General features: G+C 37.0%; 103 protein-coding genes, 8 tRNA genes, 6 rRNA genes, 2 pseudogenes and 2 riboswitches (2 of these 121 running past the window's edge). Of the genes and pseudogenes, 18 read left to right on the top strand and 101 right to left on the bottom strand.

Annotated elements, in window-relative coordinates:
- From leuB to MUA40_RS03875, 5 genes are all read left to right on the top strand, one after another.
- Positions 1-251, top strand: the 3' portion of a protein-coding gene (leuB, locus tag MUA40_RS03895; RefSeq protein WP_016425591.1) for a 3-isopropylmalate dehydrogenase. 799 nt of this gene lie to the left of the window's left edge; 251 of the gene's 1,050 nt are visible here — the last part of the coding sequence; its start codon lies beyond the left edge, outside the window; it ends in the stop codon at positions 249-251.
- 3 nt (positions 252-254) lie between these two features.
- Entirely contained in the window at positions 255-1,628 is a 1,374-nt protein-coding gene (gene leuC, locus MUA40_RS03890) for a 3-isopropylmalate dehydratase large subunit (protein ID WP_262569919.1), read from the top strand.
- On the top strand, positions 1,628-2,200 hold the full coding sequence (gene leuD, locus MUA40_RS03885) for a 3-isopropylmalate dehydratase small subunit (protein ID WP_016425593.1): 573 nt from the start codon (positions 1,628-1,630) through the stop codon (positions 2,198-2,200). Before leuC ends, leuD begins: the two co-directional genes overlap by 1 nt.
- A 12-nt stretch (positions 2,201-2,212) precedes the next feature.
- A complete protein-coding gene (gene ilvA, locus MUA40_RS03880) occupies positions 2,213-3,481 on the top strand; it encodes a threonine ammonia-lyase IlvA (protein ID WP_262569918.1) in 1,269 nt (422 codons plus the stop codon).
- A 476-nt stretch (positions 3,482-3,957) separates the two neighbouring features.
- Positions 3,958-4,419, top strand: coding sequence for a transposase family protein (locus tag MUA40_RS03875; RefSeq protein WP_155976487.1), 462 nt, complete (start codon positions 3,958-3,960; stop codon positions 4,417-4,419).
- Positions 4,420-4,809: 390 nt separating this feature from the next.
- On the opposite strand, the gene rrf (MUA40_RS03870) is transcribed toward MUA40_RS03875, so the two are convergent.
- The 7 genes and pseudogenes from rrf (MUA40_RS03870) to MUA40_RS03840 all read right to left on the bottom strand — a co-directional run bounded on the left by rrf (MUA40_RS03870) (position 4,810) and on the right by MUA40_RS03840 (position 13,080).
- Positions 4,810-4,924: ribosomal RNA gene (gene rrf, locus MUA40_RS03870) — 5S ribosomal RNA — on the bottom strand.
- Positions 4,925-4,995: 71 nt separating this feature from the next.
- Positions 4,996-7,919, bottom strand: a 23S ribosomal RNA gene (locus MUA40_RS03865).
- Between the two features lie 251 nt (positions 7,920-8,170).
- Positions 8,171-9,722 (bottom strand): 16S ribosomal RNA (locus MUA40_RS03860).
- The 16S, 23S and 5S rRNA genes sit together here with 2 tRNA genes alongside, the layout of an rRNA operon.
- A 135-nt stretch (positions 9,723-9,857) precedes the next feature.
- A tRNA-Gly gene (locus MUA40_RS03855) sits at positions 9,858-9,931 on the bottom strand.
- Positions 9,932-9,952: 21 nt separating this feature from the next.
- Positions 9,953-10,035: transfer RNA gene (locus MUA40_RS03850), tRNA-Leu, on the bottom strand.
- 446 nt (positions 10,036-10,481) lie between these two features.
- Positions 10,482-10,937, bottom strand: a pseudogene (locus MUA40_RS03845) (SprT family protein).
- The gene (locus tag MUA40_RS03840) at positions 10,930-13,080 is read right to left on the bottom strand and encodes a Tex family protein (protein WP_262569917.1); all 2,151 of its coding nucleotides are present in this window, start codon (positions 13,078-13,080) and stop codon (positions 10,930-10,932) included. The pseudogene MUA40_RS03845 and the gene MUA40_RS03840 overlap by 8 nt, the downstream one beginning before the upstream one ends.
- 419 nt (positions 13,081-13,499) lie before the next feature.
- Between MUA40_RS03840 and MUA40_RS03835 the strand changes: the two genes are divergently transcribed.
- Positions 13,500-14,699: an IS110 family RNA-guided transposase gene (locus tag MUA40_RS03835; RefSeq protein WP_281182775.1), complete on the top strand. Its 1,200-nt coding sequence runs from the start codon at positions 13,500-13,502 to the stop codon at positions 14,697-14,699.
- 586 nt (positions 14,700-15,285) lie between these two features.
- Here MUA40_RS03835 and sigB read toward each other — a convergent pair.
- From sigB to MUA40_RS03765, 14 genes are all read right to left on the bottom strand, one after another.
- The gene (sigB, locus tag MUA40_RS03830) at positions 15,286-16,056 is read right to left on the bottom strand and encodes an RNA polymerase sigma factor SigB (RefSeq protein WP_016426492.1); all 771 of its coding nucleotides are present in this window, start codon (positions 16,054-16,056) and stop codon (positions 15,286-15,288) included.
- Positions 16,031-16,510, bottom strand: a complete 480-nt coding sequence (gene rsbW, locus MUA40_RS03825; protein WP_167732819.1) for an anti-sigma B factor RsbW — start codon at positions 16,508-16,510, stop codon at positions 16,031-16,033. Before rsbW ends, sigB begins: the two co-directional genes overlap by 26 nt.
- A gap of 1 nt (position 16,511) precedes the next feature.
- Entirely contained in the window at positions 16,512-16,838 is a 327-nt protein-coding gene (locus MUA40_RS03820) for an anti-sigma factor antagonist (protein ID WP_016426490.1), read from the bottom strand.
- A gap of 78 nt (positions 16,839-16,916) precedes the next feature.
- Positions 16,917-17,921, bottom strand: a complete 1,005-nt coding sequence (locus MUA40_RS03815; protein WP_262569916.1) for a SpoIIE family protein phosphatase — start codon at positions 17,919-17,921, stop codon at positions 16,917-16,919.
- A 58-nt stretch (positions 17,922-17,979) separates the two neighbouring features.
- Complete coding sequence (locus tag MUA40_RS03810) at positions 17,980-18,333, bottom strand: type II toxin-antitoxin system PemK/MazF family toxin (RefSeq protein WP_016426488.1); 354 nt, start codon at positions 18,331-18,333, stop codon at positions 17,980-17,982.
- Complete coding sequence (gene mazE / locus MUA40_RS03805; RefSeq protein ID WP_016426487.1) at positions 18,334-18,504, bottom strand: type II toxin-antitoxin system antitoxin MazE; 171 nt, start codon at positions 18,502-18,504, stop codon at positions 18,334-18,336.
- Positions 18,505-18,589: 85 nt separating this feature from the next.
- Positions 18,590-19,738, bottom strand: a complete 1,149-nt coding sequence (alr, locus tag MUA40_RS03800; RefSeq protein WP_262569915.1) for an alanine racemase — start codon at positions 19,736-19,738, stop codon at positions 18,590-18,592.
- Positions 19,739-19,782: 44 nt separating this feature from the next.
- Positions 19,783-20,139: a holo-ACP synthase gene (acpS, locus tag MUA40_RS03795; protein WP_016426485.1), complete on the bottom strand. Its 357-nt coding sequence runs from the start codon at positions 20,137-20,139 to the stop codon at positions 19,783-19,785.
- The gene (locus tag MUA40_RS03790) at positions 20,136-20,657 is read right to left on the bottom strand and encodes a PH domain-containing protein (RefSeq protein WP_126496614.1); all 522 of its coding nucleotides are present in this window, start codon (positions 20,655-20,657) and stop codon (positions 20,136-20,138) included. The genes acpS and MUA40_RS03790 overlap by 4 nt, the downstream gene beginning before the upstream one ends.
- Entirely contained in the window at positions 20,641-22,155 is a 1,515-nt protein-coding gene (locus MUA40_RS03785; protein WP_155976489.1) for a PH domain-containing protein, read from the bottom strand. Before MUA40_RS03785 ends, MUA40_RS03790 begins: the two co-directional genes overlap by 17 nt.
- Complete coding sequence (locus tag MUA40_RS03780) at positions 22,148-22,576, bottom strand: PH domain-containing protein (protein WP_167512901.1); 429 nt, start codon at positions 22,574-22,576, stop codon at positions 22,148-22,150. Before MUA40_RS03780 ends, MUA40_RS03785 begins: the two co-directional genes overlap by 8 nt.
- A 331-nt stretch (positions 22,577-22,907) precedes the next feature.
- Entirely contained in the window at positions 22,908-24,395 is a 1,488-nt protein-coding gene (cshA, locus tag MUA40_RS03775) for a degradosome RNA helicase CshA (RefSeq protein WP_016426481.1), read from the bottom strand.
- Positions 24,396-24,591: 196 nt separating this feature from the next.
- The gene (locus MUA40_RS03770; RefSeq protein ID WP_126496612.1) at positions 24,592-25,953 is read right to left on the bottom strand and encodes a UDP-N-acetylmuramoyl-tripeptide--D-alanyl-D-alanine ligase; all 1,362 of its coding nucleotides are present in this window, start codon (positions 25,951-25,953) and stop codon (positions 24,592-24,594) included.
- A 12-nt stretch (positions 25,954-25,965) separates the two neighbouring features.
- The gene (locus MUA40_RS03765; RefSeq protein WP_016426479.1) at positions 25,966-27,036 is read right to left on the bottom strand and encodes a D-alanine--D-alanine ligase; all 1,071 of its coding nucleotides are present in this window, start codon (positions 27,034-27,036) and stop codon (positions 25,966-25,968) included.
- 154 nt (positions 27,037-27,190) lie between these two features.
- Here MUA40_RS03765 and MUA40_RS03760 point away from each other — a divergent pair, with 154 nt between their 5' ends.
- The gene (locus MUA40_RS03760; RefSeq protein ID WP_016426478.1) at positions 27,191-28,408 is read left to right on the top strand and encodes an FtsW/RodA/SpoVE family cell cycle protein; all 1,218 of its coding nucleotides are present in this window, start codon (positions 27,191-27,193) and stop codon (positions 28,406-28,408) included.
- 69 nt (positions 28,409-28,477) lie between these two features.
- Here MUA40_RS03760 and MUA40_RS03755 read toward each other — a convergent pair whose 3' ends face one another.
- The 5 genes from MUA40_RS03755 to csoR form a co-directional block, all read right to left on the bottom strand.
- Positions 28,478-28,627: an Lmo0850 family protein gene (locus MUA40_RS03755; RefSeq protein ID WP_164905407.1), complete on the bottom strand. Its 150-nt coding sequence runs from the start codon at positions 28,625-28,627 to the stop codon at positions 28,478-28,480.
- Positions 28,628-28,715: 88 nt separating this feature from the next.
- Positions 28,716-30,902, bottom strand: coding sequence for a heavy metal translocating P-type ATPase (locus MUA40_RS03750; protein WP_167733225.1), 2,187 nt, complete (start codon positions 30,900-30,902; stop codon positions 28,716-28,718).
- A 105-nt stretch (positions 30,903-31,007) separates the two neighbouring features.
- Positions 31,008-31,214, bottom strand: coding sequence for a cation transporter (locus MUA40_RS03745; RefSeq protein WP_016426476.1), 207 nt, complete (start codon positions 31,212-31,214; stop codon positions 31,008-31,010).
- Entirely contained in the window at positions 31,207-31,440 is a 234-nt protein-coding gene (gene csoZ, locus MUA40_RS03740) for a putative copper chaperone CsoZ (protein ID WP_016426475.1), read from the bottom strand. Before csoZ ends, MUA40_RS03745 begins: the two co-directional genes overlap by 8 nt.
- Positions 31,441-31,461: 21 nt before the next feature.
- Positions 31,462-31,749 (bottom strand): copper-sensing transcriptional repressor CsoR, encoded by a 288-nt coding sequence (gene csoR, locus MUA40_RS03735; protein WP_016426474.1) that lies wholly within the window; start codon positions 31,747-31,749, stop codon positions 31,462-31,464.
- Between the two features lie 139 nt (positions 31,750-31,888).
- Here csoR and cls point away from each other — a divergent pair, with 139 nt between their 5' ends.
- The 3 genes from cls (at position 31,889) to MUA40_RS03720 (ending at position 35,551) form a co-directional block, all read left to right on the top strand.
- Entirely contained in the window at positions 31,889-33,379 is a 1,491-nt protein-coding gene (gene cls / locus MUA40_RS03730; protein ID WP_016426473.1) for a cardiolipin synthase, read from the top strand.
- A 20-nt stretch (positions 33,380-33,399) separates the two neighbouring features.
- A complete protein-coding gene (locus MUA40_RS03725; protein ID WP_016426472.1) occupies positions 33,400-34,047 on the top strand; it encodes an HD domain-containing protein in 648 nt (215 codons plus the stop codon).
- Between the two features lie 184 nt (positions 34,048-34,231).
- A complete protein-coding gene (locus tag MUA40_RS03720; RefSeq protein ID WP_016425360.1) occupies positions 34,232-35,551 on the top strand; it encodes an ISL3 family transposase in 1,320 nt (439 codons plus the stop codon).
- A 231-nt stretch (positions 35,552-35,782) separates the two neighbouring features.
- On the opposite strand, the gene MUA40_RS03715 is transcribed toward MUA40_RS03720, so the two are convergent.
- The 9 genes from MUA40_RS03715 to MUA40_RS03675 form a co-directional block, all read right to left on the bottom strand.
- Entirely contained in the window at positions 35,783-36,430 is a 648-nt protein-coding gene (locus MUA40_RS03715; protein ID WP_262569911.1) for a CPBP family intramembrane glutamic endopeptidase, read from the bottom strand.
- Between the two features lie 143 nt (positions 36,431-36,573).
- On the bottom strand, positions 36,574-36,768 hold the full coding sequence (locus MUA40_RS03710) for an LPXTG cell wall anchor domain-containing protein (protein ID WP_081635206.1): 195 nt from the start codon (positions 36,766-36,768) through the stop codon (positions 36,574-36,576).
- Between the two features lie 15 nt (positions 36,769-36,783).
- Entirely contained in the window at positions 36,784-38,943 is a 2,160-nt protein-coding gene (locus MUA40_RS03705) for a hypothetical protein (RefSeq protein ID WP_262569909.1), read from the bottom strand.
- 239 nt (positions 38,944-39,182) lie between these two features.
- Positions 39,183-40,040 carry a membrane protein insertase YidC gene (gene yidC / locus MUA40_RS03700; protein ID WP_262569908.1) on the bottom strand — a complete coding sequence of 286 codons (858 nt, stop codon included), beginning with the start codon at positions 40,038-40,040 and terminating at the stop codon, positions 39,183-39,185.
- A gap of 88 nt (positions 40,041-40,128) precedes the next feature.
- The gene (gene thiE / locus MUA40_RS03695; protein ID WP_016426467.1) at positions 40,129-40,767 is read right to left on the bottom strand and encodes a thiamine phosphate synthase; all 639 of its coding nucleotides are present in this window, start codon (positions 40,765-40,767) and stop codon (positions 40,129-40,131) included.
- Between the two features lies 1 nt (position 40,768).
- Positions 40,769-41,560, bottom strand: coding sequence for a hydroxyethylthiazole kinase (gene thiM / locus MUA40_RS03690; protein WP_016426466.1), 792 nt, complete (start codon positions 41,558-41,560; stop codon positions 40,769-40,771).
- 1 nt (position 41,561) lies between these two features.
- The gene (gene thiD, locus MUA40_RS03685; RefSeq protein ID WP_016426465.1) at positions 41,562-42,368 is read right to left on the bottom strand and encodes a bifunctional hydroxymethylpyrimidine kinase/phosphomethylpyrimidine kinase; all 807 of its coding nucleotides are present in this window, start codon (positions 42,366-42,368) and stop codon (positions 41,562-41,564) included.
- A gap of 3 nt (positions 42,369-42,371) precedes the next feature.
- Positions 42,372-43,049, bottom strand: coding sequence for a thiaminase II (tenA, locus tag MUA40_RS03680; protein ID WP_016426464.1), 678 nt, complete (start codon positions 43,047-43,049; stop codon positions 42,372-42,374).
- A 69-nt stretch (positions 43,050-43,118) separates the two neighbouring features.
- Positions 43,119-43,219, bottom strand: a riboswitch (TPP riboswitch).
- A gap of 418 nt (positions 43,220-43,637) precedes the next feature.
- Positions 43,638-44,003, bottom strand: a complete 366-nt coding sequence (locus MUA40_RS03675) for a single-stranded DNA-binding protein (RefSeq protein WP_167732813.1) — start codon at positions 44,001-44,003, stop codon at positions 43,638-43,640.
- Positions 44,004-44,183: 180 nt separating this feature from the next.
- Between MUA40_RS03675 and MUA40_RS03670 the strand changes: the two genes are divergently transcribed.
- On the top strand, positions 44,184-44,618 hold the full coding sequence (locus tag MUA40_RS03670; RefSeq protein WP_016426462.1) for a YwpF-like family protein: 435 nt from the start codon (positions 44,184-44,186) through the stop codon (positions 44,616-44,618).
- A 221-nt stretch (positions 44,619-44,839) separates the two neighbouring features.
- Here the strand turns inward: MUA40_RS03670 and fabZ are convergent, their stop codons facing one another.
- The 28 genes from fabZ to fdaB form a co-directional block, all read right to left on the bottom strand.
- A complete protein-coding gene (fabZ, locus tag MUA40_RS03665) occupies positions 44,840-45,283 on the bottom strand; it encodes a 3-hydroxyacyl-ACP dehydratase FabZ (RefSeq protein ID WP_016426460.1) in 444 nt (147 codons plus the stop codon).
- Positions 45,283-45,501: a hypothetical protein gene (locus MUA40_RS03660; protein ID WP_394372129.1), complete on the bottom strand. Its 219-nt coding sequence runs from the start codon at positions 45,499-45,501 to the stop codon at positions 45,283-45,285. The genes fabZ and MUA40_RS03660 overlap by 1 nt, the downstream gene beginning before the upstream one ends.
- Positions 45,473-46,738 carry a UDP-N-acetylglucosamine 1-carboxyvinyltransferase gene (murA, locus tag MUA40_RS03655; protein WP_194513615.1) on the bottom strand — a complete coding sequence of 422 codons (1,266 nt, stop codon included), beginning with the start codon at positions 46,736-46,738 and terminating at the stop codon, positions 45,473-45,475. The genes MUA40_RS03660 and murA overlap by 29 nt, the downstream gene beginning before the upstream one ends.
- Positions 46,739-46,864: 126 nt before the next feature.
- Entirely contained in the window at positions 46,865-47,095 is a 231-nt protein-coding gene (locus MUA40_RS03650) for a DUF1146 family protein (RefSeq protein ID WP_016426457.1), read from the bottom strand.
- Between the two features lie 246 nt (positions 47,096-47,341).
- A complete protein-coding gene (locus MUA40_RS03645; RefSeq protein WP_016426456.1) occupies positions 47,342-47,746 on the bottom strand; it encodes a F0F1 ATP synthase subunit epsilon in 405 nt (134 codons plus the stop codon).
- 22 nt (positions 47,747-47,768) lie between these two features.
- Positions 47,769-49,181, bottom strand: coding sequence for a F0F1 ATP synthase subunit beta (atpD, locus tag MUA40_RS03640; protein ID WP_016426455.1), 1,413 nt, complete (start codon positions 49,179-49,181; stop codon positions 47,769-47,771).
- A 23-nt stretch (positions 49,182-49,204) separates the two neighbouring features.
- Entirely contained in the window at positions 49,205-50,071 is an 867-nt protein-coding gene (atpG, locus tag MUA40_RS03635) for an ATP synthase F1 subunit gamma (protein ID WP_126496016.1), read from the bottom strand.
- Positions 50,072-50,103: 32 nt separating this feature from the next.
- Positions 50,104-51,615 carry a F0F1 ATP synthase subunit alpha gene (gene atpA, locus MUA40_RS03630; RefSeq protein WP_016426453.1) on the bottom strand — a complete coding sequence of 504 codons (1,512 nt, stop codon included), beginning with the start codon at positions 51,613-51,615 and terminating at the stop codon, positions 50,104-50,106.
- Positions 51,616-51,641: 26 nt separating this feature from the next.
- On the bottom strand, positions 51,642-52,181 hold the full coding sequence (locus MUA40_RS03625; RefSeq protein WP_167732810.1) for a F0F1 ATP synthase subunit delta: 540 nt from the start codon (positions 52,179-52,181) through the stop codon (positions 51,642-51,644).
- A complete protein-coding gene (locus MUA40_RS03620; RefSeq protein WP_126496025.1) occupies positions 52,181-52,702 on the bottom strand; it encodes a F0F1 ATP synthase subunit B in 522 nt (173 codons plus the stop codon). Before MUA40_RS03620 ends, MUA40_RS03625 begins: the two co-directional genes overlap by 1 nt.
- Positions 52,703-52,855: 153 nt before the next feature.
- The gene (atpE, locus tag MUA40_RS03615; RefSeq protein ID WP_014613343.1) at positions 52,856-53,068 is read right to left on the bottom strand and encodes a F0F1 ATP synthase subunit C; all 213 of its coding nucleotides are present in this window, start codon (positions 53,066-53,068) and stop codon (positions 52,856-52,858) included.
- A 47-nt stretch (positions 53,069-53,115) separates the two neighbouring features.
- Positions 53,116-53,838, bottom strand: coding sequence for a F0F1 ATP synthase subunit A (gene atpB, locus MUA40_RS03610; protein ID WP_016426450.1), 723 nt, complete (start codon positions 53,836-53,838; stop codon positions 53,116-53,118).
- Between the two features lie 23 nt (positions 53,839-53,861).
- Positions 53,862-54,227: an ATP synthase subunit I gene (locus tag MUA40_RS03605; protein ID WP_016426449.1), complete on the bottom strand. Its 366-nt coding sequence runs from the start codon at positions 54,225-54,227 to the stop codon at positions 53,862-53,864.
- Positions 54,228-54,390: 163 nt separating this feature from the next.
- A complete protein-coding gene (gene wecB, locus MUA40_RS03600) occupies positions 54,391-55,527 on the bottom strand; it encodes a non-hydrolyzing UDP-N-acetylglucosamine 2-epimerase (protein WP_016426448.1) in 1,137 nt (378 codons plus the stop codon).
- 22 nt (positions 55,528-55,549) lie between these two features.
- Complete coding sequence (upp, locus tag MUA40_RS03595; RefSeq protein WP_016426447.1) at positions 55,550-56,179, bottom strand: uracil phosphoribosyltransferase; 630 nt, start codon at positions 56,177-56,179, stop codon at positions 55,550-55,552.
- Positions 56,180-56,212: 33 nt separating this feature from the next.
- On the bottom strand, positions 56,213-57,451 hold the full coding sequence (locus MUA40_RS03590; RefSeq protein ID WP_126496018.1) for a serine hydroxymethyltransferase: 1,239 nt from the start codon (positions 57,449-57,451) through the stop codon (positions 56,213-56,215).
- 20 nt (positions 57,452-57,471) lie between these two features.
- The gene (locus MUA40_RS03585; RefSeq protein ID WP_016426445.1) at positions 57,472-57,999 is read right to left on the bottom strand and encodes a TIGR01440 family protein; all 528 of its coding nucleotides are present in this window, start codon (positions 57,997-57,999) and stop codon (positions 57,472-57,474) included.
- 119 nt (positions 58,000-58,118) lie between these two features.
- The gene (locus MUA40_RS03580; RefSeq protein ID WP_126496019.1) at positions 58,119-58,544 is read right to left on the bottom strand and encodes a low molecular weight protein arginine phosphatase; all 426 of its coding nucleotides are present in this window, start codon (positions 58,542-58,544) and stop codon (positions 58,119-58,121) included.
- The gene (locus tag MUA40_RS03575) at positions 58,541-59,593 is read right to left on the bottom strand and encodes an L-threonylcarbamoyladenylate synthase (RefSeq protein WP_016426443.1); all 1,053 of its coding nucleotides are present in this window, start codon (positions 59,591-59,593) and stop codon (positions 58,541-58,543) included. Before MUA40_RS03575 ends, MUA40_RS03580 begins: the two co-directional genes overlap by 4 nt.
- A 122-nt stretch (positions 59,594-59,715) precedes the next feature.
- On the bottom strand, positions 59,716-60,558 hold the full coding sequence (gene prmC / locus MUA40_RS03570; protein WP_016426442.1) for a peptide chain release factor N(5)-glutamine methyltransferase: 843 nt from the start codon (positions 60,556-60,558) through the stop codon (positions 59,716-59,718).
- Positions 60,548-61,624, bottom strand: a complete 1,077-nt coding sequence (prfA, locus tag MUA40_RS03565) for a peptide chain release factor 1 (RefSeq protein WP_016426441.1) — start codon at positions 61,622-61,624, stop codon at positions 60,548-60,550. The genes prmC and prfA overlap by 11 nt, the downstream gene beginning before the upstream one ends.
- Entirely contained in the window at positions 61,624-62,226 is a 603-nt protein-coding gene (locus MUA40_RS03560) for a thymidine kinase (RefSeq protein ID WP_016426440.1), read from the bottom strand. Before MUA40_RS03560 ends, prfA begins: the two co-directional genes overlap by 1 nt.
- A 326-nt stretch (positions 62,227-62,552) precedes the next feature.
- Positions 62,553-62,807, bottom strand: a complete 255-nt coding sequence (locus tag MUA40_RS03555) for a type B 50S ribosomal protein L31 (protein ID WP_016426439.1) — start codon at positions 62,805-62,807, stop codon at positions 62,553-62,555.
- A gap of 121 nt (positions 62,808-62,928) precedes the next feature.
- Entirely contained in the window at positions 62,929-64,242 is a 1,314-nt protein-coding gene (gene rho, locus MUA40_RS03550) for a transcription termination factor Rho (protein WP_262569897.1), read from the bottom strand.
- Between the two features lie 223 nt (positions 64,243-64,465).
- Positions 64,466-65,899, bottom strand: coding sequence for an aldehyde dehydrogenase family protein (locus MUA40_RS03545; RefSeq protein ID WP_016426437.1), 1,434 nt, complete (start codon positions 65,897-65,899; stop codon positions 64,466-64,468).
- A 142-nt stretch (positions 65,900-66,041) separates the two neighbouring features.
- A complete protein-coding gene (locus MUA40_RS03540; RefSeq protein WP_016426436.1) occupies positions 66,042-66,371 on the bottom strand; it encodes a winged helix-turn-helix transcriptional regulator in 330 nt (109 codons plus the stop codon).
- A 47-nt stretch (positions 66,372-66,418) separates the two neighbouring features.
- Positions 66,419-67,684 carry a UDP-N-acetylglucosamine 1-carboxyvinyltransferase gene (locus MUA40_RS03535; RefSeq protein WP_126496022.1) on the bottom strand — a complete coding sequence of 422 codons (1,266 nt, stop codon included), beginning with the start codon at positions 67,682-67,684 and terminating at the stop codon, positions 66,419-66,421.
- 334 nt (positions 67,685-68,018) lie between these two features.
- On the bottom strand, positions 68,019-68,891 hold the full coding sequence (fdaB, locus tag MUA40_RS03530; RefSeq protein ID WP_016426434.1) for a class IIb fructose-bisphosphate aldolase FdaB: 873 nt from the start codon (positions 68,889-68,891) through the stop codon (positions 68,019-68,021).
- A gap of 333 nt (positions 68,892-69,224) precedes the next feature.
- On the opposite strand from fdaB, the gene MUA40_RS03525 reads away from it, so the two are divergent.
- Complete coding sequence (locus MUA40_RS03525; RefSeq protein ID WP_016426433.1) at positions 69,225-69,749, top strand: DUF2529 family protein; 525 nt, start codon at positions 69,225-69,227, stop codon at positions 69,747-69,749.
- 87 nt (positions 69,750-69,836) lie between these two features.
- On the opposite strand, the gene glpT is transcribed toward MUA40_RS03525, so the two are convergent.
- From glpT to MUA40_RS03505, 4 genes are all read right to left on the bottom strand, one after another.
- A complete protein-coding gene (gene glpT / locus MUA40_RS03520) occupies positions 69,837-71,195 on the bottom strand; it encodes a glycerol-3-phosphate transporter (RefSeq protein ID WP_016426432.1) in 1,359 nt (452 codons plus the stop codon).
- Positions 71,196-71,462: 267 nt separating this feature from the next.
- Positions 71,463-73,076 carry a CTP synthase gene (locus MUA40_RS03515; protein WP_167732809.1) on the bottom strand — a complete coding sequence of 538 codons (1,614 nt, stop codon included), beginning with the start codon at positions 73,074-73,076 and terminating at the stop codon, positions 71,463-71,465.
- A 314-nt stretch (positions 73,077-73,390) separates the two neighbouring features.
- Positions 73,391-73,927, bottom strand: a complete 537-nt coding sequence (gene rpoE, locus MUA40_RS03510) for a DNA-directed RNA polymerase subunit delta (protein ID WP_016426430.1) — start codon at positions 73,925-73,927, stop codon at positions 73,391-73,393.
- Between the two features lie 367 nt (positions 73,928-74,294).
- Positions 74,295-75,158, bottom strand: coding sequence for a GNAT family N-acetyltransferase (locus MUA40_RS03505; protein WP_194368950.1), 864 nt, complete (start codon positions 75,156-75,158; stop codon positions 74,295-74,297).
- A gap of 304 nt (positions 75,159-75,462) precedes the next feature.
- On the opposite strand from MUA40_RS03505, the gene MUA40_RS03500 reads away from it, so the two are divergent.
- The gene (locus MUA40_RS03500) at positions 75,463-77,055 is read left to right on the top strand and encodes a BCCT family transporter (RefSeq protein WP_167732807.1); all 1,593 of its coding nucleotides are present in this window, start codon (positions 75,463-75,465) and stop codon (positions 77,053-77,055) included.
- 199 nt (positions 77,056-77,254) lie between these two features.
- Entirely contained in the window at positions 77,255-78,058 is an 804-nt protein-coding gene (coaW, locus tag MUA40_RS03495; RefSeq protein ID WP_016426427.1) for a type II pantothenate kinase, read from the top strand.
- 86 nt (positions 78,059-78,144) lie between these two features.
- Here the strand turns inward: coaW and MUA40_RS03490 are convergent, their stop codons facing one another.
- The 3 genes from MUA40_RS03490 to MUA40_RS03480 all read right to left on the bottom strand — a co-directional run bounded on the left by MUA40_RS03490 (position 78,145) and on the right by MUA40_RS03480 (position 81,349).
- Positions 78,145-78,816 (bottom strand): DUF2750 domain-containing protein, encoded by a 672-nt coding sequence (locus tag MUA40_RS03490; RefSeq protein ID WP_016426426.1) that lies wholly within the window; start codon positions 78,814-78,816, stop codon positions 78,145-78,147.
- A gap of 124 nt (positions 78,817-78,940) precedes the next feature.
- Positions 78,941-80,131: an L-aspartate--L-methionine ligase LdmS gene (gene ldmS / locus MUA40_RS03485; RefSeq protein WP_016426425.1), complete on the bottom strand. Its 1,191-nt coding sequence runs from the start codon at positions 80,129-80,131 to the stop codon at positions 78,941-78,943.
- Positions 80,132-81,349, bottom strand: a complete 1,218-nt coding sequence (locus MUA40_RS03480; protein WP_051116774.1) for a M20 family metallopeptidase — start codon at positions 81,347-81,349, stop codon at positions 80,132-80,134.
- 65 nt (positions 81,350-81,414) lie between these two features.
- Positions 81,415-81,523: riboswitch (SAM riboswitch) on the bottom strand.
- Positions 81,524-81,701: 178 nt separating this feature from the next.
- On the opposite strand from MUA40_RS03480, the gene MUA40_RS03475 reads away from it, so the two are divergent.
- Entirely contained in the window at positions 81,702-82,178 is a 477-nt protein-coding gene (locus MUA40_RS03475) for an S-ribosylhomocysteine lyase (RefSeq protein WP_016426423.1), read from the top strand.
- A gap of 124 nt (positions 82,179-82,302) precedes the next feature.
- Here the strand turns inward: MUA40_RS03475 and MUA40_RS03470 are convergent, their stop codons facing one another.
- Both MUA40_RS03470 and MUA40_RS03465 read right to left on the bottom strand, forming a co-directional pair.
- A complete protein-coding gene (locus tag MUA40_RS03470) occupies positions 82,303-82,656 on the bottom strand; it encodes a DoxX family protein (RefSeq protein ID WP_016426422.1) in 354 nt (117 codons plus the stop codon).
- An 11-nt stretch (positions 82,657-82,667) separates the two neighbouring features.
- Entirely contained in the window at positions 82,668-83,969 is a 1,302-nt protein-coding gene (locus tag MUA40_RS03465) for a pyrimidine-nucleoside phosphorylase (RefSeq protein ID WP_016426421.1), read from the bottom strand.
- Between the two features lie 261 nt (positions 83,970-84,230).
- On the opposite strand from MUA40_RS03465, the gene deoD reads away from it, so the two are divergent.
- Complete coding sequence (gene deoD / locus MUA40_RS03460) at positions 84,231-84,944, top strand: purine-nucleoside phosphorylase (protein WP_016426420.1); 714 nt, start codon at positions 84,231-84,233, stop codon at positions 84,942-84,944.
- Between the two features lie 450 nt (positions 84,945-85,394).
- Here deoD and MUA40_RS03455 read toward each other — a convergent pair whose 3' ends face one another.
- The 5 genes from MUA40_RS03455 to MUA40_RS03435 form a co-directional block, all read right to left on the bottom strand.
- Positions 85,395-85,793 (bottom strand): thiol-disulfide oxidoreductase DCC family protein, encoded by a 399-nt coding sequence (locus tag MUA40_RS03455; RefSeq protein ID WP_016426419.1) that lies wholly within the window; start codon positions 85,791-85,793, stop codon positions 85,395-85,397.
- Between the two features lie 203 nt (positions 85,794-85,996).
- Entirely contained in the window at positions 85,997-87,358 is a 1,362-nt protein-coding gene (locus MUA40_RS03450; RefSeq protein WP_126496476.1) for an EVE domain-containing protein, read from the bottom strand.
- A gap of 80 nt (positions 87,359-87,438) precedes the next feature.
- On the bottom strand, positions 87,439-87,678 hold the full coding sequence (locus MUA40_RS03445) for a hypothetical protein (protein WP_016426417.1): 240 nt from the start codon (positions 87,676-87,678) through the stop codon (positions 87,439-87,441).
- Between the two features lie 15 nt (positions 87,679-87,693).
- Positions 87,694-88,632 carry a mannose-6-phosphate isomerase, class I gene (gene manA, locus MUA40_RS03440; protein ID WP_016426416.1) on the bottom strand — a complete coding sequence of 313 codons (939 nt, stop codon included), beginning with the start codon at positions 88,630-88,632 and terminating at the stop codon, positions 87,694-87,696.
- 208 nt (positions 88,633-88,840) lie between these two features.
- A complete protein-coding gene (locus tag MUA40_RS03435; RefSeq protein ID WP_016426415.1) occupies positions 88,841-89,545 on the bottom strand; it encodes a FadR/GntR family transcriptional regulator in 705 nt (234 codons plus the stop codon).
- A 183-nt stretch (positions 89,546-89,728) separates the two neighbouring features.
- Here MUA40_RS03435 and MUA40_RS03430 point away from each other — a divergent pair, with 183 nt between their 5' ends.
- Positions 89,729-90,631 carry a lytic transglycosylase gene (locus MUA40_RS03430; RefSeq protein ID WP_262569892.1) on the top strand — a complete coding sequence of 301 codons (903 nt, stop codon included), beginning with the start codon at positions 89,729-89,731 and terminating at the stop codon, positions 90,629-90,631.
- A 50-nt stretch (positions 90,632-90,681) separates the two neighbouring features.
- Here MUA40_RS03430 and MUA40_RS03425 read toward each other — a convergent pair whose 3' ends face one another.
- Positions 90,682-91,536 (bottom strand): Cof-type HAD-IIB family hydrolase, encoded by an 855-nt coding sequence (locus MUA40_RS03425; RefSeq protein ID WP_037559598.1) that lies wholly within the window; start codon positions 91,534-91,536, stop codon positions 90,682-90,684.
- Between the two features lie 190 nt (positions 91,537-91,726).
- On the bottom strand, positions 91,727-93,529 hold the full coding sequence (gene glmS / locus MUA40_RS03420; RefSeq protein ID WP_126496475.1) for a glutamine--fructose-6-phosphate transaminase (isomerizing): 1,803 nt from the start codon (positions 93,527-93,529) through the stop codon (positions 91,727-91,729).
- Between the two features lie 914 nt (positions 93,530-94,443).
- On the opposite strand from glmS, the pseudogene MUA40_RS03415 reads away from it, so the two are divergent.
- Positions 94,444-95,639: pseudogene (locus MUA40_RS03415) on the top strand (IS110 family RNA-guided transposase).
- Between the two features lie 595 nt (positions 95,640-96,234).
- Here MUA40_RS03415 and glmM read toward each other — a convergent pair.
- From glmM to MUA40_RS03305, 22 genes are all read right to left on the bottom strand, one after another.
- Entirely contained in the window at positions 96,235-97,587 is a 1,353-nt protein-coding gene (glmM, locus tag MUA40_RS03410; protein ID WP_050330329.1) for a phosphoglucosamine mutase, read from the bottom strand.
- Positions 97,588-97,615: 28 nt separating this feature from the next.
- The gene (locus MUA40_RS03405; protein ID WP_016426410.1) at positions 97,616-98,548 is read right to left on the bottom strand and encodes a CdaR family protein; all 933 of its coding nucleotides are present in this window, start codon (positions 98,546-98,548) and stop codon (positions 97,616-97,618) included.
- The gene (gene cdaA, locus MUA40_RS03400; protein ID WP_016426409.1) at positions 98,549-99,355 is read right to left on the bottom strand and encodes a diadenylate cyclase CdaA; all 807 of its coding nucleotides are present in this window, start codon (positions 99,353-99,355) and stop codon (positions 98,549-98,551) included.
- Between the two features lie 232 nt (positions 99,356-99,587).
- Entirely contained in the window at positions 99,588-100,493 is a 906-nt protein-coding gene (gene rocF / locus MUA40_RS03395; RefSeq protein WP_167733077.1) for an arginase, read from the bottom strand.
- Between the two features lie 506 nt (positions 100,494-100,999).
- Entirely contained in the window at positions 101,000-101,461 is a 462-nt protein-coding gene (locus MUA40_RS03390; protein ID WP_016426333.1) for an ISL3 family transposase, read from the bottom strand.
- A 263-nt stretch (positions 101,462-101,724) separates the two neighbouring features.
- Positions 101,725-101,797: transfer RNA gene (locus MUA40_RS03385), tRNA-Lys, on the bottom strand.
- A gap of 3 nt (positions 101,798-101,800) precedes the next feature.
- Positions 101,801-101,875: transfer RNA gene (locus MUA40_RS03380), tRNA-Gln, on the bottom strand.
- A gap of 4 nt (positions 101,876-101,879) precedes the next feature.
- Positions 101,880-101,963 (bottom strand) — tRNA-Tyr (locus MUA40_RS03375).
- A gap of 19 nt (positions 101,964-101,982) precedes the next feature.
- A tRNA-Val gene (locus MUA40_RS03370) sits at positions 101,983-102,058 on the bottom strand.
- A gap of 10 nt (positions 102,059-102,068) precedes the next feature.
- A tRNA-Glu gene (locus MUA40_RS03365) sits at positions 102,069-102,140 on the bottom strand.
- A gap of 1 nt (position 102,141) precedes the next feature.
- Positions 102,142-102,216 (bottom strand) — tRNA-Asn (locus MUA40_RS03360).
- An 11-nt stretch (positions 102,217-102,227) separates the two neighbouring features.
- Positions 102,228-102,342, bottom strand: a 5S ribosomal RNA gene (rrf, locus tag MUA40_RS03355).
- 71 nt (positions 102,343-102,413) lie between these two features.
- Positions 102,414-105,337: ribosomal RNA gene (locus MUA40_RS03350) — 23S ribosomal RNA — on the bottom strand.
- A gap of 251 nt (positions 105,338-105,588) precedes the next feature.
- Positions 105,589-107,140, bottom strand: a 16S ribosomal RNA gene (locus MUA40_RS03345).
- A gap of 674 nt (positions 107,141-107,814) precedes the next feature.
- A complete protein-coding gene (locus MUA40_RS03340; protein ID WP_207554727.1) occupies positions 107,815-108,885 on the bottom strand; it encodes an Mrp/NBP35 family ATP-binding protein in 1,071 nt (356 codons plus the stop codon).
- Positions 108,886-109,051: 166 nt separating this feature from the next.
- Positions 109,052-110,512: an MDR family MFS transporter gene (locus tag MUA40_RS03335; RefSeq protein ID WP_016426406.1), complete on the bottom strand. Its 1,461-nt coding sequence runs from the start codon at positions 110,510-110,512 to the stop codon at positions 109,052-109,054.
- A gap of 97 nt (positions 110,513-110,609) precedes the next feature.
- Positions 110,610-111,080 carry a SepA family multidrug efflux transporter gene (locus tag MUA40_RS03330; protein WP_016426405.1) on the bottom strand — a complete coding sequence of 157 codons (471 nt, stop codon included), beginning with the start codon at positions 111,078-111,080 and terminating at the stop codon, positions 110,610-110,612.
- Between the two features lie 28 nt (positions 111,081-111,108).
- A complete protein-coding gene (gene sdrM / locus MUA40_RS03325) occupies positions 111,109-112,452 on the bottom strand; it encodes a multidrug efflux MFS transporter SdrM (protein ID WP_126496520.1) in 1,344 nt (447 codons plus the stop codon).
- A gap of 534 nt (positions 112,453-112,986) precedes the next feature.
- Entirely contained in the window at positions 112,987-113,184 is a 198-nt protein-coding gene (locus MUA40_RS03320; RefSeq protein WP_016426403.1) for a hypothetical protein, read from the bottom strand.
- 12 nt (positions 113,185-113,196) lie between these two features.
- Positions 113,197-113,880, bottom strand: a complete 684-nt coding sequence (trhA, locus tag MUA40_RS03315) for a PAQR family membrane homeostasis protein TrhA (protein ID WP_037559596.1) — start codon at positions 113,878-113,880, stop codon at positions 113,197-113,199.
- 19 nt (positions 113,881-113,899) lie between these two features.
- Entirely contained in the window at positions 113,900-115,093 is a 1,194-nt protein-coding gene (locus MUA40_RS03310; protein WP_016426401.1) for a UTP--glucose-1-phosphate uridylyltransferase, read from the bottom strand.
- An 83-nt stretch (positions 115,094-115,176) separates the two neighbouring features.
- A protein-coding gene (locus MUA40_RS03305; protein ID WP_016426400.1) for a metal-dependent hydrolase crosses the window boundary here: on the bottom strand, positions 115,177-115,343 show its final stretch. Its footprint extends 337 nt past the window's final position; 167 of the gene's 504 nt are visible here — the last part of the coding sequence; its start codon lies beyond the right edge, outside the window; it ends in the stop codon at positions 115,177-115,179.

Genomic DNA, 115,343 nt, shown 5'->3' with positions numbered 1-115,343 from the left:
CTTCACTCTATGAACCGATACATGGCTCTGCCCCTGATATCGCTGGACAAAATAAAGCCAATCCTTTCGGCATGATTTTGTCACTCGCCATGTGTTTACGCCAATCCGCACAACAAGAAAAAATGGCACAACTTTTAGAACAAACCGTTGACCATTTACTTAAAAATGGCATTACAACGTCTGACTTAGGAGGTCATTATGGGACTAATGCAGTGTTCCATCACTTTATACAGGAATTAAAGGAGGCTTAACAAATGAGTAAGACACTTTTTGATAAAATTTGGGATCAGCATATCATTACGGGACAAGATGGTGAGCCACAACTCTTATACATCGATTTACATCTTATTCATGAGGTGACGTCTCCACAAGCATTTGAAGGGTTAAGATTACAAAATCGTCAATTACGACGACCTGATTTAACTTTTGGAACATTAGATCATAACGTCCCGACTGTCGACATTTTTAATATCCAAGATGAAATTGCAAATAAGCAAATACAAGCTTTACAACAAAACTGTAAAGATTTTGGCGTTCAACTTTTTGATATGGAGGCTGACGAACAAGGTATCGTACATATGGTAGGACCAGAAACAGGACTCACTCAGCCCGGTAAAACAGTTGTATGTGGAGATTCACATACAGCGACACATGGTGCTTTTGGTGCGATTGCCTTTGGTATTGGAACGAGCGAAGTTGAACATGTTTTTGCAACACAAACGCTTTGGCAAACAAAGCCTAAAAACTTAAAAATTGAAGTCACTGGTGTACTTCCAAAAGGCGTTTATGCTAAGGATATTATCTTATATTTAATTAATCAGTATGGTGTTGATTTTGGAACAGGTTATGCACTTGAATTTACTGGTAAAACCATTCAATCACTTTCAATGGAAGGTCGTATGACAATATGTAATATGGCGATCGAAGCAGGTGCAAAATATGGCTTAATCCAACCAGACCAAATAACGTATGACTATCTTAAAGGTCGTCGTTATGCTCAAGATATTGATTTAAAAATGCCACAATGGCAACAGTTGTATAGTGATGAAGACGCACATTTTGATAAAGTGATTCAATTAGACGTTTCAGATTTAGAGCCTCAAGTAACTTGGGGAACAAGTCCAGAAATGGGTGTTTCGTTTAGTACACCTTTCCCAGAGTCTAAAGATAGTAATGACGAACGAGCTTACCGTTACATGGATTTAAAACCTGGCCAGTTCGCTAAAGACATTCCTTTAGCCTACGTCTTTTTAGGTTCTTGTACGAATGCAAGGCTCTCTGATTTAATTGAAGCGAGTCATTTTGTAAAAGGCAAGAAAATTCATCCTAATATTACAGCGATTGTCGTTCCAGGTTCTCGTCAAGTAAAAAAAGAGGCAGAAGCACTAGGGCTTGACGTTATCTTTAAAGACGCAGGGTTTGAGTGGCGTGATCCTGGATGTAGTATGTGCTTAGGAATGAACCCAGATCAAGTCCCTGCTGGTGTCCATTGTGCTTCAACAAGTAATCGTAATTTTGAAGGTCGACAAGGAAAAGGTGCGAGAACACATCTTGTGTCCCCTGCTATGGCAGCAGCTGCAGCCATCCAAGGTCACTTTGTAGATGTAAGAAAGGAGATTGAAGCATAATGGAAATCAAACCTATCACTCAATATACAGGTAAAGTTGTTCCTTTATTTTATGACAATATTGATACAGACCAAATTATTCCGAAAGCCCATTTAAAACGTATTTCCAAAACGGGTTATGGCCCCTTTTTATTTGATGAATGGCGTTACCTCTCTGATGGTTCAGACAATCCAGACTTTATATTAAATGATGAAAACTATAAAGATGCAACCATTTTAATAACGGGTGATAACTTTGGGTGTGGTTCGAGTCGAGAACATGCCGCATGGGCGCTAAAAGATTTTGGTTTTCAAGTGATAATTGCTGAAAGTTTTAGTGATATTTTTTATATGAACTGTACAAAAAATGCACTTTTACCCATCAAATTAGACCAGAATGCACGAAAACATTTAGCTCAATTTAAAACCATTACTGTCGATCTCCCTCAACAAACTGTACAATCACCAGAACAAACTTTTCATTTTGAAATTGATTCAACATGGAAAGAAAAACTAGTGAACGGTCTTGATGACATCGCAATCACATTAAAATATGAAAAAGAAATAAAAGATTATGAACTTAAATATACTTAAGGAGTGAAAGAGATGTCTAATCTTCGAACAACTGTACATGCACAAGATGTGGATGATGCACACTTACGTCTTAAAAACATCGTAAAAGAAACACCTTTAGAAAAAGATCATTATTTATCGCTCAAATATCAATGTAATGTCTATTTAAAGCGTGAAGATTTGCAGTGGGTCCGTTCATTTAAGTTGCGAGGTGCCTATAATGCCATTGCAGTATTACCCAATGAACAAAGGATTCGTGGTATCACTTGTGCAAGCGCAGGAAATCATGCACAAGGTGTCGCATATACTGCGAAAAAACTGAATCTTCATGCCGTTATTTTTATGCCAGTGACAACGCCAAAACAAAAAGTTAATCAAGTTCAATTTTTTGGTGATGCCAATGTCGAAATTAAGCTCATTGGTGATACATTTGACGATTGCTTAAAGGCTGCGCTGGCATACACCACATCACATGGTATGACTTTTATCGATCCATTTAATAATGTACACACGATTGCTGGACAAGGCACTTTAGCTAAAGAAATGATTGAACAATCAGAAAAAGAGAATCTTAAAATCGACTATGTTTTCGGGGCCATCGGGGGTGGCGGACTCATGTCGGGTGTGTCTACTTATTTTAAATCCTATTCACCACAGACACAGATGATTGGCGTAGAACCTTTAGGCGCAAGTAGTATGTATCAGTCGATTAAACAAGGTCATGTTGTAACACTTGAAAACATTGATAAATTTGTAGATGGCGCCTCTGTAGCCCGTGTGGGAGACATTACATTTGATATTTGCCGTGAGACTTTAGATGATTACATCCAAGTAGATGAGGGTGCAGTGTGTTCTACGATATTAGACATGTATTCTAAGCAAGCAATCGTAGCTGAACCTTCTGGTGCGCTAAGTGTAAGCGCATTGGAACAATACAAAGATAAAATAAAAGGTAAAAATGTCGTATGTATCGTTTCTGGAGGAAATAATGATATCAATCGAATGAAAGAAATTGAAGAGCGCTCTCTTCTTTATGAAGAGATGAAACATTACTTTATCCTCAATTTTCCTCAACGTCCTGGTGCATTAAGAGAATTTGTTAATGATGTATTAGGACCCAATGATGATATTACAAAATTTGAGTATTTAAAAAAATCTTCCCAAAATACGGGAACTGTGATTATAGGTATTCAACTACAGAGACATACCGATTTAGAACAGCTCAAGCAGCACGTGAATCAGTTCGATCCGAAGAATATTTATATTAATGAAAATAAAATGCTCTACTCATTATTAATTTAGCGTTAATTCGCGATTAATAAACGTTCAGATGAAACTGTTACCTTATAAAAACTTGGTGAATGTTAAAGAGATATGACTGAAGTGTATTTTAAATATACATCAACCAATGTGTGAAACTATGATTAATCGGAAATGTGGAATAAATGATTCAATTTCACATTTCCGATTTTTGTTTGATGTATGCGAAATGTACTTTCCTCCTATTAATGACGAGACGTCTGAGAGAACAAGACGAGCCAAAGACGATAGGCTGAGGCTGCCTCTCGCAAAACGAAGTCATCTCATACGAAGTTTTATCATAGAAAGAAAGCGCTAAGACGATTTTCTAGTAAAAATCACCTTAGCGCTATTTATTTGGTTCTTCATTTTTTATGGTGGGATGACATAAGTCATCCTGCTTTTTTGTACAAAAATAGCGCAAATGCCTCTATAATTTTAAGTGACTAAACCAAAAATAAAGGAGACATATTGCGCCTATGTGTAATGATATATTAAAGTTACTAAAAATTAAAGATAATAATATTAAAATCACTAAAGTTGAAGAAGATGTAGTTATTAGAGGTAAGAAATCTAACGTCATCTTTGGTACCCTTTCATACAAGCCTATGACTTGTCCTCACTGTTATCATACGAATCCAAACCGAATACACAAACACGGAAAACGTTTATCGCGAATTACTTTTTTAAGATTCCAAGAGATAGCAGTGTATTTAAATCTGTTAAAACAACGTTTTAAATGTATGGTTTGTGGTCGGACTTTTACTTCTAAAACAAATGTTGTTGAGGATAACTGTTTTATCTCAAACCATGTTCAGAAAGCCATTATAGATAAAGCAACACAAGTTCGCTCAGAAACTGATATCGCAAGTGATTGTAACGTTTCTGCATCTTCTGTAAAACGTGTGATTCATAAAGTAAGCAATACCACTTTTCAATAGTGAAATTGCTTAAATAGATTGCGTACCGAGTCGAGACTCCCGAGGCATAGAGCCGAAACCGAAAATCCATTTTGGCTTCTTATGAGCTACAATAAAAGCCAAAATTAGTTGAGGTAAGGCGCCTGGGAAAGCGAGACTCGAAGAAGCAATCGGAAGTTTGCGACTTAATTATTATAGACACATAACCACCATATAAAGTGTACAGCCGTTTTATCATGCAAAGGAAGCGCTAAGACGATTTTCTAGTAAAAATCACCTTAGCGCTATTTATTTTGAGATTAACGTTTTAACTTTTCTTCATATCCGTATGACTGGCTGCGTGGAATAGCATATCCATTGATGGTATTTAAATATAAAAAAAGAGACATACACAATGTCTCTTAGAAAATAACCTGGCACCGTCCTACTCTCGCGGAACGTCAGTCCGACTACCATCGGCGCTAAAGAGCTTAACTTCTGTGTTCGGCATGGGAACAGGTGTGACCTCTTTGCCATTGGCACCAGATTAAATTGAATGTTATACATTCAAAACTAGATCGTAAGTATACATTCACAAGTAAAACCTTATGAACAAATTTGATTAAGTCTTCGATCGATTAGTATTCGTCAGCTCCACGTATCACTACGCTTCCACCTCGAACCTATTTACCTCGTCATCTTCGAGGGATCTTATAACCGAAGTTGGGAAATCTCATCTCGAGGGGGGCTTCATGCTTAGATGCTTTCAGCACTTATCCCGTCCATACATAGCTACCCAGCTATGCCGTTGGCACGACAACTGGTACACCAGAGGTATGTCCATCCCGGTCCTCTCGTACTAAGGACAGCTCCTCTCAAATTTCCTACGCCCACGACGGATAGGGACCGAACTGTCTCACGACGTTCTGAACCCAGCTCGCGTACCGCTTTAATGGGCGAACAGCCCAACCCTTGGGACCGACTACAGCCCCAGGATGCGATGAGCCGACATCGAGGTGCCAAACCTCCCCGTCGATGTGAACTCTTGGGGGAGATAAGCCTGTTATCCCCGGGGTAGCTTTTATCCGTTGAGCGATGGCCCTTCCATGCGGAACCACCGGATCACTAAGTCCGTCTTTCGACCCTGCTCGACTTGTAGGTCTCGCAGTCAAGCTCCCTTATGCCTTTACACTCTATGAATGATTTCCAACCATTCTGAGGGAACCTTTGAGCGCCTCCGTTACACTTTAGGAGGCGACCGCCCCAGTCAAACTGCCCGCCTGACACTGTCTCCCAGCACGATAAGTGCTGCGGGTTAGAAATCCAATACAATTAGGGTAGTATCCCACCAGTGCCTCCACGTAAGCTAGCGCTCACGCTTCTAAGGCTCCTACCTATCCTGTACAAACTGTACCGAATTTCAATATCAGGCTACAGTAAAGCTCCACGGGGTCTTTCCGTCCTGTCGCGGGTAACCGGCATCTTCACCGGTACTATGATTTCACCGAGTCTCTCGTTGAGACAGTGCCCAAATCGTTACGCCTTTCGTGCGGGTCGGAACTTACCCGACAAGGAATTTCGCTACCTTAGGACCGTTATAGTTACGGCCGCCGTTTACTGGGGCTTCGATTCGTAGCTTCGCTTGCGCTAACCACTCCTCTTAACCTTCCAGCACCGGGCAGGCGTCAGCCCCTATACGTCACCTTACGGTTTAGCAGAGACCTGTGTTTTTGATAAACAGTCGCTTGGGCCTATTCACTGCGGCTCTTCAGAGCGTGAACCCCAAAGAGCACCCCTTCTCCCGAAGTTACGGGGTCATTTTGCCGAGTTCCTTAACGAGAGTTCGCTCGCTCACCTTAGAATTCTCATCTTGACTACCTGTGTCGGTTTGCGGTACGGGCACCGATATTCTAGCTAGAGGCTTTTCTCGGCAGTGTGAAATCAACGACTCGAGGAAACAATTTCCTCTCCCCATCACAGCTCAATCTTAATGAGTGCCGGATTTGCCTAACACTCAATCTTACTGCTTGGACGTGCACTCCAACAGCACGCTTCGCCTATCCTACTGCGTCCCCCCATCGCTTAAAACGAATATTGGTGGTACAGGAATATCAACCTGTTATCCATCGCCTACGCCTGTCGGCCTCAGCTTAGGACCCGACTAACCCAGAGCGGACGAGCCTTCCTCTGGAAACCTTAGTCAATCGGTGGACGGGATTCTCACCCGTCTTTCGCTACTCACACCGGCATTCTCACTTCTAAGCGCTCCACATGTCCTTGCGATCATGCTTCAACGCCCTTAGAACGCTCTCCTACCATTGTCCTACGGACAATCCACAGCTTCGGTAATATGTTTAGCCCCGGTACATTTTCGGCGCAGTGTCACTCGACTAGTGAGCTATTACGCACTCTTTAAATGATGGCTGCTTCTAAGCCAACATCCTAGTTGTCTGGGCAACGCCACATCCTTTTCCACTTAACATATATTTTGGGACCTTAGCTGGTGGTCTGGGCTGTTTCCCTTTCGAACATGGACCTTATCACCCACGTTCTGACTCCCAAGTTAAATTATTTGGCATTCGGAGTTTGTCTGAATTCGGTAACCCGAGAGGGGCCCCTCGTCCAAACAGTGCTCTACCTCCAATAATCATCACTTGAGGCTAGCCCTAAAGCTATTTCGGAGAGAACCAGCTATCTCCAAGTTCGATTGGAATTTCTCCGCTACCCTCAGTTCATCCGCTCACTTTTCAACGTAAGTCGGTTCGGTCCTCCATTCAGTGTTACCTGAACTTCAACCTGACCAAGGGTAGATCACCTGGTTTCGGGTCTACGACCAAATACTCATTCGCCCTATTCAGACTCGCTTTCGCTACGGCTCCACATTTTCTGCTTAACCTTGCATCAGATCGTAACTCGCCGGTTCATTCTACAAAAGGCACGCCATCACCCATTAACGGGCTCTGACTACTTGTAAGCACACGGTTTCAAGTTCTCTTTCACTCCCCTTCCGGGGTACTTTTCACCTTTCCCTCACGGTACTGGTTCACTATCGGTCACTAGAGAGTATTTAGCCTTAGGAGATGGTCCTCCTAGATTCCGACGGAATTTCACGTGCTCCGTCGTACTCAGGATCCACTCAAGAGGGTATTCGTTTTCGACTACAGGATTATTACCTTCTCTGATTAACCTTTCCAGGTTATTCGTCTAACAAATACTTTTGTAACTCCGTATAGAGTGTCCTACAACCCCAACAAGCAAGCTTGTTGGTTTGGGCTCTTCCCGTTTCGCTCGCCGCTACTCAGGGAATCGATTTTTCTTTCTCTTCCTCCGGGTACTAAGATGTTTCAGTTCTCCGGGTCTACCTTCTCACATACTATGAATTCATATGCGGATAACACGACATAACTCGTGCTGGGTTCCCCCATTCGGAAATCTCTGGATCAAAGCTTACTTACAGCTCCCCAAAGCATATCGTCGTTAGTAACGTCCTTCATCGGCTTCTAGTGCCAAGGCATCCACCGTGCGCCCTTAATAACTTAATCTTTTATGATTGAGCTTTTACTCAATTCACCAGTTATTAATTATGTGAGTCGTCTGTCGACGACTAGCGATAATTTTGTTTCAAGCTTTCGCTTGTCACTCGGTTTTGCTTGGTAAAATCTATACTTACTTATCTAGTTTTCAATGTACAATCGTTGAATCCTCAAATGAATGAGCATTCAAAACTGAATACAATATGTCATGTTAATTCCGTCTATCACCTGTTGGTGATATTTCCGTATATTATCCTTAGAAAGGAGGTGATCCAGCCGCACCTTCCGATACGGCTACCTTGTTACGACTTCACCCCAATCATTTGTCCCACCTTCGACGGCTAGCTCCAAAATGGTTACTCCACCGGCTTCGGGTGTTACAAACTCTCGTGGTGTGACGGGCGGTGTGTACAAGACCCGGGAACGTATTCACCGTAGCATGCTGATCTACGATTACTAGCGATTCCAGCTTCATGTAGTCGAGTTGCAGACTACAATCCGAACTGAGAACAACTTTATGGGATTTGCTTGACCTCGCGGTTTCGCTGCCCTTTGTATTGTCCATTGTAGCACGTGTGTAGCCCAAATCATAAGGGGCATGATGATTTGACGTCATCCCCACCTTCCTCCGGTTTGTCACCGGCAGTCAACTTAGAGTGCCCAACTTAATGATGGCAACTAAGCTCAAGGGTTGCGCTCGTTGCGGGACTTAACCCAACATCTCACGACACGAGCTGACGACAACCATGCACCACCTGTCACTTTGTCCTCCGAAGAGGAAAACTCTATCTCTAGAGCGGTCAAAGGATGTCAAGATTTGGTAAGGTTCTTCGCGTTGCTTCGAATTAAACCACATGCTCCACCGCTTGTGCGGGTCCCCGTCAATTCCTTTGAGTTTCAGTCTTGCGACCGTACTCCCCAGGCGGAGTGCTTAATGCGTTAGCTGCAGCACTAAGGGGCGGAAACCCCCTAACACTTAGCACTCATCGTTTACGGCGTGGACTACCAGGGTATCTAATCCTGTTTGATCCCCACGCTTTCGCACATCAGCGTCAGTTGCAGACCAGAAAGCCGCCTTCGCCACTGGTGTTCCTCCATATCTCTGCGCATTTCACCGCTACACATGGAATTCCACTTTCCTCTTCTGCACTCAAGTTTTCCAGTTTCCAATGACCCTCCACGGTTGAGCCGTGGGCTTTCACATCAGACTTAAAAAACCGCCTACGCGCGCTTTACGCCCAATAATTCCGGATAACGCTTGCCACCTACGTATTACCGCGGCTGCTGGCACGTAGTTAGCCGTGGCTTTCTGGTTAGGTACCGTCAAGACGTGCACAGTTACTTACACATTTGTTCTTCCCTAACAACAGAGCTTTACGATCCGAAGACCTTCATCACTCACGCGGCGTTGCTCCGTCAGGCTTTCGCCCATTGCGGAAGATTCCCTACTGCTGCCTCCCGTAGGAGTCTGGACCGTGTCTCAGTTCCAGTGTGGCCGATCACCCTCTCAGGTCGGCTACGTATCGTCGCCTTGGTAGGCCGTTACCCCACCAACTAGCTAATACGGCGCGGGTCCATCTATAAGTGACAGCAAGACCGTCTTTCACTGTTGAACCATGCGGTTCAACATGTTATCCGGCATTAGCCCCGGTTTCCCGGAGTTATTCCAGTCTTATAGGTAGGTTACCCACGTGTTACTCACCCGTCCGCCGCTAACTTCAAAGGAGCAAGCTCCTCGTCCGTTCGCTCGACTTGCATGTATTAGGCACGCCGCCAGCGTTCATCCTGAGCCAGGATCAAACTCTCCATAAAAGAAGTAAGCTTGATATAGCTCGTTTGATTGATTAAGTCAATCACTCTTTAAAGTACGTTGAAGTACTCAAATTATCGGAATTAACGTTGACATATTGTCATTCAGTTTTCAATGTTCATTTCATTTTGATTAAATGGAGCGGGTGATGGGAATCGAACCCACAACATCAGCTTGGAAGGCTGAGGTTTTGCCATTAAACTACACCCGCTTATTAAATTAAATTGGTTGATGCGGCCGAGAGGACTTGAACCTCCACGGGATTTCTCCCACTAGGCCCTCAACCTAGCGCGTCTGCCATTCCGCCACGACCGCTTGGAATCAAACGATAGGTTTTTTCAGAACGTTATTCATTATATAATACGCTTTTATAAGTGTCAACACTTTTTTAACATTAATTTAATGTTTGTCATCTTACTTTAACACATTAAATTAGCGACGTATTTTAGAATACTACACAACTCGTTCCATGTCAAACAATTTTTTTCTCTTAAAACATTTAAAGAACTTCTTGTTTTGACGACTTTTTCATTATAATAAGGTGGTCCATTTTTGTCAACAAAATTTTTATAAAAAACAAAAATAGCATTCAATCATTGTGATGATTAACATAAGTACTGTTAATCAATGGTTTGAAATGATTGAATGCCTGTGTAATTTAAATCTCAAACTGCATAAATCTTTATCCTATGACAATACAGGACTCTGAAATTTTTAGTCTACAGATTACATGAATTGCCTTTAGTCTCTCTGTTCATACGTTATCTGCGTTGACGTAATAATTTTAAACGACCTCCACATTTTCCACATCGCATTTTTTCGATATTTACACTTCTTATCCGTTGAAATTTGGTCTGGCATGAAAGACATTGATATTCATACTTAACTCTAGATTGATAGCTTTCTATTGGTTGACAAAAACGAGGTGCCTTGACCTTTTCAGCTAATAATTTAAAATCTCAATCTTTATGTTGATAGCCTTTTCCTTCAATGTGCAAAAAATAATGGCATAATTCATGTTTAATAATATCTATTAAGGCTTGCTTGCCATATGTTTCATATTGCTTCGGATTAATTTCAATATGATGCGACTCTAACATATATCTGCCACCCGTTGTTCTGAGTCGTTTATTAAAGAACACTCGATGTTGAAATGGCTGATTAAAATCATTCATTGCAATACTTTCTGTTAATTTTTGTAGCTCTTGATTATTCATTAGGATTAATCATAGTCAATGCAACTTTTCCTTTTTGTTGATCAATTTGTTCTATCCAAACTTCAACAATATCTCCTACACTAACGATGTCCATTGGGTGTTTTACAAACTTTTTGGCTAATTTTGAAATATGAACTAACCCATCTTGTTTCACACCAATATCTACAAAAGCGCCAAAGTCGACAACATTTCGAACTGTCCCATTCAGTTTCATCCCTTTTGATAAGTCTTCAATAGATAAAACGTCCGATTTGAGTTCTGGTGTCTCAAAATCATCCCTTGGATCACGATGTGGCGCAATTAATGACTTAATAATATCTTCTAAAGTTGGAACACCAATATTTAAAGCATTGGCTTGCGTTGCAATACCAACTTGCTTTAATTTTTCTATTGCTTTGGCACTGCCAATTTCTGATATTTCTAAACCGACTAATTCTAACAACTGGTAGGTCGCAGGATAACTTTCAGGATGTATTGCTGTATTATCAAGTGGTTCTTTGCCTTCGACGATTCGTAAAAAGCCGATACTTTGTTCAAATGTTTTGGCACCTAAACGTTTGACTTTATTCAATTGTTTATGATGTGTTATTGCACCGTTTTCTTCTCTATATGCAACAATATTCTCAGCAATTTGTCGAGATAAACCTGACACGTGCTGTAACAACGTACTTGACGCTGTATTAACATCAACACCGACTTGGTTTACGGCCGTTTCAACCACAAAATCTAAAGCGCCACCTAACGCTTTTTGATTTACATCATGCTGATATTGTCCAACGCCAATAGATTTTGGATCAATTTTTACAAGCTCACTTAAAGGATCTTGAACACGTCTCGCAATGGACACAGCACTTCTTTCTTCTACTTGAAAGTCCGGAAATTCCGCTTTTGCAATGTCTGATGCAGAGTAAACAGAAGCCCCCGCTTCATTGACGATAATATATTTCAAGTCAAGTTGATTTTCTTGAATCATATTCGCAACAAATTGTTCTGTTTCTCTACTTGCTGTACCATTACCTATTGCTACCAAGTCAATATGGAATGCTTTCACTATTTCTAAAAATGTGCGCTCAGCTTCTTTGATTTTCGAAACTGGAGGGTGTGGATATATCACCGATTTTTCTATGAAAGTGCCATAAGGATTTACCACTGCTAATTTACAACCCGTTCTAAAAGCTGGGTCTACCCCTAAAATTTGTTTATTCTTTAATGGCGGTTGTAGTAACAGACTTTTTAGATTTTCACTAAATAAGTGAATCGCTTGGGTTTCGGCACGCTCAGTTAAATCGCCTCGAATTTCTCTTTCAATTGAAGGAAATATTAAACGTTTCATTGCGTCATCAATTGCGTTTTCAACGTAAGCTGTTAAATCATTTTGCGCTTTAAGTTCTAACTTTTTAATATTTTGCGTAAGCTCTAAAAGGTTGGCTTCAATTTTAATTTGTAAAACTTTTTCTGATTCACCACGATTCATCGCTAATATACGATGATTTGCGACTTTGCGTAGTGGCTCTTGATAATCGTAATACATTTCAAATGTCGCTTTTTCATCTTCCGCATTTTTCTTTTTCTGCGAAGTAATATTCGCTGTTTTTAGCGTTTGACTTAAAATTTGTTTTCGATATTGCGGATGATCTGCTATTTTCTCAGCGATAATGTCTTGTGCACCTTGCAATGCATCTTCAACTGAAGATACTTCATCATTGATAAATTCAGATGCTTTTTCCTCAATATTCGCATTTTGTTGTTGTAGATATAGCCACTCTGCTAAAGGTTCTAACCCTTTTCTTTTAGCTTCTGTAGCACGTGTCTTTTTCTTTTGTTTGAAGGGTCGATATAAATCTTCGACACGCTGCAATTTTGTTTGCTTTTGGATTTCATTTTTTAGCTCAGCTGTTAATAAGCCCTGTTGCTCTATATTATGGATGACTTCATCTTTTCTTTTTTGAAGATTTTCCATATATTGATATTCATCGGCTATTTGTTTAATTTCAACTTCATCTAGGCCACCGGTTACTTCCTTTCGGTAACGCGCGATAAAAGGTACTGTGTTTTTCTCCTCTAACAACTGCAATACAGCGTTAATATGTTTGATTGGAAATTGATATTTATTATGTATGTCTTGAACAAAATGATTGGTCAAGTTAAATCCCCACTTTCTCGTTTCTCATTCTTCATTATTGTAACATTCACATTTAAAAGTTGATAGTTTAATCCAAAGCACTCAAAATAGATGCTTCTTGTAAAAAATAATCGCTATTTTTAATTTTTAAAAAAAGTAAAAAAGGCTAGGATATCAATCCCAAAATAAACATACTAAGATTAGCTGTGAAGAAATTTATGACGATAGATTTCTTCACAGCTATTTTTTATAGTTGTAGAGAGAAGTAGATCGAGTAGACTCTTGGATCTTTGAATCCGCAATTTAAACTGATCAGCTTTACTCTCCTTTTGAAATTCGTTTGAAGTATGTTGGGTTCTTGAAACCGTGTATAGGAAAATGAGATGAAAAAGGCTAAGTAAAGTTCAAAGCTTCTCAATTCTTTAAAGGAGGCTATATTTATCAATTACTTAGGTGTTGATATTAGTAAAAGAAGTAGTGTCGTAGCTCATTATCATAACGATCAATTTCAAAGAGAATTTACCATTCAAAATAATAAAAATGGTTATAATTATTTATTAAAGTATTTGAATGATTTAGACCACCTACAAATCATTTTTGAATCTACTGGTATTTATTCAAGAGGTATGACTCGATTTTGTCGCGTAAATCAAATTAATTATATTGAGATGAACCCGTTAGAAGCTAAATTCAGAACAAGTTCTTTAAGATCATGGAAAACCGATCAAGCTGATGCACATAAACTTGCGCTTTTGGCATTCAATATGAAGGACGCTAAAATTCAACGTCATACTGAAGAAATATATTTTGAGCTTAGAGAACGTGCAAGATTTCATTTAGAAATGGAAAATGATCAAAATAAACTAAAGGTAGAATTAGTTGAAGTGCTTCATCAAACATTTCCAGGCTTAGAAAAGTTATTTAAAAATAGGTACTCTAAGATTGCTTTAAATATAGCTAAAGTATTTCCTCATCCCAATTGTGTTTTCGCATTAACACATGACGAATTAACTCATACCATACTTAATTCAACAGCTAAAGGCATGTCCATTAAAAAAGCTCAAAAGTATACGAATGATTTGATTTCAATAGCACAAAATAGCTTCCCTACAGTTAAACAATCTTCATTTCTCGTAGAGAAATTAAGACATCTATGTGATAAATTACTTAAATCTATGCATGAAAAAGATTTGTTTGATAAAGAGATGATTAAATTAGCTAAGACAACTGATGCGTTTGAAAATATAGTTTCTATTCCTGGGTTAGGAGAATTAACCACTGCTTTACTGATTGGAGAGCTTGGAGATATAACACATTTTGAAACAAACAAACAACTCAATGCGTATGTCGGAATTGATATAAAACGTTATCAATCAGGTAATTCTATGAGCAGAGATACAATTAATAAAAGAGGTAATAAGAAAGCTAGACGTTTATTGTTTCTAATCATCATGAATATCATTAGAGGACGAAATCGTTATAAAAATCATGTTGCAGACTATTACTACAAATTAAGAAAGCAGCCAAATGAGAAACCTCATAAGACTGCAGTCATAGCTAGTGTGAATCGTTTGTTAAAAACCATTCATTATCTTATTACTAACAATCAATTATATGATTATCAAAAAGCACCACACTAATGTAACCATATAATCATATACATCATAACACCTTATTCAAAAAAATTAAATTGAACGGGCTAATTTAGTAATGCTTATTTTAAACATAAAGACTTGACTAATCGTAGGAAATAGAGCCTGGGACATAAATACCAAAATAAATAGCTCGAAGATGATTTTGATAAAAATCGTCTTCGAGCTTCCTTTTTATTGTCATGCTTCGTATTATATAGGCTCGCTTTCCGAGGGGACAGCCTCAGCCTGTAGTCTTCGGCTCGTCCTGTTCCCTCAGGAGTCTCGCTATAAATACTTCGCTTATATATGTAATCATTCACCATTATACTTAAAAAAATAAGGCACTTTCGTATAATTTAATTCATCACAACAAAAACTAAATTAACGAGGTGCCTAAGGAAATTAGTCGCATCTAGTGCGGCTAAACTGATGATAAAAGGAAAAAATCCGAGATTTTTCGTTTTTTACGAAAACCTCGGATTTCATCGATTATTGAGACAATTTTGTCTCAGGCTCTTCCTTTTTACGATATGACTTCGTTTTTACACGTCATCATTTACTTTTATAGTTAAAAAATGTTAATCTATCAGATTTATTTTTTTGCTGCTTCTTGCAATTTTTTTATAGCGGTTCTTTGTAAACGTGATACATGCATTTGGCTTAAACCGATACGCTCTCCAGTTTCTTTTTGACTCAATCCATCTATAAAAGTACACTGGATAATTTCTCGCTCACGATCAGATAAAATAGGTAAAATCCGTTCAAGTATCATACGTTTTTCAGTTAAGTCGAAATTTTCATCTTGTTGTCCCATAATATCTAATAATGTAACCGTTGAACCGTCTTTATCCGCTTCGATGGAATGATCCACACTCAGTGCATTATAACTCTGACCCATTTCCATCGCTTCAAGAACGTCCTCTTCTGAAACTTCAAGTCTATCAGCGATTTCACTGATTGAAGGTGATCGTTCTAATTCGTTCGTTAATTCATCGCTGACCTTTTTAATCCTCGGTCCTATTTCTTTTATTCTACGTGGGACATGGACACTCCATGTTTTATCACGTAAATATCGCTTAATTTCACCTATAACAGTCGGAACCAAGAAAGCTTCGAATTTTCTATCAAAAGATAAATCAAATCGATTAATCGCGCCTATAAGTCCAACCATACCCACTTGCACTAAATCTTCATGATGCGATTGGCCTTTTGAGTATTTATAGGCTAAGGATTCAATTAACTTTTCGTAGTGTTTAACGAGCTTTTCTTGCGCCTCTTCGTCATGATGCTCTTGATGTGCTTGAATCCATTGGTTGATTTGTTCAGGTGAAACAGCGTTAGCTGATTTCGACTCTTTCGCCATTATTTCGCACCTGCTCTTTTCTAATATACTTAATCATACTAATCGTAACACCAGTTTCTTTATCAACTGTCACTTCATCCATCAACGATTCGATTAAGAATAAACCTAAGCCACCTTCTCTTAAAAAGTCAATATTTTCATTTTCTTGGTAAGGGCCTAGATTTTGTTTAGTCTCTTGGTAGTTAAAGCTATCACCTTGATCAGAAACAATGATTTTAATACGATCTGATTCAAGTTCAAAACCAACATTGATGTAGCCTTTTTCTTCTTTGCCTTTGTATGCATGTTTCACTGCATTCGTCACAGCTTCACTTACAGCAATCTTTGCGTCTTCAATATCATCATAAGTCGCACCTGCACGTGTAAAAACTCCAGAAAGTGTTAAACGAATTAAACTCACATATTCAGCTGAAGCAGGAAGTCTCATTTCAATGAAATCATTTGCATGTGTCATTTTATTCGACCTCCGTTCCTTCGTTGACATGCATTAAATCATCAAGACCTGTAATTTCAAATAATCGTTTAATCCTATCATTCACACCTAAAATATATAATTCTTTTTCATGTTGATTTAAAGCTTTTAAAGTCCCGACAAATAAACCTAGTCCAGTTGAATCCATGTAGGTCAAATTTTCTAAGTTTACATAAATATCGTGTGTCCCTGCTTGTCGAATGGGCACCAACACTTTTTCTAACTCTGACACAGTTGCAACGTCAAGTTCACCAGCTACTGAAATATCATAATGCGTCTTGTGTTCTTGCGTTTCTATATTAAGGTTCATTATTGATTACACTCCTACGTTTATTCTCTACTTAACTTTCTTACCCATTTCTAATCAATTGTAATCTTACTATCTTATTTAATGTACGCGCTTAATAATAAGTATTGTAAGATCATCACGTTTACCAGACTTTTGTACTCTTAAAAGCTCTTCGTATAAAAGTTGCACAATATCTTGTGGATGCAATGATTTATATTCAAGGATAAAATCAAGGATATTTTGTGTATTGATGAAATGTCCATCCTCTTTGCGTATTTCAGTCACACCGTCTGTGAAAATAATAATCATATCATCAATTTCAATCACTATCTCTTGCTGTTGATAACGAACGTGAGGGCTTACACCTAAAACGCGGCCCCGTACTGTAATTTCTTCAAATTCATTGGTTTTTGCTCTAAAAATATACCCCGGCTCATGTCCAGCAGAGCTACAGTAAAGCACATGGTTTAAATCTTCGTATAAACCATAAAACATTGTGACAAACATGTTCTGATTAATATTTTTTTCAACTACACGATTTAAGCGCTTCAAACCATCATTAGGCAATTGAGAGTGGCCATAAGAATCCATACCAAATTTAATCATACTCATTGCCAATGCTGCCGGGATGCCTTTACCTATGACATCAGCAACAGCAAAACTCATCGTACCATCTTTATGATCAATCAAGTTAAAATAGTCGCCGCTCACATGTTGTGCTGCAACTGAAATGACACCAATTTGAATGCTATCAAATTGAGGGATGTTTGTTTTTAACATCGTTTGTTGTAATCTTGAAGCTACATCTAACTCTTTGTCATGAACTTCAACTTTGTTAACTAAATTTTTATAATCTTGATAATTATAGCCGAAGCTTTCAACGACTGTCTTTAAAACGTCTAAGCTCTCAATCATCTCTGATTGACTTAATGAATTGTTTTTAAAAAACTGTTTATGTATACACACAAAATCTTCAGGTACTAATGCATCGTCTCGTAAATCCTTCGAAAATGATTGCGCTTGTTTCAATACTTTTTCTCTATTTTCGTGCTTTAAAAATTGACGCACGAGTTCGAAATAGCGCAATTTGCTTTCTTCCGACATTAGACGTCCCCCTTCACTTTATAAAAGCTAAAAGGCTTTAGGAGAGTTGTCCTAAAGCCTATTTATGATGATTCATGTTCAGTCCTAAACTAATACCAAGTGCGTAATTAACTTCTTTCATCTTTTCTTCAGATAAAAATGTTAATTTCTCTTTAAGTCTCTTCTTATCGACCGTTCGAATTTGTTCTAATAAGATGACAGAATCTTTGTCGAGCTTATATTTATTTTTTTCTATTTCTACATGCGTTGGTATTTTAGCTTTATTAATCCGACCAGTAATTGCTGCGACAATAACAGTTGGACTGTATTTATTTCCAGTGTCATTCTGAATAATAACTACGGGCCTTACTCCCCCCTGTTCAGAGCCCTGTACTGGTGATAAATCTGCTAAGTAAACGTCCCCGCGCTTCATTTAGTCATCCTTATAATCTGATAACAAGTGTGATTCATTACAATCACAGGCTTCACATTCAACTGAATATGCTTCAGTTGCTAGGGAGAGATTCAAATCTGCCATTTGAACATAGCCTTCTTTTAAAGATTGTTCTAAATTTTTAAATCTTGTTTGATTGAATGCTGACATAAATAGGACCTCCATATCAATACAACACATTAAAAAATTCTCTGATTACTGATTATAATATCAAAAATCAGTCGGAAGTACCATACTATTTTAATAATTCGTTCGAGATTTCGGTCATTTCTTTTGTCACATATTGACGCGCGATACGTCTGCCTAAATTACAAAGGACTTCATAATTAATTGTTTGCTGTTGTGCTGCTAAAGCTTCAACAGATTGTGATATGTGTGCCTGGTTATCAATTAAAATCACTTCATCACCGAGCTGTGTATGTCCGGGCACACGAATTGCTGTCTGATCCATGCTTACACGTCCAACCACTTCACATTGGAAAGCACCTAAACGCACATTTGCATGTTGCATTGAACGTAAATAACCATCTGCATACCCAATAGGAAGTAAAGCAACATGCATATCTTCTGGGGCCTTAAATGTATGACCATAGCCGATACCTTCACCTTTACGGACATGTTTAACTTGCATCACTTGTGACACTAACTTTGCTGAAGGCTTCAGCTTAGCTGTTGCCTTTTCTTCTATGAAAGTTGAAGGATAATAACCGTACAAAGCGATACCAGCTCTAAAGGCATTACATAATGCAGGATCAAAACGTAATGCACCAGCAGAGTTTTGTATATGAATATACGGTGGATGGTCAGTGCTTTCAATCATTTCTTCAAAACGTGTATATTGTTGTTGCGCGGAATCATCATCCTCATCTGCCGAATGAAAATGCGAAAAAGCTCCTTCAAACACCAATAAATCATGTGCTTCTATCATTGCTTTCACTTCATGATACGTTTCTATATCTTTAATCCCTAATCGATTCATTCCAGTATCCAATTTAATGTGCATCCATAAAGATTTATCTGTATCACTATCGATATATGAAATTGCCGCTTCTAACCATGATTTTGAAGGAACGGCTACCGCAACACGATGTTGAATCGCTTTGTTAATTGCATCAGGTGGTATGCTTGATAAAATTAAAATCTTCTCTTTAATACCATGCATTCGTAGCTCTATCGCCTCATCTAACGTTGCTACACAAAAGAACTCTGCCCCTAATTGACTAAGATGCTGAGCAATTTGTATACTGCCTAAACCATAAGCATTTGCTTTAACAACAGGCATCAATGTTTTATTCGGTTGCAGTTTTGTTAATGCATAATAATTTTCTGTAATTGCATCTAAATCTATTTTCAATGTGGTGGTACGATAATACTTTTCTGACATTCAAGTCACCTTCCTCAATTATTAAAGCGCATTCCGCTATGTTCCTATTCATCTTTTTCTAAAATCACTTGACTCACGGCATACTGTTCTGTGTGCGTAATGGATACATGGACTTTAAACCCTTCATATTGTATCGTAGGTTTCCCCATTTCATCATTTTCACAATGAACATCCTGAAATGACACGCTTTCCCCTATACCTGTGCCTAATGCTTTGCTAAAAGCTTCTTTTACAGCAAAACGTCCAGCTAAAAACTCAAGCCGCCTTCTTTCTGATTGGATATTGTTGAAAGTTTCTCGCTCCCCAGAGGTTAAAACTCTATCTGGAAAACGGCTTTGGCGACTTAGTATTTTACGCATCCGTGACATTTCAACTAAATCTATTCCTATTCCAAATATCATGAAATCTCTTCATCTCCATCATTCATCTGATTCGACGTCGCATTCTGAGGAAGATCAAGGTCATTTTGACTTTCCTGTTTTATAAATTTCATTATTTTTAATGCGACTTGCTTATCAATATAAGATACTTGGTGATTTCCGCCTGCAGTAGAAAGCGTTAATGTTGCGAGATGGAATTTCCTCATAATCCATCCTTCATTTAAATCCACATTTTGAATTCTAAAGAGAGGAATCGTATCTTGCCTGATAAATATAAACCCTTCTCTCACTGTAATTAGATCTTTTGTATAGTGATATCCAAATATTCGATATTGATAAATAGGATTTAACCATACATATATAATAAGGTACAACAGCCATATTACAGCAATCAAACCACTTAAAACAAGCATCCATTTATTCCACTCTAAATAAAAAGCTGCCACAAGACTCGCAATGAGTACCATCAAGATGATTGTAGCAACTATCACTGCTACAACTCGCATTGCTTTAGGACCCTGCTTACTCATTTTTTCCATGATACGCTGTTGCACCTCCTAAATACCATTGATTATAAGCCTTCGCTTTATCTTTATCTTCAAAATTTAATCCAACTTTTTTATTGATTGAGCCACTTGCTAAAATAAATCGAAAATGTGTCAGGCTTGCTCGTCGCATAAAAGGATGTGCACTTTCTTGATAACCTAAAACTTTGTCTTTTTTAAAGTAAGTCGTTTTAAATCCAAATCCTGTTACTTTACATACCGACGCCTCATCTTTACTGAAGTATGCGCCAGAATAAAGTGTCGCAATCCAACTGTGTAATACGAAATAAGCAATGATAATGACAGTCGGTATCCAAATCCATGTCCATAAATAATCATTAAGCGCCCATACGATAGCTATAAGAATGAGCGAAATTATCCAAAAACGTCTATGAAACCCACGCCACGGCATCCCTTTTTCAACTTGATGAAAAGCCATATCCGGAACTAATGATGAAATTAACGTTTGTGCTTCTTTTTGTTTGATAAATGGTAACACCGTGATGCGACCAGTGATCGTATCGTCTTCTGTATCCGAATCCATGTCACTTGTAATAATAAATGCATATTCCGTATAACCAAGCATGTGTCTAATAAATGACTTTTCTTCTTCAATCGCTTGAATTCTTGAAATTGGAAGGGTCATAGTTTTTACATTAAACAAACCATATTTAACTTTTAAGAAATCGCCATTGCGAATAAGGGTGAATTGATAAAATCGAATCATATTCATCAACACACCGGCAATATAGGCAATGAATAAAATCGCAAAAATAACGATAAACGTGGCAATTGTAATATGCGATACAAAACCGTTGACTTGAGAAAAGATTTTATCCCAAGGAATCACATCGGAGAGCGCTGACAGTATTGGTAATATCGTAAGTAATGCGACAAAAAGCGCCCCACTCGTCATACTCATGAATAATAAATTTTTCAATGATAATTGATAAACGTGTATATCTTCATGTTGGGCATTGTTAGCAGTCGTATCCTCAAGTTGAATATGTTCATTCACTGTTTCAACTGTTTCAGTTTTTTCAATTTCGCGCTTCGTTTTTTCTATTTCTTGTTGAATCCAAACGCTTTGTTGCTTTGTGACCATGTCTAAGGTTATGCCATCGCTAGGTGTTTTAATCGTAAGTTTTACGCCCCCTACAAGTTGATGGACAATATTTTGAGTGATATCAACAGATTGTATACGCTTAATATTCAATTCTTTACGTTCTAAATTAAAAAGACCGCTTGTAAGTACAAAATATTCATTCTCTATCCAATAACGAGTACGAAAAATTTCAACAGAACGTCTTAAAAAACTCAATACAAACAAAATTGTAAGAATTCCAGGCCACACATAGTTTTTTAAATCTGTAAAATCAAATGAATCTAATTGAAATATAAGAAAGACAACAATCAATATAAAATTATCTTTAATTGCCGTAATCAATGACAATATATATGAAATCGGATGCAATTTTTGCGGACTATACATCTGCATCACCACCTTTAAGTCGGTTGACACAATAGACTTCAATACGTTTCGCATCTTCACCGAGAACGAGAGGAAGTTGGATACTATGACCCGCGGTAGTACAATGCAACTGTTGCAATTGATAATGCCTTTGTAACGGTCCATTTTCACGCGAAATACTTTGAATCCGCTCTATTTGAATGACTTCATATTTTCTAAACCACCATCGTTTTTGAATTTCAATATGATGCGCTGTTAAGCGATATGTATAATAGCGATAATAAATAAACGGCTTTACTATAAAATAGATAAGCGCCATGACTGCTACTACGGCAAAGAGGTATATCATATTCATCCATAAGTCATAATATAACCATAGCCAACTCGCAACGCCAATCAAGACGATTACGACGCAACATTGTATGACACTTAATATTTTCATATATGTCAATGCCACCTTTGGGGGGTGAAGAAATTCAAATTCCATAATGATTTAACACTCCTCAATAAATTTAGCATCATTATATCACAAATCTTTATGTAGGCTGAATGCATTCCAATGCCTTTTCAAGTGCATTTTACTTTTTGAACATGATTAAAAGAGGCCAAACAATGCCTAACAGATGCGTTATAGACACCACTCATCAGTGTCTGCTTCAACGCTTCTGTATACCTGATTGTCTAACCTCTTTAAAATTAATGGTCATCATCACAACACAATGACGTACTTTAACTAATAGTCATATTGTACGGATTGTTTATAATAAAGTTGCCTATTTTTGATGATCTGCAAAAGTGCGGCCCTTCTTCACTTTCGTTTCTCTTTTATGTTTAAAGTTACCTTTTTTGTTGTTATTATTTTGTTTAAAATTGCGGTTTGATTTAGAGTGACGCTTATTATTGCCTACTTTACGATTTCCTTTTGGTGAACGATTTTTACGTGCTAAAGGTTTTTCAAATGTAAGTTGTACTTCAACTTCATCATTTGATTCAACAAGTTCTTGTAATAATGCTGTGACAAGTTCTGTTTGATCGTAAGTTTCTAATAATTGTTTCGCAATATTTTCTACACGTGGTTCTTTATCAGCTTCCATCCAATTTTGAACCTTACTCTTAATTTCATCTTCACGAGCTTTTAAAACTTCTTTACGATGTGGCGGTCTTAATGCGCGCATTTGACGACGATTCGTTTGCTCGATTTGACGGATATAATCCATTTCAATTGGGTTAACAAAAGTAACAGCGATACCATGTTTACCTGCACGTCCTGTACGACCAATACGGTGTGTATAGCTTTCAGTATCTTGAGGGATATCAAAGTTATAAACGTGGCTTACACCTGAAATATCAAGTCCTCTCGCCGCCACATCTGTAGCTACTAAAATATCGATTTGATCATTTTTAAATTTTTTCAAAACTTCAAGACGTTTCGCCTGTGTAATATCACCGTGTAAACCTTCTGCTTTATAACCTTTAGATAATAATGCACTTGTTAACTCATCTACACGACGTTTTGTACGTCCAAATACAATAGCTAATTCAGGTTGATGAACGTCTAAGAAGTTCGTAAACGTATCAAATTTCTCTAATTCTTTCACAATTGTATAATACTCATCAATTTGTGGATCAGAAATTTCATTGTTCATCGTTTTAATAATTCTTGGTGACTTCATGAATTTTTGAACCAATTCTTGTATTGCCTTTGGCATTGTTGCTGAGAACAACATTGTCTGACGGTTTTCAGATGGTAATTTATCCATAATATAACGCATATCGTCGATGAAGCCCATATTCATCATTTCATCCGCTTCATCCAAAATTAATGTTTCGATAGATTGCGTTTTTAAAGTACGACGATTAAGGTGATCAATCACACGCCCTGGTGTACCTACAACGATTTGTGGTCCACGTTTTAAAGATTTAATTTGACGATCAATTGGCATACCGCCAAAAACAGTGACAACTTGAACTTTTTGCCCACGACTAAATTCTCTCAATTGTTCAGCCACTTGCATCGCTAATTCACGTGTCGGTGCTAAGATTAAAGCACGCACACCTTCTTTTCCAATTACTTTTTCAATAAGTGGAATACCAAACGCACCTGTTTTTCCTGTTCCAGTTTGCGCTTGTCCTAATATATCGATGTTTTCGAGTGCATATGGGATACTATCTTTTTGGATGGGTGTCGGCTCTGTAAAACCCATTGCCTCGAGGGTTTCAGCTGTACGTTCTGAAACACCTAAATTTGTAAAATTTTGCAAAGTAATTCTCCTTTTTTGAATCATAATTCTCATATATTTTTGTCAAATAAGTTTAATCTAACTTCTACATATTACCATCTTAGCCACAATACCGCAATAAACGAAAAATCAATATCATTTAAATTCTTATACATTTTCTAAGGATTTAAATGATATTGCTAACAACTAAAATGAGACTGATATTAAACTTTTTAGGTTACGCCTTTACAAGCGCCTCGACCACTTCTTCTAGACGCATGCCTCTTGATGCTTTAACAAGAACAACGTCACCTTGATCTACAATAGAAGTCAAATAACGAATCATCTTCTCTTTTGTATCAAAATGAATCGCTTCGTCCACATGATGTTTTCCTTTTTCATGAATTTCCATTGCCGCCTCACCAAACGTATACAGACCATTAATCCCTTTACCGTCCAAATATTGACCGACACTTGCGTGCATGATTTTAGATTGTGCCCCTAGCTCTAAAACATCACCTAAAATTAATATTTTATTACCTTCTAAAAGTGTCAATGTTTCAATGGCAGCTTTCATACTTGTAGGGCTTGCATTATACGCATCATTGATAATCAATGCACCATTTTTAGCTTTAAATTTTTGCATACGCATGTCAGTCAACTGTAATTGATTGAGTTGTTGTTGGATTTCATCGTGTTGAATATTTAAAGCACGTGCAACCGTAATCGCAATGGCTGCATTTCGCATATTGTGTTCGCCTAACACTGGGATTGAGTATTGTTCATTGTCATTTAATTTAAATACAATTCCTTCATCATGATGCGAAACAATTTCACATTGTACATCATTGGAAGCATTTCGCCCAATGCTGATGACTTTAGCTGATTCTAAAGTGTCAACATGAGGTTGCAATAAAGGCTCGTCCCCATCATATATGAAGTAGCCTCCTGGTTTTAAACCTTTAACGATTTCAAACTTAGCTTTTGCGATGCCTTCACGTGAACCCAAATCTTGCAGATGTGACTCACCAATGTTCGTTATAATCGCAAAATCCGGTTGTGCAATTGTAGATAACAATTCAATTTCGTGAAAACCAGACATTCCCATTTCTAAAATCGAAATTTCTGTATCTTTATTTAGATTTAAAATTGTTAACGGCATACCGATTTCATTATTGTAATTGCCCTGTGTCTTTTGTACACGGTAATGTCCGGCTAAGACATTTTCAATCATATCTTTCGTTGTCGTTTTACCGTTAGAACCAGTAACAGCAATAACAGTTGGAGATACATATTGAAGATAAGCTTTTGCTAATTGTTGTAACGCCACTAGCGTATCCGAAACTACAATCACCGGACCCGCTTGTGGGAATTCAACTGAACTTTGCGCTTCAAAGAAAGTTGCCCCAGCCCCGTCGCGCAATGCTTGCTCAGCATATTGGTGACCATCCACATTTTCACCTTTGAAAGGAATAAAGAGCTGACCTTTTTCAATCTTTCTAGAATCAATAGTGACGCCTTTAATCTCTACATCTAAATATTGTGAATCAATTTTACAATCTATCCATTCAGCAATTTGTTTTAACGTGATATTAATCATTGTCCAAAACTCCTAGTCAATGCGATGTTTATTTTTTTGTTTATCTGCATATCGCTCTTTTGCTAAATCTATTAACTTAGTAATTAATTCCGAATAAGAAACGCCCATGTTTTCCCACAGTTTTGGATACATACTATAAGCTGTAAAACCTGGCATCGCATTCGTTTCATTAATAAATATTTGATTATCTTCTGTAACAAAGAAATCAGCGCGTAATAATCCAGAACAGTCGGTCGCTTTAAAAGCTTCCACCGCCATATTGCGTAAAGTCATTTGTACTTCTTGGTCTAGCTCTGCAGGGATCGCTAACTTCACTTTTCCATCTTTATATTTTGACTTGTAATCATAAAATGCAACATCTTTCACGACTTCACCTGGCCAAGTTGTCTCTGGATAGTCATTTCCAAGCACAGCCACTTCAATCTCACGCGCATTCACACCTTGTTCGATTACTAGTTTACGGTCAAATTGAAATGCTTCCTCTATCCCTTGAATTAAAGCTGCTTCATCTTCACATTTACTAATTCCGACACTTGAACCTAAATTTGCTGGTTTAACAAATACAGGGAACTCTAATTTATCGTGGACTAACTTAAGAATGTTTTTACGGTACTTTTCGTATTCACTTCGTAAAAAACTTACATATGGGAGTTGTGGTAAACCGCGATGTGCAAATAATTGTTTCATAACGAGTTTATCCATTGAGCTAGATGCAGCCAATACACCATTGCCTACATAAGGAAGATCTAACACTTCAAATAATCCCTGAATCGTACCATCTTCACCATTAGGCCCATGTAAGAGTGGAAATACAGCGTCATAACGGCCACCTTGGCTGCTATCTGTTAACATCGTAGAAATATCTCCTTCTACGTTATTCGCCATTTTTAATTCATCCGTACTTGTAATTTCTTCGGTAATGTTTTCTGTTTTCTTCCATTTACCTTCATTAGTAATATAAATAATATCAATGTGGTAACGTTCTTTATCTATCGCATTTAATACGTTTTGCGCTGTTAAAATAGACACATCATGTTCAGCACTTTTACCACCATAAATGATACATAAAGCTTCCTTTGACATAAACCCGCCTCCATATATTTCGTCTAATCTACATCTTACCATGACAAACATTTGTATTGCATTTATTTTTCGGCATTATTAGCAATTTGATTACAACTTATGTAAAATCGGTATATAATGAAAACAAAAGAAATAATGTGTAAAGGAGATTGACATGGTATCTTCTCGACAACAAACGCAAAAGTCATTTTTGCGACGGTTAGACTGGCAGTTAATTACGCTTATTACTGTCCTTTTTGTAATTAGTATTATGACGATTCATTCAGCAATGGGGGGCGGCCAATATAGCTTAGATTTTGGTTTAAGGCAAATTTTTTATTACATACTTGGTGCAATCATTGCTTTTATAATTATGTTATTTTCACCTAAAAAAATACGAAAATATACTTATATCATTTACTTTATATTTATTGTTCTATTATTAGGATTAATCATTTTACCTGAATCTGCAATAACACCTGTGATTAACGGTGCTAAAAGTTGGTATCGCTTCGGCCCTATTAGCATTCAACCTTCAGAATTCATGAAAATCGTACTGATTTTAGCCATCTCAAAAGTTGTTGCCCAACACAATCGCTTCACTTTCAATAAATCTTTCGAAACGGACTTAATGTTATTATTTAAGATTGCTTTTGTGAGTATCATTCCAATGGCCCTTATTCTGTTACAAAACGATTTAGGAACAACACTCGTGATACTTGCGATTATCGCTGGTATTGTGATTGTAAGCGGTGTGACTTGGAAAATTTTAGCACCTCTATTTGGTACAGTCATTATAATTGGATTCGCCTTAATTTTATCCATTATTTATAAGCCAAGTTTAATTGAAAATGTGGCTGGTATTAAAACATATCAATTAGGCCGTATAAATTCATGGTTGGATCCGTATTCCTACAGTTCGGGGGATGGATTTCACTTAACGGAATCTTTAAAAGCCATTGGATCAGGTCAATTAATAGGAAAAGGTTTGAATAACGGAGAAGTCTACATTCCAGAAAATCATACAGACTTTATTTTTTCAGTAATTGGTGAGGAATTTGGCTTTATCGGGGCTGTCGTTCTTTTAGGTATCTTTTTACTATTGTTGATTCATTTACTACGCATGGCGACGAATGCTGATGATTTATTTAATAAGTCTTTTATCGTTGGTTATGCAAGTTTATTATTATTCCATATCGTTCAAAACATAGGTATGACGATTCAATTATTACCTATTACAGGTATTCCGTTACCCTTTATAAGTTATGGAGGAAGTTCGTTGTGGAGTTTGATGACAGGGATAGGTGTAATTTTAAGTATTCATTATCATACGCCTAAAAAATATGATGAAAATCTCAATACGACGAAAACTGCGAGCCCTTCCCACAATTGATTCACAATTCATAAACACATATAGAAAAAACACTTAGATGTCATCGAGCTTGTACATCTAAGTGTTTTCTTATTTAATACGATTAATATTTTCAGTTGCAGGTTTGGGATTAGGTAGCGTACGCATAATATCAAATCGGGATTTGGTTTTCTTAACTTTGACACCGATTGAAGACAACATTTGAACTACATTTTGAAGCTTGTCATTCTTTTTTGCCATGAAATCACCCCATACTTAGCTTATCTACTACCCTTATATTACCCCAAATTTCGACATATTACTACACCAAAGTTTAAATTTACAAAAATTATTTTTTTATATTTTTTAACCGAAGTGCATTAATAACAACAGAAACAGAACTAAATGCCATTGCTGCGCCTGCAACCCACGGCGCTAAGAAGCCTGCAGCTGCAATTGGAATGCCGATTAAGTTATAACAAAATGCAAAAAAGAGGTTTTGTTTAATATTTTTTATTGTAAGGTGACTCAATTTTAATGCTTCTGCAATAGAAGCTAATTTATTTTTAACTAACGCTATATCTGCTGATTCAAGTGCAATATCTGAACCTGAACCCATAGCAACACCGATATCACTTGTCATGAGTGCAGGTGCATCATTAATGCCATCGCCCACCATCATAACACGTTTCCCCTCGCTTTGAAGGTCACGAATGACTTTGGATTTTTCATCGGGTTTGACTTCTGAAATGATACGATCAATGCCAAGCTCATGACCAATAGCACGTGCAGTTTGTTCGCTATCACCACTCAACATAATGAGCTCATGATTTTCACTTAATTGATTTAATACTGTTTGTGCGTCTTCTTTCGGTTCATCTCGCAACGCCATCAACATTGCAAGTTGATTGTCAATTGTCATACCCACAACTGTAGACCCTTGTTGCTCAAGGTCACGCACTTGTGTATATTCAGATTCCATCAACTGAACGTTTTCTGATATAAAACGAACTGAACCAATACGAATGTGTTGATTTTGTATCACACCAGAAATACCATTTCCTGCATGTGTTTGATACTGTTGCACATCCAAAGTTTGTGCATCTTTAAAATGTTGGACTAACGCTTTAGAAAGCGGATGTTCTGATTGTGCTTCCATACTTTTAATGTATGCACCTAATGATTCATCTTCCATATAATCTATCACATGAACGACTTCTGGTTCACCATGTGTTAGCGTTCCGGTTTTATCAAATACAATTGTATCAACATGTTTCGTTTGTTCTAATGATTCCGCTGTTTTAAATAAAATACCCGCTTCTGCTGCTCGACCTGAACCGACCATAATAGAAGTTGGTGTGGCTAAACCTAAAGCACACGGACAAGCAATGACGATTACAGCAATAAAGATTTCAAGAGATTCAGTAAGTTGAAATGGTGTAATCACTAAATACCAAATTAAAAATGTGACGAGCGCAATTGCGATGACTGATGGCACAAAAATATTAGAAATTTTATCCGCTAATCTTTGAATTTGCGGTTTATCATTTTGAGCATCTTCAACAACTTTAATAATTTGATTTAAAATCAAATCTTCACCCACATGTGTCACTTTTAACTTAATGAAGTTCGTTTGGTTGATTGTACTACCAATCACTTGATCCCCTACAGTTTTTTCAACTGGGATACTCTCACCCGTTAACATCGATTCATTAATCGTTGTTTCACCTTCAATAATTTCGCCATCAAGTGGAATCTGTTGTCCTGTTCTCACACGGACAATATCCCCTACTCTAATATCTTCAATAGGTAACATTTCAGTTTCACCATGGCGTTCAACTTCTGCATCTCTAACTTGTAAAGCTGCGAGCTTACTAATCGCATCACTGGCATGTCCTTTTGCTCTTTTTTCAAAATATTTACCTAATAAAATTAATGTAATTAAAATCGCACTTGTTTCAAAATAAAGTGGTGTATGGCTATGTCCATGATGGTGTGGCGTTGTGAACATCAAATAAATACTATAAAAATAAGCTGCTGAAGTTCCCATCGCTACAAGAACATCCATATTTGCACTTTTATTTGTTAATGATTTATAAGCACCTACATAAAATTGCCAACCTAAAACAAATTGAATCGGTGTCGCAAGTATCAATTGAAACCAAGGATTAAGTAATAAATCCGGCACTGGAATAAAGCTTAAAAATGAAAAATGCGCAAACATCGTATAAAGTAACGGTAAAGCCAGAACGAGCGAGACAATAAATTTATATTTCTGACGTTTAAGTTCATCATGTTTACGTTGATCTGCTTCTTTTTTAGTCTCCATTGGAAATGCTTGATAACCAATTTTCGCGACACGTTCATAGATTTCTTCTATTGAAATTTGATTAGGATCAAATGTAACTGTCCCTTTCTCCATAACTAGATTGACGCTTACTTGATCGATACCTTCCTCCCGATCTAGCACACGTTCAATCCTTGAAGAACAAGCCGCACAGGTCATGCCTGAAATTTTAAAAGTTTCTTGTGCCATATTTTCATCTCCTATACCTATACAGGGTATATTCTCCATTTAAAATGAGGGGCCATTTTTCGTTTTTTTATGAAAAATAACCCCCTAAATATTTTCCCTTAACTTTTACGAAACAACGTCATAGCCTTGATCATAAATACGTTGCTTAATATCAGCGAGTGCATCATCTTTTTTGACATCCACTTCTACTTTATTATCAGCTGGAAACGCTTCTACATGGACAACATCTGGATTTTCTTTTACTGCACCTTCAACTGCTGCTTTACAATGGGCACAACTCATCCCTTCAACTTGAATAACATGTTTACTCATTTTCATACACTCCTTTATGTGATTGGATAACAGGAAAACCTGCATCATAAATTTCTTTCTCTAAAGTGTTAAGATTAGCTGGTGTTTGATAAGTTAGTATAATAAGTTGCGCATCAAGATCGATATTAACCGCTTCAACCCCAATCATATCCAGTAATCGTTGTGTCAGTTTCTCTTTTTCCTCAAGCGTTGTTAAGTTAGAAACATGAACATGACCTGTTTCCATATTTTCACCCCATGATCGTTCTTAGTCTTTCATTAATTTTTGAAACGTAACAAGTAACTCTTCCATCGCTTCACTTTGATGACCCGAATCAATTTTATTCATAATACAACTTTTCATATGATGATCAAGGAGCCGTGTGGCAACGCTATTTAAAGCTGAACGCGTTGCTCTAATTTGTGTAAGAACATCATCACAATAGACATCTTCATCAATCATACGATTTATTGCTTTGACCTGGCCTTCGATGCGGTTCAAACGTGATTTTAAGTTACGTTTAATTTCATCTGAATGGTGTGCTTGTTCTGTCATTTCACATCCCTCAAATCTGTTTAACTTCTCTTACATCATGTATGATATACCCTATAGAGGTATATGTCAATATTTCTGTATCGCACATTATATTCTATGTTACAATGATTAAAACTTCATATAAAAGGAGATAGAAGTTATGCCTGAGATTTTCTATACATTCTTTTTTAATGATAATGTGATTATCAATTATCTGTTGGTAGGGGCATTTTTATTAAATTTAACCTTTATCTTTACTATTATCTTTATGGAAAGAAGAAGTGCAGGGTCCATATGGGCATGGATATTTGTACTCGGCTTGTTTCCATTGATAGGATTCGTCATATATTTGTTATTCGGTAGACAAATTCAACGCGAATCTATCTTTAAGTTAGAACAAAGGGATCGAATCGGCCTTGAATACATCGTAAATCAACAATTAAAGGCCATTAAAAATAACAAATTTGAGCCACATAACCCTCATATACAAAATTACAGTCGCATGATACAAATGCTCCTCTATAATAACGCCGCCTTTTATACAAAAAATAATGAAATTGAATTGTTAACAGACGGCCATCAAAAATTCGAACGTTTAAAAGAAGATATACGTCAGGCACAATCTTACATACATATTCAATATTACATCTTCCGACACGACACACTCGGTAAAAGTATTATGGCCTTATTAGAGGAAAAATTAGAACAAGGCGTCGAAGTTAAAATGTTATATGATGACATGGGGTCAAGGGGCCTTACCTTACGGGATTTTAAACGATTTAAAGAAAAAGGTGGCCATGTTGAGTCATTCTTCCCTTCTAAGTTACCTTTAATTAATTTACGTATGAATAATCGCAATCACCGAAAAATTGTAGTCATTGACGGCTTGATTGGTTATTTAGGTGGTTTTAATGTAGGAAACGAATACCTTGGATTATCCAAAAAATTTGGTTATTGGCGTGACACACATCTTCGCATTAAAGGTGAAGCGGTCCATGCCCTGCAATTACGATTTATTTTAGATTGGAACTCTCAAGCAAACCGTGACAATATGGTCTATAACGAAAAATACTTTCCTGCGCATCCTTTACCTAAAAATGGTAATATCGGTATTCAAATCGCCTCGAGTGGGCCCGATGAATTATGGGAACAAGTTAAATATGGTTATCTTAAAATGATATCTATGGCCAAAAAAGATATTTATATTCAAACCCCTTATTTCGTTCCAGATGAAGCTTTTATGGATGCATTGAAAATTGCCGCACTGGGTGGCGTCAATGTCAATATTATGATTCCAAGTAAACCCGATCATCCATTTGTTTACTGGGCAACATTTAAAAATGTGGCAAGCTTGATTGAAGCGGGGGCACGCGTTTACTTGTACGATAATGGCTTTTTACACGCGAAAACACTCACAATTGATGATGAAATTACAAGTGTCGGGACTACAAATATGGATAACCGCAGCTTCACTTTGAATTTCGAAGTCAATGCTTTCGTATATAACGAAAACTTTGCAAAAGAAGTTCGCCAAAGTTTTGAAGATGATCTTAAAGTATGTTCAGAATTAACAAAAGAACGCTACGCTCAAAGAAGCCTATGGATTAAATTTAAAGAGTCTATCAGCCAATTACTTGCCCCTATTCTCTAAAAAGAAAGGAACATCAAACAATGATGGAAGAAACACGCAATGCAACAATAAAATTTATGAAATCAAAACATGCACATGATACCACTGGTCATGACATTGCACACGTATTGCGTGTAAGACAAATGGCTTTAAAATTGGCTGATTATTATCCAGAATCTCAGCACGATATTATAGAAATAGCTGCATTACTTCATGATACAGTGGATGATAAATTGGTAGATCGTGATGCCGCTTATATTGAGCTTAAGCAATTTCTTAACGAACAAAATATCGAATTAGAAAAACAACAAGAAATTTTATATATTATTGATTATATCAGCTTTAGAAAATCTAAACTATCGGGTAGATTAAAAACAATCGAAGCACAAATTGTTCAAGATGCGGATCGTTTAGATGCGATTGGCGCTATAGGTATTGCACGCACATTCCAATATGCCGGACATTTTGGAGAACCGATGTGGACAGGAGAACTTTCTTTAGAACAAATGCGTACTTTAGAAGATATCGATAATTTGCCCCCTTCTGCAGTTAAGCATTTTTATAAAAAATTATTAAAGCTTAAAGATTTAATGAACACGCTTCCTGCCAAGAAGATAGCAGAAGAACGGCATGCTTTTTTAGAATTATATTTACAACATTTCTTTGCTGAATGGCAGATTGAAAAATAATCCTCTCATCATTCAACATATCACCAAGATGTAAAATTACTCATCAACAATAAATCACGGTTGTATATTTTTAACGGTTGGTGAAATATTCACTGACCGTTATTTTAATTTTTGATATTAAAAAAGCACAAATATCTCTATAATTGTAAGTGACCAAACCAACGATTAAGGAGATATTGTGCCTATGTGTAATGATATATCAGAAATGCTTGGAATTAAAGTCAAAAATTTAAAAATCACTCAAAATCTAGGATTAGATGTACATAAAAACGTAAAGGCATTATTATACGAAGGCCAATTGACATATCATCCCAGTGCTTGTGCGTGTTGTGGAATTAAAAATGATGCCCATTTAATTATTAAACATGGCTTTCGTAAAACGAAAGTTTATATGGGATTAATTTTTGAAAGACCTGCCTATTTAAAATTGAAGAAACAGCGCTTTTACTGTAAAGCTTGTCAACAAACCTTTACAGCTCAAACACCCTATATTCAACCCCGATGTACCATCTCAAATGAGGTCAAACGCATGATGACCCGGAAACTATCTAAAGTCATCTCTGAAAAGGATGTCGCTGAAAGTCTATGTGTATCACCTTCAACTGTCCATCGCCATTTAAAAGAGGTAAGTGATTCGGTGAAGACGCAGGCACATCATGTTTTACCGGAGCACTTAGCTTTTGACGAATTCAAATCAACGAAAGATGTCGAAGGTGCGATGAGCTTTATTTACTGTGATAGTGTAACCCATGATATCATCGATATTTTACCTGATCGTCGCAAACATAAATTAGAAGCCTATTTTTTAAAGTTCTCTAGAAAGCAACGTGAAAGAGTGAAAACCATCTCTATAGATATGTTTCCACCTTATATCGCACTCATTCAAGACTTATTTCCTCATGCGGAGATAATTATGGATCGCTTTCATATCGTGCAGGCTATCAATCGTGAAATCAATCGATGCCGAGTTCAAGTTATGAATGGTTTTAGGACAAAAGATAGACCTCAATATAATAAATTAAAGCGTTATTGGAAGTTACTATTAAAAGCGCCCTTAGATTTAGATCGAATGATATATCAGTCATACGGACTTTTTAAGTCTTGGCAGAGTCAATACAGTTTAGTTCAGTATTTATTGGAGCTTGATGAGAGGCTCAAAGAGACATATGAAACGGGGCATCGTCTTTTAAGTGCTCTGAAAGTAAACGATATCCAGCAATTACGCTTCATCTTACAGGATTCAAAAACAAAAGATATTTCACAAGGACTCAAGCGCGTCATTCAAACATTCATCAAATATTTGCCCTATATCTCAAATACGATGCGTTATCCACATTTAACGAATGGGCCAATTGAGGGCATTAATAATAAAATAAAACTGATTAAACGGGTTTCTTATGGTTATAGAAATTTCTGGAATTTTAGGAATCGAATCTTAATCATTTCCAAGGTATTTGTAAGTGAATATAAAAAACGCATTAAACAACAAAATAACGTTGCTTAATGCGTTATCGTCTCGCCAACCGACGTTGACAAAGAACCTAAATCACTTGAATATGAGTGAGTTGCATATATCTTCATTTTAGTTAGAGTGAGACATAGAAATCAAAACGATTTTAGTTTCACTCTTTTTTATATTCTCGAAAAAATATTTAAAAATAGAGACTACTCATCTTTGAGCAATCTCTATTTGAAATGAATATTTTTTTAATGTTGGACAGGCTAAGACTAGATTTTAAAACCAAAGAGAAGTGAAATTTCCAATAAAATGGATAAGAATAGAGACTTCAATTCTTCTCGTCAATAAATATGCAATACCAAATAAAAAGCCTGAGTATAAATAAGGTAAAAACTCGATAATGTTACTGTATTCGTGAACATAAGCAAAAAGAACGCTGCTAATAATTAGCCCGAGTAAGAGGTGCCCTTTGAATAACACTCTCAAAATAAGTCCTCTGAAAACGATCTCTTCTAAAACTGCTGGTAGTACGGCAAAAAATATTGCAAAATTTAATATTGAAATGTTTTGAATACTTTCTTCAATATGCTCTTGGTTTAAAGTGCTGCCTGTCAATAAATTTGCAAATATAATATCTAATACTTTCACAGTAAGCGTAAAAATAATGACAATTGAAATATCACGAGTTGTTAATTTTCTGAAGCTAAATAAATTGATTTTAAAGTATTTTAGTAAGTAAATCATCACAAAGAGTACAAGAAAATATATGACTGCTTTAAAAGAAAGTGTATCTAGTACTGAAGATTCGCCAATGTAAATGACAAATAAAAGTATGAAGATTGCGCTTTTAATCAATCTTTTTATTAACGGATCATTATTGACAAGGTTATCCTCACGAAACATTTGAGCTATAGTTTTCTTCATTTTATCTCCTTAAAATTATATTAATCTATACAATAATAAATTTATTTTAATCAATATACATAAAAACTTCAAAGGTGTCAAGAACCTTTGAAGTTAATATGATGACATTTTAGTGATAACGCTTATTCACTACAATGATTATTTTATTTTAATCTTCTTAACAACAATGCCCCTAGAGCAGTGAATAAAGCAGAGATTAAAAGTGGAGATTTACTTTCACTTTGACCTGTTTTTGGAAGTTCATTCATCTTCTCATGCTTGTTATTTTTTTCTTGGTGATTCTTATTGCTTAATGTATACGTCTCTGATTTAGCGACATTTTCAACTGGTGCGTTCATACGATGGTTTGAAGCTTATACATGCGCAATTGTTTGTTTCTGTACTTCCATTGGCATCTCAGGTGCTAGCTGTTGATTTTCTACATTCATTTCGCTAACAGATACATCTTTTGCATCATTATTTTGATTTTGTACGATTTGATTTGACTGAGTTTTAGGGCTAGACGCCATCATTGATGTTTGAGAAGTCTTATTGTCCATATTGCTTATATGATGTGGCGCATATTGATTGTTAATCATCTCAGGCGCTTGATCTGGTTTTGAAACTTGTTGATTTGATTTTGACGTTTGATCTTGTTGTTCTTCTTTAACCTCTTTATTCGCAATATTCGTATGACTATTTTCTTCTGTTTTATCCGTATTTACGTTTGGCATATCCGAATCTTTTGTTTCTGCTTCTTTTTCCCATGCATCTGCATGCGCATTTTCCTCTGCTTTACCTACTTCAGCATTTGGTGTATCCCAATCTTTTGACTCTGCTTCTTTTTCCCATGCATCTGCATGCGCATTTTCCTCTGCTTTACCTACTTCAGCATTTGGTGTATCCCAATCTTTTGACTCTGCTTCTTTTTCCCAGGCATCCGCATGTGCATCTTCTTCCGCTTTTCCTACTTCAGCATTTGGTGTATCCCAATGTTGTTTGGCAAATTCTTCTTTTGTCATAAATTTAGCTCGGTATACTTTTGACTCAATTTTGTTATCGCGTGATACAGGACTATCCCATCCTACAAAGACACTACCTTCATCGGCAACAGGAACAGGTCCTCCAAAAAATGAATCTTTCCAAGTTTTATTGTTTCTAATTAAATAAACAAGTGCTTTATCCGTTGAAGTGTAATTATATAATGCACCAGGTCCATCTGCGATAAAAGCGATTGCTGTGTAGTGATTTTTATCATAAGGACGTGTTAATGATTTAGGATGTGGGCGTGCTGGATCTTTTTCATCTAAAGGATGGTTGATATCAGTAGGTTTATATTTTCCTATTAATACATCAGTCGTACCAAAAGCAGCTAAATATATATTATCTGATGGATATGTGTTGTCTTTAGGAAGTTCTGAACGCCATTCAATAAATTCATTATATTTGTCATTAGGTTTAGGCGTAGGGACAACCATGCCGTTATCTTTTAATTGTTTCCACGTTTGTCCGTGCTTTACATAATAAATCAGATTATTTGCAGACTTACCGTCATTTTCAAAGTGGCCGCCATTTAATGCCTTAAAGAAAATAGGTGCATAGTCGTCTCTATCTACTTGGCTAAGTTTTGCATTTACTTCATCAGATTCAATATTAGTAAAAGGACCTAACACAGGCGGTGTATTTTTATATTTTTCTAAACCAATATGCGCTCTAAATAAGCGGTCTCTTGTAATTTTTCCATCTTTTGGCAAATCATAAGACCAATATTTTAAATAGTAACCTTCTGGTACATGAACTTGTGGTAATTTGAATTTAACATCTTTCCAATCCGTTTTCTTTAAAACATAATAACCAAATGAAGGCGTATAAGTGCCATTGGGCATGATTAATTGCGCGTGTGAATTAAAATTATCGTATATTTTAAAGCTAATCGCACTAAAGCTGTTAGGATCAACAACATCTTTATTTTGTTTTAACTCTCTATGTGTCGGACTAATGAGGTTGACAGGTCCAATCATTTGAAGCTTCTCTTTTTCAGGATGCCCCTCTTGTTCTTCCTCAATTGGATGAGATTGGTGAATTTCTGCATGATGATGCTCATCATGCGCTGTGTGTGTTAAATTTTCATGATTATGGGTATGTAGGTCTTCTGTGGAAGAAGGCTTTGCATGCTCTGTTTCTGAAGGATGTGTTGAAGTAGTAGGTGCAACTTCAGGTTGAGGTATATGTTCACTCGTACTTCTTGATGGTTGATTGACAGCTTGAATGTCATCATTGTGATTCTGTTGAACGTTATCAACTTTATCTTGCGTGTCTCGATTTTCAGACTGAATGCTTTGGTCTTGCTGTTCTTTATTTTCAAGGTTCTTATTATTCTCTGAAAGTGGCTGAGCACTGTTTTGTTTGACCTCTGTTGGCTGATCATCACTTTGTTGATCTTTCGCATTGTCCGTTGTATCAGCATATGCTACGTGTGATGAAAGCAAGATTCCGCTTGAAACAAGCATTGATGTAACTATTGTTTTTTTCATGACTGTTCTCCTTTAATCGTAATGATTACGATTAATTATAGTCAATTAAATTTTAGTAGTCAATATTGTATTTTTAAAAAGATTGTAATACATATAAATTTGTGAACATTTATTTACAATTTTTTATAATGAGTGATTTTTCTACTATCCATCCTTTTTTCATTCATATAAAAAGGAAGGTAAATAAAAAAGTAGTGACTCGACTTTTAAATCGACTCACTACTTATCTTAGTCATATCTTATTTTTTCTTTTTCTTTACGACTTGAGTATTTTTCCCTGCTTTTGCATTTTTCTCGCGCTCGAATTTCTCAATTAATGGTGCAACTTCTGCTTTTGCTTTACGTCCATAGACAACGTTAGCAACATAAGTTTGAACAACAAGGAACGCAGCTGACACTGACCAATACAAACCTAGTGCAGCAGCTGAACTTAATGAAATCCAAATAATCATAATTGGAGAAATAATCATCATCATGTATCCCATTTGACGTTGCTCAGGTGGCATATTAAAGCTTGAAACATACGCTTGAATAAAGTAGAGCACACCAGCTATAATTGTAATCCAAATATCGGGCTTATCTAAATGGAACCATAAAAAGTCAGAAAACTTTGTAATTCCCCCACCTGATGGGTATTTTAAAACAAAGTATAAAGCCATGACGATAGGCATTTGTATAATGAGAGGTAAACATCCCAACATACTTGCCATAGGATTCATATTATATTTTTTATAAACTTGCATCATTTCTTGATTGGCAGCTAATTTATCTTCTTGAGTACGCGCACGTTTAACCTTTTCTTGTGCTTCTGTAATTTCAGGTTTTGCAATTTTCATTTTTTCACGCATCATATGCATGTTTTTATAGTTGGTCAGCATAAAAGGTAATAAGACGAGACGGACAGCTAATACAAGAATAACAATGGCCAACCCGTAATTATCGCCTAACGAATTCCCCAACCAATGAATGAGATTGTCCATAGGCTGAACAAACGTATTATAAAAGAAACCATTTCGGTTTTCAGGCTTACTGTAATCACATCCAGCTAGAAATAAGACTACACCTAGAAGGGTCGTCAGTAACGCTTTGTTCTTCATTTTTCCACCTCTAAAGTAATATTCACATAAATGATATTTTATCATAGAAATCGTAATGGTGGAAATATATTCAAACGTAAAAATGATTTTATTTGAAATATTGCATATAACGATTCACAGAGTTTTCAATATTTCTACTATGTGTTATCGAGGAAATGGTCGCAATACCATCTGCTCCATTTTTAATAATAGATGACACATTTTCTTCAGTTATGCCACCTATAGCTACAATAGGAATATTCTCATCATATTCTCTCATTCGTCGAATCATTTCGACACCACCAGGTTTTTTGGCATCGCTTTTTGAACTCGTTTCATAAACGGGTCCAACACCAATATAATCTACATGTGTCAAATCTGATTGATCATACTCTTCGAAGTTCCCTACACTTAATCCAATAATTTTGTTTTCTAGCTTAGAATAAAATGAAGCTATTTTTTCATCATCTTGTCCTACATGAACACCATCAGCATCAATTTCTATCGCCAAATTGATATCATCATTGACGATAAAAGGCACTTTATAGGCATGACATAACTTTTGCAATTCCAACGCCTTCTTCTTTTTCTCATTTCCTGTTAAAGAAGATGGCCCCTTTTCGCGGAATTGGAACATTGTAATACCCGCCTCTAACGCTTCTTTAAGAATCGACTCAAGACTGCCCTCTTTCACATCTTGCGTTCCGGCAATGAAATAAATACGTAATTGCTTGCGGTCAAAACCCATTTTAAATCACTTCTCTCTTTTTGATCTCCAATTGGTAAGATTCAGCGGATGTTTGATTCAATGCATCAATAAAAGCGACAAGAAAAGTCCCTGGTAAATCTGCGCCCTCTCGAAGCTCAGCCTGTTCTGCAGCAATATTATAAAAAGATACTGCTTGGGTCAATTGTTCGATTGAAGGTATTTCATCTCCTAATAAAAAGCTCGCAATCACACCTCCAAGCAAACATCCTGCTCCTGTGATTTTAGTAAGGAGTGGCGTACCATTAGATAATGTAACAATACCCTCTTTTTGAATAATAACATCGACCTTGCCAGAAATAACGATAGCGGTTTGATACTTTTTATACGCTTCTTGTGCGATTGTTACAACATCGATATCATCCGCACTATCCGTACCTTTCATCGTTGTTGTCGTATCGACTAAAGTCATTATTTCAGAAGCATTACCTTTAATGACCGATACATCTACTTCCTCTAGGAAACGTTGACAAAAATCTTTTCTAAATTGAGATGCGCCCACTGCAACTGGATCAAACACAACAGGCACGCCTTTTTTATTGGCTGTTTTTGCGATTTTTAGCATGTCTTCACCGCGTTGCTTTGTCAATGTCCCAATATTAATTAATAATGCTTGCGCTACATTAAAAAAATCATCTGCTTCTTCCGGTGCTTCACTCATTGCAGGGCTTGCACCGACACTAATCAAACCGTTAGCCGTAAAGTTTTTAACAACATCATTGGTGTAACAAACAACTAAAGGATGTTGTGCTCTTAACTTTAATAAAAAATTCATATTAATCCCACCCATTGATTTTTTCATATGCAAAATGGTTCACCGGGCCACGCCCTTTTCCTATTTCAGGGGTATGTTGAATTGCTAACGAAATATATTTTTTCGCTTTAGCTACTGCATCGAAAACTGACTTTCCTTTTGCTAATTCTGCTGTAATAACTGCCGAAAAAGTACAACCTGTTCCATGTGTGTGTTGTGTTGGGAAACGTTCACTTTTAAATTCATAATGACCTTCTTTAGTAAATAAATGGTCAATCGCATCGCCTTCTAAATGGCCACCTTTAATAATGACACCTTTTGAGCCAATTTCTTGAATAAAATATTGACCGGCACGAAGAATTTTTTCTTCACTATCAATGGTCATTTCCACGATTTCTTCAGCTTCAGGAAGATTAGGTGTTGCAACATCTGCATAAGGTAATAATGATTCTTTTAAACTCTGACGTACACTTTGGTCCATTAATGAATCTCCACTTTTGGCAACCATTACGGGATCTATGACATAAGGAATATCAATCTTTTTCAAATAGTTTTCGATGACTTCCATCATTTCCGGTGTAGGTATCATACCCGTTTTTAAAGCATGCGGTTTTTCATCATTAAATACACTTTCTAATTGTTCTTCAAGCCATGCAGCATCTAAATTATGAATATGCTGAACACCTAAAGAGTTTTGCGCTACAATACTTGTAATTGCTGCCATGCCATAAACACCACAGGAATGAAAAGATTTCAAATCTGCCATTGCACCTGCGCCACCACTAGGATCCGTACCTGCAATTGTTAAAGCTATTTTTGGTTTTTCCATTTTTTACCCTCCAAATTCCCATTGTTCTAATTGATATGACATATTAAAGAAACGGCGTTCATGAATCGTACTTTGTAGAAAGTTTTGTCGTAAAGTTTTTTGAACTTGAGTAGAACTCGTTTCTGCATAATCATCTAACCATCGTTGAATGTATGACATTAAAGTGTCCATTTCTTGTGCATAAAATGCAAACCATGATTTCAATGGGTTTGAATTTGAAAAATCGTACTGTGCCATTGCACGTTTACCAAGTTGTTGATAAACATATGGGCATGGCGCCATAGCGGCAATCGTATATGCCACATTATCAAATGCAAAAGCATTGTAATACATATGTTTAATGTAATGATCGGCAGAGGGATACCATTCACCCTCAGCGATTATCGATTGATAATCTTCACCTACAAAATCAGCTAAAATATGATGCGGTTCCACTTCTCCTGAGCTTGCAAATTGTATTTGTTCGGTCAAAAATTGTATTTCTTCTTTTGAATTGACTTTAGGTATTAACAACGCGTATATTTTCGCAAACTCATTTAAATAGCGAGCGTCTGCACGTAAATAATGCTTAACTGCTGCTTTAGGAATTTGCCCTGTAAGTAAACCTTGAATAAAATCATCATTATAAATTTGCTCAATAATTGGCTCTGCCTCTTGCATTAACTGTTCAGAAAATGTCATTTTGTATTCTCCTTTGATATGAAAAAAGACCACTAAGAAAAGCAGCCTTGATAACATACCATGGTGAATGATGTTATACCGCTACTTCCCTACGTTGGTATCAACCAAATCAGGTTCGAAGGGTCTGAATTGCCATTCATCTCAGCCATAAGGCGCCCCTAGTAGTCTTATTTATTTATACTTAATGTATCAAAAAGACTGTTTAATTTCAATTAGAGTCGACTTTTATTCTGAATATTCTATTTTAATGATTCGATTTACCAATTATTAGTATGAAACTGTTGTTCCAATATTTAATACCTTTATGTATGTATTCTTTTCATTTATAGAGCGCAGTCGATGTCTGGGCTGCGCTTTCGCTCTTCTAGCTCGCCTCAGCCCTAGTCATCTTTGCCGGGGTGGGACGACGAAATCTATAGATTTCTGTCCCACTCCCATTCAAAAATAATAGTTGGGAATGTTTTTGAAGGTAAATGAATAAGATCAGTTAAATGATTGTGTGAGGTAAATTCGATTATATTTTGTAAGGGGAAATATAATTTGAGAAGGTTGATTTTGAAAGCATAGTGGGTGATAAATCATAGATATTTAAATTTGTGTTTGGCTTGTTAGGTTTTCACATGTTGATTTCATTTGCGAGGGAATAAAGGGATAAAATTGTGTAACGAGAAGTTCCGTAGCATAACGTTTTTCATCATTATGAAAAAAACGTCTTGTTTGAATTTGTCCGCTGATTGCTACAATGATGTCTTCTTTGAAAGCTTCTTTAATTTGAATTGCCACTTCTCCATATGCTTTGCAGTTCAAAAAGTCATACATGGGTCGCTGGTTGCGACTTAAATAGTTACGTGTGACTTTGGCTGTAAAAGTTATCAAGTGACTGTTTTCATTTTCATAATACTGTGGCGGACGATTAATACAACCGATTGCTTGAAATTGGTTAATTGAGCTCACCTCCTATATCCGTAATATAGTCGGTTTATCACAATAAAACAATGTTCAAAAAATTAAAAACAACCATGCAACCTCCTTTAAAAGTTCAAGCAGGTAAAGAATTTTTTTACTTTTTGAGTTATAATAAGCGATGAATCCATTTTTTCGAAAAGTTCTTTAATCTTTTAAGGGGTTGGTTGAATGAAAACATTTAAGGCTGTCCGCTTCCAAATCGTTTCTGAAAACAGTACTGTGACAGAATATGAACTGATTGATGGCGTTATTATTAATAAAGAAAATAGTGGAACAGGTTGGTTGTTGGAAATTGTCATTTCTGATGTGCATCAAGAACAAATGGAACAGTATATGGCAGAAGAAAAGTTATTAGATATTCGTGTCGTCATTACACGCCCTTCTAACGATCCTGCGTTATTTGATGCCACAATTAAACATATTACACCTTTAAAAGAGTCTATCTCTGTCGTATTTGAATGTCACATCTATACATTGCGCCAAGTGTACGCGGAAAGTTTACTTGAGCAATTAGTGAATGAAGGTCTTGAAGGTGATGAGTTAATCACAACATTTAACCGTATGATGCAATCAAAACCACGTTTAAAAGACGAACGGCAATAGTGTGAAATTAATCATTTTTGACAACAACTTTTCGTAAAAATTAAACGTATCAGAAATATTAAATTGAATAAAACATCTCAAATATATTTAAACAAGAGGAATATCGACGTTTCTTCAAATAAAAGTAGATGTCTAGGTTGTACTTGATTCAAGTTGTTCACGACCCAGACATCTACTTTTTTATATTGGACATTCATTATGCCATTATATTTAATTTTTAATTAGGCATTAGGATCTTGCAATGCGAAAGTTAATTCACAACTACATGCAATTTGACCATCAACTGTTGCTTTAGCAGTCCCTTTTCCTATCGGCCCTTTAATTTTTGTGATTTCTACTTCTAAACGTAGTGTATCTCCTGGAACCACTTGCTTTTTAAAACGACATTTATCTATACCAGCAAATAAGGCTAACTTCCCTTTATTCTCCTCACTATTCAGCATAGCGACAGCACCTGTTTGTGCTAAAGCTTCTGTAATCAAGACGCCTGGCATAACTGCATATTCTGGAAAATGGCCTTGGAAAAACGGCTCATTACCTGAAACTTGTTTAATACCCACGCAACGTTGACCCGGCTCATATTCAACAACTTTATCTATCAACAAAAAAGGTTGACGGTGCGGTATAATATTTTTTATTTCATTATAATCAAAGATGGTTTCCATTAATCTTCTCCTCCAATTGTTTCAAATATATGATGCCAAAAACTCAAATCAAACATTTTAATGACGTTGTCATGGTTAATAATAAAGCCTGTCATGATTCCGACAAAAAACAAAATTACTGCGACGATTACAAAAAGAATCAATTTTGCACTGAGTGAATGCGTCAGGACTTGTAACCAGTTATTTCGCTTAGTCATTAACTCTTTCAATTTGAGCACCTAATGATTTAAGCTTTCCATGAAAATTCACATAACCACGATCAAGGTGTTTCAGTTCAGTTACTGTTGTTTCTCCATCTGCCACAAGGCCAGCTAAAATTAAAGCTGCTGCTGCACGTAAATCGGTTGCTTTGACTTGCGCACCTTGCAACTCACTTTTGCCTTCTATTTTTGCGCTACGGCCTTCAACTGATATTTTAGCATTCATACGTTTGAATTCACCTACATGCATAAATCGGTTTTCAAACACCGTTTCCGTGATGACTTTATGGCCTTCAGCTGTTAAAAGCAGTGCCATCATTTGTGACTGCATATCTGTCGGGAAACCTGGGTGAGGAAGCGTTTTAACATCTACTGGCTGTAGTTGTTCCGGAGCAGTTACACGTATACCATCCTCTTGATATTCGAGGTTTACACCCATTTCTTCCAATTTATAGACTAAACTTGTCATGTGCTCTTTAATTGCACCTTTAACCAATACGTCGCCTCTCGTAATGGCAGCAGCAATCATCAGTGTTCCTGCTTCGATACGGTCAGGAATAATTACGTGTTGGACCCCTTTCAATGATTCAACACCGTTAATAATGATGGTATCTGTGCCTGCACCTTTAACGTCGCCACCCATTTCATTAATGTAATTTGCGAGGTCGACAATTTCAGGTTCTCTTGCAACATTTTCAATGACGGTACGTCCTTTTGCCAAGGTTGCTGCCATAATCACATTTTGTGTTGCGCCTACACTTGGAAAATCAAAATGGATCTCATTTCCAACTAAACCTTGAGGTGCTTCAGCATAGATATAACCTGCTTCTTGATATATTTTGGCACCTAATGCTTCAAGACCTTTTAAGTGCTGCTCTATCGGACGGGAACCGATTGCACACCCTCCAGGTAATGCTACTTTTGCACGTCCTAATCTAGCTAATAAAGGTCCCATAACAAGGATGCTAGCTCTCATTTTACTCACATATTCATAAGGGGCTTCTTCATTTAAATCTTTAGAAGCATCGACTGTTACCGATTGCTTTTTTTCATGATATTTCACTTTAGCATTTAAAACGCTAAGCACGTTGTTAATTGTTTCGACATCACTTAAAGCAGGTACGTTAAGTAATTCACTTTTCCCTTTACTTGCTAATAATGAAGCTGTAATAATCGGTAGGACTGCATTTTTTGCCCCCTCTACCGTTACTTCACCTTTAAGCGTTTGACCGCCTTTAACAATAATTCTATCCATCTTCATTAATCCTCCACTAGTTTACAACTCTGTTCTATTTTTTTAATTGGTCACTACTTGAGCAAATACACCGGTTATTAGCTATTTAACTTATTTATTTTATTTTAAACATCATGAGTTGAATTTTTAAAATAAATATCTGATTTGCGTAGAAAAATGTAGTAAATCAATAATAAAATTACTCACGCTTGTGCCTAATAAAATTGCTGCAAAAATCATAATGACTTGTACTTGCATAGGAAATCCTTTTTTAAAAAACTGATCTAGCCTAATTGCATTTAAGCCCCAATAAGCAATACAAATACAGAACACGTGCGTTATAATATGTGCGATAGCAAATTGACCCATATAATCCATATTGTTATTTTGCTCCTTCACAATTTCATTCTCTTCATTAATTCTACATGATTTATAGTACAATTCATACTATTAGCGCCTTTTATAAACACAATTTTTCTATAATAGCATTGAAATGAAATATAATGGGCAATAATAGTTTTAGAGACTTATGATTGCTAGATTGCAGCATTGATACCATTATAAAAAGCTCGATGTGTGGATAGATACACATCGAGCTTTTGATTGTTAGCTCGTCAAAGCCAACTACTTGTATTTAGCAACTTCGATACGGTTATCAGCACGTTGCAATGCACGTTCTGCACGTTTTAAATCCGTATCTGATTGATCTCCTTCAAGATAAAAAGTTGCACGTTGTTTTGCTGATTTTGCACGCTCTAAGTCAATATCTTCTGCTGATTCAGCAGCTTGTGCTAAAATATTTACTTTTTCATGTCTAATCTCAGCAAACCCTTCTGTTACAGCGATATAATCTGCTTTGCCATCTTTAGTCACTTTGATATGACCGATTCTTAATGGTGTAACCGTCGGAATGTGACCGTACATCACACCCATCTCGCCTGCTGTTGTTTGTAAGACAACGATTTCTACGTTCTCTTCTTTATAAACAGAACCATTAGGAGTGACGATATCTAAGGTTAATGTATTCATTATCCAAGCCTCCTAATTTGTATTAAACTTCTACACCCATATCTTTTGTTTTCGCAATCACGTCATCAATGCCACCCACTAAGCGGAATGCATCTTCAGGGATATGGTCATACTTACCATCTAAAATTGCTTTGAAGTCTTGTACAGTTTGTTTAACAGGGACGTAAGATCCTTTTTGACCTGTAAATTGTTCAGCAACATGGAAGTTTTGTGATAAGAAGAATTGGATACGACGCGCACGTTCAACAGTTTTCTTATCTTCATCTGACAATTCATCCATACCTAAAATAGCAATGATATCTTGTAATTCACGGTATTTTTGTAAAGTAGATTGAACTTGTCGTGCAACATCATAGTGTTCTTGTCCAACTACAGTAGGTTCAAGTGCACGTGACGTTGAAGCTAATGGGTCCACAGCTGGGTAGATACCCATTTCACTAAGTTTACGTTCCAAGTTTGTTGTTGCATCTAAGTGCGCGAAAGCTGTTGCTGGCGCTGGGTCAGTATAGTCATCGGCTGGTACGAATACCGCTTGAATTGATGTAACAGACCCTTTGTTTGTAGATGTAATACGCTCTTGTAATTGACCCATTTCAGTCGCTAACGTTGGTTGGTAACCTACTGCTGAAGGCATACGGCCTAATAATGCTGATACTTCTGAACCTGCTTGTGTGAAACGGAAAATATTGTCGATAAACAATAATACGTCTTGTCCTTGTTCATCACGGAAATATTCAGCCATAGTTAAACCGGATAACGCAACACGCATACGTGCACCAGGTGGCTCGTTCATTTGTCCGAATACCATCGCTGTTTTAGCAATAACACCACTATCTTTCATTTCATAGTATAAGTCATTACCTTCACGTGTACGTTCACCTACACCAGCGAATACTGAAATACCACCGTGCTCTTGCGCGATATTGTTAATTAATTCTTGAATTAATACAGTTTTACCTACACCGGCACCACCAAATAATCCAATCTTACCACCTTTAATGTAAGGTGCTAATAAGTCTACAACTTTAATTCCAGTTTCTAAAATTTCTACTTCTGTAGAAAGTTCATCAAATTGAGGTGCTGAACGGTGAATCGGATCACGACGTACTGAAGCGTCAATTTCATTTTCTAAGTCAATATGTTCACCTAAAACATTGAAGACACGTCCAAGTGTAGCATCTCCTACTGGTACACTAATTGGTGCGCCAGTATCTTTTACTTCCGAACCACGTTGAACACCATCTGTAGAGTCCATTGCGATTGTACGTACAACATCGTCACCTAAATGAAGTGCGACCTCTAAAGTTAAACTCTCAGTTTCACCATCTCTTGCCACTTCAATGATAAGTGCGTTGTTAATATTTGGAATTTCATTATGTTCAAAACGCACGTCAATAACTGGCCCCATGACCTGAGTTACACGGCCTAATCCCATGTTTCTTCCTCCTTATAATCAAATTATTCTAACGCTGCTGAACCACCAACAATTTCAGTGATTTGTTGTGTAATGGCTGCTTGTCGCGCACGGTTAAATTGTAATGATAAATCATCAATCATTTCTCCTGCATTATCAGAAGCATTCTTCATCGCATTCATACGAGATGCATGTTCACTCGCTTTAGCATCAAGAATCGTACCATAAATTAAGCTCTCAATATATTGTGGTAATAAGACTTTTAATATTGCTTCTTTATCTGGTTCGAATTCATATGACGATAACGCGCCGTGCCCTAAGCTTGAATCCTCAGGAGATAATGGTAATAATTTTTTACTTCTTGGTTTATTTTCAATGACACTCATGTAATGGCTATAGTAGACATGTAATTCATCAATACGTTCTTCTGCGTATAAGTCAACAGCGCGTTTAGCTATAGCTTGAATGGCTTTAAATGAAGGCTGATCTGGAATATCAGTTAATGTATTTTCAATCTCGTATCCTCTATTTTTTAAAAATGAAGCACCGATTTGTCCTAGCACAATAATACTGTATTCGTCAGAACTTTGATGTCGTTTTTCGATATCACGAATCATATGTTTTAAAACGTTGGCACTGTATGCACCTGCAAGGCCTCGGTCACTTGTAATCACCATATAACCGACACGTTTCACTTCGCGTTCAACAAGCATAGGATGGGTGTTATTCGTATTCGCACCCGCAATCGCTGTAATCGCATCTTCCATTTTTTCCATATATGGTCGAAATGTCTTTGCGTTTTTTTCAGCCTTACGCAATTTCGAACTTGAAACCATGTTCATCGCGTTTGTAATTTGCTTCGTCTTTTTCGTTGATTTTATACGAGAATCAATTTCTTTTAATGAAGCCACTATCTCACCACCTTATCTATTTTAATGATCGATTATTCTTCTGAAACTTTGAATCCTTTTTTGAATTCCGTAATTGCTGCTTCAAATTTATCATCTGCAGGCAATCCGCCAGTTTCACGAATTTCAGTGAAGATATCGTTGGCATTTGATTTTGTCCATTCAATAATTTCACTTTCAAAGCGTGTAATATCAACCACTGGAATATCGTCTAAATAGCCACGTGTTAATGCGTAAATGATTAACACTTGATGTTCAACTGGTAATGGCTTGTTTTGATCTTGTTTAAGTACTTCAACTGTACGTTTACCACGCTCTAATTTGCGGGCTGTTGCTTCATCAAGGTCAGAACCAAACTGAGCGAATGATTCTAATTCACGATAAGAGGCTAAGTCTAAACGTAATGTACCCGCAACTTTTTTCATTGCTTTAATTTGTGCAGAACCCCCTACACGTGATACTGAAAGACCTGCGTTAATCGCTGGTCGAATACCTGAGAAGAACAAGTCTGATTGTAAGAAGATTTGACCATCTGTAATCGAGATAACGTTTGTTGGGACATAAGCAGAAATGTCACCTGCTTGTGTTTCAACGAATGGTAAGGCAGTGATTGAACCGCCACCTAAATCATCATTTAACTTCGCCGCACGTTCTAATAAACGACTGTGTAAGTAGAACACATCACCTGGATAAGCTTCACGACCTGGTGGACGACGTAATAATAATGATAACTCACGGTATGCAGCTGCTTGTTTTGTTAAATCATCATAAACGATTAAGACATGTTTACCGTTAAACATGAATTCTTCAGCCATAGATACACCTGCATATGGTGCGATGTATAACATTGGAGCTGGTTGAGCTGCAGAAGCAGAAACAACAATTGTGTAATCTAATGCTCCAGCTTGACGTAATTTTTCAACGGCTGCACGTACTGTTGATTCTTTTTGACCAATCGCAACATAGACACAAATCATGTCTTGATCTTTTTGGTTCAAAATCGTATCAATGGCAACTGTAGTTTTACCCGTTTGACGGTCACCAATAATCAATTCACGTTGACCACGACCAATTGGAACAAGCGCGTCAATTGCTTTGATACCTGTTTGTAAAGGTTCGTCAACAGATTTACGTGCCATAACACCTGTTGCTTTTTTCTCGATAGGGCGTGTTTTCGTCGAATTAATTGGACCTTGTCCATCAATAGGTTGTCCTAATGAGTTTACGACACGACCGATCAATTCTTCACCTACTGGAACCTCCATAATACGTCCAGTACGTTTTACTTCGTCGCCTTCTTTAATTTCATCATAAGGACCTAAAATTACGACACCCACGTTTGTTTCTTCTAAGTTTTGTGCCAGTCCAAGTACGCCGTTATGGAATTCTAATAATTCACCAGCCATAACGTCGTTTAATCCGTGAACTAATGCAATACCGTCACCAATTTGAATAACTGTACCTACATCTGTTACAGACATTTCTGACTCATAGTTTTCAATTTGTGAGCGAAGTAATGCACTAATTTCTTCAGCTTTTATGGCCATCTATGTCACTCCTCCATTTAATCTAATTAATGTGCTCTGTTAAACTTTTTAATAAGTTGATTTAAATCATTTTGTACACTGCCATCGTAGACCTTAGTCCCAATTTTAACGCGCACGCCACCAATGAGGGATTCATTGATATCAGCATGAATGATTAAATCTTTAAGTCCTGTACGATTTAACAATGCATTTTTAACTTGCATCAATTCATCATCTGTTAAAGATGTTGCTGATTCTACGTATGCATCTGCTAAACCATGGAAGTTATAATACTGCGCTTCAAATGCTTTAAATATTGCAATAAGCAAATGTAAATTCCGGTGTGATCCGATAATTTTTAATGTATTCAATAAGTATGGATGTACACCTTTAAACACGTTCTCTACGATTTGATATCGATCTGCAATTGTAATTTTTGGCTCATGGTCGATACCTTTTAAATAATCAATTTGACTTTGAATCGCCGTATTGATTTCCGTAAATTCGTCGTAAACTTCTGTTAACACATTTTGATCGATCGCAACATCAAAAAGTGCTTGGGCATATTTTTGAGCAACGTCAGCCATTACTTATCCCCTACCTCTTTAACATACTTCTCTATTAAAGCTTTTTGATCTTGTTCAGAGATTTCTTTACGCAATACTTTTGATGCAATCAGTACTGAAAGTTCAGAAACTTGATTGTTAATTTCTGCCAATGCACGTTCTTTTTCACTCTTAATTTCACTTTGGGCTGTTTCAATCATACCGTTAGCACGTTGGTTCGCCTCGTGAATAATCTCTTCTTGCTGACGTTGAGCTTGAACTTTAGCATCTTCAAGAATTTTATGCACTTCGTCTTGTGTTTCTTTTAATTTTTGTCTATTTTCTTCTTCTAAACGTTGAGCATTCATTTTTGCACGTTCTGCATCATCAATATCTTGATTAATCGAACGCTCACGATCGTCCATGACTTTTTTAAGTGGTCCCCAAGCAAACTTTTTCAATAGCGCAAGCAAGATAATAAACGTTAACACTGTAACGATAATATCACCAATATTTACGCCAGTTGCAGCTGCAAAGGTAAATAAATTAGCAGTCACTATGATGTACACTCCTTTCAACCATTTCATCTATTAAACAATAAAAACGAACGGCGAAAGTCTAATCAATACTAGACCTCGCCTATGACACATGTTACGCATGTATTGTAGGGCAACACACATGTCTTGAGAATGTCGTGCGTCTAATTTGCGCTGTTATTAAATGAATAAAACGATGAATGTAATAACAACCCCGATGATAGGAAGTGCCTCAACTAAACCAATACCAATGAACATGATTGACATTAATTGTGTACGTGCTTCTGGTTGACGTGCTACACCTTCGACTGTTCTAGAAACGATTAAACCGTTACCGATACCTGCACCTAATGCTGATAAACCAATTGCGATTGCTGCTGCGATTAAATTCATTATATAAATCCTCCTAAAAGTGTTTTTAAATTTAAATTGATTTTATTTTAATGGTCGTCAAGCACTTTGTGTGACATATAAACCATTGCTAACATTAAAAAGATATAGGCTTGGATTGAGCCTACAAAGATTGAGAAACCTTGCCAAACAATTAAACCAGGAATACCTATTAAGAAGCCAAAAGCAACGCCTGTTGTCGCTTTTGCAAGCAAACCTAATAATATTTCACCCGCATATATGTTACCGTATAAACGAAGACCGAGTGTTAGTGTTGATGCAAACTCTTCGAACACATTGATTGGCAACAATGCAAGGTATGGTTGACCATAACCTTTTAGATAGTTTTTTGTACCACGCATTTTAACACCATAGTAATGCGTTAACAGAACCATCATCGTTGCGAGTGTTAAAGTGACATGCGGATCTGCTGTAGGTGACTTCCACCATAAATAATGGTTATTTATAAATTGCAATGGAAGCCCTAGCATGTTCGCCACAAAAATAAAGAGTATTAAAGTGACTGCTAAGAAGTGAAATTGTCCACCTTTCGACCAAGCCATATTACTTTCGATAATTCCTCGAACAAAATCAAAAACCCATTCAATGAAGTTTTGCGCACCTTTAGGTCTCTTCTGGAGATTGCGTGTACATAAGACTGCAATAATAAACACTATGACTGCTGTGATAATCAACATCATAATTGTAGATAAGTTGAAATTAATGTCCACTCCAAGAAAATTCCATGTCACCACGGGTTGTTTATGATCCATTCTTGATTTCACCTCTTTTCAAATTATAATTCGTCTTTTTCGTTCTTAATAAAAGGACGAAAAACCATTAACACATATGAAACCATCAACCCTATCAAGACGCCAAGAATATGTATTTGTGCTTGAAAGAATACCCATCCAATACATGCTAAAATTGCGATTAAAAATCGCCAACCACTTCCAGTTGAAATGTGACCAACATTGGTTTTCTTTGATCGCTTTAAATAGTATTCAAAAATACATGTATTCGCAATGGATGCAATTATTCCTACGATGAGCCCAAGTACAATTGGTGGTTGGATCTTGAAAACATATAGGATTAAAAGCCCTACTAAAATCGTAGAGTAATATGTTAAAAACGGCTGAAACATTTTAGAAAAACGATTCATATTGAGCCTCATTTCTGCCTAAAGACACAATTTTGAAAACCGTTCCACACATACAACTTTCATGATAATATAGGGGGAAAAGCGTGTCAATTGCACAGTGAAAAGGCTTTGATTTTGTACTCTAAATTGTCACAATTTTGACACATTTGACCCCCATATTTGATTACTTCACTTTAAAGCCTTCTGGTTTTTCTTCGATTAAGCCATACATATATTTAATGTTCTCACAAATACGTTTTGAGGCTTGACCGTCACCATATGGATTTTGAGCGATACTCATTTCTTGATAAAGTGATTCATCTGTTAATAATGCTTTTGTTGCTTCATACACATCATTTTCTTCGGTACCTACAAGTTTAAGTGTCCCCGCTTCAACCCCTTCAGGTCGTTCAGTCGTGTCTCTTAAAACGAGTACAGGTTTTCCTAATGACGGCGCTTCCTCTTGAACACCGCCGGAATCCGTTAAAATAAAATGTGCTTGATGCGCGAAATTATGAAAATCTACCACTTCAAGCGGCTCAATTAATTCAATACGTTCGTGATCATTTAAATGACGATACGCGATTTCACGAACTCTTGGATTTTTATGCATTGGATAGACGATAACTGCATCTTCTACTTCTTCCACGATTCGTCTAACTGCCTTAAAGATATTTTCCATAGGTGCCCCTATGTTTTCTCGACGATGTGCTGTTAGCAGTATGATGCGTTTACCTTGGTGCCGTTGAATGATTTCAGATTGATATTGATCGTCAACTGTTGTATGCATAGCATCGATTGCCGTATTCCCAGTAACAACAACTGTATTGGGATCTTTCTTTTCATTCAAAAGATTTTGCGCTGCTTGTTCAGTAGGTGCAAAATGAATATCTGCCATGACACCTGTCATTTGACGATTCATCTCTTCAGGAAACGGAGAGTACTTATTCCAAGTTCGTAATCCCGCTTCAACATGGCCAATACTGATTTCGTTATAAAAAGCAGCGAGACTGCCCGCAAACGTTGTTGTTGTATCTCCATGAACCAAAATCATATCCGGTTTGGCTTGCTTAATGACACTTTCTAAACCTGTAAGTACGCGTGACGTCACTTCTGATAACGTTTGTCCTTGCTTCATGACATTTAAATCGTAATCCGGTTCGATGCCAAAAGTATCCAACACAGAGTCTAACATTTCACGATGTTGGGCTGTGACAACGACTATCGGTTCGAGTTGTTCATCTTTTTTAAGCTGCAAAACAAGAGGTGCCATTTTGATGGCTTCTGGCCTAGTACCAAAAATCGTCATAATCCTTTTCATTACAAAAGCTCCTTATTATGAATTATTTTGTACCGAATAGGCGGTCTCCTGCATCACCGAGACCTGGAATGATATATGCATTTTCATCTAATTTTTCATCGAGTGCGGCAATAAAGATATCCACATCTTCATGTGCTGCTTGGAGTTTTTCAACGCCTTCAGGGGCAGCAATAAGACACATGAAACGAATGTGCTTTGCACCACGCTTTTTCAATGAATTAATCGCTTCGATTGCTGAAGCACCTGTTGCAAGCATTGGGTCAACAACGATAATTTCACGCTCTTCAATATCTTGTGGCAATTTTACAAAGTATTCGACAGCTTTGAGTGTTTCAGGATCTCTATAAAGCCCCACGTGCCCAATTCGAGCAGCTGGAACCAAATTTAAAATACCTGTCGTCATGCCTAAACCTGCGCGCAAAATAGGAACAAATGCAAGTTTTTTTCCTGATAAACGCTTCGCAACTGCAGTAGTTACAGGCGTTTCGATTTCAACTTCTTGAAGTTCCAAATCTCGTGTCACCTCATATGCCATCAGCATACCTACTTCATCAACTAATTCTCGAAATGCTTTGGTACCTGTATTCACATCGCGGATATAGCTCAGTTTATGTTGAATTAAAGGGTGATCAAAAACATGTACTTTACCCATTTTATTGCCTCCGTTTGTTATAAATTAATCTGTTTATTGATATAAAGGGAATTGCTCTGTCAAAGTTTTTACGCGTTTTTTTGCTTCTTCTAAAACTTTTTGATCTTCGTGATTTTTAAGTACATCACTTATAATATGTCCAACTTCTTCAAATGCTTTTTCATCAAAACCACGTGTTGTTGCTGCAGGTGTACCTAAGCGGATACCGCTAGTAACAAATGGTTTTTCTTGATCAAACGGAATTGTGTTTTTATTACAAGTAATACCGATTTCATCAAGTGCTTCTTCTGCAACTTTACCTGTGATACCAACTGAACCTTTAACGTCTACAGAGATTAAATGGTTGTCAGTGCCACCAGATACAATTCTAAAGCCGTTATCTTGTAATGTTTTTGCAAGTGTTTGTGCATTTTTAATGACTTGTTGTTGGTACGTTTTAAATTCTGGTTGTAACGCTTCACCAAATGCGACAGCTTTACCAGCAATAACGTGCTCTAACGGTCCACCTTGGATACCAGGGAAAATTGTTTTATCAATATCTTTTTTATATTCTTCTTTACATAAAATCATACCACCACGAGGGCCGCGTAATGTTTTATGTGTTGTTGTCGTTACGAAATCTGCATATTCAACAGGGTTTTGGTGTAAGCCAGCAGCTACAAGTCCTGCGATATGCGCCATATCGACCATTAGTTTGGCACCGACTTCATCCGCAATTTCTTTAAACTTTTTGAAATCAATTGCACGTGAATATGCTGAAGCACCTGCTACAATCAGCTTAGGTTGATGTTCTTTTGCCAATTTGCGCACTTCTTCATAATCGATATGCTCTTCATCTTTAGTGACACCGTACTCTACGAAATTGTAAAATTTACCACTAAAGTTAACAGGTGCGCCATGTGTTAAATGTCCACCATGACTTAAATTCATACCTAGCACTGTATCTCCGTGCTCTAGTGCTACAAGATAGACTGCCATGTTCGCTTGTGAACCTGAATGCGGTTGTACGTTAACATGTTCAGCATTGAAAAGCGCTTTCGCTCTATCAATAGCAAGTTGTTCAGTTTGGTCAACAAAAACACAGCCACCATAATAACGACGTCCAGGATACCCCTCAGCATATTTGTTCGTCATGACTGAACCTTGAGCTTCCATTACTGCTTCAGATACGAAGTTTTCTGATGCAATTAATTCAATGTTACTGTTTTGACGATCAAACTCTTTTTGAATAATCTCAAATACAGACTTATCTTGTTTTGCAATAAATGACATAGACAATTCCCTCTTTTCTTTTATAGTTGATATTTAGCACGTTCGCCTCCGATTTTTTTAGGTCTTGTTTTAGCCACGGTCACGATAGCTTCACCAATTTGCTTCACTGATGTACGAACAGGGACTGCTACGTGTTTAAGATGCATTCCGATTAAAGTTTGACCAATATCAATGCCTGAATCTGCTTTAATATATTCAACGACAATCGGTTCATCCATATGACGATAAGCATATGTGGACAATGAGCCTCCTGCATGCGTGTCCGGTACGACAGAAACTTCAGTCATCAGGTAAGGATCAAAGTCCTTTTTTTCAATTGTGATTGCACGATTAATGTGTTCACAACCCTGAAATGCAAAAGCGACACCTGTTTCTTGTTGAACTTTAACAAGCGATTTAAAAATGGTCTCAGCAACTTCTAAAGAACCTGTCGTCCCAATCCGATCACCTTGAACCTCTGATGTTGAACAACCGATGACACAAACTTCACCTTTTTTAAAAAACGATTGGGCCTGAAGTTCTTCTAATAATTGATTTAATGCCTTCATATTGTAACCCCCTTAAAGTATACGTATGAGCGAAAAAACAATAATTAAAGAACTGTAAAAACATGCTATACGCCCCTTATTATAACTTATTTTTTCTTCAACTTATACTGATTACTTAATTATTCTGCCATTAATTTATCTTTTAACTTTTGTATGAGATCCCAAAGTTGATCAAAGGTTTTTTCATAAGTTTCATAGCCTGAACTAAAAGGATCATTAACGACTTGATTTTCGCCTACATATTCACTCAATGTCGCCACGTTAACCTGATTCCCGTACATTGAGCGAATCATGCTTTCATGTTCTGGTGTCATCGTTAATATTAAATCTGCTTTTGTATCTTCATCCGTAAAGCGCTCCGCTTCACCATGAACATCAAAACCATGACGTTCTATGAGTTGTTGACTATGCTGAGCAATCGGCGCACCTTGTTGCGCCATTAATCCTCTAGAAACAACTTCTACTTCTGGCATTAGCTTTTTAGCAATTCCTTCTGCCATTGGACTTCTGCACGTATTACCTGTACAAACAAAAACAATTTTCATAGTGTTTCATCCTTTATCACTTGTTGATTTGCTGCTTTTAACATACGATTTCTTAAAGCTTCCGTTTCAAAATTATCTTCATAACCAAAAATATAAGCCAGTTCAATGGATGGCATTTGATCCAATTGATGTAAAATACTATAAAGATGGTGGTTCGCACCTTTTATATCATTTTCATCTTCACTGATAACTAAAACTTTTGCTTCTTTTGGTAAAAAAGGAATTTTATTTTTAGGTACTATAAAAGCAATTTTTGACCAATCTTCGTGCGCTTCTTTTCTAATCGGTGCATTAATTTGCTGGATAATCTTTAGCGGTGTATTCGGCGCGTAATGCTTGTATTTCATCCCCGGCGCAATTGGTTTCTCTGTTGCTGCTATTTGATGTTCATCAATCGCTAAAGGCATGACTTCATTCAACATGCTTCTCGTAATCGTTCCAGGACGCGCAATACGAAATGGGAAGGAAGTACAATCCAGTACTGTACTTTCTAATCCCGCGTCACTCTGAGTGGATTGAATGATACCATCAACCCGGTGATTCAAGTCTTCATATGCATGTTCAAACGTTGTCGGTGACGGACGACCACTAAGATTTGCGCTTGGCGCAGCGATAGGTAAGTCAACGGCTTCCAACAGCGCCCTTGCTACTGGATGACTTGGCATGCGAACAGCTACAGAATCCAATCCGCCCGTCACACGTTCACATAAATAACCTTTTTTCAAAGGCAAAATAAAAGTAATGGGACCTGGCCAAAATGCTTCCATTAACCTTTTTGTAGCATCAGATATGGACGATACAAAATCATCAAGTTGATCCGTATCATAGATATGCACGATTAATGGATTATCAGATGGGCGCCCCTTTGCTTCATATATTTTACGAACAGCTTCATCGTCTCTCGCGTTTCCGCCTAAACCGTATACCGTTTCAGTTGGTAAAACGACAAGCCCTCCTCGTCGATAAGTCTCAATAATTGCATCTAACTCGGGATATGTGTTTAAACACGTTGTATAGTTACGGACATCCCATATTTTGGTTTCCTTCATTGAAAGCCACCTCTCCTTTCCTCATATTTTACTACAAAATAAAAAAGGTGTAAGACTGAAATCCATACCTCGATGACGGATCTCTATGCCTCACCCCTTTTATTTAGATGAAATATAAAATTTTAAATCTTGTGCCAGTTAAATGTGAAGATACGTGGTTGACCGTTAATGTCGTTAATCACTTGCGTTTTAATATGAGGAAACCACGATTGCATCAGTTGGGTTAAAAATTCCCCTTGTTGATATCCGATTTCAAACACAACAGGTGCACCGTCACACATAACAGAAGGTAAATCGCGGATCAGTGCTTTATAAACTTGATAGCCTTGTTCCTCAGCAAAAAGTGCTAAATGAGGTTCAAATTCTAGTACATCTTTTCCCATCACATTCACTTCATCTTTACTAATATAAGGCGGATTTGAAATTAAACCTTCCAATTGAATACCTCGTTCAATGTACGGTTTAAGTGCATCGCCTTCCATAAAATGAATCTCACAGTTATGCTTTTTTGCATTCTTTTGAGCAACAGATAAGGCAGGCTTTGAAATATCGCTACCATAGACAATTAATTCATTCATTTCTGCTTTTAAAGTCACTGCAATAATACCACTACCTACACCCACATCAGCAACGGTCATGTTCGGTTTAATTTGATTCAAAAAGTAATGCACTACTTCTTCTGTTTCAGGTCTTGGAATTAATACATTAGGATTGACTTTAAAAATACGTCCATAAAAATGCGCTTGTTCCACCACATATTGAACAGGCATTCCTTTTAACAATAATGACAAACCTTGCTCAAGTTGCTTCAATCTATCTTGCGATAAAACGTCTTTTTCATTCAAAATCATCTGAGTCCGAGACCATTGACATAAGTCCATCACAAGCCATTCGACAGCATTTTCTTCATAGCCTTGTGCCGCCATTTTCTGTTTAGCGTCTTTTATCCACTGATTATAGTTCACCAGAATTAAGCTCTTTCAACTTTTCTGTTTGTTCATGCATTGTTAATGCATCGACGACTTCGTCTAATTTTCCTTCCATGATTTGATCTAACTTTTGTAACGTTAAACCAATTCGATGGTCCGTCACACGACTTTGAGGATAATTATATGTTCGAATACGCTCAGAACGGTCCCCTGTCCCAACAGCTGACTTTCTTTGTGCTGCGTATTTCTGTTGTTCCTCTTGAACTTTCATATCATAAAGACGCGCTTTTAAAACTTTCATCGCTTTTTCACGGTTTTGAATTTGTGATTTTTCAGAAGATGTCGCAATTACACCTGTTGGCAAGTGTGTAATACGTACAGCTGAGTCAGTAGTATTGACGTGTTGCCCACCTGCACCACTTGAACGATACGTATCGATTTTCAAATCTTCATTGCGAATTTCTATTTCTACATCTTCTACTTCTGGTAGTACAGCAACAGTTGCTGTTGATGTATGAATTCGTCCGCCTGATTCTGTTTCAGGAACACGTTGAACACGGTGTGCACCATTTTCATATTTCAATTTACTGTAGGCACCATCACCAGAAACGGAGAAACTAATCTCTTTGTATCCACCGTGATCACTTTCAGTTGCTTCCACAATCTCTGTTTTAAAATTGTGCGCTTCAGCAAATTTAGAGTACATCCGGAATAAGTCACCTGCAAAGATGGCAGCTTCATCGCCACCAGCCGCCGCACGTACTTCGACAATAACATCTTTCTCGTCATTAGGATCTTTCGGAATTAATAAAAATTTGAGTTTTTCTTCAAGTTCTGGGACTTCTGCTTTTAAGTCTGCAGCTTCTTCTTTTAACATTGCCACTTCATCACTATCATCTGTTTCTGAAAGCATTAATTCAATTTCTTGAATATCTTCTTTCACTTGTTTGTAATGACGATAAACTTCTACAGTTTTATGTAGTTCTGATTGTTCCTTTGAATATTTGCGCAATAAATCTGAATCACTAACCACTTCTGGGTCACTTAGCAATTCGTTCAATTGCTCATAACGTTCTTCAATGATATCTAATTGATCAAACATTATTCTTGTCCCTCCTCAGTATCTTCACTCGGTAATACAACATGATGCGCACGACAACGCGGTTCGTAACGTTCGTCTGCGCCAACCAAAATAATCGGATCATCCACTTTTGCAGGCTTACCATCAATTAATCGCTGTGTCCGACTTGATGAAGCACCACATACAGCACATACTGCTTGTAATTTTGTAATATGTTCACTTACAGCAAGCATTTCAGGAACAGGATGAAAAGGCTCACCTCTAAAATCCATATCAAGTCCTGCTGTAATTACTCTATAACCTTTTTCTGCAAGTGTTTCTGCAATCTCTACAATTTCTTGATCAAAAAATTGAATTTCATCAATACCGATGATGTCTACATCTTTTAAATTATATTGCCATATTTCATTTGCTTTAGAAATATTAATCGCTTCTATTTCATTACCATTGTGTGATACCACTTTTTCTTTATGATAGCGGTCGTCAATGGCCGGTTTAAAAACGATAACCTTTTGCTTGGCGTAAACACCTCTGCGTAATCGTCTTATCAGTTCTTCCGACTTACCACTGAACATACTTCCGGTAATACATTCTATCCAACCTGAATGGTACGCTTCATACATCGTTCTTTCCACCTTTTCCAAAACAAAATCACTTCATTATATCATAAAATGAAATATTCGTTTGCTTAAATTGTAATCGATTCTGCACTTAAATTTTAGCGACTGAACACGTTAAATCACAAGTGCTGCTGCTATGTATTCTATATTTAAAACCTAAAAATAGAATAGGAGACCCTTTCATCCCCTAAGACTCGAACTTTAAAATTTTTATGTATCATTGCTACAATCGTTCGCACATGTTTATCATGATGTATCAAAATGGCGACACAAAGAGACCTTAACGAATAAAAAAGCATTCTCGTCTAAGAGAATGCTTGAATATTGCATTAGTTGTTTGATTTGAGACCAAATTTTTTGTTGAAACGTTCCACACGACCGTCTGCAGCAGCAAACTTTTGGCGTCCTGTGTAGAAAGGATGTGAATCAGAAGAAATATCTAAACGAATAACTGGGTATTCATTTCCATCTTCCCATTTCATTGTTTCATTTGAAAATTTAGTAGAACCGCTTAAAAACTTGTAATCAGTTGTTGTATCTAAAAAGATGACTTTACGGTATTCTGGATGAATGCCTTGTTTCATAATTTTCAGCTCCTTTGCCCTGAACCATCTGGAACAGAGTTATTTGTGAGTTTTTACCCAATACTTAAACATTATAAATGGCGTATCACGAAAATGCAACCCTACTTTTTAATTATTCGACTTAAATAATAGGCTTACCTATTTTTGTACTTTCGGCTGCGCTTTTTTGTAGGACTTCAAAAAATTCTTCGTTCGTTTTCGTCCGCTTCAATTTTCGAATAAAGCGCTCTGTAAAGTCAGGTGCACTTGAGAACATATTTCTCAATTGCCATAAGCTATCTAATTCGCTTTTAGGAAGTAGTAATTCTTCTTTTCGCGTAGAGCTTCTTGAAATATCAATCGCAGGAAAAATACGGCGCTCAGATAGTTTTCTGTCTAAATGTAATTCCATATTACCTGTTCCTTTGAACTCTTCGTAAATCATGTCATCCATACGTGAGCCTGTATCAATCAATGCAGTCGCTAAAATTGTTAAGCTACCCCCAGCTTCAATATTTCTCGCTGCACCAAAAAACGTTTTTGGACCATGTAAGGAAGCAGGATCTAAACCACCAGATAAAGTTCTGCCACTCGGAGGCACAACAAGGTTATAAGCACGCGCTAATCTTGTAATAGAATCCATTAATATAATAACGTCTTCTCCAATTTCTACGAGACGTTTAGCACGTTCTAATAAAAGTTCTGCTACTTTGACGTGATGTTTTGGGTGTTCATCAAAAGTAGAATGAACAACTTCTGCTTCATCAACAGAGCGTTCTATATCTGTCACTTCTTCAGGACGTTCCCCTATAAGTAAAATAAATAATTTAGCGTTGGGTTTATTAGTAACAATCGCGTTTGCGATTTCTTTGAGTAAAGAGGTTTTCCCGGCTTTCGGTGGCGCAACAATCAAGCCGCGTTGCCCTAAACCAATAGGTGTGATTAAATCCATCACGCGTGTTGAATAATTTTGAGGTTCAGTTTCTAATCGAATTCGTTCATCTGGGTATAAAGGTGTAAGTGCTTGGAAGTGAGGACGTTTTTTGACTTCTTCTGCATTGTGGTCATTAACGAAGTCTACTTGAAGTAATCCATAATATTTTTCATTTTCTTTCGGCTTTCGAACTTTTCCTGTTACTTTATCGCCTAACTTGATTTCGAAGCGCCTAATTTGACTAGCAGATATATAGATATCCTTTTCGCCTTTCGAAAAGTTGACTGTTCTTAAGAATCCATAGCCATCCTGCTGTATATCGTCAAGGATTCCCTCCATATAATAATTGCCATCTTGCTCCATTTGGGCTTCCATTATAGCAAGTACAAGTTCTTTTTTGTTTAATTTACTATAGTTAACAAGTTTAAGAGATTTCGCCTTTTCTGTGAGGGCTTTCGTTGTATTATTCTTATATAATTCATGAAAAGATTCATATTGTGGAGATGTTCTTTCCCTTGACATGTTAAACACTCATTTCATATTAAATTCTTTAACCGCATGTGTATGCGATCAAGAAATACTATATCAAATATTAATCATTATGACAAAATATCAACAAAAACCTAATACAAAATTTCAATTTTCGACTATTCAAAAGGGTTTCACTGATTATCTTAATAAGAAAAAGTAGTTTGCCACTTTGATCTGTTTTCCACAGATCAGTGACAAACTACATTTAGGTGGCTTATTCGCCTTTATAATAACCTGCAATTGCTTTAACTTCTAAAAATTCTTCAATACCATAGTCTCCCCATTCACGGCCTAAACCTGATTGTTTATAGCCACCAAATGGTAGGTTTGGTTTACGTCCAGATTCATTAATTTCAACAGTACCCGCTTCAATAGAACGTGCAACTTGTTGTAATTTTTCTTTATCTTTACCGAAAACATAGCCTGCAAGACCATATTTTGTGTCATTTGCAATTTTAATCGCATCGTCTAAATCTTTATAAGTGATGACAGACATAACTGGACCAAAAATTTCTTCTTGGGCAATTGTCATTTTGTTATCAACATTTGCAAATAGAGTTGGTTTTGCAAAATAACCTTGATCTAATCCTTCAGGTTTGCCAGTGCCACCATATAATAGTTCGGCACCTTCATCGATCCCTTTTTGAATATAGTCTTGAACTTGATTGTATTGCTTTTCACTTACAATTGGACCCACTTCAGTGTCAGCATTTTGTGGATCACCGACTTTAACTTTTGCAATTTCTTCTTTAACTTGTGCTAAAAATTGATCTTTAATGCTTTCAGGTATAATTGTACGTGTACCTGCAGTACATACTTGCCCTGTATTGTTAACTACTTTTTTCACAGCAGCTTGTGCAGCTTCTTTAATATCTGCATCATCTAAAATAATATAAGGTGATTTACCTCCAAGCTCAAGTGAAACTTTTTTAAAGTCTTTACTTGCTTGTTCCATAATTTTAGAACCTGTACCACCAGACCCTGTAAATGACATCATACGTACATCAGGGTGCTGACTCAACGGTGTTCCTACCCCTTCTCCGTCACCGTTAACAAGGTTGAATACACCTTTAGGTACGCCAGCTTTATCAAAAATTTCCGCTAAAATAATAGCAGCGAATGGTGTTAATTCAGAAGGTTTTAACACCACTGGGCTACCTGCAGCAAAAGCAGCAGCAAGTTTAAGTGATGTTTGGTTTGTTGGGAAGTTCCAAGGTGTGACTAATCCTGCAACACCAATGGCTTCTTTAACAACTAAATCATCGCCACGGCGTTCTTCAAATTGGAAATCGTTTAATGCGTCATGTGCAGCCTGGAAGTGGTTTAATCCCGCTTCGTAGTGCACTTTATCAGATTTTGATACTGGTGAACCCAATTCTAAAGTAATGGCTTCAATAATATCTTCTTTTCTATTTTTATATTCTTCCACGATACGCGCTAATAATTCTTGACGTTCTTTTACTGAAGTATGACGGAATGATAAATATACATCATGTGCAGCTTGGACAGCGCGATCAACATCTTCTTTGTCACCTTTCGCAATACGTCCAAATACTTCTTCAGTTGCCGGGTTAATCACATCTATCGTTTCACCACTGTGACTTTCAACCCATTCACCGTTTATATATTGTTTCGTTTGATCTCTCATGAACAAACACTCCTTATCATTATCATATCTGTTGTATTTCCACGAATTACAATATTTAAACATACTTAAAAAACACAAAAGAACAAGACATTATAGAATTGCTTCCATTTTTGTCTCATTCTTTTATATCATTTAAGTTGTTTTATTGTGCACTTTCATTCAGTTCTATATAGTCATGTGCCCACGTTTCAAGGGGCTCTAACGCTTGAGCCAGTGCTGCACCTTTTTCAGTTAAATGGTAACAAACTGATGGTGGTGTTTCTGAAATCACATCTTTATATATAAGTTGTGCCTGACACAACTCAGCCATTTTCAAAGATAATGCCCTATTCGTAATCGGGCTTAAATCTCGCTTCATTTCGGAAAAGTGTGCTTTTTGCTCATCGCAGGTAGATAGGTAATGTAAAATTAATCCATTCCAACTACGCCCCAATATTTTAAACGTCTCTTCTAAATATGGACATACTTCCATAGCTATCACCTCGAATCTTTGAATTTGTGATAACATTTCACGCTCAGTTAAGCTTCTATTTGCTCAGTCCAAATATCGGCACCTAAATTTTTAAGTGTTTTGACAATATCTGTATATCCGCGGTAAATGTGAGTAACATTATAAATCGTTGTTACATCATTTGCAAATAAACCGGCCACAATAAGACATGCACCTGCACGTAAGTCACTTGCATAGACTTCTGCACCTGTTAATTGCGAAGGTTTTACCGTTGCTGTACCTTGATCAGCTGTTATCAATCCATTCATTTTTTGTAGTTCTTTTACATGTCTAAAACGTTCTGGGTATATCGTTTCCGTTACAAAACTTGGTCCGTTTGCTAAAAACAGAAGCGGTGTAATTGGTTGTTGTAAATCAGTGGCAAACCCTGGGTATACCAGCGTTTTAATGTCGACACTTTGGTAAGGTTGAGACGATTTTACAATTACATAATCATCTCCTGTTTCTATTTTAACACCTAATTCTTTTAACTTAACAGTTAAAGGCTCCATATGTTTTGGAATGATATTATCAATCATGACCTCTTCGCCACAAGCAGCGGCAATACACATATACGTGCCAGCTTCGATTCGATCAGGGATGATAGAATGTCGACTTCCATGCAAATGTGGAACACCTAAAATTTTAATGGTACTTGTGCCAGCACCTGAAATTTTAGCACCTAAACTGTTTAAGAAATTAGCCACATCAACAACTTCTGGTTCTTTGGCTGCATTTTCAATGATTGTTTGCCCTTCAGCACGTGTTGCAGCGAGCATGATATTAATCGTTGCGCCTACACTGACAATATCTAGATATATATTGGCACCTACAAGACGATCTGCTTCGATTTTCATAGACGTCAGACTCGACTCATCAATTGTCGCACCCAATGCTTTAAAACCTTTAATATGTTGATCGATAGGTCTAGGCCCTAATGGACAGCCACCCGGTAAGCCAATGACACACTTTTTAAAGCGTCCTAACAATGCGCCCATCATATAGTAGGATGCGCGTAATGATTCCACTTTGTTATTTGGCAAAGGTGCATTTTGAATTTGAGTAGAATCGACTGACAACGTTGTACCATTAAGTTCTGTTTTAATATTCAAATCTTCCAATAAACTCACTAAAGTTTCTACGTCAGAGATTTTTGGCAAACCTTCTAGCGTTACAGGTGCTTCCGCCATAATTGTTGCGGGAATAATCGCTACTGCGCTATTTTTTGCACCATTAATTTCTACACGCCCCTTTAAAGTTTGACCGCCTCTTATTTTAATTACCTCTTGTGCCATGTCATTGAACTCCTTTTCCCTTACTCTATTTATCGATAAAAATTGCATCAAAAGCATTATAATGTAAATTTTTTCAATTTGCAAAATGAAGTATCAATTTTTTACCTTTTTCGAACGTTGAAAATATAATTGATAAAATACGAAATAAAAAGACGCTTTTGGAAGATAAATCTCGAAATAAATAGCGCTAAGATGACATTTCATGAAAATCACCTTAGCGCTTCGTTTTTATGATAAAACTTCGTATAGTATAACTTCGCTTTACGAGGGACAGTCTCAGCCTTGCCTCAACTAGTCACTCTAATTCTACTCATCAAAGGACGTTCGCAATAAATTACCCTTTGATGTTGTCGGCTTTGTTTGAAGTACCAAATTCTCTAATTTTACCAATAACTGTTTCTTTAATTGCTTCACGTGCAGGTCCTAAGTATTTACGTGGATCGTACACTTCTTTGTCTTGATCTAATACTTCGCGAACACGTTTCGCTGAAGCAATTTGGTTTTCAGTATTCACATTAATTTTAGCTGTTCCAAAAGAAATCGCCTTTTTAATATCATGTGTAGGAATACCTGTACCACCATGTAAAACTAATGGTAAACCAGTAGAAACTCCAATTTCTTCCATTTCTTTAAAGCCTAAGTTAGGTTCGCCTTTGTAAGGTCCGTGTACTGAGCCTAATGCAGGCGCTAATGTGTCAATACCTGTCGCTTTAACTAAGTTTTGACATTCGATTGGATCTGCATAAATCACGCCATCAGCTACAACGTCATCTTCCTGGCCACCTACAGTACCTAATTCAGCTTCAACAGAAACACCACGTTCATGTGCATATTCAACTACTTTAGAAGTAATTGCTACGTTATCTTCAAATGATTCATGTGAAGCATCAATCATAACTGAAGTAAAACCAGCATCAATTGCTTCTTTACATTTGTCAAAACTTGAACCATGGTCTAAGTGAATAGCCACTGGAATTGTGATTTGGTAGTCATGTAATAGTCCCTCAACCATTTTGACAACTGTGTAAAAACCACCCATATATCTAGCTGCACCTTCTGAAACACCAAGAATAACAGGTGCATTTTCTTCTTGTGAAGCTTGTAAGATAGCTTGTGTAAATTCCAAGTTGTTTAGGTTATATTGCCCAACTGCATAACCATTTTCTTTTGCATCGATTAACATTTCTTTCATTGAAACTAAAGGCATGAAAGTTCCTCCTTGCGTGCAATGCGCACGTTTATTTATAACTACAGTATAGCAAAACCCACCCTTGAATGCATCGTCAAATCAAGCTAAATTTGTGAAAAAAATCGTAATTTCAAATGTAAACGCATCCATTGGCATCACTTGATTTGAGACGCCTTTCAAACATCAAATTTCAACATCAATCATCACCTCATATGCGCATCAAAGATATTTGAATGAAAACAACGGATTATTATAAAATAAGAAGGCAGATGAACGAGGTACAAATGCGCATAATAGAGATTTGTTCTAAAATATACGTACATGATTCATCAACTAAGGAGGACTTTCATAATGTCAAAAATGCTGACAACACAATTAACAGTTGTCTTTAACCGCTTAGATGACCAAGCGCTTGATATTCAAATGGCGGCTCAAAGTCTTATTCAAGCTATTGGTGGTGAAGGACATGTTTATATTAAAGGGTATGGCGATTTGAAATGTTTCGAGCCATACATATTAAACAGCTTTGAAAAGTTACAATCAAGTTTACCATTAAAAGACGATGCCACTTTTGAACAGCTTGATTCAACAGATCGCGTCTTACTCTTTGGTGCAGAATTTAGTGAAGAAATGGCAAGTGACTTAGCTCGCTTATTGAAAAATGACCGAGACGTCGTTGTCATCACTAATAAACCTAAAAATCAAGATTTACCAGATCAAATGATGCACTTTATCAATCTTTCTACGCCACGTCCGATTGTATATACGGAAGATTATGATAAAGTCGTGACACCTCATCTTATGGCACTTAACTATGTATATTATGAAATATACACACAAATGATTGAGATGATTCGTGATTTAGACTTAGCTTAAATAAAAATGAGATGACAGCGATTGAACAAAGTTATATGATAATTCCTTTGTCCAAAAACTGTACATCTCATTTTTTAATAAATTCGATTAATGTACGACTTCTTGACCACGCTTATTCCATGTAAATATAAAGCTAATCATCGCTAGAATGCTGATGATTGTGAGTAAAATAAAGCCCGCACTCCAACCAAGATGGTCAACAACAGCCCCCATCACAATATTAGCCATTACCGCACCACCTAAATAACCAAATAAGCCTGTCAAACCTGCTGCAGTTCCAGCAGCCTTTTTCGGTACATAATCTAACGCTTGTAAACCAATTAACATGACAGGACCGTAAATAAGAAAACCAATCGTGACAAGCGCTAAGTTGTCAACAAGTGGATTTCCAGGTGGGTTTAACCAATATACAACCACAGCGATCGTCACACCAATCATAAAGATAAAACCTGCTGGGCCTCGACGCCCTTTAAAGACTTTATCTGAAAGCCATCCACAAATTAAGGTTCCAGGAATACCTGCCCATTCATATAAGAAATAAGCCCATCCTGAGCCTTTCATATCGAAGTGTTTCACTTCACTTAAATATAAAGGCGCCCAGTCTAACACACCATAACGCACAAAGTAGACAAAGATATTAGCCACTGCAATAATCCAAACCCACTTATTATTTAAGACATATTTAAACAAAATTTCTTTTGTCGTGAGTTCTGTTTCAAAAGTTTCTTTTTGATGAGTCGGATAGTCATCTCGATACGCTTCTATTGGTGGCAAACCTACAGATTGTGGTGTATCTCGAATAAGTAAATAAGCTATCAAGGCAATGATAATGGCTAATATAGCTGGATAAATAAAGGCGCCTTCAAACCCTTTTAAATAACCAAAACTCAACGTACCGGTTAAATATATACCTAGCAAAGCGATTGGCGCCATCAATCCGCCACCCACATTGTGCGCGACATTCCATATGGCAGTCTTACTTCCCCTTTCACTCACACTAAACCAATGGACAAGTACACGCCCTGATGGTGGCCAACCCATACCTTGAAACCAACCATTTAAAAATAACATCAAAAACATCATAGTGACACTAGAGGTCAAAGCAGGAATGAATCCCATCAATAAGTTAACAATAGCAGTCAATAATAATCCCAATGTTAAAAATGTGCGTGCGTTACTACGATCACTGACAGTTCCCATAACAAATTTACTGATGCCATATGCGATAGAAATCGCAGACAAAGCAAATCCTAACTCCGCTTTAGTAAACCCCATTTCAGATAGATAAGGCATCGCAATGGAAAAGTTTTTACGTAATAAGTAATAACCTGCATAACCAATGAATATCCCTAAAAATACTTGCCGTCTCATTTTACGATATGTATCATCTTGCAGTTCACTAGCAATTGGTTTGACGTGTGCAGGTGGCTTTAAAAATTGAAACATAAGCGAACCCCCTTGATTTTTATTAATATTTTGTTAATTTTATGTAAATTTTATTAACAAACACATCTTTTGTCAAACCTATTTTTGCTTGATGTGACAATATTGTAATCGCTTTCTCTACTTTTGCTTTAAAACCTATTAAAAAAGGTGTAGGACCTTGAAATCAAATCGATTTCTGTCCCACACCTATTGCAAGTTTTATTTCTAACCTATGGCTCTTATTATTTATAAATCGTTACCGTTAAGCGCTATCCGCAGTCAATGTCTTTATTGCACACGATTTTGTTGTTGAATTGCCGCTTCAATAAATGATTTGAAGATCGGTTGCGGACGATTAGGTCTTGATAAAAATTCTGGATGGAATTGGCAAGCAATAAAAAATGGATGATTTTCAAGTTCTACCATTTCAACTAAGCGACCATCTGGGCTTGTTCCAGAAAAAATCATACCCGCTTCTTCAAGTTGTGCTCTAAATTCATTATTAAATTCATAGCGATGACGATGGCGTTCTTCTACAGATGTTTGTCCGTAAATCTCATTCGCTAATGACCCTTCTTTGATGCTACAAGGGTATAAACCTAAGCGCAATGTCCCACCTAAATCCTCAATATCTTTTTGTTCAGGTAATAAGTCAATTACCGGATAAGGTGTGTTCGGGTCAAGTTCAGTTGAATGGGCATCTTTTAAGCCGACAACGTGACGTGCATACTCAACTGTTGCGAGTTGCATTCCTAAACAAATGCCGAAGAATGGAATTTGTTGTTCACGTGCGTATTTAATCGCTGAAATTTTACCTTCGCTTGCACGGAAACCAAAGCCACCAGGTACAAGAATACCGTCAACATCACTTAAGTAGTCAGCTGCATTTTCATCAGTGACTTCACTCGAGTCAATCCAGCGAATGTCTATATCTTTCATAAACGGATAACCTGCATGTTTGAGAGATTCAACAACAGATAAATAAGCATCTTGTAATGCTACATATTTACCTACTAAAGCAATTGTTACTTTTCCTTCTAAATGATTAACAACTTGAATAAGATGATTCCATTCATCTAATTGTGTATCTCGTTGCGCCTCTAATCCTAAACGTTCAATTACAAGATCATCCATGTTTTGATGGCTTAACTGCAATGGAATTTCATAAAGAGATTCAGCATCTCGACATTCAATGACACTTTCTTTATTTATATCACAGAACAAAGCAATTTTATCTTTTAACTCTTGTCCCATTTCATACTCAGTACGTACTACAATAAGATCAGGTTGGATACCCAATCCACGTAATTCTTTAACACTATGTTGTGTCGGCTTCGTTTTCATTTCACCAGCCGCTTTAATGTAAGGAAGTAATGTACAGTGTACATACATCACATTTTCGCGCCCTAAATCACTTTTGATTTGACGAATTGCTTCAATGAAAGGCAGTGACTCAATGTCCCCTGTTGTCCCACCAATTTCTGTAATAACAACGTCTGCATTTGTACTTTCACCAGCAAGTAATAAACGTGACTTAATTTCATTTGTAATATGTGGAATTACTTGCACGGTTCCACCAAGATAATCACCGCGGCGCTCTTTTTGCAAGACATGTGAGTATACCTTTCCTGCTGTTACGTTAGAATATTGATTTAAATTAATATCAATAAAACGTTCATAATGGCCTAAATCTAAATCCGTTTCAGCCCCATCATCTGTTACGAATACTTCACCATGCTGATAAGGGCTCATTGTACCCGGATCCACGTTTAAATAAGGGTCAAATTTTTGTATCGTTACTTTTAATCCTCTATCTTTAAGTAATCGACCCAGTGAAGCTGCTGTAATCCCTTTACCTAACGAAGAAACTACACCGCCAGTCACAAATATAAATTTTGTCATTTTTTTATTTCCTCCTCATTGATCATCAGAAATGCTTTCCAAATATTAGGGGGTGGATCTGAATATAAAATGTTTAGCTTGATTAAAAACATTTTAACCCTAATCATTCTTATGAAATTAAAAAAAGTTCCCGCTCACAATGGTATTATTGTAAGGGGAACCTCAACGTTTACTTATATTAAATGTCCAACTTAATACTTAAGTTTAAGACATTAACGTCTCGTTTATTTATCTGTCCTAATTAAAGGAGCCCGAATAAAATTTTATCACTTTGACATGAAAAGTCAATCATCTTTCTTGCATAAATGAGTGAATTAAAATTCTTCTTCGTCCTCTTCTTCTTCATCCTCATCATCGTATGTTTCATCGATTTCTTCTTCATCATCTTCAACAACTAAATCAGAATCTTCAATTTCATCTTCTACACGTTCATCTTCAGGGTCAGCAAGGCCTTCTTGATCATCTGTATGATTTGGAATATTGATATCACCTTCAGGATCGTCTTCACCTAATAATGTAAGGTTTTTATCTTCTTCATCATCTTCATCAAGAATATCGAATTTTTGAATTGTTGGCGCTATTTTTTCTTCAATGTCATCTACTGAATACCAGTCACGTAAGCCCCAAATATTATCACCGACGCTTAAAAAACGACCGTCTGTATTCAAATCAGTATAAAATTGAACGATACGATCTTCAATTTGATCGTCTTCGTAATGTCCGATACGTTTAAATTCATCAATAATATCATACAAATTCATTGTTTGATTTTGTTCACTCAATAACGTATAGGCCATATCAATAAATGATTTTTCATCCACCATCTCTTGTGTATAATCTTGTAATTTCATCAGCATATCTTCCTTTCAAAGGTTCGCATTTCTATTTATTCAATGACTCAAACACTTTCTTTCATCTTTAAAGGAAATCGCGTATCGTTGCCGTTCTCCCTTTTAACTCTTTCGTGTCAAAACCGTTGTGCATGCGTTGCAACATTGGTGTTTTAACACTGACATTAACAAAAGTAAATTATAAATCACTCAACGTCATTTCGCAATATGTTCAATCACATTTTCCATGACTTCGGTCTTATATCTTCTTTTTGTCATTTTACGCAACTAGAATGCAGTCATCAATAAAATTTAAAGTGTGAATTTTCAACATCGATTTGCATATGCTTCATTCATGAACATAGCATTCGTCCGTGACGTTTTAATCCTAATAGTTAATATACTTTTCTAACGTAGTATAATCTTCTGTTGATAGCGTTTCAACAAAATTACTTTTTTCAAACAATGTTTTTAATTGATGATTTGGACCAAATAATGTGATTTCGATAACCTTAATCTTTTGATTTTGTTTACGAACATATGTCGCTAATTGACGTAATGCACTTTGCGCAATACCTGTGTCTCGATATGCATCATTTACGTAAAGTGCTCGTATGATTAATCTTTGATCAAACTGTTCAATCGCAATAAAACCTACTTTTTGATGATCAAGAACAAGATCAACTACCTCAATTGTGCCTTCTTCGGATGATGCGCTCTGTTTTAATTTTAACGATGATACATATTTAGAATCTAAATCTAAATAGTACAGACGTTCTTTCCCAATGGGCCCTTCTTCTTTCGTAGCCGTATGGATAAAACCTGCACGTTCATAAACATTCCAAGCCGCCTCATTCTCTGCATCAACAACCAAATATAAATGGTTGAAATCTGGAAAAATAGTTTGGACATATTCTGGCAAAGTCATCATCATTTTAGTACCGTAACCATGGCCTTGATATGCTTCATTGATGGATAATGAACGCACATAAATGACTTCTTTAGGTGTATCGTAGCCTTCATGTTGATAATGTTGATGTAATACAAAGAAACCAATCACTTCATTTTGATCATTTAAAACGATATTTGCTTCTCTATTTTTATCTTCTAATGCATCATCTAAAACTTCTTTGGGTAAAGAAGAATAGATTCGTTGACGTTCACTTAATTTAAAATGATAGAGTGCATCTCGGTATTGCTCTTCAAATAATTGTATAGTAATATCATCAAAGCGCTTACTTTTTTGGGTCATTTTTTACCATCCCTTTACATTTTCCTAATACTTATGTTGACACATTTGGTAACGTTCAAACAAGTTTTTAGAGGAAATGTAGTATAAAAATAACAAAAGCCAGCGCGTTATGATGAATGGATTATCGCTGCTGGAATGTTATTTCATTTATATATTGATAAGGCATTAAAATAATGACTCGCAAAGATATTTGTAGTTACATTGAGTTTAAATCTAACTTCTCTCAATAAAGATTATCTTTGTAAAAGGTGAAACAATCTGTCAGCACTCAGTTTTATGCGCGTAAAATTTGAAAGGGGATATTATGGGAAATCATAAGAGTACTAAAGAAAAAAATCGGAATATTGTGTATATTGTTTCTTTCACAATTATTTTGATTCTCACATTACTTGCAGCCATCTTTCCAAAGACATTTGGTGCATATGCACAGCATACATATGACATATTGGCACTTAATTTTGGTTGGTTATTTCTAATTATTGTGTTTGTTTTAGATGTGTTTTTAATCTTTTTAGCTATTTCAAGATATGGCCGATTTAAATTAGGTCGCGATGATGAAGAACCTGAATTTTCATTTATTTCATGGATTGGTATGTTGTTCTCAGCAGGTTTAGGTGTAGGTATCGTCTTTTGGGGTGTAGCAGAACCCTTAACACATTATTTGCATTCTCCATTTCCAAAAGCTGTTAAAGGGCAGACTGTTGAATCAGCTCGACTCGCGATGGGTTATACCTTCTTCCATTGGGGCATCTCACAATGGTCTATCTTTGCAATGAGTGGTTTAATTGTTGCTTATTTCCAATTTCGAAAAAGTCGAGACGGCTTAATTTCTACTGCAATGGAACCCGTTTTCGGTGAGACTTACCGACGTCCTTTCCGAAATATTATCGATATTTTAGCGATTATTGCGACTGTAATGGGAATCGCAACATCGATTGGACTGGGAATACTACAAATTGCAGGTGGCCTTAATCACGTTTTCAAAGTACCTAACACATCATTAACTTTAATTTTAATTACATTATTGATGACGATTATTTTTCTGGGTTCAGCTTTAACAGGCATCAATCGAGGTGTGAAGTGGCTAAGTAATCTAAATATTATCGTTGGTGCCATCTTACTCTTGTTTATTTTTATTTTTGGTGATATACGCTTTATTGTCGAAACTTTTACGGTTTCAATTGGGGATTATATTTCTCACTTTGTGCAATATAGCTTAAGAATGGATCCGTATTCTGGAGATAATTCTTGGATTCAGAAATGGACAGTTTTCTATTGGGCATGGGTTATTTCTTGGTCTCCTTTTATTGGTGGCTTCGTTGCCCGTGTGTCAAGAGGACGTACCATTCGAGAGTTTGTTATTGGTGTGCTTATCATTCCACCATGTATTTCATTCGCATGGATTTCAGGATTCGGAGGCACTGCAATTAACTGGGCACTCCACCACAATGACGGTATCGAAAAAATAGTGGATAAAGATTATACAGTCGCGTTATTTGAATTATTAAGCAAGTTTCCTCTACATGAGGTGACAAGTGCATTGGCCATCATTCTTATTTTTACATTTATTGTTACCAGTGCCGACTCGACAACACATATCGTATCAGGAATGGCAACAGGCGGTGTAGAAAATCCTAAACGGAAGCATAAATTGGTCTGGGGTATTTTAATTGGTGCAATCTCTGTTTCTCTCACTGTTGCGGGAGGCTTAACAAGTTTACAAACTGCATCCGTTGTAACAGGATTACCTTTTTCGATTATTCTGTTTCTTATGATTTTTTCATTGATGAATGCATTGCGTCGTGAACCAACTAAATATTTCAAAATGACGCACATTGATGATGATAAAGATTTTTCAAGAACAATAGAAGATCGGGAACGAGATCATGAAATGTAATCAAAGCTTTCTTTAATGAAGCCAATCTCATTTGTGCATACCTCAATAATGGACGAGGTTGGGAACACACGCCCAACTTCGTCCTTTTATTGCTTACACTCTCATTTATTTTAAAATTAAACTTTGAATTAACGCTTGTAATTTTGTCATTATCGTATAGTATATATTGGTGATAAACAAAAATTCGAGGTGACTAATCATGCGTATTGGCATAGATGCTGGCGGTACTTTGATAAAAATTGCAATAGAAAATGAGGGCGAACGATCATTTAAGGTCTATCAGACAACAGAACTAGAAACCGTTGCTGAATGGTTGAATCAACAGCCTTGCCAGGATATACATATTACAGGAGGAAACGCGAAAACTTTAAGTGAGCATTTAACATGTAATGCGCAAACATATATCGAATTTGACGCTGCGGCTCGAGGCGTTCAGCTCTTTTTAGAAGAACAAGGTATTCATATTGATCGATACATTTTCACAAATGTAGGGACTGGCACATCACTTCATTTAACAGACGGCTTAGAACAAGAACGCGTAGGTGGTATAGGTACAGGGGGCGGCATGATTCAAGGATTGGGTTATCTCCTCACTGGTATTACTGAATATGCCACATTAACGAATCTCGCATTAAAAGGGAATCGTGACATCATCGACTTGAAAGTGAAGCATATTTATAAAAATGATACCCCGCCTATATCTGGAGAACTTACTGCTGCTAATTTTGGTCATGTCTTGTTAAATATCGATCAAAACTTCACGGATGCTGATAAACTTGCTTCCGTTATCGGTGTCGTTGGTGAAAGCATTACAACTGTAGCCATTCATGTCGCAAGAGAACATCAAGTGAAAGATGTGGTCTATATTGGTTCATCATTTCATGATAATCCACTTTTACAACAAGTGGTCACTGATTATACAGTATTGAGAGGTTTCAACCCTCACTATTTAAAAAATGGTGCCTTTTCTGGCGCATTAGGCACGTTATACTTATCCCATTAATTCATTTAAAAAAACGCAGATTAGAAACATGGCTTCTAATCTGCGTTTATTTATGAATAGGTCAAAATTGATAACGATATACGTTATTAAAAAGTTAGTTCATTCGCAAGTTTCTGCGCCGAAACAATCGTACCTACGACTCCCGGCTTGACATCAATAGCTACATATCGATTATCATCACGTAGCTCATCTAACCATTCCGCAAAAACTTCCCCTTCTACATCAATCAATTCAAAGGTCTCAAAATCTTCTTCTGCCACTTTTTCTGCACGTTTATTTAAACTCCATACTGGCATAAAGTACGATTGATCAAAATTATCGTTCTCATCATATACAATCATAAACTGTTTGTTGTCCTTTTGGCTCAAACCGTATACAGTGTCACTTTTAGCAACATCTTGTACAAATTCACGGATACGAATGTTATCTAAATCAGTCATCAAGTCACTAACCACTTCGATAATTCGAATCTCATGGCCTTGCGCGCGATCTGTCACATTGACGAGTGCTTCATCTTCTTCGTCAAACATATCATCAAGTTCATAAGTCGCAAACTGATCAATATCCATCGCTTTAATTTTGTCATAGGCCACACCGGATGTTTCTAAGTAGGTTTTCGCTAAAGATTCACGTGTCCAAAAACAAAATAATGGCTTCCCATTATGACTATGCTTAATAATCTTTTTATCTTTAACAGCGATGAAAAACTGTTCATTGGTTAATATATCTTTATAAAAGCGTTCGTTTTTGTAAGACATGACTCTGCTCCTTTTTCTCAACTCAAAATGTATCTCGAATACAAGTCTCTCACTTCTATCCGGTCATCAAACTTGATTTGATTTCTCTATATAACCAATATATCATACATCAAAGTAGAATTGTTTATAGCCCCGCCATTTCTATAAATTGTTGCTCATATGCTCGAATGTCTGCTTCACTATCAGCATGCCAAATACATGCAAATCTTGAATTGACATGTTGATCTTCATACCAATCTCCATCGTAATAGGATAAAGGATATAAAACACCTTGCTCTACAAAGGAAGAAATGGCATTAAAGAACCGTTCATTATCTCCATTTGCAAAGTAACTATAAAACTTGTGATGCTTGCCGGTTAATTGTGGTTCTAGCAAGAGCATACTCGTCGAACCATTTTGCCGGAAATTTAAATCTATCGCATATACGTCGCCTTCAGCATCCACAAGAATATCGAATCCAGCAATACCGATAAATCCTTGAGAAACACCATTTTCCATTATTTTCCGGCCTGCTTCGATTACTTTTTCAGGTACCTCTAAAGCATTCACATTGCCATTATAAAAACCATATTCATTTGTTAATTGTTTCGCTGCACCGAGGTATATAATACCTTCATCAGGATGCCAAGCGTACTGCACACAATAGTTATCCACCGCTTCGATACATTGCTCAATGATTAACGTTTTCGTCGCTTCTTGTGCTTTTTCTACACGGGCAATCGCTTCGTTTAATTCTTGCTCGTTATAACATATCATCACGCCATAGCCTCCAGCAGTAGGTAAATCATCCCCAGGCTTTATTACAACTGGAAGTGACCAAGATTGAATGGCTGACTTAAAATTTTCATATGTTACGATTTCGCGTTTTGGTAAAAACTGATTCTGAGTCCATTTTGGAATTAATGACTTATTATTCAACTCAACAAATAATTTTTTATCCATAGCATAGTGTGCTGCATCAACAATCGAGTCGTCATGAACATATTGAAAATAAATCTGACGTTCTTCGACAGTTGCCAAATGTTTCAGTGCACCTTCATAACTCTCTTGGTCTCTAAATGTGATGACATTATCCGGTATGGATCGTCCAATCATTTGAAAAAGCTGTGCTAATTTATGTGTCACACTCGCTTCATGAACGATGACTGGTAAATTGGCAATCAACAACTCTCTCCCAGTTAAAAAGTTGGATTGATGTTCATCTGGTTCTAACCAAGGATTGGAAACATAAGAAGGTCTAGAAGTATAGACCACGTTTGTTTCATAAATATCACCCATTGTTAAGCGGGGTGCGTGATTATTTTGTACCGTCATTTATAACTTCTCCCTTTTAATTTGATGCTCCTTTTGAATTGTAGCTAAGAGATCTCTATCTTGAATTAATGTAGCCCCCATTAATGCAATGATCTTTGCACCTCTTATCAGTGCTTTATCCCCCATTGGACTTGCAGCAGCTTCTCTAAATCGATGGGTATGCCCCACCAAGCTTCTTGGCCCAATTTTGACATGTGGGTGTATCGTTGGTACAACATGGCTGACATTCCCCGTGTCCGTTGAACCATACCCAAAATCATCATGACTTACCTCTTCCCCTAGTTCTGTTGCATATTGTTCAAATAACAAATCGAGTTCTGGTGATTTCACAAACTCATTGACGCCATTTTGAATAGGCTCAAACTCAAAATCACAACTCATTTGTATCGCTGCCCCCTTAGCGATATCATGAACACGTCCAGTGAGAACATCCAATTCCTTTCGTGTCGTCGCACGCGTATAAAAACGTGCATGTGTGAAATCTGGAATGATATTCGCGGCCTTGCCACCATCTAAAATTACGCCATGTACGCGCTCAGTCTTTTTAATATGCTGACGAATTTGTGCAACACCATTAAAAAAACTAATCATCGCATCTAAAGCGTTACGTGCTTCATAAGCATTCTCTGAAGCATGCGCACTTTTACCATAAAATTTAATATCTAGTACATCTACCGCAAGTGTGTGATTGGTTGGATATGTTTCATTACCTGGATGTACCATTAACGCAACATCTACATCGTCAAATATGCCTTCTTTAACATAACTCGCTTTGGCACTTCCATTTTCTCCGCCTTCTTCAGCTGGGCAACCGAAGATGACGACTTTCCCACCGATTTCTTCGACGACCTGCTTAAGTGCTGTACCTGCTAAGACACTCGCTGTACCGATAATGTTATGACCACAGGCATGACCTAATCCTGGAAGTGCATCATATTCAGCAAGATAGCTGATTGTAGGCCCTTCCTTTGCCGATTCATAAGTGGCTATAAATCCAGTTGAATGACCTGCAATGTCGCGCTCAACTTCGAAACCACACTCAATTAAATGATCAATGAGCAATCTCGAAGCAAATAACTCTTCATTTCCAATCTCAGGTCTTTCATGAATTTGATGACTCATATCAATGTATTTCAATCTGTTGTTATCTATATAATCTAAAATCCGTTGTCTCACTGATACCAAATTAAAACTCCTTCCAAACAAAAAAGTTATCATCCTATACTATCAACACATATGTTTTCAAGTGTGGTTGATGTACGCCGGTGATAACATCTTTGTCGTTTTTATCTTTCAGCCCATTATAGACTGTTGGATTTAGCACCTTTATCGCTTTACGATGAGGTTGCAGGGCTTCGTAGGGCCAATTCCCTCCACCACTCTTGATAAATATTTATTAAATTTGTACTTATTTTATCGGATTTAGGACAATTTGTCATGTATTTTTTACAGATAAATCAAAAATTTCTATCTTATTTTTTGTATAACTGAGTAATTAGCTCAGTTTTTTTACTTTCAATCATCCTAATTTGTGTTAAAATGAAATTACACATGAAGGAGGTTTGTACAAATGCCAAAAATGAACGTTGAAAGTTTTAACTTGGATCACACTAAAGTGGTTGCGCCTTATATTCGCTTGGCTGGTAAAATGAAAGGAATTAACGGAGATGAAATTTATAAATATGACATTCGTTTCAAGCAGCCAAATAAAGCGCACATGGACATGCCTGGATTGCATTCTCTAGAGCATTTGATGGCTGAGAATATTAGAAACCATACAGATAAAGTGGTTGATTTAAGTCCGATGGGTTGCCAAACTGGTTTTTATGTTTCTTTTATCAATCATGATGATTATGACGATGTATTAAATATTATTGAAAAAACAATACAAGATGTACTTGAGGCAAAAGAAGTTCCTGCTTGCAATGAATTACAATGTGGTTGGGCTGCTTCACATTCTTTAGAGGGCGCTCAAGCAATTGCACAATCATTTTTAGATAAACGTGACCAATGGCATGATGTTTTTGGAACAGGTGCACACGTATAAATATAAAGTCACGTTTTAAAATAGAATGACGATATGAAAATAATGATAAATCGCTTTGACTGAACAAAAGGCATTCCAAATTGTGTGTGATACACAACTTGAAATGCCTTTTTAAAGTTTACAATTATAATTTTTTAATGAGATACATGAAAAGGAATTGAAGCGGTAGTCTACCGTATCTTGCCGTGTCTGATAATTCTTTATCACCAAGCGGCAATCGACGTCGTGCCATATAAATATTTGCTGGAAAAACAGATAATAAGAAATAGTTAATCCAACGTTTCAATGCATCAGATGGACGCGCCAAAAGTAGCTTTATGCCTATCCATATTTCACATACGCCTGTAACTAGCACAGCAGCCTTTTTGAATGGTAAATAATGAGGTACAATATTTCTGAATCGACGTTCTCTCGTAAAATGTAAAACACCAATAATCAAAAATCCAATACCTATTAAAATGCGACCTACTTTTTTCATCTCAACACCCTTTATTCAGTAATGATAGTATGAATTAATTTCGGCTGTGATGCTTGTTCTAAGATTGTAATATTATCATACAATTTTTCTTTTACTGCTTCAACATCCTGTGTATTCGCATGAATCGTTAATAGAGATTCTCCTTCTTCGACACGGTCACCTATTTTTTTATTCAAAACGAGTCCTACAGCAAGATCAATCTCATCTTCTTTCGTTTGGCGTCCTGCCCCTAACATCATAGATGCAATACCAATTTCATTTGCAATCATTTCTGCAACAACACCAGATTGTTTTGCAGGTAATTCGAATTGATATTGTGCTGTTGGCAATTGTGATGGATCATCAACGATAGTTGCGTCGCCACCTTGATTACTTAAAAATGTTTTGAATTTCTCTAAGGCTTTACCATTTTCAATGACTTCTTTTAACATTTCGCGTGCTTCTTCTAAATTGCTCGCTTTTTGAGCTAATACCACCATTTGTGAACCGAGTGTCAAAACAAGTTCGGTTAAATCTTCTGGTCCTTCTCCTTTTAACGTGTCAATCGCTTCTTTTAATTCTAAAGCATTCCCGATTGCAAAGCCGAGAGGTTGACTCATGTCAGAAATGATTGCCATTGTTTGACGTCCCACTTGATTTCCAATTTTAACCATCGCATGTGCTAAAGCTTCTGCATCTTCCACTGTTTTCATAAAGGCACCATTACCTGTTTTAACATCAAGTACAATCGCATCCGCACCTGCAGCAATCTTCTTACTCATAATTGAAGATGCAATTAAAGGAATTGAATTCACTGTACCTGTAACATCGCGCAAAGCATAGATTTTTTTATCAGCTGGTGTCAGATTACCTGTTTGACCTATTACAGCCACATGATCTTCATTCACAAGTCGTACAAATTCATCTTCAGATATTTCAACATGGAATCCTTTAACTGATTCCAATTTATCTATCGTACCGCCTGTATGACCTAAACCACGTCCACTCATTTTAGCTACAGGAACATCTAACGCAGCAACTAACGGTGCCAATACAAGCGTCGTTGTATCACCCACGCCTCCAGTTGAATGCTTGTCGACTTTGATGCCTTCTATATTTGAAAGATCAATTTGATCTCCAGAAGCGACCATTGCCATCGTTAAATCTGCACGCTCTTCATCTGACATATCTTGAAAGAAAATTGCCATCGCTAAACTAGACATTTGATAATCAGGAATCTCCCCATTTGTGTAACCGTTTACAAAGAATTGTATTTCTTCCTTTGTAAGCGTATGTCCATCGCGTTTCTTTGCAATAATATCTACCATTCTCATGGTCATTCCTCATTTCTATATGGATTTTTATTTTTTACAATATGTTTGAATTTACCTTTATTATAAACCAAAATCTATCTATTGGTAAAACCAAATCATTATCGAGATACGGACTTAAATAAGCTTATCAAAGAAGCGACAACATGCGGTCTAATCGTTGATGAACCTATTACACCTCTGCTTTGTTAATAAGTTTTATCGACTTTTCATTATAGTTCTGTTATCTTTAAAATGATATAAGATATTAAGGAGATGTTTTAAATGACACAACAAGGAACACCACACATTCAACCTAATGGTACTAAAATTGCTAAAACTGTACTTATGCCTGGTGATCCATTACGTGCTAAATTCATTGCAGAAAATTACTTAGAAAATGTAGAACAATTCAATGAAGTACGTAATATGTTCGGCTATACAGGTACATATAAAGGCAAAGAAGTTTCTGTAATGGGCTCAGGAATGGGTATCCCAAGTATCGGTATTTATTCTTATGAGCTATACAATTTCTTCGACGTAGACACGATTATTCGCATTGGTTCTTGTGGCGCAATGCAAGAAGACATTCACTTATACGACATTATTATCGCACAGGGCGCTTCAACAAACTCTAATTACGTTGATCAATTCCAAATACCGGGTCATTTTGCCCCTCTAGCTGACTTTGATCTCGTTGTAAAAGCTAAAGAAAAAGCTGATGCCCTAGGTGCACGCGCACACGTTGGTAATATTCTTTCTTCAGATACTTTTTATAACGCAAACCCAGATTTCAATCAAAAATGGATCGAAATGGGCATTCTAGGAGTAGAAATGGAATCAGCGGGACTCTATTTAAATGCTATAAAGGCGGGTAAAAAAGCGCTAGGTGTATTCACTGTTAGCGATCATTTATTACGTGACGAAGCAACAACTGCCGAAGAACGTCAAAATTCATTTACACAAATGATGGAAGTTGCGTTAGAAATCGCTGAATAACTTGCTTTAAATAAATTAAGAGCCTGAGACAAAATTGTCTCAATAATCGATGAAATCCGAGGTTTTCGTAAAAAACGAAAAATCTCGGATTTTTTCCTTTTATCATCAGTTTAGCCGCACTAGATGCGACTAATTTCCTTAGGCATCTCGTTAATTTAGTTTTTGTTGTGATGAATTAAATTATACGAAATTGCCTTATTTTTTAAAGTATAATGGTGAATGATTACATATATATAAGCGAAGTATTTATAGCGAGACTCCTGAGGGAACAGGACGAGCCGAAGACTACAGGCTGAGGCTGTCCCCTCGGAAAGCGAGCCTATATAATACGAAGCATGATAATATAAAGGAAGCTCGAAGACGATTTTTATCAAAATCATCTTCGAGCTATTTATTTTGGTATTTATGTCCCATGCTCTTTTATTTTAACAGGGCATCATTTAATACGTCTCATATTGATTTATTTTTAGCTATAAAAAATGATTGTTCATATTCAGTTGGTTTTGCCCAATGTGTTTTCCACATTTTATCACGGTTGTTCGCAAACAATTGATAACCTAGGTTGCGTAAAGGTTTGGGGACAAGCCATAATAGAATAGCTAACCACTTATAACGATCAAGTGTATAAATGAGTTTGGCTATCGCTGTCGATTGAAATGTCAAATCGTCCCCCTCTTGTAAAACAACACTGTTATATTCAAGCACTTCAGGACGTGATTTTTGTAATGCTTCCCCTGCCTTACTTTTTAAAGGCACGAACTGATAGTTTCTAGGCAAACCATTTCGAATGAGCCAAATTGCATAATTGTAACAATAAACACAATGATCATCGTAATAAATAATTGGCATATTATCACCTCTTGTCTTAAATATACCCGCTTTTATATTTTCATATCAAACATTAAAAATAGCTCATATTCAAAGTTATAAATATTTTTCCATTTGAACCAGTAAAAGGCGATGTCATTGACCGTACTGTCAATTTCAATCACCTTTTCTCTCCATTATCTACCATATAGAGACGCACCATTACGCGATACTCTATTATGCATTTATTGTTTAACTTGAATAATACGTGCATACTTCAAAAATTGTGAAGTATATTTCTTTTTAACTTCTTGTGGTGTCATATAAGTCACTGCTATGATATGCCAATTCGGATTAAAACGATAGAATGATGTATTTTCAGTACTCCATTTCACCATATTACCGCTTTTATTATAGCGTGGAAGCGTAACTTCATGACCTTCTAACACATTGATATAGGTTTGGAAAACATCAGGGTCAATACGTTCAAATTGGTCAATCACTAAAAATTGACGATCCGTCTTAGGCATCAATTCCGTAATAAACCCTTCTCTGTAGTATAGCGCACCCGCTTCATTTGGTAAGTAGCGCCCATACAACATTTCTTCAGAAAAATCAGGATGGCCAACTGTAATGACTGACGTTGCATTGGCTTTCTCAACAAGTGATTTTGCAGCATTTAAGCCTTCTTCTTTTTGTTCTGCAAGTAATAAAATAAATGGCTTTAATTCTTGATTTTCAGTATCTTGATGTCCAGAAACCGCTTCGAATTGCCCTTTTAAGCCATCATTTTCACTCATCTCCATAATGGCATTGAATTGTGTCGGCGTTAAACTTGCTATCGCTTGCTTAGAATTTTCTTGTAAAAAGTACAAGTTCTTAAGCTTTTGGTGTTTATTCAACGTCATTAAACTAACTGGATTGATATCTTCAATATATCGAATTTCAATCGCTGTACTATTCGTCCGACCTTGTTCCGGGGGACGTGTATGAATATGATGTGCCACTTCAGCACGTCCAATGACAGACTGGTTAGAATTGCGATTGTAAATGATGATTTGATCGCCGATTTCTAATTGTGTGTAATGATGATAACCGTTTCGTTTTATACCGTTTCGTGTATGCGTATAAATCGTATAGGTTTCATCTGGTTCAAACGCTTCTGTTTCAGACATAAAGAAATATCTAGGAATAGAAATCTCGCCAGTCCCTAGTCCTTTGATTAATTCAAATTCATCGAATGAAATCTTATTAAAAAGAATTTCTTTCATATTATTCATTCGGAATTCTAATGATTCACTTCTTTTAAGATAATCTGATGTGAGTCGCTTGAACGGTTCATTAAATTTGAACTCTACATGTGTTTTGTTTTGTGCACCTGTCTTAACGCGCGTAATTTCACCCCATCCAAGTAATCCTGCATCTGTTTGTACTTGGTAAAAAATCACACGGTCACCGACTTGTGCTTGTTTAAATGCACGAAACCCTTGTGTTGGATTAAATTGTGCCCCTGACTCAAATACTGTTTTTTGCCCAACTAATGGCTCATTATGATTCCATCTATTGTATCCGCAATTCAGCCAAAAATAATTAATCTCTGCAGCCATGTTATCATTGTATCTCCTTTTAAAATAATTATATCTTATCCTTTAATCCAGCAATGTTTTTTTATTTATTATATTACTTTTCATTGAGTGTTCATCCATTGCATTAGACCGACTGCAACTGGAAGGAAGTTAATGAGTACCCCGCCCACCTTTAACATTGGGCTGATGGTACGATTAGGCAAAGTCCAAAGTGTGGCGATGATACCAATCATTCCGATTAACACTGGAAATACAATGGAAGGAAAGATAGGCACTTGAAAAAATATAGTCGCTCCAGATAAAATACCGCAAACTAAAGCGATATATAAACCCCATTTCATGTCATTCTCCTCTTCTTATACATAACTAATAATCAGTGAAAATTCACCTTCAAATACGTTATCCAAATCTTCTGCAGTCAATATAAAATGGTTCCCTTTTTTTATATCGTAAATTTCACCATCTGTAACGAGCTGCCCTTGTCCATCCAGTACAGAGACCAAAACAAATTCTCGCGGCTTCATATAGTTCAATGTGCCTTGTATATCCCAATGTGTCACTGTAAAAAATGAATTTTGAACAAACGTCGTACACTTATGATTTTCAATCACTTCAGTTTGTGGTACTACATTAGGACTTTCTTCACTAATTTGAATGACATCTTTACTTTTTTCAAGATGTAACGGTCTTTTATTACCATTTTTATCTTGTCTATCATAATCATAGATCCGATAAGTCGTATCTGAAGACTGTTGTGTTTCTAAAATCATAATACCTGCACCTATGCCATGGACTGTACCAGCCGGCACAAAGAAAAAGTCACCTTTGTGGACAGGGACGCGTCTAAACAGATGCTCAAAATCACGTTGATCTATCATTTCATTGAGTTCTTCATGAGATTGCGCATTTGTGCCATATATAATTTCTGCACCTGGTTTTGCATCTAATATATACCAACATTCTGTTTTGCCGTATTCTCCGTTTTCATGCTCATAAGCATACGTATCATCAGGATGAACTTGAACTGATAATTTTTGTTCAGCATCCAAAATCTTAGTTAATAGTGGAAACTTTTTTGTAGGAAATTCCCCAAACAGTTTAGGTTGATTTTCCCAAACTTCATCTAATGTTTGTCCTTTAAATGGACCGTTTAATATCCGATTCGCACCATGTGGATGAGCTGAGATTCCCCATACCTCACCAGTATGGTCACTCGGTAAATCATAACCAAATTGTGCGAGATTTGTTCCACCCCAAATTCTTTCCTGAAAAACAGGTTCAAGTAATAATGGCATTGGGAACCACCTCTCAATCTTTCATATTATGCTCTTTTTATATGTATGTTAGATTTCCTCTGTACCACCGAAACTCAATGAAATGGCACAATAATCTTACATAATTGTATCATATCTCCTATAAATGTGCTTTAGTAATTAGAAAATCAAACGATCTCACTTCCTGGATTCCTGAACCACTTCGTATCATTCAAAGCGCTTTAACGACCTAATTTGTTTCTACTATATAATTTTTGACTAGTGTTTGACGGATTTCGACTAAGTGATGGGTCATTAATGTTGCTGCCTTTTTTTCTTGTCGCTTTTTAATTGCTTCTAAGATGACACTGTGTTCTTCCAATAATTTCTCCATCGTTTTTTGTCGGCTATAAATATAAATATGACGCGTACCTTTCATCGTCTGTTGAATGAGGTCCGAAATATTATTTAGCAACTCATATAACAATGCATTATGAGAGGCTTTAGCAATAGCAAGATGAAATTTTAAATCTGCTTCCTCACCCGATTGTTGACATTGGATCGCATTGACCATTTCTTCTAAAGCAGTTTCCATTGCTCGTATATCTTCATCTGTGTGTCGTAATGCAGCATATTGTGCTGTCGCCACTTCTACCGATTCACGCAATTCTAATATGTCGCGTACACGCTCTTTCGTAAGTGTATGAGATAGAAAATCAAATAACTGTGGCTGTTTTTGTTTTACAAACGTCCCATAACCATGCTTAATATCTACGAGTCCTATCACTCTGAGCGCATTCAGTGCCTCACGCATTGAAGCGTTACTCACACCATACGCTTCAGCAAGCTTTTGAATTGAAGGCAAGCGTTGCCCAACTTCTAAAGTTCCTTCTTCAATTTGCTGAATCAATACATCCGCAATTTGCTCATATTTCTTTTGATTCGTGATTTTCATAGCTTTTCCCCTCACCCTCACTTCATATCTTATCAAACTTTAGCTATCATCTCTGTATTAAAAACAAACTATTTTCATGTTTATTTTTATTTACTGATAAAATCGTTTAAATTAAGACCATTTTTATTTTCAAATAAGAAAGATTTTGATAATGTGGATTATATGTGAAAGGAGTGCTCACTATTGGTAAAATTCACAAAGTTATTTTGGCATAATACAAAAAATCAAAAATTAAAACTATTTGCCACATCATTTATTGGTTTTGCAATATTGTTATTGTTGGCTATTCTCGTAATGTCACCGTTTAATTTATTACTTCAAGCTTGGCAGATCTCTATTTTAACGGGTCAACAAAGTATGACAAAATTAATTTTCATGATGATTGGTGCCATCATTCTAACCATCTGTATTTTCTCGATGGTCCTCTTCCCAATCTATACAGGACTTGTATGTGTCATTCGCCACTCTGTTTTAGATTCAGCGCAAATGCAATGGAAAGATTTAGTGCGCTCATTTAAAAAAGGCATTTGGGGCAAAAGTGTGATTCTAGGTCTGATGAGTATTTTATTCATTATACTAACAGTCATCGTCTATGGTCTCGTTAATGCAGGTGTTTCTTATCTCGTACAAAAACTCTTTAATGCCATTAGTGCTAATGACATCAGTCAAGGCTGGTTACAATTCATCATTAGTATCTTAATTGTATTATCTTCATTTATTTTAAGTATCTTCGTTTGGTTCACGGTTGTATACGTTACAAACCTTGCTACTTCCTTAACTGAAGATGCTTCAAGAAGTGTTAAAGTACATCTAAAAGAAGCATGGCATGGTATTAAAAATGGTCATAAAACATTTTTACGTTTCTTTATTGGCATTTTATTACTTAATTTGATCTTTATTATTCTTAATCAACCTATTAATTACTTAATTCAACAAAATCTCGCACATATTTCACAAGATGTCGCTTATTATTTAATGATTATATTCAATATTATCTTTTTAATTATTCGATATCTCATTTACTTACTCATTATCGGTACAATCATTCAATATTTTGTGCGTAGAGGACAAAAAGAAGTGAAATAAGCTGAAAGCCAGTCTGTCAGGAAAAACTTCCATCGCAGACTGGCTTTTAATTATTTTAATAGTTGTGCTTCTAAAAATTGTGCCGCCCCATCATGATTATGGTCGACTTCAGTTTCATATTGCGTCAATGCTTTAATCTCCGCACTGGCATTTTTCATCGCAACCGTTACACCACCCACTTTAAACATCGCGCGATCATTGTCACTATCTCCAATAACGAGTGTTTCAGAAAGTTGAATATTAAAATGACGACACATCTCTTCTATTCCTGTCCCTTTATTAATATGATACGCCATTGTTTCTACGTTGTTAGGTGTTGAATTAGAAACTTCAATGTTTAATTCTGACTGCTGTGCGACCATTTTTTCTCTAAAACTTTTAATTTTGTTTAGATCAGAATGGAATAAATATATTTTTGAAAAACCAAGTTGCGTCGGTATCGTATCACGCCAAGTTAATTTTTCTCTTACTGCTTCGTGTCTTGATAACCATTCACTTTCATTTACAGTATCAGGCTTGTCACCTTTGACTAAGCTTAACATCCAACTTTGATCTTCATTTAGGGCAAATCGCGGTTCATCAAATGGAAAGACCTCATAATAAATTCCATCTTGTTGCGCTTCCATCACAATTTGACGTACCGCTTCAAGACTAAGATCGTGTTCAAATAATACGTGTTCATCAATATGTCCTAATGTTCCATTCGATGAAATGATACCATCAAACTGAAGATCTTCTGGTATAAGTAAATGAATCTCTTCGTAAGCACGTCCTGTTGCTAAAAACACCTTATACCCCTCTGATCTAAGGCGAGCGATGACTGAAGCTGTCTTTTCAGACGCTCTATTATTTTGATGAAGAATTGTACCATCCATATCTAAAAATATTGCTTTTATATTTTGCATGATCGCATTTCCTTTCATTCATTGATTACTCCTTTATTGTGTCATCAAATAGATACTTACGCAACACGACGCGCGCTTATTTTCTTACAAACTGTAACCTTTCATAACAAAATGAAGTTAAACTAAAAAATGCGTAAGATACGAAGCCTATTTGCTTGTACCTTACGCTATTGATGAAAAACAGAGAATGTTATTCCACAGTTACAGATTTCGCTAAATTACGTGGTTTATCAACATCTAAATCACGATGTAATGCAGCATAATAAGAAATCAATTGTAGTGAAACAACTGAAACAAGTGGTGTTAACAACTCATGAACATGAGGAATCACATATGTGTCTCCATCTTTTTCTAGTCCTTCCATAGAAATAATACATGGATGAGCACCACGAGCAACAACTTCTTTCACGTTACCACGAATAGAGAGATTTACACCTTCTTGTGTAGCAAGTGCAAAGACAGGTGTACCGTCTTCGATGAGTGCGATTGTACCATGTTTCAACTCTCCGCCAGCAAAACCTTCTGCTTGAATATATGAGATTTCTTTTAGTTTTAAAGCACCTTCTAAACTTACATTGTAATCAATTGTACGTCCAATAAAGAATGCATTACGTGTTGTTTCTAAGAAATCTTTTGCGATTTGTTCCATTTGTGGTGCATCATCGACCACTGTTTCAATTGCAGCAGTGACTTTCGCTAATTCACGCAATAAATCAATATTCGGATCAATACCACGTGCTTGTGCAACAACGTGTGACATAATTGATAAAACTGCAATTTGTGCTGTATATGCTTTAGTTGAAGCAACAGCAATCTCAGGCCCCGCATGAAGTAATAATGTATGATCTGCTTCACGAGAAAGTGTAGAACCAGCTACGTTTGTAATTGTTAATGAACGATGACCAAGTTTTGTTGTTTCAACTAACACGGCACGACTATCAGCCGTTTCACCTGATTGAGAAATATAGATGAATAATGGATTTTCAGATAGTAATGGAATATTGTAAACAAATTCTGAAGCAACATGAACTTCAGTTGGAATACCTGCCCATTTTTCAATAAATACTTTACCTACTAATCCTGCATGATAACTTGTACCTGCAGCAATAATGTAAATACGGTCTGCTGCTTTAACATCTTTAACAATTTCAGGATCAATTTTTAAATTACCTTGTTCATCTTGATATTCTTGAATAATACGACGCATTACAGCAGGTTGATCATGAATTTCTTTCAACATATAGTGATCGTAAACACCTTTTTCAGCATCAGATGCATCGATTTCAGCAATGTAACTTTCACGATCGATTACTTGGCCTTCTAAATTTTTAATGACAACTTCATCACGTTTAACGATTACAATCTCTTGGTCTTTTAATTCTTTATATTCACTTGTCACTTGAATCATTGCAAGTGAATCAGAAGCAATCACGTTAAAATCGTCGCCGATTCCAACAAGTAATGGTGATTTGTTTTTAGCGACATAGATTGTCTCACTATCTTCAGAATCTAATAAACCGAGTGCATATGAACCGTGTAATAGAGAAACCACTTTTGTAAATGCGTCTTCAGTAGATAAACCTGTTTCAGCAAAATGTTCAATCAATTGCACGATAACTTCAGTGTCTGTTTCTGAAACAAATTGAACATTAGGAACATATTCTTCTCTAAGCTCTTCATAATTTTCAATCACACCATTGTGTACGAGTGTGTATCTACCACTTGTAGATTGATGTGGGTGAGAATTTTCATAACTTGGCACACCATGTGTTGCCCATCTTGTATGACCGATTCCCGTAGATCCATCATGTTCATTGTCTGCTTCTTTACGTAACTCAGCAATTCGGCCTTGTGCCTTTGTAACAGTCACTTCGTTTTCATCACGAATCGCAATACCTGCTGAGTCATATCCACGATATTCGAGTTTCTCTAACCCTTTTAATAAAATTTCTTTCGCATTTTGATAGCCAATATAGCCAACAATTCCACACATAAATAAATTCCTCCACACTGAAATAACGGTGCTGCATGTCATTTTTTTACACTTTTGGCATTCTGCTATAATGCAACAAAATGTGAACAAATAACTCCAGCATCGCATTCTTTTTTTATTGAATTAGTTTGGCGATCTTACTAACTTTGTCCAATAGGTTACCCTAATGATTTAATTAATAAGCTAACGAATGAGCCACATCCGGGATAGCATCCGCCGATCATATTCGATCACTATCCTCCTCGTCCACAAATCTCCTACATGTATCTATGAGATGCTCTGCTTTAGCATATCGGTCGACAATACATGCTTTCAATTTGCGCTGGCGCTTTATAAACTATTTCAACCTCTACCCTCCTTCTTGCAATATAATCTATTGTACAATGAGTGAAACTTTTATTGCAAATAAAAGTATAAATGCTATAAAAGCAATAATGTCTAGATTTTGTCTATACTTTTAACGTTTATACCTAAAATATTTATAAGTTATTTTAATTATAATCTGTTGTATTGCTATATTAAAATAACAATCCTTTTTGTGAACCCAATATCCTAAGCTTAAAGTATTCATTAGCTAAAATGATGTCGATTTTCACTTAAATTGGCCAGCCTCCTCGATGGTATTTTTGTGTATTGTTTGATGATACAATTACAAAATATAAAACATACTAAGATTAGCTGTGAAGAAATTTATGACGATAGATTTCTTCACAGCTATTTTTTATAGTTGTAGAGAGAAGTAGATCGAGTAGACTCTTGGATCTTTGAATCCGCAATTTAAACTGATCAGCTTTACTCTCCTTTTGAAATTCGTTTGAAGTATGTTGGGTTCTTGAAACCGTGTATAGGAAAATGAGATGAAAAAGGCTAAGTAAAGTTCAAAGCTTCTCAATTCTTTAAAGGAGGCTATATTTATCAATTACTTAGGTGTTGATATTAGTAAAAGAAGTAGTGTCGTAGCTCATTATCATAACGATCAATTTCAAAGAGAATTTACCATTCAAAATAATAAAAATGGTTATAATTATTTATTAAAGTATTTGAATGATTTAGACCACCTACAAATCATTTTTGAATCTACTGGTATTTATTCAAGAGGTATGACTCGATTTTGTCGCGTAAATCAAATTAATTATATTGAGATGAACCCGTTAGAAGCTAAATTCAGAACAAGTTCTTTAAGATCATGGAAAACCGATCAAGCTGATGCACATAAACTTGCGCTTTTGGCATTCAATATGAAGGACGCTAAAATTCAACGTCATACTGAAGAAATATATTTTGAGCTTAGAGAACGTGCAAGATTTCATTTAGAAATGGAAAATGATCAAAATAAACTAAAGGTAGAATTAGTTGAAGTGCTTCATCAAACATTTCCAGGCTTAGAAAAGTTATTTAAAAATAGGTACTCTAAGATTGCTTTAAATATAGCTAAAGTATTTCCTCATCCCAATTGTGTTTTCGCATTAACACATGACGAATTAACTCATACCATACTTAATTCAACAGCTAAAGGCATGTCCATTAAAAAAGCTCAAAAGTATACGAATGATTTGATTTCAATAGCACAAAATAGCTTCCCTACAGTTAAACAATCTTCATTTCTCGTAGAGAAATTAAGACATCTATGTGATAAATTACTTAAATCTATGCATGAAAAAGATTTGTTTGATAAAGAGATGATTAAATTAGCTAAGACAACTGATGCGTTTGAAAATATAGTTTCTATTCCTGGGTTAGGAGAATTAACCACTGCTTTACTGATTGGAGAGCTTGGAGATATAACACATTTTGAAACAAACAACTCAATGCGTATGTCGGAATTGATATAAAACGTTATCAATCAGGTAATTCTATGAGCAGAGATACAATTAATAAAAGAGGTAATAAGAAAGCTAGACGTTTATTGTTTCTAATCATCATGAATATCATTAGAGGACGAAATCGTTATAAAAATCATGTTGCAGACTATTACTACAAATTAAGAAAGCAGCCAAATGAGAAACCTCATAAGACTGCAGTCATAGCTAGTGTGAATCGTTTGTTAAAAACCATTCATTATCTTATTACTAACAATCAATTATATGATTATCAAAAAGCACCACACTAATGTAACCATATAATCATATACATCATAACACCTTATTCAAAAAAATTAAATTGAACGGGCTAATTTAGTAATGCTTATTTTAAACATAAAGACTTGACTAATCGTAGGAAAATGAGTCTGGGACATAAATACCAAAATAAATAGCTCGATGATGATTTTGATAAAAATCGTCTTCGAGCTTCCTTTTTATTATCATGCTTCGTATTATATAGGCTCGCTTTCCGAGGGGACAGCCTCAGCCTGTAGTCTTCGGCTCGTCCTGTTCCCTCAGGAGTCTCGCTATAAATACTTCGCTTATATATGTAATCATTCACCATTATCCTAAAAAAATAAGGCACTTTCGTATAATTTAATTCATCACAACAAAAACTAAACTAACGAGGTGCCTAAGGAAATTAGTCGCATCTAGTGCGGCTAAACTGATGATAAAAGGAAAAAAATCCGAGATTTTTCGTTTTTTACGAAAACCTCGGATTTCATCGATTATTGAGACAATTTTGTCTCAGGCTCTTTGGATTTTATCAATATATTTGTGATTCGGCCTAATTGTCACAACCACACTCATGAGATTCATACATGTTAATTCACAGTGCAATTACGATAATCCCATTTTCTCTTCTACAACATCAGCGATACGTTGTGCATAGTTATACGCATCTTCATCTGTTTTAGCTTCGACCATCACACGCACAAGTGATTCAGTACCTGATGGACGAACTAATATACGGCCTTCACCGTTCATTTCAGTTTTAACTTGTTCAATAATGGCTTTTACATCTTCATTTTGTTCGACAGCATGTTTATCTGTCACACGCACGTTTACGAGGCGTTGCGGGTATTTTGTCATTTGATTTGCAAGTTGACTCAACTTTTTACCAGAACGTTTAACAACTGCAGCAAGTTGAACACCTGTTAAGAGTCCGTCACCTGTTGTATTGTAGTCCATTAAAACGATATGGCCTGATTGTTCTCCACCTAAATTGTAGTGACCACGACGCATCTCTTCGACAACGTAGCGATCGCCTACTTTTGTTTTATTGGATTGGATTCCTTCTGCTTCTAATGCTTTATAAAAGCCTAAATTACTCATGACAGTAGAAACAATCATATTCTCATTTAACTCTTGGTTTTTAGACATTTCTTGTCCAAGAATAAACATAATTTGGTCGCCATCCACGACTTGACCTTGTTCATCAACTGCAATTAAACGGTCACCATCACCATCAAATGCAAGTCCAAAATCACTGCCTGTTTCAACAACGGTTTTTGCCAATGTTTCAGGATGTGTTGAACCAACTTGATCGTTAATATTATAACCATCAGGGTTACAGCCAATTGTCACGGTGTCCGCTTCGAGATCGCCAAATAGGAATGGCGCCAATCCAGCAGTTGATCCGTGTGCACCGTCTAATACAATTTTAAGACCTTCTAAATTGACTTCAACCGTTGATTTTAAATAACTTAAATATTTTTGTGCACCTTCAAAGTAGTCGGATGTATGCACGATCGCCGTACCTGTTGGACGTGGTAAATCAGGGTTAGATTCATCTAACAATGCTTCAATTTCAAGCTCTTGTTCATCAGAAAGTTTGAATCCATCTGAACCAAAAAACTTAATCCCATTATCTTCCACAGGATTATGTGAAGCAGAAATCATTACACCTAATTCTGCGCCCATATCTCTCGTTAAGTATGCGACACCTGGTGTGGAAATCACACCTAAGCGCATCACTTCTGCACCGATAGAAACTAAACCGGCGATTAACGCATGCTCTAACATTTCTCCAGATACACGCGTGTCTTTTCCAACAAGTACGCGTGGATGTTCCGTGTGCTCATTGTGCGCTAAAACATAGCCACCATAACGTCCTAATTTAAATGCCAACTCTGGTGTTAATTCTTGGTTTGCTATACCCCTTACACCATCAGTGCCAAAGTATTTACCCATAAATCATATCTCCTTTTACTCTCATTCATCACTGTACTTTAATTTTTGCTTTAACCTTATCTGGTTCTAGCTTTGTCACATTTTCAGGTAGTGTTAATTTAACTTCTTTTTCTGTGTCACTTGAGATGCCATTAACATCAATTTCACCAGAAACTTCAGATATATCTTGTAAAGCTTCTCGATTACCAAATATCTCAATTTCTTTTGTATCTAATGAAACGTCAGCAACTTTTAATCCATCGGTTGGATTTCCTTTTGTCGATACATCAAGTTTCACTTTTTTTGAATAAGGTTCGACATCTGCCGTAAGTTCAACCGTTGATGGCTCAATTTGAACATCGAGCTTATTCATATTTTTATCAAATACGGCTACATTAGCATCGCCTGTCGTTTTTTCTTTAATATCATTTTCATTGCGGAAACTTGCCTTAACGAAAGCAATACGGTCTAATTGTTCTTTACCACCAATCACTTTGACGGTGTGTGGTGATACAGAAGCATCCTTAAGTTTGAAATTTGAATCTATCGCATAAGGACTCACATTCGGTTCAACCGCATACGTTCGTGTTTCTTTCTTTTCAACAGACAATGTCGCCTCTTTCGGATAAACGTGATAGTTAATATCTTTATCTAGTCCACGCACTTGGAATTCTAACGTGTGCTCACCCGGTTGAATATCTGACGCATCCAGAACGACTTTAATATCTCCAGTTTTTTGAGCTTGCAGAACTTTAGATTGTGGACCTGTTAACTCAACATCAACCGTATCAGGTGCCCCAGAGACGTATAAATTTTTATCATTATTGATGACTTCTACGTGTGCGTTTTTAATTGTTTTGTTCCCGTTATTCGAAATATTATCAGTACTGAAAGATGTTCCAAAAACATTATTCACCGATAAAAACAATAATAAAGCGAGTATAAATGCAAAGAAACGTAAACCCCATTTAGATTCAAACATTTAATTCACACCTTTCTTTGCAAAGTGTACACCAAACCAATGTTCAGAGAGTAACTCTTCAAAAACTTCTACTGAAATATCTTTACGCAATTTGCCATCAAATGTCACAGAAATAGATCCAGTCTCTTCTGAAACAACAACAGTAAACGCATCTGACACTTCAGAAATGCCCACCGCTGCACGGTGTCGTGTACCTAAACTTTTTGAGATCTTCGGACTATCCGACAAAGGTAGGTAGCTGGCAGCTGTAGCGATTTTATCACCTTGTATAATCATTGCACCATCATGCAATGGTGTATTAGGAATAAAAACATTGGTCAATAGCTCTTGAGAAATCTCTGAGTGCATTGGAATACCCGTCTCTATGTAATCTTGTAAACCTGTTTCTTTTTCAAACACAATTAATGCACCAATACGACGTTTTGCCATGTACTGTACAGCTTTAGACACAGAATCAACAAGTTTGGGTACTTCTACCGAAGATGTCGTCGAATAGCGCTTAAATAAACTCCCTCTCCCAAGTTGTTCAAGCGCGCGTCTAATCTCCGGCTGAAAAATAACAATGATGGCTAAAAATCCCCATTGCATCACTAAATCAAACAATCTTGAAGTCGTCGTTAACTGTAAATATTCACTGATTGCTTTACCAACAAGTATAAATAATATTCCTTTTAATAATTGAATTGCTTTCGTCCCTTTAAAGACTGTAATCAGTAGATAAATGACATACCATACAATTAATAAATCTAGAATACCTGTTATGACCTCAAGTGTGCTTAAATTTTCTAAGAGGTTAGAAATCTGCATAGTATCTCCTCCGGTAATCTATTCCCATAACAAATATTATACCAATGTTTATGCTTATTTGTCATATCGTGTCTAAAACATTCTATCATGAATCCATGCGTGAAGTGTCTTATCACTGTATCATTTCTCATAAAATGAAACAAGGCTTGAGTGAGCCCCACTCAAACCTTGTATTCAAATATTATGGACAAACCATATACAAATTTTAGTTCCCATTGACTGTTTTAACAACTTACAACAGTGTCTCTCCAAAAAAAGAGCCTAACAACGCAACTGCTTGTTCAGCTGTACGATTTTCTATATCTAATAATGGATTCACCTCTACAATATCAAGAGAAGTAATTAAACCAGATTGATAGAGTAATTCTAAAGCGAAATGACTTTCTCGATAGGTCAATCCTCCTGGAACTTTCGTACCCGTCCCAGGCACTTCACTTGGATCTAAAGCATCAACGTCGAGCGACAGATGGATACCATTTGTTTTGGATTGTAAATATGTAATACTTTCTTTTACAATAGCTTGAATCCCTCTCTCATCGATATCTGCCATTGTATAAGTTCTGATTTGGTGCTTTTTGATATACGCCCGTTCACCATAATCTAAATCTCTCATTCCGATCAACACAATATTTTCAGGCTTCACTTTTGGCGCAAAACCACCGAGTTCGACTAATTGCTGATCTCCTTCGCCAGCAAGTATACGTAATGGCATCCCATGTACATTGCCTGAAGGAGACTCCTCTGGAATATTCAAATCACCATGTGCATCATACCAGATGACACCCAGACGAGAATAATGCTGTGCGACACCTGAAATAGAGCCTATCGCTAACGAGTGGTCACCTCCTAAAATAACTGGAAAATGATTATTTTTAATACTTGTAGCTACACGGTCATGTAACGCTTTCGAAAAAGTAAGAATCTCATCATAATTTTGAAGACCTCGTTGCGGCGCCTTAAATTTTTCAATATCTAGCTTTGGTGCTTCTACATTCCCACTGTCAATAACATGATGGCCAATCGCTTTTAAGCGTGGTAACACACCCGCATAACGTATCGCATCTGGCCCTAGATCAACACCGAGCTTCTTTTGTCCAAAAGTTGTAGGTGCACCTATTAATTCAATTGTCTTTGTCATATGATAACTCCCCTTTTCTTATCTTGATGATTAAATCAACTTATATCCCCTTATTTTAATTTCGCCCGCATACATAAACAGAATAATTGTTTCTTATTCTGAATACAAGCTTTCATTCATAAATAAATTATACTTCTATTTTATTTTCAAACTTATTTTTAAAAGTAACATTTTTATCTTTAATTCCAAATTCCAAGTATGGTTAGTGTATATTAGATATAAGCGCATTGTCTCCTTAGTTACGAGTGGTCAGATACTTTTAATTATAGAGATAATTGCGCTCTTTTTGTATTATAAAAGGCTGTACACTTTATATGGTGGTTATGTGTCTATAATAATTAAGTCGCAAACTTCCGATTGCTTCTTCGAGTCTCGCTTTCCCAGGCGCCTTACCTCAACTAATTTTGGCTTTTATTGTAGCTCATAAGAAGCCAAAATGGATTTTCGGTTTCGGCTCTATGCCTCGGGAGTCTCGACTCGGTACGCAATCTATTTAAGCAATTTCACTATTGAAAAGTGGCATTGCTTACTTTATGAATCACACGTTTTACAGAAGATGCAGAAACGTTACAATCACTTGCGATATCAGTTTCTGAGCGAACTTGTGTTGCTTTATCTATAATGGCTTTCTGAACATGGTTTGAGATAAAACAGTTATCCTCAACAACATTTGTTTTAGAAGTAAAAGTCCGACCACAAACCATACATTTAAAACGTTGTTTTAACAGATTTAAATACACTGCTATCTCTTGGAATCTTAAAAAAGTAATTCGCGATAAACGTTTTCCGTGTTTGTGTATTCGGTTTGGATTCGTATGATAACAGTGAGGACAAGTCATAGGCTTGTATGAAAGGGTACCAAAGATGACGTTAGATTTCTTACCTCTAATAACTACATCTTCTTCGACTTTAGTGATTTTAATATTATTATCTTTAATTTTTAGTAACTTTAATATATCATTGCACATAGGCGCAATATGTCTCCTTTATTTTTGGTTTAGTCACTTAAAATTATAGAGGCATTTGCGCTATTTTTGTACAAAAAAGCAGGATGACTTATGTCATCCCACCATAAAAAATGAAGAACCTAAAAAGGACTGATGATCCAAAGAATCACCAGACCTTTTTAGTATAGGGCCAAATACTATATGTCCCGAACGCATTGTGGAATAGCATCAAACATTCCTAAAACCATAAAAAAACCTTATCTCTATTGAGATAAGGTCTGTAGTGAGCCATAGAGGATTCGAACCTCTGACCCTCTGATTAAAAGTCAGATGCTCTACCAACTGAGCTAATGGCTCTAATGGCTGGGCTAGCTGGATTCGAACCAGCGCGTGACGGAGTCAAAGTCCGTTGCCTTACCGCTTGGCTATAGCCCATTAATGGTGGAGGGGGGCAGATTCGAACTGCCGAACCCGAAGGAGCGGATTTACAGTCCGCCGCGTTTAGCCACTTCGCTACCCCTCCATATGTAATGAAGAAAAAATGGTGGAGAATGACGGGTTCGAACCGCCGACCCTCTGCTTGTAAGGCAGATGCTCTCCCAGCTGAGCTAATTCTCCAAAATTTAAATGACCCCTACGGGACTCGAACCCGTGTTACCGCCGTGAAAGGGCGGTGTCTTAACCGCTTGACCAAGGGGCCATGGCTCCACAGGTAGGACTCGAACCTACGACCGATCGGTTAACAGCCGATAGCTCTACCACTGAGCTACTGTGGAATAATAAAATAACCTGGCACCGTCCTACTCTCGCGGAACGTCAGTCCGACTACCATCGGCGCTAAAGAGCTTAACTTCTGTGTTCGGCATGGGAACAGGTGTGACCTCTTTGCCATTGGCACCAGATTAAATTGAATGTTATACATTCAAAACTAGATCGTAAGTATACATTTACAAGTAAAACCTTGTGAACAAATTTGATTAAGTCTTCGACCGATTAGTATTCGTCAGCTCCACGTATCACTACGCTTCCACCTCGAACCTATTTACCTCGTCATCTTCGAGGGATCTTATAACCGAAGTTGGGAAATCTCATCTCGAGGGGGGCTTCATGCTTAGATGCTTTCAGCACTTATCCCGTCCATACATAGCTACCCAGCTATGCCGTTGGCACGACAACTGGTACACCAGAGGTATGTCCATCCCGGTCCTCTCGTACTAAGGACAGCTCCTCTCAAATTTCCTACGCCCACGACGGATAGGGACCGAACTGTCTCACGACGTTCTGAACCCAGCTCGCGTACCGCTTTAATGGGCGAACAGCCCAACCCTTGGGACCGACTACAGCCCCAGGATGCGATGAGCCGACATCGAGGTGCCAAACCTCCCCGTCGATGTGAACTCTTGGGGGAGATAAGCCTGTTATCCCCGGGGTAGCTTTTATCCGTTGAGCGATGGCCCTTCCATGCGGAACCACCGGATCACTAAGTCCGTCTTTCGACCCTGCTCGACTTGTAGGTCTCGCAGTCAAGCTCCCTTATGCCTTTACACTCTATGAATGATTTCCAACCATTCTGAGGGAACCTTTGAGCGCCTCCGTTACACTTTAGGAGGCGACCGCCCCAGTCAAACTGCCCGCCTGACACTGTCTCCCAGCACGATAAGTGCTGCGGGTTAGAAATCCAATACAATTAGGGTAGTATCCCACCAGTGCCTCCACGTAAGCTAGCGCTCACGCTTCTAAGGCTCCTACCTATCCTGTACAAACTGTACCGAATTTCAATATCAGGCTACAGTAAAGCTCCACGGGGTCTTTCCGTCCTGTCGCGGGTAACCGGCATCTTCACCGGTACTATGATTTCACCGAGTCTCTCGTTGAGACAGTGCCCAAATCGTTACGCCTTTCGTGCGGGTCGGAACTTACCCGACAAGGAATTTCGCTACCTTAGGACCGTTATAGTTACGGCCGCCGTTTACTGGGGCTTCGATTCGTAGCTTCGCTTGCGCTAACCACTCCTCTTAACCTTCCAGCACCGGGCAGGCGTCAGCCCCTATACGTCACCTTACGGTTTAGCAGAGACCTGTGTTTTTGATAAACAGTCGCTTGGGCCTATTCACTGCGGCTCTTCAGAGCGTGAACCCCAAAGAGCACCCCTTCTCCCGAAGTTACGGGGTCATTTTGCCGAGTTCCTTAACGAGAGTTCGCTCGCTCACCTTAGAATTCTCATCTTGACTACCTGTGTCGGTTTGCGGTACGGGCACCGATATTCTAGCTAGAGGCTTTTCTCGGCAGTGTGAAATCAACGACTCGAGGAAACAATTTCCTCTCCCCATCACAGCTCAATCTTAATGAGTGCCGGATTTGCCTAACACTCAATCTTACTGCTTGGACGTGCACTCCAACAGCACGCTTCGCCTATCCTACTGCGTCCCCCCATCGCTTAAAACGAATATTGGTGGTACAGGAATATCAACCTGTTATCCATCGCCTACGCCTGTCGGCCTCAGCTTAGGACCCGACTAACCCAGAGCGGACGAGCCTTCCTCTGGAAACCTTAGTCAATCGGTGGACGGGATTCTCACCCGTCTTTCGCTACTCACACCGGCATTCTCACTTCTAAGCGCTCCACATGTCCTTGCGATCATGCTTCAACGCCCTTAGAACGCTCTCCTACCATTGTCCTACGGACAATCCACAGCTTCGGTAATATGTTTAGCCCCGGTACATTTTCGGCGCAGTGTCACTCGACTAGTGAGCTATTACGCACTCTTTAAATGATGGCTGCTTCTAAGCCAACATCCTAGTTGTCTGGGCAACGCCACATCCTTTTCCACTTAACATATATTTTGGGACCTTAGCTGGTGGTCTGGGCTGTTTCCCTTTCGAACATGGACCTTATCACCCACGTTCTGACTCCCAAGTTAAATTATTTGGCATTCGGAGTTTGTCTGAATTCGGTAACCCGAGAGGGGCCCCTCGTCCAAACAGTGCTCTACCTCCAATAATCATCACTTGAGGCTAGCCCTAAAGCTATTTCGGAGAGAACCAGCTATCTCCAAGTTCGATTGGAATTTCTCCGCTACCCTCAGTTCATCCGCTCACTTTTCAACGTAAGTCGGTTCGGTCCTCCATTCAGTGTTACCTGAACTTCAACCTGACCAAGGGTAGATCACCTGGTTTCGGGTCTACGACCAAATACTCATTCGCCCTATTCAGACTCGCTTTCGCTACGGCTCCACATTTTCTGCTTAACCTTGCATCAGATCGTAACTCGCCGGTTCATTCTACAAAAGGCACGCCATCACCCATTAACGGGCTCTGACTACTTGTAAGCACACGGTTTCAAGTTCTCTTTCACTCCCCTTCCGGGGTACTTTTCACCTTTCCCTCACGGTACTGGTTCACTATCGGTCACTAGAGAGTATTTAGCCTTAGGAGATGGTCCTCCTAGATTCCGACGGAATTTCACGTGCTCCGTCGTACTCAGGATCCACTCAAGAGGGTATTCGTTTTCGACTACAGGATTATTACCTTCTCTGATTAACCTTTCCAGGTTATTCGTCTAACAAATACTTTTGTAACTCCGTACAGAGTGTCCTACAACCCCAACAAGCAAGCTTGTTGGTTTGGGCTCTTCCCGTTTCGCTCGCCGCTACTCAGGGAATCGATTTTTCTTTCTCTTCCTCCGGGTACTAAGATGTTTCAGTTCTCCGGGTCTACCTTCTCACATACTATGAATTCATATGCGGATAACACGACATAACTCGTGCTGGGTTCCCCCATTCGGAAATCTCTGGATCAAAGCTTACTTACAGCTCCCCAAAGCATATCGTCGTTAGTAACGTCCTTCATCGGCTTCTAGTGCCAAGGCATCCACCGTGCGCCCTTAATAACTTAATCTTTTATGATTGAGCTTTTACTCAATTCACCAGTTATTAATTATGTGAGTCGTCTGTCGACGACTAGCGATAATTTTGTTTCAAGCTTTCGCTTGTCACTCGGTTTTGCTTGGTAAAATCTATACTTACTTATCTAGTTTTCAATGTACAATCGTTGAATCCTCAAATGAATGAGCATTCAAAACTGAATACAATATGTCATGTTAATTCCGTCTATCACCTGTTGGTGATATTTCCGTATATTATCCTTAGAAAGGAGGTGATCCAGCCGCACCTTCCGATACGGCTACCTTGTTACGACTTCACCCCAATCATTTGTCCCACCTTCGACGGCTAGCTCCAAAATGGTTACTCCACCGGCTTCGGGTGTTACAAACTCTCGTGGTGTGACGGGCGGTGTGTACAAGACCCGGGAACGTATTCACCGTAGCATGCTGATCTACGATTACTAGCGATTCCAGCTTCATGTAGTCGAGTTGCAGACTACAATCCGAACTGAGAACAACTTTATGGGATTTGCTTGACCTCGCGGTTTCGCTGCCCTTTGTATTGTCCATTGTAGCACGTGTGTAGCCCAAATCATAAGGGGCATGATGATTTGACGTCATCCCCACCTTCCTCCGGTTTGTCACCGGCAGTCAACTTAGAGTGCCCAACTTAATGATGGCAACTAAGCTCAAGGGTTGCGCTCGTTGCGGGACTTAACCCAACATCTCACGACACGAGCTGACGACAACCATGCACCACCTGTCACTTTGTCCTCCGAAGAGGAAAACTCTATCTCTAGAGCGGTCAAAGGATGTCAAGATTTGGTAAGGTTCTTCGCGTTGCTTCGAATTAAACCACATGCTCCACCGCTTGTGCGGGTCCCCGTCAATTCCTTTGAGTTTCAGTCTTGCGACCGTACTCCCCAGGCGGAGTGCTTAATGCGTTAGCTGCAGCACTAAGGGGCGGAAACCCCCTAACACTTAGCACTCATCGTTTACGGCGTGGACTACCAGGGTATCTAATCCTGTTTGATCCCCACGCTTTCGCACATCAGCGTCAGTTGCAGACCAGAAAGCCGCCTTCGCCACTGGTGTTCCTCCATATCTCTGCGCATTTCACCGCTACACATGGAATTCCACTTTCCTCTTCTGCACTCAAGTTTTCCAGTTTCCAATGACCCTCCACGGTTGAGCCGTGGGCTTTCACATCAGACTTAAAAAACCGCCTACGCGCGCTTTACGCCCAATAATTCCGGATAACGCTTGCCACCTACGTATTACCGCGGCTGCTGGCACGTAGTTAGCCGTGGCTTTCTGGTTAGGTACCGTCAAGACGTGCACAGTTACTTACACATTTGTTCTTCCCTAACAACAGAGCTTTACGATCCGAAGACCTTCATCACTCACGCGGCGTTGCTCCGTCAGGCTTTCGCCCATTGCGGAAGATTCCCTACTGCTGCCTCCCGTAGGAGTCTGGACCGTGTCTCAGTTCCAGTGTGGCCGATCACCCTCTCAGGTCGGCTACGTATCGTCGCCTTGGTAGGCCGTTACCCCACCAACTAGCTAATACGGCGCGGGTCCATCTATAAGTGACAGCAAGACCGTCTTTCACTGTTGAACCATGCGGTTCAACATGTTATCCGGCATTAGCCCCGGTTTCCCGGAGTTATTCCAGTCTTATAGGTAGGTTACCCACGTGTTACTCACCCGTCCGCCGCTAACTTCAAAGGAGCAAGCTCCTCGTCCGTTCGCTCGACTTGCATGTATTAGGCACGCCGCCAGCGTTCATCCTGAGCCAGGATCAAACTCTCCATAAAAGAAGTAAGCTTGATATAGCTCATTGATTGATTTAGTCAATCACTCTTCAAAGTACGTTAAAGTACTCAAATTATCGGAATTAACGTTGACATATTGTCATTCAGTTTTCAATGTTCATTTCATTCTGTTGTTAACATCATTAACTAAGTTTACTATAAATCAACTTAATTAACAACACTTTTAACATTTTATATTTATTCTCACATATTTGCAATAGTAAATTTTACACCATTCAAATATTTTTGAATAAAATTCTTTTTTGTCGCTTTTGGCGACTTTTATATCTTACCATCGTCTTAACGATGTGTCAACAATAAATTAATAATTTATTTTATTGTTGAATTAGTGATTTGTTTCGCTCACAAGAATATATTCTATACAGATTGATATAAAAAAGCAAGTCTAAATTTCAATTTTTTAAAATTTATTTTAATAGGCCTAAAAACATTGATTCTGGTGCTATTTTCCCATTCTAAATTGCTCTAAAACAGGTCATACAAAAATCATTAATCCATACATTAAAGCAATCAAAATTTGAAAAATGGCATTAGATGTTTGGATCACAAAAGTAATCATCTATTACTTTATGCAATCCCAATCATCTATGCCATTACAGACCATATCATCTGTTTAACTTCAATCCCGCTTCATAACATCTATGAAATAACTCCACTTATTTTGTTTTATCAATAATTTTACGTGCAATGTCTTGATAAATTTGTCCTAAGCGATCTTCTGGTTGATAAATCGAAGGTGAGAAATCCACTGGCTTCCATGAAGGTTGTTCTAATGGCAATTGACCAAGCAACTCGGTACTCAATTCATCAGCCAACTTCTGGCCACCGCCTTGTCCAAAGACATATTCTTTATTACCCGTTTCCTTACTCTCAAAATAAGACATGTTTTCAATAATACCGAGAATAGAATGTTCTGTATGTTTAGCCATAGCACCTGCTCTTGCTGCAACAAATGCCGCAGTCGGATGCGGTGTTGTGACAATTATTTCTTTACTAGAAGGTAGCATCGTATGTACATCTAATGCGACATCTCCAGTACCCGGCGGTAAATCAAGGATTAAATAATCTAAATCTCCCCACTTCACTTCTGTGAAAAAGTTCGTAAGCATTTTACCCAACATAGGCCCACGCCATATTACTGGTGCATTTTCTTCTACAAAGAAAGCCATCGAAATCACTTTAACACCGTGGCGTTCTACTGGAATAATCGTTTTACCTTCTATGCCTGGCTTTTCATCGATACCCATCATATCAGGTACACTAAAACCATAAATATCAGCATCAATTAGACCAACACGTTTTCCTTCTCGTGCTAGTGATACAGCCAGATTGACTGCTACGGTTGATTTACCAACGCCCCCTTTACCAGACGCAATCGCAATAAACTCTAGCGGATTGTCTTTAGATAAAAATTCTTCTATTGTCTGTTTTTTCGCTTGTTGATTCCCTTTATATTTGGCAACCGTTTCTTCTGGCAAGCTCTCAAAACGAATACCGACTGTTTTAGCACCATTTTCTTTCAATTTCTCAACGATAGCCATTTGCAATTCAAGTTGTGGCTGTCCCCCTAACTGTGCCATCGCAACTTTGACACTGACATGTGCTTTTTCTTCTTTTATAGAAATATCAATGATACCCTTTGTTTCTTTTAAAGGTACATTAATAATTGGGTCTTTAATTTCTCCTACAAGTGCGCTTACCTTTTCTTCTGTTAACACTTCCGACATCTCCTTTTGAATACGCTTTAATTTTAGTTTAACAAAACTCTGTCAACTTTCATAAGGTAAAAAACTATAAATACTTTATTTTCATACATAAAAAACAAGATAGCTCACTCAGCACTCCTACTCAGCTTGCCATCTCGTTTTATTTTGTCATCCTTATGCGCTTCACTTACCGATTAGGTTGGCGCACATAATTTTGCTTTCTTGTCTTTTTCTCTTTACCACGATCATAAATAAAAAAGCTAATGATGAGGCCAATTAATAAAAATCCAGAAGTTACATAAAAAGCTAAATCCACACCAAAAGCAATAGCTTCTCTATGAATCATTCCTTGTGCTACAGAATGATCCGGATGATACCAGCGCGCACCTAAACTCATGAGGGTTACCATCAACGCTGTCCCCATAGAACCAGAAATTGTCCGTAAAGTATTCATAATCGCTGTCCCGTGGGAAACCATATCATTTGTTAATGAATTGATACCTGCTGTATTTAAAGGCATCGTCAATAATGATATAGAAAAGAGTCGGATTGTAAAAATACTAATAACATATAAATAAGAAGTATGTGCTGTCAGTTGTGCCATCATTAAAGTAGTAATCAGCAATAAGATAAAACCAGGGATGACTAAAACCCTTGCCCCCACTTTATCGTAAAGGCGACCATTGACAACAGACATCACACCGTTGATTACAGCACCTGGAAGAACAACTAAACCAGATAACAATGCGGATAAACCTAATGCATTTTGGATATACACAGGAATTAATAATGCCGGGCCAACCATAGAGGTAAATGCAATCATAGATGCGATTGACGTTAGTGTGAAGGTTCTCGATTGAAAGACATGTAGATTAAGGATAGGATTATCAATTTTTAATTGTCTGTGAATAAAGATACCTACAATCACCAGTCCTGCAATCAAGCTGATGATAACAAGTGGATTATGAAAACCTTGTGTACCAGCGATACTAAAGCCATATAACATCAGACCAAAACCGAATGTAGAGAGTAAGACTGATGTTTTATCCAGTACAACTTCTTTTGTATCACTAAAGTTTCGCATTGACATCCAACCAAAAATAAAGCCAATCGTTGCGACAACGACCACCACCATTAATGGCGCACGCCAAGTATAATGGTCAACTAGAAGTCCTGAAAGTGTAGGCCCTATAGCTGGGGCAAATTGTATCACTAGGCCTGATAACCCCATCGCAAATCCACGCTGGCTTTTAGGGAATAGCGTAAAGAGCGTGAATTGACTCAGTGGCATAATAACGCCAGCCCCCATGGCTTGAATGACACGTGCCAACATCAGTACTAGAAAGGTAGGTGCAGAAACAGCAATCACAGAACCTAATAAAAAAGTCCCCATCGCTGCAAGATACAAGTAACGCGTAGGGACTCTATCCATTAAATAAGCAGTTAATGGAATCATAATCCCGTTAACAAGCATAAAACCAGTGACTAACCATTGTGATGTACTTTCATCAATGTTTAGTCCTCTCATAATACTAGGAAGTGCGGTATTCAATAGCGTTTGATTCAGTATTGCTATGAATGCACTGGCCAAAATGACGGCGACGATAAAGTTACGTTGTTTTTTATCAATTTGAACACCCTCGTGCATACACATTCCTCCTTCATAAATCTTTAGCATTGACTTATTTTATGTCTAATCCGTTAGCTTAGCAAAGTATTTGCTTTCATTACGTTTTCGTTCTTTGTTAATGACGCTTATTCTGATTTAAATCTTCTGAATCAGGATAAAATATCTCTTTACAAATATATAAAAACGCAATAATCAACATAAGTACCCAATAATCAATGCGAATATACTGATAATGAATATGAATTAAAAAGAAAAACATTGTCGTAATTATCGAGTATGATATTAAATGAAATGTAAAGCCTTCTAAATAAGGATTAGGATATAATTTTTTTCTGAGCCAATCCATTAAATATTCAATACAGTAAATCACAAAATATCCTAAGATGATATAGCTACCGTAATAAACCAAATTATCATAAAAACCTTTGTTGTAAGTAAAAGACCCTAGGTGAAAATAAATCAACAAACGACTCAATCCAAACAAACCAAAACCTAATAGCGTTAAAAAGATAGCCCCTGAAATAATAAAAATGGAGAGTATGATCATTAAAGTGACTAAGTTAAATAAATTAAACTTACCTTTCATGCTCAAACCCTCCTTTTTTTATACTATATCACGCTTCAGAAACTGAACGTAAAGTTTTATCTTTTTGCACGAACCATACAAAACCTAGTCCTATCAATACAATCATACAAAATATCATTACATTTTGTATTGAATTATGAAATAGCGTATGTTGCATCGCATAAATATAACCAATCACTGCTGATCCTACTGAATTCCCCATATTACGTGTCAATGTAAAGAGCGACATCATTTTTTTCATACTCTCAGGTGAGGTTTTTTCTTGAACCATTACGCTATCTTTTGTATATGCTGTACCAAAACTCATTCCTATGAAAATTAAAGCAATCGCAATAATAATCGGATGATATGCACTGATAATAATAAGAATACTTCCTACAACTAAAATACCTATTGCGATTAAATATAAACCTCTAATAGTTCGATTTGCTTCGATTTTTTCAAGTGTAAAGTTCACAAGTAGCCAACCCATTGAAAGCGGAAAAATGACCAAACCACTTTGTAACGGACTTAAGTGAAGATGATCTTGTAAATACGATGGAATAAAAACATTAAATCCAATTAGTGCCATTGCAATGAAAAAATCTGTAAAAAAGGCTAAACGCACGGTAGACTTAAATTCCTTGATTGGTAAAAATGAAATTTTAGCTGTTTTGCCTCTGCGAATGATGTACCAAAATACAAAGAGAAATGCACAAAACGCTAAAATGTTAATCCATAAATGTCCTGAAACTAAGACCGTTACCATTAAAAGCGCTAATAAAATATAGAATAAAGCCATACCTGCCACATCAACTTGATGATTGGATGTCGTTTCCGCTTCAAAATGATAAGAAGTAAGCACAATTCCCATGACAAGAATCCCAATTGGAATATTGATATAAAATAGCCAATGCCAAGATGAAACTTCTAAAATAAAGCCCCCTAAAAAAGGACCGAGTATACTCGAAATGCCCCAGACACTTCCGACTATTCCCATTACTTTATATCGAAATGGAATTTCAAAAGCTAACTTAGGTACGATTTGGGCTAAAGACATATTTACACCAGCACCTATGCCTTGTAGCAATCTTGCAAAAATAAGCATCTCAAAGTGTGTGCTCATCCCAGACATAAGGCTCCCAATAATAAATAATAATAAGCCAATCATCGTCACATAAATAATTTTAATGCGTGACATCAATTCACTTAAAATCGGTATGGCTAATACAATACCTATAAAGTAAACTGTAAATACTAAAGAAATCGGTTGTGTCGCGTGAAGATCATCACGCATGGTTGGCAATGCTAAAGACACAATGGATGTTTCTATAGCTGCCATAAACATAATCAGGACAAGCGAGCAAATAATACTAACTTGTTTTAATTTCATAGTTATCGACCTTTCTTTAATGACAATATCGACGGGTGCGAAAAGCTTGCAAAACCTTTGACCGTCCCAGACATCTACTGTGCCATTATTTATTTTAAGTGATTTAATAAATTAAGATACATCTCATTCGGTTTGTCTTAAAAATGCAAACAATTATCAAAGTAAATTGCAAAAATGAAAATTCGTTTTGAATTGAACTTTACCCCTATCTATAGGTGTTTAATTGTTAAACGAATAATTTCAAATCGATTTCTACTTCGTTGTTTTTCTTTTTCAAACCTTCTATTAAAACATGTACATTATACACGTTACAAAACGGATACGTATTCGATTCTGCTCAAATATCACGATATCTGACCCATGCGTCCATTTTCAATTTTAAATAAAACGTTTTAATCAGACACGATATTCTTATGATTAAAATGAACAATGGTTTCAAAATATGGGCAAGCATGTTAGAAAAGACTGCCAAAGTCCCCTCAGTTATCATTTAATGATGATAAAGAGCGCCTATAACAGTCTTTTTTATCTGTATTATTTATTTTTTTGATGATAACGATAAATAGAAGCCATAACCATCATTAGGATGACACCTAAAATTAATGACACGACACCAAGGTACGGAGAAGATGTAACTGCACCGTCCCCTAACAAATAATAATAGCCAAAAAACATTTGAAAGAGGATTAATACACTTAGTGCAAACATTAACAATTTATAATTTGATTGCATGCTAACACCTGCCTACATAAAGTATAAAATACCTATAAAGTGAAAGATAGATGCAATAAAGATAAAAATATGCCATATCATATGAAAATAGGGTCTATTTTTTTGTGCGTAAAACCAAGCACCAATTGTATAAGCTAATCCACCTAACAAAATAAAAATAAAGAAGAGCCACGCGCCTTTACTTATAATAATAGGCAAATAAATGACACCTACCCATCCCATAATGAGATAGATGATGAGACTTAATTTAGCATTGACCTGAGTGGCAATCGCTTTGTATAAAATGCCCCAAAGCGTCGTTCCCCATAACAAAATCATGATGATCCAACCGAGCCACCCACCTACAAGTACTAAGGATACAGGCGTATATGTCCCAGTAATCGCTACGTAAATCATACTATGATCAATGATACGCATGACATATTTATGAGGTGAAGCTTGTTGCATTGAATGATATACAGTAGACGATATAAACATCAAAAATAAACTGATTACAAAAACAGATACACTTACCGACATTAACACGCCAGAATGTGCATAACTATGTACAGCTGCATATGGTAGTGCAATTAACATCAAAAACGCAGCAACACCATGTGAAACTGCATTCCCTATTTCTTCGCCGAAAGATAAGGGATTCATTTCTTTAAATGTTTCTAAAGTTGTTTTCTTCTTTTTCTTTGTGGCACTCGTCACAGTTGGCATATGGCCACCCCTATTCAATAATATTCATACGTTTAAGGTCCGCTGACGCAGTTTCTACACTATCTCGACCTTCCTTGTTTTTGAGCGGACTAAATTCTTCCGCTCTTGGCACTTGTAGCGTCATAAATGAAGTTGCATATTGAAAAATATCAAAATAAAAAAGTTCAAATTTTAGCGTTTCTTTTTTTACAACCCCAAAATCTTCATCTAATTGCTCTAAATTTTTAATTGCTAAATGATAAGGTAATGCTTTATCCACAGCCGCTTCGATAAAGGAACGTCTAAAAGCATGAATCCCTATATTCGCATTTTTAAATTGGTCAGCAATTTCATCTCTATCAAATTCAGAATACTCTAAAACAGTATCTTTTCCGTCTTTAACAACTAATCGACCGACACTTTCACCTAACTTAGGTTCAATGGACTTAGATGTTACATCTTTATGATGATGTACGGTAAAGCCTGCAAATAGAGGATCTAAAACTTTAACAAGTACATTATCGATATTATTCATAAAAATATACTCATTGCCGCGTTCAGCCATTTGATCTAATAAACCAGATGCTTTAAGAGATTTAAAAACGCCTCCATTTCCATTCGGTGTTTCCATAATTAAAGCATCTTTATCAAGAACTAATTGACCATTTTTTGTTAAGGCGACGATATTATCTTGTTTGAAAAAGTATACATGCTCTGGATGATAGCCAAAATAATCATGTTCAAGAAAGAACGCTCTCGTCTCTTTATCGTTGACATCACTCGTCATAATATACCAATCTACAAAACGCCCAGTTTCATTTTTTAATTGCAATAACTGTCTCGCTTGTAATTCAAACAGGCTGACTCCTTCTATTTGAAATGAACCTTTGGGTCCTTGATAACCTAGACGTGTTCCTTGTCCCCCCGCTAAAAGCAAGACCGCAAATTGTCCTTCGCGAATCGCATCGATACCTTTTGATTTGTACAGTTCAATTGTCTCTTCTTGCAATTGAGCTTTGACTTCATAGTTTATCTCTTGAACAGAAGAAACGTCTTTGATGGTTTGACGGTTAACGTAAACCTGTTCATATAGTGAATGAATTGCCTCTAAATCTAAAGTATCAATTTTTTGGTTAAGTCGTTCTTTTTCATTCGTGCTCATTAGTTTTTCATACTCATTCAGATGACCCTGTCCATACTTTTCAAGTTTATTCTTATCTAACATATCAATTATACGCTCCTTTAATAAAGCTGTGATTTGAAGCTAAGTTTGTTTGTATTCAGTGCCTAAAATCAATACAACAACAGTTAAAATCCATTTAAAAGAAGATGCTTTACACTCGATTCAAATAAGACATATATCGTCACAAGACTAAAAGTTGTTGCCAAAGATAAATCCATCAAACCACCAGTTTTGAAATGAATTGGGAAACGTACTCGAACCGGTATTGGAAAAAATAAATGTACGCCTCTAG

The organism is Staphylococcus schleiferi (assembly GCF_025558325.1).
GTDB classification, from domain to species: domain Bacteria; phylum Bacillota; class Bacilli; order Staphylococcales; family Staphylococcaceae; genus Staphylococcus; species Staphylococcus schleiferi.
Note: the sequence above shows the minus strand (reverse complement) of the source record. Positions and strands in the feature narration are given on the sequence as shown.

Coding starts and splice junctions, on each gene's coding strand:
- rocF (WP_167733077.1), bottom strand. CDS start 100,493: ATGACAAAGACAATTGAATTAATAGGTGCACCTACAACTTTTGGACAA.
- MUA40_RS03770 (WP_126496612.1), bottom strand. CDS start 25,953: ATGATTAATATCACGTTAAAACAAATTGCTGAATGGATAGATTGTAAA.
- MUA40_RS03625 (WP_167732810.1), bottom strand. CDS start 52,181: ATGGCTGACGTTGCTCAAAAATATGCCCAAGCACTTTTTGATGTTGCG.
- MUA40_RS03455 (WP_016426419.1), bottom strand. CDS start 85,793: ATGCCAATTATTTATTACGATGATCATTGTGTTTATTGTTACAATTAT.
- MUA40_RS03755 (WP_164905407.1), bottom strand. CDS start 28,627: ATGGCAAAAAAGAATGACAAGCTTCAAAATGTAGTTCAAATGTTGTCT.
- MUA40_RS03525 (WP_016426433.1), top strand. CDS start 69,225: ATGTCAAAAATGCTGACAACACAATTAACAGTTGTCTTTAACCGCTTA.
- fdaB (WP_016426434.1), bottom strand. CDS start 68,891: ATGCCTTTAGTTTCAATGAAAGAAATGTTAATCGATGCAAAAGAAAAT.
- upp (WP_016426447.1), bottom strand. CDS start 56,179: ATGGGTAAAGTACATGTTTTTGATCACCCTTTAATTCAACATAAACTG.
- MUA40_RS03750 (WP_167733225.1), bottom strand. CDS start 30,902: ATGGCACAAGAAACTTTTAAAATTTCAGGCATGACCTGTGCGGCTTGT.
- murA (WP_194513615.1), bottom strand. CDS start 46,738: ATGGATAGAATTATTGTTAAAGGCGGTCAAACGCTTAAAGGTGAAGTA.
- MUA40_RS03335 (WP_016426406.1), bottom strand. CDS start 110,512: ATGCACGAGGGTGTTCAAATTGATAAAAAACAACGTAACTTTATCGTC.
- MUA40_RS03475 (WP_016426423.1), top strand. CDS start 81,702: ATGCCAAAAATGAACGTTGAAAGTTTTAACTTGGATCACACTAAAGTG.
- MUA40_RS03445 (WP_016426417.1), bottom strand. CDS start 87,678: ATGAAATGGGGTTTATATATCGCTTTAGTTTGCGGTATTTTATCTGGA.
- MUA40_RS03470 (WP_016426422.1), bottom strand. CDS start 82,656: ATGAAAAAAGTAGGTCGCATTTTAATAGGTATTGGATTTTTGATTATT.
- MUA40_RS03765 (WP_016426479.1), bottom strand. CDS start 27,036: ATGTCAAAGGAAGCTTTATGTATCATTTATGGTGGTAAAAGTGCTGAA.
- cls (WP_016426473.1), top strand. CDS start 31,889: ATGCCTGAGATTTTCTATACATTCTTTTTTAATGATAATGTGATTATC.
- MUA40_RS03405 (WP_016426410.1), bottom strand. CDS start 98,548: ATGTTTGAATCTAAATGGGGTTTACGTTTCTTTGCATTTATACTCGCT.
- wecB (WP_016426448.1), bottom strand. CDS start 55,527: ATGAAAAGGATTATGACGATTTTTGGTACTAGGCCAGAAGCCATCAAA.
- rsbW (WP_167732819.1), bottom strand. CDS start 16,510: ATGACACATGCAAATGATTTCATTGAAATGAGACTTCCTGCTTCAGCT.
- MUA40_RS03815 (WP_262569916.1), bottom strand. CDS start 17,921: ATGTCGGAAGAAAGCAAATTGCGCTATTTCGAACTCGTGCGTCAATTT.
- deoD (WP_016426420.1), top strand. CDS start 84,231: ATGACACAACAAGGAACACCACACATTCAACCTAATGGTACTAAAATT.
- thiD (WP_016426465.1), bottom strand. CDS start 42,368: ATGGAAAAACCAAAAATAGCTTTAACAATTGCAGGTACGGATCCTAGT.
- csoR (WP_016426474.1), bottom strand. CDS start 31,749: ATGACAGAACAAGCACACCATTCAGATGAAATTAAACGTAACTTAAAA.
- atpD (WP_016426455.1), bottom strand. CDS start 49,181: ATGGGATTAGGCCGTGTAACTCAGGTCATGGGGCCAGTTATTGACGTG.
- MUA40_RS03435 (WP_016426415.1), bottom strand. CDS start 89,545: ATGAAAATCACGAATCAAAAGAAATATGAGCAAATTGCGGATGTATTG.
- MUA40_RS03480 (WP_051116774.1), bottom strand. CDS start 81,349: ATGATAACTTTTTTGTTTGGAAGGAGTTTTAATTTGGTATCAGTGAGA.
- MUA40_RS03605 (WP_016426449.1), bottom strand. CDS start 54,227: ATGAATCGTTTTTCTAAAATGTTTCAGCCGTTTTTAACATATTACTCT.
- MUA40_RS03715 (WP_262569911.1), bottom strand. CDS start 36,430: ATGAAGAAAACTATAGCTCAAATGTTTCGTGAGGATAACCTTGTCAAT.
- MUA40_RS03535 (WP_126496022.1), bottom strand. CDS start 67,684: ATGGCACAAGAGGTAATTAAAATAAGAGGCGGTCAAACTTTAAAGGGG.
- atpE (WP_014613343.1), bottom strand. CDS start 53,068: ATGAATTTAATCGCAGCAGCAATCGCAATTGGTTTATCAGCATTAGGT.
- leuD (WP_016425593.1), top strand. CDS start 1,628: ATGGAAATCAAACCTATCACTCAATATACAGGTAAAGTTGTTCCTTTA.
- MUA40_RS03710 (WP_081635206.1), bottom strand. CDS start 36,768: ATGAACGCACCAGTTGAAAATGTCGCTAAATCAGAGACGTATACATTA.
- MUA40_RS03465 (WP_016426421.1), bottom strand. CDS start 83,969: ATGAGAATGGTAGATATTATTGCAAAGAAACGCGATGGACATACGCTT.
- MUA40_RS03540 (WP_016426436.1), bottom strand. CDS start 66,371: ATGGAAGTATGTCCATATTTAGAAGAGACGTTTAAAATATTGGGGCGT.
- MUA40_RS03645 (WP_016426456.1), bottom strand. CDS start 47,746: ATGAATACATTAACCTTAGATATCGTCACTCCTAATGGTTCTGTTTAT.
- sigB (WP_016426492.1), bottom strand. CDS start 16,056: ATGGCGAAAGAGTCGAAATCAGCTAACGCTGTTTCACCTGAACAAATC.
- MUA40_RS03745 (WP_016426476.1), bottom strand. CDS start 31,214: ATGAGTAAACATGTTATTCAAGTTGAAGGGATGAGTTGTGCCCATTGT.
- MUA40_RS03555 (WP_016426439.1), bottom strand. CDS start 62,807: ATGAAACAAGGCATTCATCCAGAATACCGTAAAGTCATCTTTTTAGAT.
- MUA40_RS03330 (WP_016426405.1), bottom strand. CDS start 111,080: ATGAAAGGTAAGTTTAATTTATTTAACTTAGTCACTTTAATGATCATA.
- ilvA (WP_262569918.1), top strand. CDS start 2,213: ATGTCTAATCTTCGAACAACTGTACATGCACAAGATGTGGATGATGCA.
- csoZ (WP_016426475.1), bottom strand. CDS start 31,440: ATGGAAACAGGTCATGTTCATGTTTCTAACTTAACAACGCTTGAGGAA.
- MUA40_RS03585 (WP_016426445.1), bottom strand. CDS start 57,999: ATGAAGGCATTAAATCAATTATTAGAAGAACTTCAGGCCCAATCGTTT.
- rho (WP_262569897.1), bottom strand. CDS start 64,242: ATGTCAAGGGAAAGAACATCTCCACAATATGAATCTTTTCATGAATTA.
- MUA40_RS03425 (WP_037559598.1), bottom strand. CDS start 91,536: ATGCAAAATATAAAAGCAATATTTTTAGATATGGATGGTACAATTCTT.
- MUA40_RS03390 (WP_016426333.1), bottom strand. CDS start 101,461: ATGTGCAATGATATATTAAAGTTACTAAAAATTAAAGATAATAATATT.
- glpT (WP_016426432.1), bottom strand. CDS start 71,195: ATGTTTCAATTTTTAAAGCCACCTGCACACGTCAAACCAATTGCTAGT.
- rpoE (WP_016426430.1), bottom strand. CDS start 73,927: ATGAAATTACAAGATTATACACAAGAGATGGTGGATGAAAAATCATTT.
- MUA40_RS03705 (WP_262569909.1), bottom strand. CDS start 38,943: ATGAAAAAAACAATAGTTACATCAATGCTTGTTTCAAGCGGAATCTTG.
- MUA40_RS03340 (WP_207554727.1), bottom strand. CDS start 108,885: ATGTCGGAAGTGTTAACAGAAGAAAAGGTAAGCGCACTTGTAGGAGAA.
- MUA40_RS03490 (WP_016426426.1), bottom strand. CDS start 78,816: ATGTCTTACAAAAACGAACGCTTTTATAAAGATATATTAACCAATGAA.
- sdrM (WP_126496520.1), bottom strand. CDS start 112,452: ATGAAATTAAAACAAGTTAGTATTATTTGCTCGCTTGTCCTGATTATG.
- cdaA (WP_016426409.1), bottom strand. CDS start 99,355: ATGCAGATTTCTAACCTCTTAGAAAATTTAAGCACACTTGAGGTCATA.
- alr (WP_262569915.1), bottom strand. CDS start 19,738: ATGTCAGAAAAGTATTATCGTACCACCACATTGAAAATAGATTTAGAT.
- MUA40_RS03310 (WP_016426401.1), bottom strand. CDS start 115,093: ATGTTAGATAAGAATAAACTTGAAAAGTATGGACAGGGTCATCTGAAT.
- MUA40_RS03790 (WP_126496614.1), bottom strand. CDS start 20,657: ATGGAAAAAATGAGTAAGCAGGGTCCTAAAGCAATGCGAGTTGTAGCA.
- MUA40_RS03810 (WP_016426488.1), bottom strand. CDS start 18,333: ATGAAGCGCGGGGACGTTTACTTAGCAGATTTATCACCAGTACAGGGC.
- thiM (WP_016426466.1), bottom strand. CDS start 41,560: ATGAATTTTTTATTAAAGTTAAGAGCACAACATCCTTTAGTTGTTTGT.
- MUA40_RS03450 (WP_126496476.1), bottom strand. CDS start 87,358: ATGGCTGCAGAGATTAATTATTTTTGGCTGAATTGCGGATACAATAGA.
- MUA40_RS03320 (WP_016426403.1), bottom strand. CDS start 113,184: ATGCAATCAAATTATAAATTGTTAATGTTTGCACTAAGTGTATTAATC.
- tenA (WP_016426464.1), bottom strand. CDS start 43,049: ATGACATTTTCTGAACAGTTAATGCAAGAGGCAGAGCCAATTATTGAG.
- MUA40_RS03670 (WP_016426462.1), top strand. CDS start 44,184: ATGAAAACATTTAAGGCTGTCCGCTTCCAAATCGTTTCTGAAAACAGT.
- MUA40_RS03590 (WP_126496018.1), bottom strand. CDS start 57,451: ATGTCATTTATTGCAAAACAAGATAAGTCTGTATTTGAGATTATTCAA.
- acpS (WP_016426485.1), bottom strand. CDS start 20,139: ATGATATTTGGAATAGGAATAGATTTAGTTGAAATGTCACGGATGCGT.
- prfA (WP_016426441.1), bottom strand. CDS start 61,624: ATGTTTGATCAATTAGATATCATTGAAGAACGTTATGAGCAATTGAAC.
- MUA40_RS03820 (WP_016426490.1), bottom strand. CDS start 16,838: ATGAACCTTAATATAGAAACGCAAGAACACAAGACGCATTATGATATT.
- MUA40_RS03785 (WP_155976489.1), bottom strand. CDS start 22,155: ATGTATAGTCCGCAAAAATTGCATCCGATTTCATATATATTGTCATTG.
- MUA40_RS03720 (WP_016425360.1), top strand. CDS start 34,232: ATGTGTAATGATATATCAGAAATGCTTGGAATTAAAGTCAAAAATTTA.
- MUA40_RS03575 (WP_016426443.1), bottom strand. CDS start 59,593: ATGAAGGAAACCAAAATATGGGATGTCCGTAACTATACAACGTGTTTA.
- manA (WP_016426416.1), bottom strand. CDS start 88,632: ATGCCATTATTACTTGAACCTGTTTTTCAGGAAAGAATTTGGGGTGGA.
- mazE (WP_016426487.1), bottom strand. CDS start 18,504: ATGTCAGCATTCAATCAAACAAGATTTAAAAATTTAGAACAATCTTTA.
- ldmS (WP_016426425.1), bottom strand. CDS start 80,131: ATGACGGTACAAAATAATCACGCACCCCGCTTAACAATGGGTGATATT.
- MUA40_RS03760 (WP_016426478.1), top strand. CDS start 27,191: ATGGTATCTTCTCGACAACAAACGCAAAAGTCATTTTTGCGACGGTTA.
- MUA40_RS03725 (WP_016426472.1), top strand. CDS start 33,400: ATGATGGAAGAAACACGCAATGCAACAATAAAATTTATGAAATCAAAA.
- atpA (WP_016426453.1), bottom strand. CDS start 51,615: ATGGCCATAAAAGCTGAAGAAATTAGTGCATTACTTCGCTCACAAATT.
- MUA40_RS03875 (WP_155976487.1), top strand. CDS start 3,958: ATGTGTAATGATATATTAAAGTTACTAAAAATTAAAGATAATAATATT.
- glmM (WP_050330329.1), bottom strand. CDS start 97,587: ATGGGTAAATACTTTGGCACTGATGGTGTAAGGGGTATAGCAAACCAA.
- yidC (WP_262569908.1), bottom strand. CDS start 40,040: ATGAAGAACAAAGCGTTACTGACGACCCTTCTAGGTGTAGTCTTATTT.
- MUA40_RS03560 (WP_016426440.1), bottom strand. CDS start 62,226: ATGTATGAAGCGTACCATTCAGGTTGGATAGAATGTATTACCGGAAGT.
- MUA40_RS03500 (WP_167732807.1), top strand. CDS start 75,463: ATGGGAAATCATAAGAGTACTAAAGAAAAAAATCGGAATATTGTGTAT.
- MUA40_RS03580 (WP_126496019.1), bottom strand. CDS start 58,544: ATGAAAATTGTTTTTGTTTGTACAGGTAATACGTGCAGAAGTCCAATG.
- MUA40_RS03780 (WP_167512901.1), bottom strand. CDS start 22,576: ATGAAAATATTAAGTGTCATACAATGTTGCGTCGTAATCGTCTTGATT.
- fabZ (WP_016426460.1), bottom strand. CDS start 45,283: ATGGAAACCATCTTTGATTATAATGAAATAAAAAATATTATACCGCAC.
- MUA40_RS03650 (WP_016426457.1), bottom strand. CDS start 47,095: ATGGATTATATGGGTCAATTTGCTATCGCACATATTATAACGCACGTG.
- glmS (WP_126496475.1), bottom strand. CDS start 93,529: ATGTGTGGAATTGTTGGCTATATTGGCTATCAAAATGCGAAAGAAATT.
- coaW (WP_016426427.1), top strand. CDS start 77,255: ATGCGTATTGGCATAGATGCTGGCGGTACTTTGATAAAAATTGCAATA.
- leuC (WP_262569919.1), top strand. CDS start 255: ATGAGTAAGACACTTTTTGATAAAATTTGGGATCAGCATATCATTACG.
- atpB (WP_016426450.1), bottom strand. CDS start 53,838: ATGGATCATAAACAACCCGTGGTGACATGGAATTTTCTTGGAGTGGAC.
- MUA40_RS03515 (WP_167732809.1), bottom strand. CDS start 73,076: ATGACAAAATTTATATTTGTGACTGGCGGTGTAGTTTCTTCGTTAGGT.
- MUA40_RS03545 (WP_016426437.1), bottom strand. CDS start 65,899: ATGAGAGATCAAACGAAACAATATATAAACGGTGAATGGGTTGAAAGT.
- MUA40_RS03505 (WP_194368950.1), bottom strand. CDS start 75,158: ATGACCCAAAAAAGTAAGCGCTTTGATGATATTACTATACAATTATTT.
- thiE (WP_016426467.1), bottom strand. CDS start 40,767: ATGGGTTTTGACCGCAAGCAATTACGTATTTATTTCATTGCCGGAACG.